At 67.1% G+C, this 82754-nt stretch carries 82 protein-coding genes (1 of these 82 only partly in view); 42 read left to right on the forward strand and 40 right to left on the reverse strand.

Features of this window, described 5'->3' with window-relative positions:
* Both ACIBG5_RS36990 and ACIBG5_RS36995 read left to right on the forward strand, forming a co-directional pair.
* On the forward strand, positions 1 to 96 hold the end of the coding sequence (locus tag ACIBG5_RS36990) for a phosphotransferase (RefSeq protein ID WP_396396364.1). Its footprint begins 1077 nt before the window's first position; the window shows 96 of its 1173 coding nt (coding positions 1078-1173); its start codon lies beyond the left edge, outside the window; it ends in the stop codon at positions 94 to 96.
* Between the two features lie 62 nt (positions 97 to 158).
* On the forward strand, positions 159 to 683 hold the full coding sequence (locus tag ACIBG5_RS36995) for a hypothetical protein (RefSeq protein WP_396396366.1): 525 nt from the start codon (positions 159 to 161) through the stop codon (positions 681 to 683).
* A gap of 57 nt (positions 684 to 740) precedes the next feature.
* Here the strand turns inward: ACIBG5_RS36995 and ACIBG5_RS37000 are convergent, their stop codons facing one another.
* From ACIBG5_RS37000 to ACIBG5_RS37010, 3 genes are all read right to left on the reverse strand, one after another.
* The gene (locus ACIBG5_RS37000) at positions 741 to 1583 is read right to left on the reverse strand and encodes a M28 family peptidase (protein ID WP_396396368.1); all 843 of its coding nucleotides are present in this window, start codon (positions 1581 to 1583) and stop codon (positions 741 to 743) included.
* 97 nt (positions 1584 to 1680) lie between these two features.
* Positions 1681 to 3762 (reverse strand): M4 family metallopeptidase, encoded by a 2082-nt coding sequence (locus ACIBG5_RS37005; RefSeq protein ID WP_396396369.1) that lies wholly within the window; start codon positions 3760 to 3762, stop codon positions 1681 to 1683.
* 225 nt (positions 3763 to 3987) lie between these two features.
* Complete coding sequence (locus ACIBG5_RS37010; protein WP_396396370.1) at positions 3988 to 5970, reverse strand: thioredoxin domain-containing protein; 1983 nt, start codon at positions 5968 to 5970, stop codon at positions 3988 to 3990.
* A 247-nt stretch (positions 5971 to 6217) separates the two neighbouring features.
* On the opposite strand from ACIBG5_RS37010, the gene ACIBG5_RS37015 reads away from it, so the two are divergent.
* Positions 6218 to 10009, forward strand: a complete 3792-nt coding sequence (locus ACIBG5_RS37015; RefSeq protein ID WP_396396372.1) for a S8 family serine peptidase — start codon at positions 6218 to 6220, stop codon at positions 10007 to 10009.
* A 77-nt stretch (positions 10010 to 10086) separates the two neighbouring features.
* Positions 10087 to 10623 carry a nitroreductase family protein gene (locus ACIBG5_RS37020; protein WP_396396373.1) on the forward strand — a complete coding sequence of 179 codons (537 nt, stop codon included), beginning with the start codon at positions 10087 to 10089 and terminating at the stop codon, positions 10621 to 10623.
* On the opposite strand, the gene ACIBG5_RS37025 is transcribed toward ACIBG5_RS37020, so the two are convergent.
* The 3 genes from ACIBG5_RS37025 to mca form a co-directional block, all read right to left on the reverse strand.
* Positions 10609 to 11634 carry a CopD family protein gene (locus ACIBG5_RS37025; protein ID WP_396396374.1) on the reverse strand — a complete coding sequence of 342 codons (1026 nt, stop codon included), beginning with the start codon at positions 11632 to 11634 and terminating at the stop codon, positions 10609 to 10611. The two genes, ACIBG5_RS37020 and ACIBG5_RS37025, sit on opposite strands and share 15 nt — an antisense overlap.
* Before the next feature lie 114 nt (positions 11635 to 11748).
* Positions 11749 to 12117 carry a hypothetical protein gene (locus tag ACIBG5_RS37030; RefSeq protein WP_396396376.1) on the reverse strand — a complete coding sequence of 123 codons (369 nt, stop codon included), beginning with the start codon at positions 12115 to 12117 and terminating at the stop codon, positions 11749 to 11751.
* A gap of 32 nt (positions 12118 to 12149) precedes the next feature.
* Positions 12150 to 13013, reverse strand: a complete 864-nt coding sequence (mca, locus tag ACIBG5_RS37035; protein WP_360441749.1) for a mycothiol conjugate amidase Mca — start codon at positions 13011 to 13013, stop codon at positions 12150 to 12152.
* A gap of 129 nt (positions 13014 to 13142) precedes the next feature.
* Here mca and ACIBG5_RS37040 point away from each other — a divergent pair, with 129 nt between their 5' ends.
* The gene (locus ACIBG5_RS37040; RefSeq protein ID WP_396396378.1) at positions 13143 to 13655 is read left to right on the forward strand and encodes a DUF4307 domain-containing protein; all 513 of its coding nucleotides are present in this window, start codon (positions 13143 to 13145) and stop codon (positions 13653 to 13655) included.
* A gap of 206 nt (positions 13656 to 13861) precedes the next feature.
* Entirely contained in the window at positions 13862 to 14374 is a 513-nt protein-coding gene (gene greA / locus ACIBG5_RS37045; protein ID WP_360441755.1) for a transcription elongation factor GreA, read from the forward strand.
* 57 nt (positions 14375 to 14431) lie between these two features.
* On the opposite strand, the gene ACIBG5_RS37050 is transcribed toward greA, so the two are convergent.
* Genes ACIBG5_RS37050 through ACIBG5_RS37065 form a run of 4 tightly spaced genes read right to left on the reverse strand, consistent with a single transcriptional unit; the run spans position 14432 to position 17358 of the window.
* Positions 14432 to 14866, reverse strand: a complete 435-nt coding sequence (locus ACIBG5_RS37050) for a VOC family protein (RefSeq protein WP_396396379.1) — start codon at positions 14864 to 14866, stop codon at positions 14432 to 14434.
* Positions 14867 to 14881: 15 nt separating this feature from the next.
* Positions 14882 to 15475, reverse strand: coding sequence for a TetR/AcrR family transcriptional regulator (locus ACIBG5_RS37055; RefSeq protein ID WP_396396381.1), 594 nt, complete (start codon positions 15473 to 15475; stop codon positions 14882 to 14884).
* A gap of 57 nt (positions 15476 to 15532) precedes the next feature.
* Positions 15533 to 16378, reverse strand: coding sequence for an ABC transporter permease (locus ACIBG5_RS37060; protein WP_396396383.1), 846 nt, complete (start codon positions 16376 to 16378; stop codon positions 15533 to 15535).
* A complete protein-coding gene (locus ACIBG5_RS37065) occupies positions 16375 to 17358 on the reverse strand; it encodes an ATP-binding cassette domain-containing protein (protein ID WP_396396385.1) in 984 nt (327 codons plus the stop codon). The genes ACIBG5_RS37060 and ACIBG5_RS37065 overlap by 4 nt, the downstream gene beginning before the upstream one ends.
* A 170-nt stretch (positions 17359 to 17528) precedes the next feature.
* Here ACIBG5_RS37065 and ACIBG5_RS37070 point away from each other — a divergent pair, with 170 nt between their 5' ends.
* A complete protein-coding gene (locus ACIBG5_RS37070; RefSeq protein WP_396396387.1) occupies positions 17529 to 18785 on the forward strand; it encodes an MFS transporter in 1257 nt (418 codons plus the stop codon).
* Here ACIBG5_RS37070 and ACIBG5_RS37075 read toward each other — a convergent pair.
* Both ACIBG5_RS37075 and ACIBG5_RS37080 read right to left on the reverse strand, forming a co-directional pair.
* Positions 18767 to 19870 (reverse strand): hypothetical protein, encoded by a 1104-nt coding sequence (locus ACIBG5_RS37075; RefSeq protein WP_396396389.1) that lies wholly within the window; start codon positions 19868 to 19870, stop codon positions 18767 to 18769. The genes ACIBG5_RS37070 and ACIBG5_RS37075 overlap by 19 nt on opposite strands.
* A gap of 150 nt (positions 19871 to 20020) precedes the next feature.
* A complete protein-coding gene (locus ACIBG5_RS37080) occupies positions 20021 to 21520 on the reverse strand; it encodes an MFS transporter (RefSeq protein ID WP_396396390.1) in 1500 nt (499 codons plus the stop codon).
* An 88-nt stretch (positions 21521 to 21608) separates the two neighbouring features.
* Between ACIBG5_RS37080 and ACIBG5_RS37085 the strand changes: the two genes are divergently transcribed.
* Both ACIBG5_RS37085 and ACIBG5_RS37090 read left to right on the forward strand, forming a co-directional pair.
* Positions 21609 to 22061 carry a MarR family winged helix-turn-helix transcriptional regulator gene (locus ACIBG5_RS37085; protein ID WP_396396392.1) on the forward strand — a complete coding sequence of 151 codons (453 nt, stop codon included), beginning with the start codon at positions 21609 to 21611 and terminating at the stop codon, positions 22059 to 22061.
* Positions 22058 to 23089, forward strand: a complete 1032-nt coding sequence (locus ACIBG5_RS37090) for an alpha/beta fold hydrolase (protein WP_396396393.1) — start codon at positions 22058 to 22060, stop codon at positions 23087 to 23089. Before ACIBG5_RS37085 ends, ACIBG5_RS37090 begins: the two co-directional genes overlap by 4 nt.
* Here the strand turns inward: ACIBG5_RS37090 and ilvA are convergent.
* Complete coding sequence (gene ilvA / locus ACIBG5_RS37095) at positions 23082 to 24284, reverse strand: threonine ammonia-lyase (RefSeq protein WP_396396395.1); 1203 nt, start codon at positions 24282 to 24284, stop codon at positions 23082 to 23084. The two genes, ACIBG5_RS37090 and ilvA, sit on opposite strands and share 8 nt — an antisense overlap.
* A gap of 53 nt (positions 24285 to 24337) precedes the next feature.
* On the opposite strand from ilvA, the gene ACIBG5_RS37100 reads away from it, so the two are divergent.
* Positions 24338 to 25594 (forward strand): aminoglycoside phosphotransferase family protein, encoded by a 1257-nt coding sequence (locus tag ACIBG5_RS37100; RefSeq protein WP_396396396.1) that lies wholly within the window; start codon positions 24338 to 24340, stop codon positions 25592 to 25594.
* Here ACIBG5_RS37100 and ACIBG5_RS37105 read toward each other — a convergent pair whose 3' ends face one another.
* The 6 genes from ACIBG5_RS37105 to ACIBG5_RS37130 all read right to left on the reverse strand — a co-directional run bounded on the left by ACIBG5_RS37105 (position 25595) and on the right by ACIBG5_RS37130 (position 30819).
* Positions 25595 to 26248: a hypothetical protein gene (locus ACIBG5_RS37105; protein WP_396396397.1), complete on the reverse strand. Its 654-nt coding sequence runs from the start codon at positions 26246 to 26248 to the stop codon at positions 25595 to 25597.
* Between the two features lie 182 nt (positions 26249 to 26430).
* The gene (locus tag ACIBG5_RS37110; RefSeq protein WP_396396399.1) at positions 26431 to 27243 is read right to left on the reverse strand and encodes an ABC transporter permease; all 813 of its coding nucleotides are present in this window, start codon (positions 27241 to 27243) and stop codon (positions 26431 to 26433) included.
* The gene (locus ACIBG5_RS37115) at positions 27243 to 28025 is read right to left on the reverse strand and encodes an ABC transporter permease (RefSeq protein WP_396396400.1); all 783 of its coding nucleotides are present in this window, start codon (positions 28023 to 28025) and stop codon (positions 27243 to 27245) included. Before ACIBG5_RS37115 ends, ACIBG5_RS37110 begins: the two co-directional genes overlap by 1 nt.
* Before the next feature lie 164 nt (positions 28026 to 28189).
* On the reverse strand, positions 28190 to 29137 hold the full coding sequence (locus ACIBG5_RS37120; protein ID WP_396396402.1) for an ABC transporter ATP-binding protein: 948 nt from the start codon (positions 29135 to 29137) through the stop codon (positions 28190 to 28192).
* A gap of 90 nt (positions 29138 to 29227) precedes the next feature.
* Positions 29228 to 29959, reverse strand: a complete 732-nt coding sequence (locus ACIBG5_RS37125) for an SDR family oxidoreductase (RefSeq protein ID WP_396396404.1) — start codon at positions 29957 to 29959, stop codon at positions 29228 to 29230.
* Positions 29947 to 30819 (reverse strand): type II CAAX prenyl endopeptidase Rce1 family protein, encoded by an 873-nt coding sequence (locus tag ACIBG5_RS37130; RefSeq protein ID WP_396396406.1) that lies wholly within the window; start codon positions 30817 to 30819, stop codon positions 29947 to 29949. The genes ACIBG5_RS37125 and ACIBG5_RS37130 overlap by 13 nt, the downstream gene beginning before the upstream one ends.
* Before the next feature lie 271 nt (positions 30820 to 31090).
* Here ACIBG5_RS37130 and ACIBG5_RS37135 point away from each other — a divergent pair, with 271 nt between their 5' ends.
* From ACIBG5_RS37135 to ACIBG5_RS37145, 3 genes are all read left to right on the forward strand, one after another.
* Positions 31091 to 31693 (forward strand): MarR family winged helix-turn-helix transcriptional regulator, encoded by a 603-nt coding sequence (locus ACIBG5_RS37135; protein ID WP_396396408.1) that lies wholly within the window; start codon positions 31091 to 31093, stop codon positions 31691 to 31693.
* Complete coding sequence (locus tag ACIBG5_RS37140) at positions 31690 to 33303, forward strand: MDR family MFS transporter (protein WP_396396409.1); 1614 nt, start codon at positions 31690 to 31692, stop codon at positions 33301 to 33303. The genes ACIBG5_RS37135 and ACIBG5_RS37140 overlap by 4 nt, the downstream gene beginning before the upstream one ends.
* Positions 33304 to 33376: 73 nt before the next feature.
* Positions 33377 to 33808, forward strand: coding sequence for a hemerythrin domain-containing protein (locus ACIBG5_RS37145; RefSeq protein WP_396396410.1), 432 nt, complete (start codon positions 33377 to 33379; stop codon positions 33806 to 33808).
* Here the strand turns inward: ACIBG5_RS37145 and ACIBG5_RS37150 are convergent.
* From ACIBG5_RS37150 to ACIBG5_RS37160, 3 genes are read right to left on the reverse strand one after another with little or no spacing between them, the layout of a single operon-like run.
* Positions 33788 to 35056, reverse strand: coding sequence for an AI-2E family transporter (locus ACIBG5_RS37150; protein ID WP_396396412.1), 1269 nt, complete (start codon positions 35054 to 35056; stop codon positions 33788 to 33790). The two genes, ACIBG5_RS37145 and ACIBG5_RS37150, sit on opposite strands and share 21 nt — an antisense overlap.
* Positions 35057 to 35090: 34 nt before the next feature.
* Positions 35091 to 36464, reverse strand: coding sequence for a glutamate mutase L (locus tag ACIBG5_RS37155; RefSeq protein ID WP_396396414.1), 1374 nt, complete (start codon positions 36462 to 36464; stop codon positions 35091 to 35093).
* A complete protein-coding gene (locus ACIBG5_RS37160; RefSeq protein ID WP_396396415.1) occupies positions 36465 to 37619 on the reverse strand; it encodes a cystathionine gamma-synthase in 1155 nt (384 codons plus the stop codon).
* Between the two features lie 129 nt (positions 37620 to 37748).
* Between ACIBG5_RS37160 and ACIBG5_RS37165 the strand changes: the two genes are divergently transcribed.
* Both ACIBG5_RS37165 and ACIBG5_RS37170 read left to right on the forward strand, forming a co-directional pair.
* Positions 37749 to 38180 (forward strand): SRPBCC domain-containing protein, encoded by a 432-nt coding sequence (locus ACIBG5_RS37165; RefSeq protein ID WP_396396416.1) that lies wholly within the window; start codon positions 37749 to 37751, stop codon positions 38178 to 38180.
* 6 nt (positions 38181 to 38186) lie between these two features.
* Entirely contained in the window at positions 38187 to 38522 is a 336-nt protein-coding gene (locus ACIBG5_RS37170) for an ArsR/SmtB family transcription factor (protein WP_396396417.1), read from the forward strand.
* Positions 38523 to 38871: 349 nt separating this feature from the next.
* Here the strand turns inward: ACIBG5_RS37170 and ACIBG5_RS37175 are convergent, their stop codons facing one another.
* Positions 38872 to 39537, reverse strand: a complete 666-nt coding sequence (locus tag ACIBG5_RS37175) for a YitT family protein (RefSeq protein WP_396396419.1) — start codon at positions 39535 to 39537, stop codon at positions 38872 to 38874.
* Positions 39538 to 39599: 62 nt separating this feature from the next.
* Here ACIBG5_RS37175 and ACIBG5_RS37180 point away from each other — a divergent pair, with 62 nt between their 5' ends.
* From ACIBG5_RS37180 to ACIBG5_RS37195, 4 genes are all read left to right on the forward strand, one after another.
* Positions 39600 to 41042 (forward strand): PLP-dependent aminotransferase family protein, encoded by a 1443-nt coding sequence (locus ACIBG5_RS37180; protein WP_396396420.1) that lies wholly within the window; start codon positions 39600 to 39602, stop codon positions 41040 to 41042.
* Positions 41043 to 41130: 88 nt separating this feature from the next.
* Positions 41131 to 41793 carry a peptide-methionine (S)-S-oxide reductase MsrA gene (msrA, locus tag ACIBG5_RS37185; RefSeq protein ID WP_396396421.1) on the forward strand — a complete coding sequence of 221 codons (663 nt, stop codon included), beginning with the start codon at positions 41131 to 41133 and terminating at the stop codon, positions 41791 to 41793.
* A gap of 48 nt (positions 41794 to 41841) precedes the next feature.
* Entirely contained in the window at positions 41842 to 43980 is a 2139-nt protein-coding gene (locus tag ACIBG5_RS37190) for a P-loop NTPase fold protein (protein WP_396396422.1), read from the forward strand.
* A gap of 150 nt (positions 43981 to 44130) precedes the next feature.
* A complete protein-coding gene (locus ACIBG5_RS37195) occupies positions 44131 to 44937 on the forward strand; it encodes a restriction endonuclease (RefSeq protein ID WP_396396423.1) in 807 nt (268 codons plus the stop codon).
* A gap of 468 nt (positions 44938 to 45405) precedes the next feature.
* Here ACIBG5_RS37195 and ACIBG5_RS37200 read toward each other — a convergent pair whose 3' ends face one another.
* On the reverse strand, positions 45406 to 45732 hold the full coding sequence (locus ACIBG5_RS37200; RefSeq protein WP_396396424.1) for a hypothetical protein: 327 nt from the start codon (positions 45730 to 45732) through the stop codon (positions 45406 to 45408).
* 243 nt (positions 45733 to 45975) lie between these two features.
* Between ACIBG5_RS37200 and ACIBG5_RS37205 the strand changes: the two genes are divergently transcribed.
* Both ACIBG5_RS37205 and ACIBG5_RS37210 read left to right on the forward strand, forming a co-directional pair.
* The gene (locus ACIBG5_RS37205; RefSeq protein WP_396396426.1) at positions 45976 to 46449 is read left to right on the forward strand and encodes a hypothetical protein; all 474 of its coding nucleotides are present in this window, start codon (positions 45976 to 45978) and stop codon (positions 46447 to 46449) included.
* The gene (locus ACIBG5_RS37210) at positions 46446 to 46856 is read left to right on the forward strand and encodes a hypothetical protein (RefSeq protein WP_396396428.1); all 411 of its coding nucleotides are present in this window, start codon (positions 46446 to 46448) and stop codon (positions 46854 to 46856) included. Before ACIBG5_RS37205 ends, ACIBG5_RS37210 begins: the two co-directional genes overlap by 4 nt.
* Positions 46857 to 47655: 799 nt before the next feature.
* Here the strand turns inward: ACIBG5_RS37210 and ACIBG5_RS37215 are convergent.
* The 3 genes from ACIBG5_RS37215 to ACIBG5_RS37225 form a co-directional block, all read right to left on the reverse strand.
* Positions 47656 to 48474: a hypothetical protein gene (locus ACIBG5_RS37215; protein ID WP_396396429.1), complete on the reverse strand. Its 819-nt coding sequence runs from the start codon at positions 48472 to 48474 to the stop codon at positions 47656 to 47658.
* An 82-nt stretch (positions 48475 to 48556) separates the two neighbouring features.
* Positions 48557 to 48775: a hypothetical protein gene (locus ACIBG5_RS37220; protein WP_396396431.1), complete on the reverse strand. Its 219-nt coding sequence runs from the start codon at positions 48773 to 48775 to the stop codon at positions 48557 to 48559.
* A gap of 762 nt (positions 48776 to 49537) precedes the next feature.
* Positions 49538 to 50653, reverse strand: a complete 1116-nt coding sequence (locus tag ACIBG5_RS37225; protein ID WP_396396433.1) for a DUF262 domain-containing protein — start codon at positions 50651 to 50653, stop codon at positions 49538 to 49540.
* 519 nt (positions 50654 to 51172) lie between these two features.
* Here ACIBG5_RS37225 and ACIBG5_RS37230 point away from each other — a divergent pair.
* Positions 51173 to 51583 (forward strand): hypothetical protein, encoded by a 411-nt coding sequence (locus tag ACIBG5_RS37230; RefSeq protein ID WP_396396434.1) that lies wholly within the window; start codon positions 51173 to 51175, stop codon positions 51581 to 51583.
* A 408-nt stretch (positions 51584 to 51991) separates the two neighbouring features.
* On the forward strand, positions 51992 to 52579 hold the full coding sequence (locus ACIBG5_RS37235) for a hypothetical protein (RefSeq protein WP_396396436.1): 588 nt from the start codon (positions 51992 to 51994) through the stop codon (positions 52577 to 52579).
* 178 nt (positions 52580 to 52757) lie between these two features.
* Here ACIBG5_RS37235 and ACIBG5_RS37240 read toward each other — a convergent pair whose 3' ends face one another.
* A complete protein-coding gene (locus ACIBG5_RS37240) occupies positions 52758 to 53075 on the reverse strand; it encodes a nucleoside triphosphate pyrophosphohydrolase (RefSeq protein ID WP_396396438.1) in 318 nt (105 codons plus the stop codon).
* 450 nt (positions 53076 to 53525) lie between these two features.
* Between ACIBG5_RS37240 and ACIBG5_RS37245 the strand changes: the two genes are divergently transcribed.
* On the forward strand, positions 53526 to 55523 hold the full coding sequence (locus tag ACIBG5_RS37245; RefSeq protein WP_396396439.1) for a hypothetical protein: 1998 nt from the start codon (positions 53526 to 53528) through the stop codon (positions 55521 to 55523).
* A gap of 135 nt (positions 55524 to 55658) precedes the next feature.
* Here ACIBG5_RS37245 and ACIBG5_RS37250 read toward each other — a convergent pair whose 3' ends face one another.
* Positions 55659 to 56357 carry a winged helix-turn-helix transcriptional regulator gene (locus ACIBG5_RS37250; protein WP_396396441.1) on the reverse strand — a complete coding sequence of 233 codons (699 nt, stop codon included), beginning with the start codon at positions 56355 to 56357 and terminating at the stop codon, positions 55659 to 55661.
* Between the two features lie 140 nt (positions 56358 to 56497).
* On the opposite strand from ACIBG5_RS37250, the gene ACIBG5_RS37255 reads away from it, so the two are divergent.
* Positions 56498 to 57865 (forward strand): FAD-binding oxidoreductase, encoded by a 1368-nt coding sequence (locus ACIBG5_RS37255; protein ID WP_396396443.1) that lies wholly within the window; start codon positions 56498 to 56500, stop codon positions 57863 to 57865.
* Between the two features lie 24 nt (positions 57866 to 57889).
* On the opposite strand, the gene ACIBG5_RS37260 is transcribed toward ACIBG5_RS37255, so the two are convergent.
* From ACIBG5_RS37260 to ACIBG5_RS37280, 5 genes are all read right to left on the reverse strand, one after another.
* A complete protein-coding gene (locus tag ACIBG5_RS37260) occupies positions 57890 to 58498 on the reverse strand; it encodes a hypothetical protein (RefSeq protein ID WP_396396444.1) in 609 nt (202 codons plus the stop codon).
* Positions 58499 to 58635: 137 nt separating this feature from the next.
* Positions 58636 to 59253 (reverse strand): histidine phosphatase family protein, encoded by a 618-nt coding sequence (locus tag ACIBG5_RS37265; RefSeq protein ID WP_396396445.1) that lies wholly within the window; start codon positions 59251 to 59253, stop codon positions 58636 to 58638.
* A gap of 4 nt (positions 59254 to 59257) precedes the next feature.
* Positions 59258 to 59746, reverse strand: a complete 489-nt coding sequence (gene bfr, locus ACIBG5_RS37270; RefSeq protein WP_396396447.1) for a bacterioferritin — start codon at positions 59744 to 59746, stop codon at positions 59258 to 59260.
* Complete coding sequence (locus ACIBG5_RS37275) at positions 59733 to 59942, reverse strand: bacterioferritin-associated ferredoxin (RefSeq protein WP_131363115.1); 210 nt, start codon at positions 59940 to 59942, stop codon at positions 59733 to 59735. The genes bfr and ACIBG5_RS37275 overlap by 14 nt, the downstream gene beginning before the upstream one ends.
* Before the next feature lie 62 nt (positions 59943 to 60004).
* Entirely contained in the window at positions 60005 to 60826 is an 822-nt protein-coding gene (locus tag ACIBG5_RS37280; RefSeq protein ID WP_396396449.1) for a class I SAM-dependent methyltransferase, read from the reverse strand.
* 179 nt (positions 60827 to 61005) lie between these two features.
* On the opposite strand from ACIBG5_RS37280, the gene ACIBG5_RS37285 reads away from it, so the two are divergent.
* From ACIBG5_RS37285 to ACIBG5_RS37315, 7 genes are all read left to right on the forward strand, one after another.
* Positions 61006 to 61935, forward strand: a complete 930-nt coding sequence (locus ACIBG5_RS37285; RefSeq protein ID WP_396396451.1) for a hypothetical protein — start codon at positions 61006 to 61008, stop codon at positions 61933 to 61935.
* An 18-nt stretch (positions 61936 to 61953) separates the two neighbouring features.
* Complete coding sequence (locus ACIBG5_RS37290; protein WP_360441864.1) at positions 61954 to 62133, forward strand: hypothetical protein; 180 nt, start codon at positions 61954 to 61956, stop codon at positions 62131 to 62133.
* Positions 62130 to 62330 (forward strand): hypothetical protein, encoded by a 201-nt coding sequence (locus ACIBG5_RS37295; protein ID WP_396396453.1) that lies wholly within the window; start codon positions 62130 to 62132, stop codon positions 62328 to 62330. Before ACIBG5_RS37290 ends, ACIBG5_RS37295 begins: the two co-directional genes overlap by 4 nt.
* A complete protein-coding gene (locus ACIBG5_RS37300; RefSeq protein ID WP_396396455.1) occupies positions 62311 to 62595 on the forward strand; it encodes a hypothetical protein in 285 nt (94 codons plus the stop codon). The genes ACIBG5_RS37295 and ACIBG5_RS37300 overlap by 20 nt, the downstream gene beginning before the upstream one ends.
* A 324-nt stretch (positions 62596 to 62919) precedes the next feature.
* Positions 62920 to 63744 carry an alpha/beta fold hydrolase gene (locus ACIBG5_RS37305; protein WP_396396456.1) on the forward strand — a complete coding sequence of 275 codons (825 nt, stop codon included), beginning with the start codon at positions 62920 to 62922 and terminating at the stop codon, positions 63742 to 63744.
* 91 nt (positions 63745 to 63835) lie between these two features.
* Positions 63836 to 64657, forward strand: a complete 822-nt coding sequence (locus tag ACIBG5_RS37310) for an alpha/beta fold hydrolase (RefSeq protein WP_396396458.1) — start codon at positions 63836 to 63838, stop codon at positions 64655 to 64657.
* A 100-nt stretch (positions 64658 to 64757) separates the two neighbouring features.
* A complete protein-coding gene (locus tag ACIBG5_RS37315) occupies positions 64758 to 65258 on the forward strand; it encodes a GNAT family N-acetyltransferase (RefSeq protein ID WP_396396459.1) in 501 nt (166 codons plus the stop codon).
* Positions 65259 to 65317: 59 nt separating this feature from the next.
* On the opposite strand, the gene ACIBG5_RS37320 is transcribed toward ACIBG5_RS37315, so the two are convergent.
* On the reverse strand, positions 65318 to 66793 hold the full coding sequence (locus ACIBG5_RS37320; RefSeq protein WP_396396461.1) for a M28 family peptidase: 1476 nt from the start codon (positions 66791 to 66793) through the stop codon (positions 65318 to 65320).
* Positions 66794 to 66944: 151 nt separating this feature from the next.
* Between ACIBG5_RS37320 and ACIBG5_RS37325 the strand changes: the two genes are divergently transcribed.
* The 3 genes from ACIBG5_RS37325 (at position 66945) to ACIBG5_RS37335 (ending at position 69527) form a co-directional block, all read left to right on the forward strand.
* Positions 66945 to 67733 (forward strand): DinB family protein, encoded by a 789-nt coding sequence (locus ACIBG5_RS37325; RefSeq protein ID WP_396396462.1) that lies wholly within the window; start codon positions 66945 to 66947, stop codon positions 67731 to 67733.
* A gap of 63 nt (positions 67734 to 67796) precedes the next feature.
* Positions 67797 to 68681 (forward strand): SDR family oxidoreductase, encoded by an 885-nt coding sequence (locus ACIBG5_RS37330; protein WP_396396464.1) that lies wholly within the window; start codon positions 67797 to 67799, stop codon positions 68679 to 68681.
* A gap of 105 nt (positions 68682 to 68786) precedes the next feature.
* Positions 68787 to 69527 (forward strand): hypothetical protein, encoded by a 741-nt coding sequence (locus ACIBG5_RS37335; protein WP_396396466.1) that lies wholly within the window; start codon positions 68787 to 68789, stop codon positions 69525 to 69527.
* Here ACIBG5_RS37335 and ACIBG5_RS37340 read toward each other — a convergent pair.
* Positions 69524 to 70912, reverse strand: coding sequence for an FAD-binding oxidoreductase (locus ACIBG5_RS37340; protein WP_396396468.1), 1389 nt, complete (start codon positions 70910 to 70912; stop codon positions 69524 to 69526). The two genes, ACIBG5_RS37335 and ACIBG5_RS37340, sit on opposite strands and share 4 nt — an antisense overlap.
* A gap of 115 nt (positions 70913 to 71027) precedes the next feature.
* Between ACIBG5_RS37340 and ACIBG5_RS37345 the strand changes: the two genes are divergently transcribed.
* Positions 71028 to 72278, forward strand: coding sequence for a lactate racemase domain-containing protein (locus tag ACIBG5_RS37345; RefSeq protein WP_396396470.1), 1251 nt, complete (start codon positions 71028 to 71030; stop codon positions 72276 to 72278).
* 92 nt (positions 72279 to 72370) lie between these two features.
* Complete coding sequence (locus ACIBG5_RS37350) at positions 72371 to 73822, forward strand: flavin-containing monooxygenase (protein ID WP_396396471.1); 1452 nt, start codon at positions 72371 to 72373, stop codon at positions 73820 to 73822.
* A gap of 260 nt (positions 73823 to 74082) precedes the next feature.
* Here the strand turns inward: ACIBG5_RS37350 and ACIBG5_RS37355 are convergent, their stop codons facing one another.
* A complete protein-coding gene (locus ACIBG5_RS37355; protein ID WP_396396473.1) occupies positions 74083 to 75456 on the reverse strand; it encodes a cystathionine beta-synthase in 1374 nt (457 codons plus the stop codon).
* A 94-nt stretch (positions 75457 to 75550) separates the two neighbouring features.
* On the opposite strand from ACIBG5_RS37355, the gene ACIBG5_RS37360 reads away from it, so the two are divergent.
* Both ACIBG5_RS37360 and ACIBG5_RS37365 read left to right on the forward strand, forming a co-directional pair.
* Positions 75551 to 76579: an SGNH/GDSL hydrolase family protein gene (locus ACIBG5_RS37360; RefSeq protein WP_360441911.1), complete on the forward strand. Its 1029-nt coding sequence runs from the start codon at positions 75551 to 75553 to the stop codon at positions 76577 to 76579.
* A 130-nt stretch (positions 76580 to 76709) separates the two neighbouring features.
* A complete protein-coding gene (locus ACIBG5_RS37365; RefSeq protein WP_131363087.1) occupies positions 76710 to 76940 on the forward strand; it encodes a DUF4287 domain-containing protein in 231 nt (76 codons plus the stop codon).
* A 75-nt stretch (positions 76941 to 77015) separates the two neighbouring features.
* Here ACIBG5_RS37365 and ACIBG5_RS37370 read toward each other — a convergent pair whose 3' ends face one another.
* From ACIBG5_RS37370 to ACIBG5_RS37380, 3 genes are all read right to left on the reverse strand, one after another.
* On the reverse strand, positions 77016 to 78245 hold the full coding sequence (locus tag ACIBG5_RS37370; protein WP_396396475.1) for a VOC family protein: 1230 nt from the start codon (positions 78243 to 78245) through the stop codon (positions 77016 to 77018).
* A 117-nt stretch (positions 78246 to 78362) separates the two neighbouring features.
* Positions 78363 to 79202, reverse strand: a complete 840-nt coding sequence (locus ACIBG5_RS37375) for a Bax inhibitor-1/YccA family protein (RefSeq protein ID WP_396396476.1) — start codon at positions 79200 to 79202, stop codon at positions 78363 to 78365.
* A gap of 445 nt (positions 79203 to 79647) precedes the next feature.
* Positions 79648 to 80397 carry a DUF4118 domain-containing protein gene (locus tag ACIBG5_RS37380; RefSeq protein WP_396396478.1) on the reverse strand — a complete coding sequence of 250 codons (750 nt, stop codon included), beginning with the start codon at positions 80395 to 80397 and terminating at the stop codon, positions 79648 to 79650.
* Between the two features lie 112 nt (positions 80398 to 80509).
* Between ACIBG5_RS37380 and ACIBG5_RS37385 the strand changes: the two genes are divergently transcribed.
* The 3 genes from ACIBG5_RS37385 to ACIBG5_RS37395 all read left to right on the forward strand — a co-directional run bounded on the left by ACIBG5_RS37385 (position 80510) and on the right by ACIBG5_RS37395 (position 82663).
* Entirely contained in the window at positions 80510 to 81709 is a 1200-nt protein-coding gene (locus ACIBG5_RS37385; RefSeq protein ID WP_396396479.1) for a GNAT family N-acetyltransferase, read from the forward strand.
* A gap of 4 nt (positions 81710 to 81713) precedes the next feature.
* Positions 81714 to 82088 carry a VOC family protein gene (locus ACIBG5_RS37390; protein ID WP_396396480.1) on the forward strand — a complete coding sequence of 125 codons (375 nt, stop codon included), beginning with the start codon at positions 81714 to 81716 and terminating at the stop codon, positions 82086 to 82088.
* A gap of 161 nt (positions 82089 to 82249) precedes the next feature.
* On the forward strand, positions 82250 to 82663 hold the full coding sequence (locus ACIBG5_RS37395; protein ID WP_396396481.1) for a hypothetical protein: 414 nt from the start codon (positions 82250 to 82252) through the stop codon (positions 82661 to 82663).
* Positions 82664 to 82754 lie beyond the last annotated feature (91 nt).

Here is an 82754-nt window from a genome sequence, read left to right on the forward strand (position 1 = left end):
ATCACCAAGACCACCAACGACGCGACGCTCGCGATGTTCGAGGACCGCGTCCGGCTCACCCGCGTGCTGGTCGACCTGGTGTCGCGGGTGGTCTAACAAGAACATTTCGGTCGTGTCACAGCTGCAACGAACCGGCCGGCTAGAGGTATCCATGGTGCGTGAGGAACCTCAGCAGATACGCAGTGGTCGCCACGATCAGCACCGTCGCCGGACTGGTCCTGGTCGGCTGTGGTGCCGAGTCCGGCGATGGTGCGGGCGGTACGCCGTCCGCGCCCCCCACGCTGCCCAGCAGCACACCCACGGTGACCCAGTCGACTCCGGTCGGCACGGCTCTGCCGATCACGGTCAGCCGGACCGGTGGCTTCGCGGGCTTCGACGACAAGGTGGTGATCGGCGCCGACGGCGTCGCGACGGTGACCTCGCGCGGCAAGGCCACGGTCCGGTGCAAGCTGGACGCCACCCTGCTGACAACCATCCAGACCGCCGCACAACAGGTCGACTGGGCCAGTCTCACTCCTACCAAGCCGAGCACCCGGCACCCCGACGACATGATCCTCGCGGTCACCGCGAACGGGAAGACGGCCCGCATCGAGGACCCGCAGCTCAAGCCGATGTCGGAGTCTGTGAACCAACTGCTCGCCCAAGCCACCATCCCACCGGGCAAACTCTGCAAGCCGGTCTAACGGGGAGTCCGGGGCGCGTGAGCCTGGGCGGAGGCCAGGCGCCCCGGACGGGGGTTGTCAGTTCGCGGTGTAGTCCTTCTGGGTGTAGATCCAGATCATGTGGCCGATGGCGTCGATCTGGTGGTCCAGCGAGGTCAGGTCCAGGTTGCTGATGGTGTCGCAGGATCGCTGGTAGCAGCGGTCGAACGCCTGCCCCGCCGTACCACCCCACTTCGCTGCCTGGGCTGACGTCTTGGTCTCCTCGGCACCGGCGAACGTACCGGCGGTCGGGATGCCGAGCGACCGGAACGCCGCGTGGTCGGATCGGCCCTGGACGTCGATGAACTCGGTCTGGACATTCTGTTGGGTGAAGTACGCGACGAGATCGTCGCGGGCGCCGTTGCCCGCGGGATTGTCGTCGTACACGAAGTAGCCCGGGTTCGGCGACGCGATCATGTCGAAGTTCAGGTACAGCTCGATCCTGTCGCGTTCCGCGGCGGGCAGGTTGTTCACGTAGTACCTCGAGCCGACCAGCCCGAGTTCCTCAGCACCCCAGAACCCGAACCTCAAACGGTTCCTGGGGGTCTGGCCGCCGGCAGCGTAGGCGAGGGCGGTTTCGAGTACGCCGGCGCTGCCTGAGCCGTTGTCGTTGATACCGGGGCCGGCGCTGACGCTGTCCAGGTGTGAGCCGGCCGCGTCGAGCTTGGCCTTCACCCAGTCGGCCGACGCCTTGTAGCCGGGGCGGCCGGCGGCGCGGTTGCCGCCGTTGCCGGTCGCAATCGACTGGAACTGGTCGAGATGGGCCTTGGTGTTGGTGACGGAGATGTCCGGCGACGCGGCCGCGGTGGCGATGTTGCCTGGAGCAAACACTGCGCCGGCCACGAGGACGGTGCCGAGTCCGGAGTACAGGAAGGTACGCATGGTGGATCTCCTTCAGCCGGGGCGAGCGAAAGGAAATCCGGGGCGCGCGAGCCTGGGCGGAAGGCCGCGCGCCCCGGACGGGATCACCGCGAGACGGTCAGCTCGCGGTCAGCGAGGTGTCGTCGATGACGAAGCTGGTCTGCAGGGAGGAGTCCTCCTGGCCGACGAACTTCACCGTGACGGTCTTTCCCTTGTACTGCGTCACATTGAACGTCTTCTGCACGTACGACGTGTTCTTGTTCAGGTTCGAGTACGTCGCCAGCGTGGTGGTCGTACCACCGTCGACGATCTGTACCTTCGCCGTGTCGTACACCGTCGAGGACGTCGTCTCCGCGGTGTCGATCCGGATCCAGAACGAGAGCGACGCCGCCGTCGCCGAAGCCGGGATCGCGACCGACTGGCCGACGTTCTCGGTGGTGGCGCGGCCGTTGCCCTGCAGCCAGAGCTTCCAGGTGCCGGTGCGAGCCGGACGCCCGGTGTTGTTGGTGATCGGGCCGGCGGTGCCGGTCCAGTTCACCGCACCGGACTCGAAGCCCGGGTTCAGCAGCAGGTTGTCGCCGGTGGGCGGCGGCTCGGTGCCACCACCACAGGCGGCCGCGCCGGCCGGGACGGAGATGCCGCTGAAGGCCGCCTCGATGCCCTTGCACTGCGCCGAGTCGGCGCCGTACAGCTCCTTGGCCGAGGTGATCGCACCCTCACGAGCATCCTTGTAGGTGCTGCCCGAGCTGAGCTTGGTGCTCAGCGTGCGGTACCAGACCTTGGAGGCCACGTCGCGGCCGACACCGGCGATGGTCGCGCCGTTGCAGGCGGTGCTGCTGTGCGTCACGCCACCGATGACCTTGCTGCCGGTGCCCTCGGAGGCCAGGTAGAACCAGTGGTTCAGCGGGCCGGACGAGTAGTGCGGGTCGGCGTTGCCGACCGAGCTGCTCCAGCAGTCGTAGCTGCCCCCGTCCTTCGACGGCTTGTCCATGTAGCGCAGCGGCGTGCCGTTGCCGTTGATGTTGATCTTCTCGCCGATCAGGTAGTCACCCGGGTCGGAGGAGTTGTTGGCGGAGAACTCGACCATGGTGCCGAAGATGTCCGAGGTGGACTCGTTCAGGCCCCCCGCGTCACCGAAGTAGTTCAGGTTGGCGGTCGCCTCGGTGACACCGTGGCTCATCTCGTGGCCGGCCACGTCGATCGCGGTCAGCGGACGGGCGTTGCTCTGACCGTCGCCGTACGTCATCTGGGTGCCGTCCCAGAACGCGTTCACGTAGGCGTTGCCGTAGTGCACCCGGGACCGGGCGCCTTGGCCGTTGTTGAAGATGCCGTTGCGGCCGTGGACGTTCTTGTAGTAATCCCACGTCAGCTGCGCACCGTAGTGCGCGTCGACACCGGCGGTCTGGCGGCTGGACGTCGAGCCGTTGCCCCAGGTGTCGTCGGCGTCGGTGAACGTCGTGCCGTTGCCGGAGGTCGCACCGTTGAGGTCGGTGGTGAAGTTGCCACCGCGGCTCGGGTCGCTCATCGTGAAGCTGCCCGACGTACCGATGCTGACGGTGCCGGAGTACATCGAGTTGCCGGTACCGGTCTTGATCTCGTCGTCCTGGGCCAGCAGGGCGCCGGACTTGGCGTCGATGAACGAGTGCAGCACCGACGGGGTCTGGTCCGGCTTCACACCGGTGGTGACGACCTCGTAGGCGAGCACGGGCTTGGCCGGCGTGACGAACACGACCAGCGCGCCCTTGTTGCCGGTGGCCTTGAACTTGGCCGCCTGGGCGCCCTTGGTGAGCGCCGCCGACTGGGACAGAGTCGGCTTGGTCGCGACACCGACGGACTTCGCGCCGAGGTTGTAGGTGACGGTGATGACATCGCCGATCGCCTCGCCCTTGCGCTTGACGATCAGGTCACCGCCGACGACCTTCAGTCCGTTGAAGGTGCGGTCGTAGCGGACGTACTCGGTACCGTCGGCGTCCTTGACCACGTCGCGGACCTTGAGCACCTCGCCACCGGCGAGTCCGAGGGCTGCGGCCGTCTGCGCGGTCTGCGCCTGTTCGGCCTGGACGGCGGCCGGCTGGTTGAAGCCGGACGCCGGGAGCGGAGCCGCGCGATTCGCGGCGCCCGCTGTCGAGCCGGTGAACGCCGTCGCAAGACCCGCTGTCGCGACGATGGCCACCGCCCCTGCTGATGTCAGTCGTTTCAAGACAACATCTCCTCACGGTGTGGTCGCTGTTTGGGCGCAGCGACCGAATTCAGTTGGGGACGCCGGATGCGTTGGCGCAGCAGTGCCACTGCCTCAGTTGTGACACTGTGTGTCAAGACGTGCGAGTTCTGTTACATCCGACTGAGGGAGGACTCTCGTCCCCAGCGGGCCCGGAGTCAAGGGATTCTTCCGAAACGACAGGGAAAACCCGCACTGCCGTCGTTGTCAGTTCACCGGGCGGAACTCGCGGCGAAGGTCTTCCGGCAACACGACCGGGAGCCGGCAGGTGAATTTCTGACAGACGTACGCCGCGGGCTGGTCCTGGATCAACGTGCGACCGTCCATCAGCGGTACGGCGAGCCCCGGGTCGCCGTGGACGATCGCCGTACCCCACGGCGCGGCCGCGAACGCGGTCCGGAGCAACTCGGGCGAGCGGCCCGCGATGGCGATCTCGAGCGGACCGGCGGCAGCCGTCTCGGCCACCGCAAGGGCACGGCCGGCGAACCGCGGTGCGCGGGCGGCGATGGTGGCCGAGGCCTTCAGAGCCTCGGCGGCCGCAGTCTCGTACCGGACCGATCCGGTCATGCTGGCCATCGTCGTGAACGCCTCGGCTGCCAGACTCACGCCGGCCGGGCTGGCGTTGTCGGTCGGGTCCTGCGGGCGCCAGACGAGCTGCTCGGCATCCGCCGCCGTGTCGAAATAGGAGCCGTCCGCAACGAATTGCTCGATCGTCCTGTCCAGCAAGCGTTGCGCGGTGTCGTACCACTCGATGTTGCCGCTGGCACCGAACAGCACCAGACAAGCCTGCGCGTACGCCGTGTAGTCCTCGAGGACACCGTGGGCCGTCCCGACAACGCCGTCCCGGGAGGCGCGGTGGAGGCGTCCGGTCGCATCGTCGACGTGCACGTCCCGGACCAATCTGGCCGCCTGGCTCGCGGCTTCGACGTACTCGGGGCGGTCCAGGATCACACCGGCTCTGGTCAGGGCCGTGATAGCGAGACCGTTCCACGCGGCAACTACTTTGTCGTCGCGGCCGGGGTAGGTGCGCCGCGCGCGGACCTCGCGCAGGAGCGCCCGGATCCGCTGCCACCGGTCGGAGTCGTCGGGGTCCTGGCGAAGCTGGAGGACCGAAGCCCCGTGCTCGAAGGTCCCGCTGACATCGCAGAGTTCGATGACCCAGTGGGCGTCGTCCTCGGTCAGTGCCTCGTGCAACTGCTCCGGCGTCCAGACGTAGTACTTGCCTTCCACACCTTCGGTGTCGGCATCGAGCGCGGAGGCGAAGCCACCCTCCTCGGTCCGGAGCTCGGTGAGGAGGAAGTCGGCGGTCTCCTCGGCGATCCGCCGGGCGAGCGGGTCGGAGCTCACCGCCCACCAATGGGTGTAGACGTCGAGCAGCAGCGCGTTGTCGTAGAGCATCTTCTCGAAGTGCGGAACGATCCACTGGCGGTCGACCGAGTAGCGCGCGAACCCGCCGGCCAGCTGGTCGTACATGCCGCCCCGGGCCATCCGGTCGCACGTCTTCGCGACCATCTCGAGCGCGTCGGCCGAGCCGGTGCGGCGATGGTGGCGGAGCAGGAAGTCGAGGACCATCGATGGCGGGAACTTCGGCGCGCCGCCGAAGCCGGCATCGGCCGGGTCGAAGTCGGTCTTCAGCAGTTCGGCGGCATGGTCCAGCGTCGCGGTGTCGATCGCACCCTCGGCCGCGTGCTGCTGGGCGCCCAGTTGCCCGACCACTCGGCGGCCGATGTCGTCGATCTGATCGCGCTTGGTCCGCCACGCGTCGACCAGCGACTCGAGCACCTGACGGAACGACGCCATCCCACCGCGAGGGTTCTGCGGGAAGTACGTGCCGCAGAAGAACGGCTCGGCGTCCGGGGTCAGGAACACCGACATCGGCCAGCCGCCCTGCCCGACCATCGCCACCGTCGCCGACATGTAGATCGCGTCCACGTCGGGGCGTTCCTCGCGATCCACCTTGATGCTGACGAAGTGCTCGTTCAGGTACGCCGCCGTCGCCTCGTCCTCGAACGACTCGTGCGCCATCACATGACACCAGTGGCAAGCGGAGTACCCGACCGACAGGAAAACAGGTTTGTCCGAGCGCCGTGCTTCTGCGAACGCTTCGGGGCTCCATTCCCACCAGTCCACCGGATTCTCCGCGTGCTGGAGCAGATAGGGGCTGGTGGTATGCGCCAACCGGTTCGTCATCTCGACGCCTCCTGTCCCGAACTGACCTGACGATGCACGGGGTTGGCAGAACCCTGGAACGCCACGCTACCTCCGTGCCGGGCCGAAGCCGCAGCGCGGGTGGTGACCAGGCGTTCCCGCAGTTGCCCGCCCGGCAGGGTTGTCTTCTGGGCAGAATCGGACCGGCAGTTGGGCAATGGACGAAATCGATTGCACGGGCTCCACCGGAATGATCAGATGCGCCTACCTGAGGACCTCCGGAGGAAACGTGCGACGCCCTTCTGCCAAACCGCACCTGCTGTCGGTCGCAGCATTTCTACTTCTCGTCACCGGCGTGACGGCGCCTTCGCCGGCCGGCGCCGAGCCCCCACCACCCGCCGCGGGCGCCTCGGCGGCATCCCGCGGCGCGTCGGTCGAGGTGACCTTGATCACGGGCGACAAGGTGATCGCCGGACGGGGGCCGGACGGAGCGGTCTCGGTGCAGGCCGTCGAGCGTGCGCCGCGGTCGACCGGAGCGGTTCGGGTCACCGTCGAGACGGGCGACACCTTCGTCCTGCCCGACGAGGCCATGCCGTACGTGGCGACCGGCCGGCTCGACAAGCAACTCTTCAACATCACCGATTTGGTGGCACAGGGCTACGACGACGCCCGGACCGACGCCCTGCCGCTGATCGTCACCGGCCGGTCCGACGGTTCCGCCCGGGGCCTGCAGTCCGCCGCCGGAGCACTGCCTGGGGCGAGCGTCACGCAGAATCTCCCGTCCGTCGGAGGCTCTGCCGTTCACGCTCGGCGGTCGGAGGCCACCGCTTTCTGGTCGGCCGTCACCAGCGGAACGAACGCCCGCCGGTCCCAGCCCGGGGTCGGCGCCACCGCGGGCGAACCGTCGTTCGCAGTCGGTATCGACAAGATCTGGCTGGACGCGAAGGCGAAGGCACAGCTCGCCGACACCACGGCGCAGATCGGCGCCCCGAAGGCCTGGCAGGCAGGGGCGTCCGGCGCCGGTGTCCGCGTCGCGGTGCTGGACACCGGTATTGACACCGGCCATCCAGACCTGGCTCCGCGCATCGTGGCGACCCGCAGTTTCATCCCCGGCGTGGACGTGGTCGACCGCGACGGCCATGGAACGCACACCGCGTCCACCGTCGCCGGCACCGGCGCCGCTTCGGACGGGAAAGAGCGCGGGGTCGCTCCCAGCGCCGACCTGGTGGTCGGCAAGGTGCTCGACGACCACGGGTCCGGCCCGATCTCGGGCGTCATCGCCGGGATGGAGTGGGCGGCGCGGACCGAGCACGCCAAGGTGATCAGCATGAGCCTGGGTACGTCGACCTGGCACACGCAGGACGATCCAGTCAGTCAGGCGGTCAACCGGCTCAGCGCCGAGACGGGCGCGCTGTTCGTCGTTGCGGCAGGCAACGAGGGGAACAGCCCGTACACCGTCACCGCGCCCGGTACGGCGGACGCCGCGCTGACCGTCGGCGCGGTGGACACGTCCGACCAGCTCGCCTCGTTCTCCAGCACCGGCCCCAGGATGATCGACGACGGCCTCAAGCCTGATCTGACCGCACCCGGAGTGGACGTCCTGGCCGCGCGTTCCCAGTACATGGACGACGGGGCCGAGGGCTACTACCGATTGGAAAGCGGTACGTCGATGGCGACGCCGCATGTGGCCGGTGCGGCCGTCCTGCTGGCGCAGAAGCACCCCGAATGGACTGGACAGCAACTCAAGGACGCGCTGATGGGGACCAGCGCGATGACGCCCGCGTACACCCCCTACCAAGCCGGCACCGGGCGGTTGGACGTCGGCGCCGCCTACCTCCAGGATCAGGTCGTCGCCACCGGATCGGTGGATGCCGGGCGGATTGCCTGGACGCCGCGGCCCGACCGCACCCCGGTCAACCGTCAGGTGACTTACCGCAACACCACCGGCAGCCCGATCACGCTGAGATTGTCGATCGACCACGGCACCTCACCCGCCGGCGTGTTCTCTGTGGCGACCGACGAGGTCGTGGTCCCGGCGCACGGCACGGCCACGATCGGAGTCACGGCGGACCCGCAGGGTCTGCCGCCCGGCCATTACGGAGCTCAGGTGACGGCGAGTTCAGCGACCGGCACGGTGCACACGGCCCTGGGCCTGTCCGTAGAGCCGGAGAAGTACGACCTGACTGTCCACCTGAAAGACCAGTCCGGCAAACCGGTCAGCGGCGAGGTCGAGATCACCGGCGCCGACGGCAAGACCACAGTGTTGTGGGTGCCTGACGGCAAGCTCACGAGCCGCTGGGCGCCTGGTTCCTACACGATCGTCTCCACGCTGGACGTCGTCGGCCGGCACGGCCCGCACTCGATCGGTCTGGCGGTCCTGACCGCCCCGGAAGTCATCCTGACGGAGGCTCGCGACGTCGTGCTGGACGCGTCCCGTAGCCGGGAGATCAAGGTGGCGACTCCCCTGCCGACGGCGGTCAGCACCAGCAGAATCGACATCTTCCGCTCGTTCACGTCGGCACAGCCGACACCCGACGACAGGCAGGCTCTGCACCAGATCCTGATGCCGCCGCCTGAGTACGACAGCCTGTGGGCGCTCCCGACCGGGAACAAGGTCCAGCAGGGCAGCTTCGTCTTCACCACCCGGTTCCGGGCCGAGCAGACTCCGCTGACGATCGCGTACGGGCGCGGCAGTCTCGACGACACGCCGCTGGTGCAACCCGGGTCTGCCTCGTTCCAGGACGGCAAGACCCGCGTCCCGGCCGTGTTCGCCGGTACGGGGACGCCGGCCGACTACAAGGGCCTGACCGTCCTGGGCAAGGCCGCGGTCGTCCGGAGCAGCTCCGAGGTCGCCGCCACCGACCAGGCCGCCGCCGCGCACGCGGCCGGTGCCGCGATGCTCCTGGTGGTCAACGACGGCGACGGCCGCAAGAGTGACTGGTACGGCGCCCCGGACGGCCGAACGACCGGACCGATCCCGACCGCCGCGCTCACCCTGGACGACGGCGAAGCACTGATCAGGAGGATCGCGGCCGCGGGCCGGACCGAGCTCACCGTCGAAGCCCATCCGAAGCCGGCGTACCTGTACGACCTGGCCGACTACCACGACGGACTCGTACCGAACGATCCGTCCGCGGCCACCGATCCGGGCAGCCTCGCCCGGATCGAGAACGACTTCGTGGCTCCGGGCGGACGCCCGGTCATGGAGAGCCGTGAGGACAGTCCCGCGTACGAATACTGGCCGGCCGACTATCCGTACGCCGGTTTCGGGATGATCCGTGTTCCGAGGTTCCCCCGTAAACCGGTCACGGGGCAGCGGACGGACTGGGTGTCCGCCGGCGTCAAGTGGCAGCAGTACGGGTCCGTCGACGGCTGGCAGACCTTCACCGACGTGGTGAGCTACCAGCCGCGCAGCGTGCGGAACGAGCGGTGGTTCGGCCCGATCGTCCGGCCCCGGATACTCGACTTCGAGGTCCCGCACCGGGTCGGCAGCGGGATGGGCGGCATGATCGCCGGGTTCGGCGACGGAGGATCCGCGCACAGCGGAGACGCCAGGATGACCCGCAGCTTCGCGCTCTACCAGGGAGACCAGCTGCTGGCGCAGAACGGGCCGAAACCGGAGTTCGGCGCGGGCGGCCTGGCGCCGGAAGAACTCCCGTACCGGCTCGTGGCCGACACGGCGGGGAACCCCGAGCTGACGCCGTACTCGACCACCACCCACACCGAGTGGACGTTCACGTCCGGCGAGGTCGAGAACCAGGCGCTTCCGCTCGCGCAGCTCGACTACGTCGCGGAGGTGGACGCCGCAGGCCGGGCGAAGCGCACCTCGGCCTTCTCCGTCAAGCCCGTCGTCGTCGGCAGCAGCGCGCGTGCGGACGCGGTCACCGCCGTACAACTGGAGGTCTCCTACGACGACGGTGCGTCCTGGCTACGCCAGGATCTGAAGGAGCGTGATGGGGCCTGGCAGGCGCGGTTGTCGGCGCCGGCCCAGGCGAGCCAGGTATCGATTCGGGTGACCGCTCGGCAACGCAACGGCGGCGGTATCAGTCAGACCGTCATCCGGGCGTTCGGCCTGAAGTGAAAGGTGCGCGGGCGGCCGGTGTGGACCGGCCGCCCGGCGGACGGAATGGACCGGGCCGGGTGGGACTTGAACCTGGTATGGCCGTTCATCCGCTGCTCGCGTCCCGGTTCAGCCCACTCCGGTTCGACTCCGAGGCGCCAGTGACGGATGACGATGTGGATCTGCTGCTGGAGGCGGCCCGCTGGGCACCTTCGGCCGGCAACTCACAGCCCTGGGCCTACTTCACCGCGCGGCGCGACGAGCCGGAGCACAAGCGGATCGTGCGCTATCTCGCGGCCAGTTCGGGCCGATGGGCGCCGAGTGCGGGTCTTCTCGTCGTGACGATGGCGCACCGGTTCGTCGAGGACACGGACTGGGCGTACTCCGACTTCGCGGACTACGACCTGGGCCAGTCAGTGGCCCATCTGACCCTTCAGGCGCACGCGATGGGTCTCGCCTGCCGCCAGTTCCGCGCCTTCGACCTCGACGCGCTGACCGCGGACCTGTCCCCCGGCGCCGGCTGGCACATCGTCTCGATGATCGCCATCGGCCGTGCCGCCGAAGACCGGCCTCAGGACCGCGAACGCCGTACCACCGCGGACCTGCGCACCGCGCCGTGGTCAGGCGGTCTGTGACAGGGCGACGGACAGGCCCAGGGTGACGGCCATGACGAAGAGTTCGGTGCCAACGATCCGCCAGAACGGGTTGCCCCCGTCAACCAAGTCACCGATCGCCCGGCGACGGTGCAGCCAGGCCGCGACGATCAGGATCACGAACGCGGCGATCTTCGCCAGCAGGAGTACGCCGTACGCGTCCGAAGTGAGCGCGTCGGGGATCGAACCCCAGCCGCCACCCTTCGCGGCCAGCCGGCCGGCGGCGCTCAGCAGGCCGCTCAGCAGGACGGCGATCGACGAGATCGACGCGACCTCGTTGAACCGCTCGAGCACAATCGGGAGGCCAGTGCGACTGGCCCGTCCGTAGCGAACCAGGCCGGCCAGTCCGCCGACCCAGGTGGTTGCGGCAATGACGTGGACGACAAGGGCCGCGCCGGCGACGACGACGTACGACTCGTTCCGCGGGTACGCCGTCAGGGCGGTCGGGACCAGGGCCGCGATCGCAACGAGTACGCCGAGACTGGCGGCCGACGAAGTCTGCACGCGGCGAATGCCGATCGCCAGCGCGACGACCAGGATGCCGGTGATCAGCAGCGCCTTGACCTCCGGTACGCCGAGGGCGTCGTCCAGCCGGAGGCGGAGCAGATTCACCGGGGTGTCGAGCAGAATGGACGCGGTGACGATCGCGCCGGCGAACGCACAGACCGCCCAGATGATCGCCGCATTGCTGGCGTCGCGCACGGCCCGGCGGCCCTGCACTCCGAGCGGACCGCCCTCGATCCGCAGCAGCACCACCGCGGCAAGCAGTGCGCCCGCGCAGCCGACGGTCGCGAAGATCGAGATCAGCCGGATCAGCGGCAGCAGCCAGCCGACGAACACCGACGGTCCGCCGATGCCACCCGTGTCCTGCGGTTCACTGCCGGCCGCGAACAGACCGATGGCGAGCGCCACCGAGGCGACGATCACGGCCGTCAGACCACCCGCGACCAGACGTCCGGGCATTCGGTGCCGGGCGGCGCGGGTCGCGGTCACAGAGCGAACTCGGCAGCGGCACGATTGAACACGCGCTCACTATAGGGGCGACATCAGTGGGCGGCCCGCGCACGACACCATCTCGTGATAACGGTGTCACGAGATAGCGCGGGATCAGTGCGTTGTGTGTTCCTTGGCGTCACTCTGGGTCGGCGTCGTACCCGTCGTACCCGTCGTACCCGTCGTACCCGTCGTACCCGTCGTACCCGTCGTACCCGTCGTACCCGTCGTACCCGTCGTACCCGTCGGCTCGGCATCGCCAGCCGGGGCCGCTGAGCTGTCCGGACTCGCTGGGCCGTCGGACGGTGCTGGGGCGTCCGCACCATCGCCGTCGAAGTCGATCTTCTTCAATTGCTTGCCCATGTTGCGCCACAGCAGCACCGTGGCGGCACCGAGAGCGAGCACGATCAGCAGCGCGACCCAGCCGGGGCGCACCGAGTTCGGGTCGACCTCGGCCGCCGGAAGGAAGGTCATCACTGTCACGCCACCAGTCTCTCACTGTCCGCGCCCCGCCGTCAGCGCAGCCCCGCGAACAGATCGTCCTCGGGGAGTTCGGACTCGACCACGCTCCGCGCCAGCTCGAAGTCCTCGGTCGGCCAGGCCGCCTGGTGCACCTCCAGCGGCACGGTGAACCAGCCGCCGTCCGGGTCGATCTGGGTGGCGTGCGCGAGCAGCGCCTTGTCCCGGACCTCGAAGTACTCGGCGCACTCCACCCGGGTGGTGATCCGGCGCTCGTTCTCCGGGTCCGGCTTCCAGTCCTTCAGCCGCTCGGCGTACGGCGACTCCAGGCCGCGGGCCACCATCGCGTCGTGCAGGGCCTTCATCCGCTCGCGGTGGAACGTGTGGTGGTAGTACAGCTTCAGCGGCTGCCACGGCTCGCCGAGCTCCGGGTACGCGTCCTTGTCCCCCGCTGCCTCGAACGCGGCCACCGTGATCTGGTGGCACATCACGTGGTCCGGGTGCGGGTAGCCGCCGTTCTCGTCGTACGTCGTGACGACCTGCGGACGGAACTCGCGGATCAGCTTCACCAGCGGGGCCGCGGCGTCCTCGACCTTGAGCGCGGCGAAGCAGCCCTCCGGCAGTGGCGGCGGCGGGTCGCCCTCCGGGAATCCGGAGTCCACCCAGCCGAGCCAGGTCTGCTCGATGCCGAGGATCTCGCGGGCCGTGTCCATTTCCTTGCGGCGGATCTCGGTGATGTTGGCCAGCACCTCCGGCCGGTCCATCTTCGGGTTCAGGATCGACCCGCGTTCCCCACCGGTGCACGTGGCCACCATGACCTCGACGCCCTCGGCCACGTACCGGGCGGTCGAAGCGGCCCCCTTGCTGGACTCGTCATCTGGGTGCGCGTGCACATGCAACAACCGAAGATCTTCACTCACAAGACACAATGGTCCTCCAACCCCGGACCAAACCCACGACCGACCCCCTCTGGACATCTCTTGACGGACCCCACGCCGACCACCCCCTCCACGCCACCGGAAGCCACCGAGGCGCTGGATGACAGGGCTATGGGCAACAGCACCTCGGCCGCAGCGGCGAGCAACCAGGCAGTGACCGGGCCGACCGCATTCGCGCCGAGCTCAGGCGGGAGCGGGGATGGAGGAGGACATGGGAGTTCGGCAGCCGACCTTGATGCGCGGTACGGGCGGGGGCGGCGGTCTCGGCGGCCGTTGATCATCGGCGTGGTGGCCGTGGTGGCCGCGGCCGGGCTGGCGTGGTTGGCGTGGGCGGCGATCGTCGGGTCGAATCCGCCGGTGACGTCGCGGTTGCTGCGGTTCGAGGTGACGTCGGCGACCAGCGCGACGGCGACCATCCAGGTGGACCGGACCAAGTCGGTGGAGGCGAACTGCCGGCTGCAGGCCAAGTCGGCCGACTTCTCCATCGTCGGCGAACTCACGCTGACGATCCCGGCCGACTCCCCCAGGCACCAGACCCTGCCCGCGACGCTGACGACGCAACGCTCCGCAACCTCGGTGGTACTGATCGGCTGCACGACCGCGGACTCGCACCGGCCGCACTGACCTCCGGACGGCCGTCCGGCAACCGATTACCGGTCAGTTCGCCGGGATGTGGGAAGAACCACCAAGCAAACGGTTTCCCCGCGTTTGAGGCCTCGCAGAACTGTGGGGTTCTCCGCCGGATCTTGCTACGCTCAGTGGATTGGTCGCCGTCGACGACGGCGGCCAGCAGCTTTTCCTGCCCATCCCACCGACACAAGGAGCAGCCCGTGACGCAGAGGATCGATGAGGACAGCGTTGTCTGGCTGACGCAGGAGGGTTACGACCAGCTGAAGGCCGAGCTCGAGCACCTCAAGGGCCCCGCCCGTGCCGAGATCACGCAGCGCATCAGCGACGCCCGCGACGAGGGCGACCTGAAGGAGAACGGCGGGTACCACGCCGCCAAGGACGAGCAGGGCAAGATCGAGGCCCGGATCCGGCAGCTCGAGGACATGCTCCGCCGTGCCCGGGTCGGCGAGACCCCGAAGGCCGGCGGCAAGGTCGAGCCCGGGATGAAGGTGTCGATCAAGTTCGCCGGTGACGACGACGTCGAGACGTTCCTGCTCGGCTCCCGCGAACTGCTCGCCCTGGACGCGTCGGTCGACATCGACGTGTACTCGCCACAGTCCCCGCTGGGCTCGGCGATCCTGGGCAAGAAGAAGGGCGACAAGGCCAGCTACGAGGCCCCGAACGGCAAGGACGTCACCGTCGAGATCGTCGCCGCCGAACCCTTCACCGGCTGACCCACCCGCCTCGAGCGCCCCGGTGGACTCCACCGGGGCGCTCGCCATTTCCGGCGCTCAGTGCACGGCTGGGGCGAAGAGCTCCAGCTGGATGTTGTCCTGGTCGCGGAAGACGAGGACCGAGGCATAGGGCTCGTCCACGATCGGGGACTGGGTGAGTGGCTTGTCGGCGGTGTCCGCACGGACCACGCCATGGGCCTCGAGATGGTCCTGCCACTGGGTGAGGTCGTCGCGGGAGCCGACCGCGAAGCCGGCGTGGTCGAGACCGGTCGTCGTCTCCTTGCACAGGCCGCCGTCGTTGGTGTCGTGGCGGTGCAGGGCGATCATCAGCTGATGATCCGCATCGGCGAGGATGCGGCCGACGCCGCCTTGATGCGGTACGTCGAGCACCGGGTGGACGCCGAACACTTCGCCGTACCACTGGACGCTCGACTCCAGGTCGGTCACGGTCAGGGCCAGATGATGCAGTCTGGGCTGGGTGACTGTGGACATGATTCCCCCTCGGGATTACACGGACTCTCCGCTCGAGTACTGAGCCAGGAACATCCGGGTGACGTCGTCGACGAGGCCGCTCCATCGGTCGCCGCCAGGGTCGTTGGAGACCTGCTGGTCGACCAGGCCGGTGGTGATGGCGGTCCAGATGTCGAGCTGACGTTGATCGTGCACGCCGTTGCGTGCGAGGAGCTCACGGGTCCGCTCAAGGGCGGCGACGGCGAGCTCGTACGACTCGGGCGACGGCGTGAAGCCGGGCACCGAGTGCTGGAACAGCAGTTGATACCGGGGGATGTCGGACACGCAGAACGTGATGAACGCGCGTGCCTCGGTGAGCAGGTCCTCGGCCGGCCGGTCCGTCAGCGGCAGGGTCGCCTTCAGGTCGATGAAAGCCTGCGCGGCCTGCGCGAACATCGCGTCCAGGATCGCGTTCTTGGACTCGAAGTACGCGTAGACGGTGGGTGTGGTGATCCCAGCCCGGCGGGCCAGCTCGCGCAGCGACAACGCGGCCAGCCCTTCCTCGCGAACCAGCTCCCACGCGGCCGCGAGCACCGAGGCGCGGGCGTTCTCCCGCCGCGCCTCCCGCCAGTTCCCCCGTTCCTTTAACACAGTTCGAATTATTTGCACGCCGTATAAGTCTTGTCAATGACTCAACGGCTCAACGACTCAACGGCTGGTGGCGCTTCGGTATTTGCGGACGGCTAGGGGGGCGAAGACGGCGATGATCGCGGCGCACCAGATGAGGGACAGCCAGACCGGGTGCTGGGCGGGGAAGCCGTCGGGGCTGGCGAAGGGTGACGGGTTGCCGAACAGGTGGCGGCAAGCGGCGACGATGGAGGAGATCGGGTTCCACTCGGCGACCGGTTGCAGACCGCTGGGCAGGTTCGGCGTCGGAACGAAGGCGTTGGACAGGAAGGTCAGCGGGAACAGCCAGATCAGTCCTGCCGACGCCGCCACCTCGGGACTGCCGACGGACAGACCGATGAGCGCACCGACCCAGAGCATCGCGAACGCGAACAACAGCAGGATCCCGAACGCCGCCAGCGCCTGACCGAAACCGTGGTGCCAGCGCCAGCCGACGATGAAGCCGCAGATCACCATCACCAGCATCACGAACGCGTTGAACACGACGTCGCCGACCACCCGCCCCGCGATCACACCGGACCGCGCCATCGGCAGCGACCGGAACCGGTCGATCAGGCCTTTCGACATGTCGTCGGCCAGCCCGACACTCGCCGAGGCGACTGCGAACGCCATCGTCTGCGCGAAGATCCCGGCCATCAGGAACTCCCGGTACGCTCGCGGACCCGGGAAGCCGGGGATCGGGATCGCGTTGCCGAACACGTACGCGAACAACAGCACGAACATGATCGGCTGGATCGTCGCGTAGATCAGCATGTCCGGCGTCCGCGGGATCCGCTTGAGCGTCCGCCACGCCAGGATGCCGGCATCGGAGAACGCCCGGCCGAGCGGATTCACCTTGCCCGGCTCGTCGATGTCCGCCGCACTCATGAGTCCTTCTCCTTCTTCTGCTCGGCCTCATGCCCGGTCAGGGTGAGAAACACGTCGTCCAGGGTCGGCCGCCGCAGCCCGATGTCGGCGATCCGGATGCCACCCGCATCGAGGGTCCGGATCACCTCGACCAGCGCGCTCGATCCGCCGGGCGCCGGCATGGTGATCCGGCGCGCGTGCTCATCCTTCGTGGTGGAGTCCGGCTCGGTGATGTCGAGCGAGGCGATGAGCAACTCGAGCGCCCGGGTGGTCTCCGCCGGGTCGTGAACGACGACCTCGATGCGCTCACCGCCCACCTTCGCCTTGAGCTCGTCCGCCGTACCGCGGGCGATCACCGAACCGTGGTCGACGACCACGATGCTGTCCGCGAGTTCGTCGGCCTCTTCGAGGTACTGCGTCGTAAGCAGGATCGTGACGCCTTCACGGACCCGGTCGCGGATGATCTGCCACAGGTCGAGCCGGCTGCGCGGGTCGAGCCCGGTCGTCGGCTCGTCGAGGAACAGCACCCGCGGGTGGGCGATCAGCGAACCGGCCAGGTCGAGCCGGCGGCGCATGCCACCCGAGTAAGTCTTCAGCGTCCGGTCCGCGGCGTCGATGAGGTCGAAGATGTCGAGCAGCTCCTCGGCCCGTTGCTTCGCCTGCTGACTGCTCAGCTGGTACAGCCGGCCGAACATCCACAGGTTCTCCCGGCCGGTCAGCAGTTCGTCGACGGCGGCGTACTGTCCGGAGAGTCCGACCAGTGAGCGGACGCGGTCTGCTTCCTTCACCACGTCGTGGCCGAGCACGCGGGCGGTGCCCTGGTCGGGCTTCAGCAACGTGGTCAGCACGCGGACCGCCGTGGTCTTGCCCGCCCCGTTCGGCCCGAGCAGGCCGAGCACTGTCCCTTCGGGAACCTCGAGGTCGATCCCGTCGAGCGCCTTGACGGTGTCCTTCCTGGTCCTGAATGTCTTCACGAGGCCGGTCGCCTCGACAGCAGCCATTCCGTCGATCCCCCTTCTGGATGTGACGCAAGCCACCATCCTGACCGACCCCACCGACACTTTCGACACTTTTCTTGCCGATCTATTTTCAGGCTCAGATTGAGTCGACCAGACTCAACTTTGTTGATAGTTGAGTCGACACGACTCAAGTCTCGGCCTAGCGTCGCGGCATGACCTCCCAGAGCATCCTCAGATACCCCGATTTCCGGCGGTTGTGGATCGCTGATCTGCTCAGTCAGCTCGGCAGCCGCCTGAGCATGATCGCCATCCCGCTGCTCGCCGTTCTCACCCTCGACGCGTCCACCCTCCAGGTCTCGCTCCTCAGGACATGCGAGACGGCCGCCTGGCTGCTACTCGGACTGTTCGCCGGTGCCTGGGTCGACCGGATCCGGTGTCTCCCGGTGCTCGTGTACGCCGATCTGGGCCGGGCACTGCTCTTCGCGACGATTCCCGTCGCCGCCTGGTTCGGCGTACTGAGTCTCGCCCAGCTGTACGTCGTACTGGCGCTGACCGGCGTCCTCACGGTGCTCTTCGACGTGGCACACAGCACCTACCCGCCTCGGCTGCTGGATCCTGACCAGTTGCTGCCCGGCAACGCCAAGCTAGCGGCCAACCACTCCGTCGGCGCAGTGATCGGCGCGGGCGCGGGCGGCGTACTCGTGCAGTGGCTCGGTGCGGCTGTCACGATCGGCGTGGACGCACTGAGCTTCCTGTGGTCCGCACTATGGCTTCGCTCGATCCGTACGCCGGAAGCACAGCCGGCCAAGGCGGACCGGCCGAACCTCAAGCGGGAGATCGCGGAGGGGATGCGGTACGTCTTCAGTCACCCGCTGCTGCGGCCGATGGCGCTCAACACGGCGACGACCATGCTGTTCCAGGCAGCCGCCGGCGCGATCATGATCGTCTACCTGGTCCGCGAGGTTCACCTGCTGCCGGGCACCATCGGCGTACTGAGCATGATCGGCCTCGGCGGAGCGATCGTGGCGTCAGGCGTGACCGAGAAGATCAGCAACAGGTACGGCGACGCCCGCACGTTGCTCCTGTCGTCGACAGGCATCGGCGTCGCGTTCACCCTCCAGGCGCTGACCGCACCGGGCTGGCAGGTGAGCTGGTACGTCGTCTCGATGCTGCTCGCCGGCTTCTGCATCATCGTCTGCTACATCCTGCAGGTGAGCACCCGGCAGCGCGTGTGCCCACCCGAACTGCAGGGCCGGGTCAGCGCCACCATGAGCTTCGTCAGCTGGGGCGCTGCTCCGCTCGGCAGTCTGCTGGGCGGTGCGCTCGGTACGGCGTTCGGATTGCACGCGACCTTGTGGATCGCCGGTCTGGCGGCCCTGGCCGGCAACGCGTTCCTCTATTTCTCACCGTTCCGCACCTTGCGCACCGTCCCGGCCACGCAACAGGTCGATCAGTCGGAGGCGATCTGAGCGGTGCCGACGAGGACCTCGACGTCGAGGGCGGCGCGGCCGCGGCCGATCTCCACGTCCTTGGACTGGCCGGAGACCGCGCCGGTCCAGGTGACCCGACCGAGCTGGGCCTCGGTGTGGACGCGGACGTCGGAACCGCGGCGCAGCACAACGTTCGCAGTACCGGACTCGACCCGGACGCGGGACCGGCCCTTGGTGAGCTGGGCGTCCAGATTGGCCGAGCCGGCCTGGACGAGCAGGTCGATCGGGCCGTCCACGTCGGAGACCTTCGCCGTACCGGCGGTGACGCGGACCCGGCTCAGCCCGGGCAGGCGCTCGGCGTGCACGCTGCCGCCCGTCACCTCGACCTCGACCTGCAGGCCGGGGTTGACCCGGATGGACAGTTCCTTGGCGAGGCCGTTCACGTGCGACTTCAGGTCGGTCGGGTTGCGCAGCATGCTGAACCCGTCGATCGAGACGCCCATGTCGCCTTCGCTGCTGATCGCGAGGGTGTCGCCGTCCCGCTTGATCACGTGCGGTCCGTCCACCGCGACGCCGTTGACGGCCGGCTCGCCGATCAACCGCACCCGGCGACCGATCGCCCGCACCGTCACCCGCTGCACCCCCGCCGGCATCGGCACGTTGCTGTGCTCCTCCTCGACCTCCTCGACCTCTTCAACCTCCTCGATTTCGTCGGTACCGGAGTTCTCAGAAGTCGCGGGGCTCTCGGCGGGAGCTTCGTCGACCACGCTGTCCTGCACGCCGTTCCCGGCGGCAGCGTGCCGCCCGCCCGGCGTCACGCCGGCCTCGCCACCGTTGGCGGCGCCCTCGGGTGCCGCCGTGTCGGCGGCGTCCGGGGCGTCCACCACATCGGCCCAGACCGAGGTGGACGGGAGGTCCTCCGCGGCCGGCCAATCCGTGGACGGCGCGTCCTTGGTCGAGTCCTCGGCAACCGGAGGCGTCGGCGCCGGCTCGTCAGCCTCGGTGGTCGTCGGGGCCTGAATGGCGGCGATCAGGGTGGTGGCTTCCTCAGGTGAGAGGTGGCCCTTGGCGACCCGGTCGAGGACGTCCTTGACCCGCCGGTCGTAATCGCTCTGGTTGCTCATGCGCCCAGTCCAGCATCCCCGCGGGTCGAAACCAATCCGGGATCGCCCGGAATCCCGCCGGACGCAGCGGTGCGGATCCCGGGGAGTAGCCCGCGACCCGCACCAGCTGGGTTTCTCATATGAGCACAGCCCGGACAGGGCTGGTTGTTGTCACGCGGCCGGGGTCATCTCCTCCGCGGCCAGTTCGTCCTGTACGGCGGCCAGCTCGGCGGCCTCGGCCTCCTCAGCGGCACGCCGACTGCGCAGACCACGCAGACCGGTCAGGGCCACCACCAGTCCGAGCGCCGCGATCCCGGTCACCACAGCCAGACCCGGCTTGTACGCCGACAGCATCCCGGCCGAGGTGGTCACGCCGTCCGACCTGCTGCTGATCACCGCGGTCACGATCGCGAGGACCACCGCGCCACCGACCTGGTTGGAGGTGTTGAACAGCCCGGACGCCAGCCCCTGCTCATGGTCCGGGACCCCGGACACGGCCTGGATGTTCAGTGCCGGGAACCCGATCGCGAACCCGAGACCGAGCAGGATGATCGTCGGGAACACAGTCGAGAAGTACGCCGACTCCGGACCGATCCGCAGCGACAGGGCGTACCCGACGACGAACAGCGCCATCGACGCGATGATCATCGTCTCGGTGCCGAGCCGGTCGGCCAGCTTGCCCGCGTTCGGCGACAGGGTGGCGACCAGCAGACCGGCGGGCAGGAAGGCCAGCGCGGTCTGGAACGACGACCAGCCGAGCAGGTTCTGCAGGTACATGGTGCCGATCAACTGGAAGGCGACGTACGCACCGAAGACGGTCAGGATGGCCAGGTTCGCCCGGCGGAGCGAGGCGTTGCGGAGGATGCCGAGCCGGACCAGCGGGTGCTTCGACCGGAGTTCGATCGCGACGAAGCCGGCCAGCAGGACGATCGCGAGCGCGAACATCCCGAAGGTCTGCACCGACACCCAACCTGCTTGCTCGGCACCGACCACGGCGTACACCAAAGACAGCATGCCGCCGGTGACAGTGATCGCTCCGGGGACGTCGTACCCGCCGGAAGCGTTGTCGCGCGGGCTGTTCGGGATCAGCTTGATCGCGAACAGCAGCACGATCAGGGCGACCGGGCCGGGCATCAGGAAGGTCCAGCGCCAGCCGACCTCGGTCAGCGCGCCGCCGAGGATCAGGCCCATCGAGAAGCCGCTGGCGGCACAGGTGGTGAAGATGCTGAGGGCACGGTTACGGTCCGGGCCCTCGTGGAAGGTCGTGGTGATGATGGAGAGCGCGGCCGGCGCGGTGAACGCGGCGGCGACGCCCTTGACGAACCGCGCGGCGATGAGCAGTTCGGGGTTCGTGGCCAGCGAGCTCAGCATCGAGACCGCGGCGAACACGGCCAGCGCGATCAGGAAGACGCGGCGCCTGCCGAGCAGGTCGGCGGTCCGGCCGCCGAGCAGCAGCAGGCCGCCGTACCCGAGCACGTAGCCGGTCACGACCCATTGCAGAGAAGAAAGGGAGACGTTCAGGTCGGCGCCGATGGACGGCAGGGACATACCGACCATGGACACGTCCAGGCCGTCGAGGAAGATCACGCCGCAGACCACCAGGAGGGCGCCCCACAGGCGCGCGTCCCAAGTCATCCGGGCCGGTGATGTGGTGTGCGTTGTCTGTGTCACGAGGGGAGACTATTCCATGCGTGTGCATCTAATGTCTAGGCATTAAATGCGTTTGCATTGAATGCGCGTGCATGCTATGGTCGCCTCCATGGCCGCCATGAAGGTCAGCGCCGGTCCTGGTGAGACCGCCGCCGATGTCAGTGCAGATGTGAGGGAATGGCGCGAGCTGCTGGCTCGCCACGCCGACCTGACCTGCGCCCTCGATCGGGCTCTGCAGGCCGGCCATTCGCTGGGCATGAGTGAGTACGAGGTGCTCGAGCGTCTCGCCGAGCTGCACGAACACTCCGCGAAGGTGCAGACGATCGCGAAGTCGGTCCACCTCAGCCAGAGCGCGCTGTCCCGGGTGATCGGCCGGCTGGAGACCGCCGGCCTGGTCGAGCGGCACATGTGCCCCGAGGATCGGCGCGCGGTCAACGTCCGGCTCACCGACGACGGTCTGCAGCTTCAGGCAGAGGCCGAGCCGACCCAGCGCCGGGTGCTCGCCGAGCGGCTGCACGCACCCCTGGTGAAGAGCTGTCAGCCCCCTACCATCGGTGAATGACTGACGAACCGCTCCTGACCGCCGAGGAAGCTCGGGAAGTCATCGAGGACCTGAACCGCATCGTCGCGCCCGACGGCATCCAGGAGACGTACCAACTCCGGGCTGGAGGAGTCGACCACTGGGTCTACGCCCGTGGCCAGGACCGGTCGAACCCGGTCATCCTGTTCGTGCACGGTGGTCCCGCGTCGCCGCTGTCGCCGGTGATGTGGCAGTTCCAGCGGCCGATCGAGGAGTACTTCACGGTCGTCACCTACGACCAGCGCGGCGCCGGCCGGACCTTTCGTACGGTCGATCCGGACGCCATCGCGGACACCCTGAAGATCGAGCAGTACGTCGCCGACGCGATCGAGCTCACCGAGCAGATCCGGGAGCGGTACGGCGTCGGCAAAGTGATCCTGATGGGTCACAGCTGGGGCACCGTGATCGCAACGCACGCCGCCCTCGCCCGGCCCGACCTGTTCCACGCGTACGTCGGGATCGGCCAGTTCATCAACTCTCGGACCAACGAACGACTCTCGTTCGAATACGCCGTCGAGCAGGCCCGCGAGCACAACCACACCGAGGCCCTCGAGCAGCTCGCGTCGATCGCGCCGTACCCCGGCGACGAGCCGGTGACTCGGGACCGGATCATCATCGCGCGTGAATGGGCGCAGTACCGCGGCGGCCTGACGGCGTACCGGACCGACTCGACCTACTTCTTCCAGGCGCCACTGCTGTCGCCGGAGTACACCCTCGACGAGGGTGAAACCATTGGCGAGGGCAACATGTTCACCCTCGGCCGGGTGCTGGACGAGTTGCTGGAGGTCGACTTCACCGGGGTGACCGAGTTCCCGATCCCGGTGGTCATGTTCCTCGGGCGGCACGACTACACGACGCCGAGTGCCCCGACCGCCGAGTGGATCGAGGCGGTCAAGGCGCCGTACAAGCAGGCCGTCTGGTTCGAGCGCTCGTCACACATGTTGCCCTGGGAGGAGCCCGGCAAGATGCTGGTCAGCCTGCTCGCCCACGTCCGGCCGCAGGTCAGTTGAGCGTGTACGTGTAGCCGTTGCCGGTCAGACCGGCCAGGACGCGGTCGCGGTGGTCCTCACCCCGCAGTTCGAGTTGCAGCGCCACCTCGACCTCGTCCAGGTTCAGCGTCTCCGAGATGCGCTCGTGCAGTACCTCGATGAGGTTGGCGTCCATCCCGGCCAGCTGGGTCAGCAGTGTGGCGAGCCCGCCGGGCGTGTCCGGGATCCGCACTCGCAGCGACAGGTACCGCGCGGCCGCGGCCATGCCGTGCCGGATGACGCGCATCAGCAGCAGCGGGTCGATGTTGCCGCCGGACAGCACCACCACGACCGGCGGCTTGAACCGCTCCGGCTCGTCCAGTACGGCGGCCACCGCGGCGGCACCGGCCGGTTCGACCACGAGCTTCGCCCGCTCCAGCAGCAACAAGAGGGCCTTGGACAACGAATCCTCGCCGACCGTGCGCATGTCCCCGACGTACTGCTGGACCGCCTCGAACGGGACCTTGCCCGGCAGTCCGACCGCGATCCCGTCCGCCATCGTCGCCATCTCGGCCAGCTGGACCGGCTCGCCGGCCGCCAGTGAGGCCGGGTACGCCGCCGCACCCGCCGCCTGCACGCCGACGACCTCGATCGGCGCCCCGTCGCGTTGCATCGCCGCCGCGATCCCGGCGATCAGGCCGCCACCACCGGTCGGTACGACGACAGTCCGGACCTGCGGACACTGCTCGACGATCTCCAGCCCGGCGGTGGCCTGACCGGCGACGATGTCAGGGTGGTCGAACGGGTGGATCAGCACCGCGCCGGTCTCCGCCTCGAACGCGTGTGCCGCCCGCAGGCAGTCGTCGATCGACGTGCCGACGAAGCGAATCTCCGCGCCGTACGCGCGCGTCGCCTTCTCCTTCGGGATCGGTGCGCCGTGCGGCATGAACACGGTCGCCTTGATGCCGAGCAGTTGGGCCGCGAGTGCGACGCCCTGGGCGTGGTTTCCCGCGCTCGCCGCGACCACGCCGCGCGACCGCTCGGCCTTGGACAGCCGCGCCATCCGCACGTACGCGCCGCGCAGCTTGAACGACCCGGTGCGCTGCAGGTTCTCGCACTTCAGGAACACGTCGCCGCCGACCAGTTCACTCAGCCAGCGCGAGTACTCCAGCGGCGTCGGCGCCACCACGTCATGCAACAGGTCCGCCGCTCGCACGATGTCCTTGGCATCGATCACGTCCTTACCCTACGCATCAAAACCAGTTGCACCCGCCACATACGCTGCGGCTCATGAAGGTCACGGCTGTCGTGGTTCGCCACTCCGACGAGGCGGTCCTCGTGCTGCCTTCCGGCCTCCCGCAGGTGGACGTCGCCGAGAAGCTCTGGTTCCCGAACGTGGAGGCCGCGGTCGGCCGGCTCCGCGAGCAGCTGTCGATCGATGCTGTCGTCCTCACCTGCCTTGACGAAGAGCCGACCACCTATCTCATGCTCTCGACCGGCGCGGTTCCAGCGGATGCCCGGTGGGTGCATGACCTCGACGATCCGGCGGTCGTGGCCGCGCGCGAGCACCTCGCCCTGCCGGCGGACTCCCCCGTGACGCCGGCGTGGACCAGGCCGGGCTGGTACGACGAAGCGCTGTCGTGGATCGACGAACAGGTCGCGAGGACGGGTCCGTGGTCCCAGGTGCGCTCATGGGGGCTGTCGAACGTACTGCGTGTCCCGACGGCCCAGGGAGACGTGTACTTCAAGGCACTGGCGCACTCCAGCACCATCCCGGCGCGGGCGGATGCGTTGCCGCTGTTGTTCGCGCACGAGCCGATGTTGTTGAAGCAGCTCTCCGACGAGCGTCCTGGCGAGGTGCCTGCGCCGCTGGCCGTGGACGAGAAGCGGGCTTGGATGTTGCTGCCCGACCTCGGCCCCCCGTTGGCCGACTTTCCGGACGTTTCGCTGTGGATCGACGCACTACGCGGGCACGCCAGGTTGCAGCGCAGCTTTGCCGATCAGCCGGATCGGCTGCTGGAGTTCAGCTGCGTCGACCGTAGGCTCGGCGTACTGGAGGCCGAGATCGACCGGCTGCTCGGGCCGACCCCCGCCACCGATCTGCTCGAACCCGCGGAGCGCGCGCTGCTGCCGAGGCGGGCCGAACAGTTGCGTGAGGCAATCACCGAGCTCGCGGCGATCGGCGTACCGGAGACTCTGCTGCACGGTGATCTGCATCCGCGGAACCTTGCTGTCCGGGATGGTCGGGTGTTGGCGTTCGACTGGACGGACGCCGCTGTGTCCCATCCGTTCCTGGACCTCGTGACGTTCTTCGAGCAACGGTCGCCGACGTCGACGGATCCGCGGCTGAAGGATGCCTATCTGGCCGAGTGGGAGTCGTACGCCTCGCCCGCGGACCTGCGTCGTGCGCTCGAACTGGCCGAGGAGCTGGGAGCACTCCACCAGGTCATGACCTACGCGCACCTGCCGGATCACCTGTCCGGTCCGAGCAAGGAGTCGATGCTCCGCGGCGGCGTGTGGTGGCTGCGGCGGATCCTTGCGCAGTAGTCATCGGTGCAGCACGGCCAACTGGTTGCGCATACCGCGGCGGACCGGCGGATCGAGGTGCCGGTCCCACGTCGGACGACGCTCTCCGCGCAGCAAGGCGTAGTACGCGAGCGCCTCGGACAAGGCCGCTTCACGGAGGTACCCGCGCGCCAACGGTTGCTTGCCCCGCCCGTTCGGTCGAGGCCGTCGCTCGTACGCCGCGTTGGCGGTGAAGATCCCGAGTCCGTAGAACACGGTGAGCAGATCGGTCAGTGGTTCATGGTCGGGACGGCGCGCCACCGAGATCCGGCTGCTGCCGAGCAGCAGCTCATGCCCGGCTTCATGGGCGAAGATCGCGATCAGCGCGACCGGGTCGGCGGCCAGCGTCGGCGAGAGCTGGATCTGGTTGCGCTCGGCGCCGCGGATCCACCGGCCGGACGGTTCCTTCACCACCGAAGCCGACCTGCGGTACGCCGGCCGCCGGATGCCTTCACCGACGAGTTCGAAGCTGAGGGCGCACTGATCCGGCCGAAGATCCATCCGCTCGCTGACCAGCCGGCACAACTCCTCGGCGGCCGGCCGGCTGCCGTCGTACCCGGCTGGGATGAGGTCGCTGGGCAGCGCGATCGGCCGCAGCACCACGTCGCGGCCGAACTCGGTGATCATCCACTCCATCGACGACCGGATCCATCGGCGGCTGCCACCCGGCAAGCGCTCCCGTGGCGCCTTCAACTGAGACCGCACCTGCTGGCTCCGCCGCAACACCCCGATCGGATTCCTCACCCGCCGGATCATGCCAATCGGACGCCGATGTAAACCCGGTTGGTTCCACAGAGTTCCCGATCGCGTACGCCGAGCTACTTCAGCAGTAGCTTGCCGAGGCGTTGGGAGGCGATGTACATGCCGATCGTGCCCATGGCGGCGAGGTAGAAGGCGTGGACGAGGAGGAACCAGCCGACTGTGCCGGTGGTGAGAGCACGCTCGATCACGACACCCTGGTAGAGCGGAGTGATCTCGACCAGCCAGCGGATGGCCTCCGGGTACGTCTCGACCGGGTAGAACGTGGCCGAGAACAGGAACATCGGCATCGCCGCGAGCTGGACGAACTCGAAGTCCTGCCAGCTGCGCATGAACGTCGTCAGCGCCATCCCCGCGCCGGCGAACGCGAACGCGATCAGGACCGAGGCGGGCAGCGCGAGCAGCGCCCACCACGACGTGATCAGGCCCATCCCGAGCATCACCGCGATGAACATCGCCGAATAGCAAGCTCCACGCAGCAGCGCCCAGGTCACCTCGCCGGTCGCGATGTCCCACGGTCGCAGCGGCGTCGCCAGCATCGAGTCGTAGAGCTTGGCGTACTTCATCCGGAAGAAGATGTTGTACGTCGAATCGAAGATCGCACCGTTCATCGCCGAACTGGCCAGCATCGCCGGCGCGACGAAGGCGGCGTACCCGATCGTGGTGCCGTCGGACAACGTGAAGTCGCCGACCAGTTGCGCGACGCCGATGCCGATCGAGAGCAGGTAGAACAGCGGCTCGAAGAAGCCGGACAGGAAGACGATCCAGGACCGGCGGTAGAGCAGGAAGTTGCGCTCCACGATGTGCCGGCCGCCGCCGCGGCCGAGGACACGGGCCGGGATCGGGACGACCCGGGCGGTGAGGGTCGTCATCAGCCCACCAGCCTCTTGGTGAAGCCGCGGACGGCGAACCACGTGCCGACCACGAACCAGGCGAGCAGGTAGACGACGTTGAGTAGCGCGAGCGGCGGGTTGATCGTGCCCATCGCCAGATCACGGGACAGGGCCACGCCGTGCCACAGCGGGCTGAGGTACGCGAGCCACTCGATCCAGTTCGGCAACTGCGAGACCGGGAAGAACGCACCGGAGAACAGGAACGCCGGTATCACCCCGAAGCGGAAGATCATCGCGAAGCCGGAGTCGTTCTCCAGCGTCGACGCCACCGCCGCGACCGGCGCCGCGGCAGCCATCCCCACCAGCAACACCACCGGCAGCGCAAGCACACCGAGCGGTGACTCCAGTCCACCGAACACCGCAATCACCGCCAGGAAGACCGCACACGTGCTGCCCACCCGGAAGGCGATGAAGCCGAGCTGACCGCCGACCACGTCCACCGGCCGCAGCGGCGTCGCGATCATCGAGTGGAAGAACTTCTGCCACTTCAATCCACTCATCACCGGGTACGTCGCTTCGCCGACGGCCACCTGCAACGCGGTGGCGGCGAGCAACCCGGGCGCGATGAACTGCAGGTAGCTCACGCCACCGAGCGCTCCCGTCCCGTTCCGGTCGACGAAGGAGCCGAGACCGATCCCCATCGCGGCCAGATAGAGCAATGGCAGCAGGAAGCTGCTGATCAGCGTGCCCTTCCAGGTCCGCTTGTAGACGGTCAGCCAGTAGTCGAACTGGCGACGGCCGTTCTCCAGTGCGAGCGCCATCAGGGCGTGTCTCCTAACTCCGCACCGTAGCGAGCAGGTGCTCGGTGCGGTGCATCGGCGTGCGGGAGCGAAGGTCTCGATGCGGAGCATCGTGGCCTTTGCTCACGTGCGGTGAGGTGTCGTGCCGAGTGCCGCGCAGTAGGCGGGGAGTTAGGAGACACGCCCTAATCCACCAACGTCCGGCCGGTGAGCCGGAGGAACACGTCCTCGAGGGTCGAGCGCCGGACCAGGACCGAGGCCGGCTGCAGACCGCGCTCGTGGACCGCCGAAACCGCGTACTCACCGTCGTCGGTGTAGAGCAGCAGGCGGTCCGGCAGCACCTCGATGCGGTCGGCCAGGTCCTCGACCTTCTCAGCCAGTGCGTCGTGGTCGGACGACATGACCTCAGGCCCGAACCGCAGCTCGGTCACCTCACGCGTCGAGTAGTCCCGGATCAGGTCGGCCGGCGACCCCTCGGCCGCGATCAGGCCGCCGTCCATCACGACCAGCCGGTCGCAGAGCTGCTCGGCCTCGTCCATGTAGTGCGTGGTGATGATCAGCGTCACGCCGGCCTGCTTCAGCCGGAACAACTTGTCCCACAACAGATGCCGGGCCTGTGGGTCCAGCCCGGTCGTCGGCTCGTCGAGCAGCAGGAGGTCGGGGTTGCTCACCAGCGAGCGCGCGATCGTCAGCCGCCGCTTCATCCCGCCGGAGAGCTCGTCGACCTTGACCTCCGCCTTCTCGGTGAGCGAGACGAACTCGAGCAACTCGTCCGCGCGACTACGGCACTCCGCCCGGCTCAGGCCGAAGTACCGGCCGTAGATGGTCAGGTTCTCCCGGACGGACAGCTCGGTGTCGAGGGTGTCGTCCTGCGGGCACACGCCGAGCCGGGCCCGGATCGACGGGCCGTCGGTGGCCGGGTCCATGCCGAGGATCCGCAGCGTGCCGCCGCTGGTCGGGGAGACCGCGCCGATCATCCGCATCGTCGACGACTTGCCCGCGCCGTTCGGCCCGAGGAACCCGAACGCCTCCCCGCGCCACACATCCAGGTCGATGCCCTTGACCGCTTCGAAGTCGCCGTACGACTTCCGCAGTCCGCGGACATGGACCAGGGACTCCCGCTGCTCACTCACGGTCCCGACCCTAGACGGACCGGCCGACAGTTTCCTTGTCGTTTTGGGCGGTTCCATCCATCGACGCTAGAACCTCAACACGACTGGAAGTCAACCGCGGCCGACGTACGGCATGCCGGCGGCCATCACGGTCAGGTGCGGTACGGCGACCGACGTCGGGAGCTGGGCGATCCGGACCACGAAGTCCGCCACGATCTTCGGATCGAACGTCGGCTCGACCGCGATCGACCCGTCCGGCTGCAGCACGCCCTGCCCCATCCGCTCGGTCATCGGGGTCGCGGCGTTCCCGATGTCGATCTGGCAGGCCGTGATCCCGTGCGCCCGGCCTTCCAGCTCGAGGCCCTTCGTCAACCCGGTGACAGCGTGCTTGCTGGCCGTGTACGCGATCCCCTGCGGCCGCGGAACATGCGCCGAGATCGAGCCGTTGTTGATGATCCGTCCACCCTTCGGATCCTGCCGCAGCATCAACGCGAACGCCGCCTGCGCACACAGGAAGGACCCGGTCAGGTTGGTGTCCACCACCCGCCGCCAGTCTTCCTCGGCCAGATCCTGCACCCCGGCCGCCGGCGCGCCGGTCCCCGCGTTGTTCACCAGTACGTCGATCCGCTCGAGCCCACCGAAGAGCGCACGCACCGCCCCGCCATCGGCAACATCCAGCACCGCGGTCCGCACTCGCCCCTCGGCCGACAGGGCAGCGGTCTCGCGCAGCTTCTCCTCGGTCCGCCCAGTGACGGTCACCTCGAACCCAGCCGCCGCGAGCGCCAGCGCCATCTCGCGCCCGAGCCCCGAACCACCACCGGTCACCACTGCTACCTGCGCCATCCTGGCACCCTCCTGTCGCTCGCCGAGTCGGCGTCCAGGATCGCAGGATCCTCAGTACGACGGTGCCGCGGGAGCGCGCGTCGCCAATACCAGCCGACCGCGGCCGCCGTGGCGGTCATCATGAGGAGCTCCACCCACACACCGTTGCCGAGCGGAGGAATCAGCTCCTCGCTGAGGTTCCACGCCGCGTGCACGAGGATCGCCGCCGGTACGCCGCCGCGGAGGCGTTCGGTGACGAACAGCATCACGTAGGTCAGCGGGAACAGCCCCAGGAAGAAGGTCAGCCCCTGCTGGGTGAACAGCCCGTCGTCATGCTGACCGGTGCCGTTCAGGAAGTACAGCGGGACGTGCCAGAGCCCCCACGCCGCGCCCAGGACCGCGGTGGTGGCCAACTGCCCGTAGTACCTACGGAGACGGGGCTGCACATAGCCCCGCCAGCCGAACTCTTCCGCGACCGGTCCGGCCAGGAACGTGTAGGCCAGCGCCCCGAGTGGTCCACCGGCGCCGGCGATCACGTCGGCGGCATGGTCGGGAAACGCTGCGAGGTGTCCGGTCAGCACTGACGCCGCCAGTGGCGGAAGTGCACCGAGCAGTACGGCGGCGAGCGGCCACCTCCACGACCACTTCACCAGCCGCTGCTTCTCGCGTCGCCACAGCCACATCACCAAGGCGGCCAGCGACGGCCCGGACGCCGCCAGGGCGAAGACGAGCATCCCGCCGCCCTTGTCGAGGTTCGCGCCCAGCACGCCCAGGACCGCCCAAGGCAACCAGGTCAGGACGACACAGACCGCTCCGAACTCCAGCAGCCGGCGCCTCGTCGTCGCCATGCTGTCCACCGACCGGCCGTCGATCGCCGTCACGGGTCCCCCAGTAGCTAGCAGGAATGTGTCCCGAGCCAGCCTCGTTGTGGCGAGAGGGGCGGGCCAGGGTGCCAGACCGACCAACCACCGGGGTCCTAGGTCCACCCCTGCGTCACAGAACGCAGCCCTCCGCCGTCACTAGATCGTGTACTGGTTCTCATCTTCCACGAACAGTGATCACCTGAAGACTGTGAGTAAGTGAGTGGCGGCTCACTCAGAAATCTTGGAAACTCATTTGCGTGTATCACGCAAGCATGTATATGCTTGCAGCATGCAAGTAAACGACGCGTACTCTCCGCAGACCCCGATCGAGGGCGTGCTGCACGCGTTTACCAGGATCGGCCGGCGGCTGAAGGCCAAGCAGCCCGGGGACACGATCGACCACAGCGTCCACCTGGTGCTGTTCGTACTGCGGTGCAGCGGAGCGCTGCGCCTGTCCGACCTGGCCAACCGGATGGAGCTGGACGCCTCGACCGCGAGCCGCCACGTGCGGTCGCTGGAGCAGCTGGGCCTGGTCCGCCGCTCCCCCGACCCCGACGACGGCCGCGCCTTCCGGGTCGAGCTGACCGAGAAGGGCATCGAGGAGTGGGACGCCGGCGCCCGACGCCGGATGGAGCTGCTGAGCGCAGCGATGGACGGCTGGTCCGAAGACGACGTCCTGACCTTCGAGCACCTGATGACACGGTTCGCCGACGGCGTCGCGAGCCTTACCGACCCGGCCATCGAGAAGAGCTGGGCAGACAAGGGCTGGGCCGCTGTCGCCCCGCGCCTACGCCCGACACCCGCGGCAGAGCGCCGTACCCAAGACTTCGCGGCCGGCGGCGACCCCGCCGATCGCGAGAACACCGACAAGAAGCTGGGGAGCACCACATGAGCACCACCGAGCCCGCCACCACCGGCGGCGCTGCGCCTGAAACTCCGGGATACCTGTCCCACAAACAGATCCTCGTCGTCCTCGGCGGCCTGATGGCCGGCATGTTCCTGGCGGCGCTCGACCAGAGCATCGTCGGAACCGCGCTGCCGCAGATCGTCAGCGAGTTCAACAGCCTGGACAAGCTGTCCTGGGTGGTCACGGCGTACCTGCTGACCTCGACCGCCTCCACGCCGCTGTGGGGCAAGATCTCCGACCTGTACGGCCGTCGCCCGCTGTTCATCGCGGCGATCGTCACCTTCCTGGCCGGCTCCGTGCTGGCCGCGCTGTCGCAGAACATCGAGATGCTGATCGGCTTCCGGGCCGTCCAGGGTCTTGGCGCCGGTGGCCTGATGTCACTGGCCTTCGCCACCATCGGCGACGTGATCCCGCCGCGCGAGCGCGGTAAGTACATGGGGTACTTCGGTGCCGTCTTCGGCCTGTCGTCCGTGGCCGGCCCGCTGCTCGGCGGTCTGCTCACCGACGGTCCCGGCTGGCGCTGGATCTTCTGGATCAACCTGCCGATCGGACTCGTTGCCCTGGGCATCGTCGGCGCCGTCCTCCGGCTGCCGCACGTGAGGCGTTCGCACAAGATCGACTACCTGGGTGCCGCAGTGGTCACCGGAGCCGTCACCTCGCTGCTGCTGGCCGTCTCCTGGAGCGGCCCGACCAACGGCTGGGGCACCGGCACCACGATCGCCCTGCTGGCCGCGGCCGTCGTACTGGCCGTCACCTTCGTGATCGTCGAACTGCGGGTGGCCGAGCCGATCATCCCGATGGACCTGTTCAAGGGCCGGATCTTCTCCGGATACGCCGGGTACGCGTTCCTGCTCGGGTTCGCGATGTTCGGTGCGCTGATCTTCCTGCCGCTGTACCTGCAGGCGGTCAAGGACATGTCGCCGACCCGCTCCGGCCTGGCGCTGCTGCCGATGATCGTCGGTATCTTCTCCGCGTCGATCCCGAGCGGTCAGCTGATGAGCAAGACCGGGCGCTACAAGGTCTACCCGATCATCTCCTCGGTCCTGGTCGGTGGCGCGATGCTGCTGCTGTCCACGCTGAGCCTGGGCACGCCGTACTGGCACCTGGCGATCTACATGTTCATCATGGGCGCCGGTCTGGGTCTGTCGATGCAGATCACCGTCACCGCCGCGCAGAACAGCGTGGACCGCAAGCACATGGGCAGCGCGACCTCGACGATGACCTTCTTCCGCTCGATGGGTGGCGCGATCGGTACGGCGGTGTACGGCGCGGTGCTGACCAGCCGGCTCAAGGAGCACCTGGGCGACATCGTTCCGAACGCAACCCAGACCGTGGTCGACGGGCTCGCCAAGGCGGCCAACAGCGTTCAGGCGCTGCACGGCCTGAAGGAGCCGATGAAGGGCTGGGCCCTGCACGGTCTGGTCGACTCGATGGGCGACGTGTTCCTGGTCTCGCTGCCGTTCCTGGCGATCGCACTGATCCTCGCGATCATCACCCCGGAGCAGCGGCTGGCCGGCCGCTCCGACGGACCCAAGCCGGAGGGCGAAGGCGAGGAAGACTCGATGGAGGCTTCCGCGGCCGCCGCGATGCACTGACCCTCCGCACCAACCGAACGACCGGCCGTCCTCTCCCGAGGACGGCCGGTCGTCGCACGTTAGGCTTGCGGTGATGTCACGCCTGCAAGGATTCGGAAACCAGCTCGTCGCCTTCCACGATCAACTCCGCGAGCAGATCGACGTACTGCGGGAACAGACCGCACCGGATGGCAGGGATCTACTGGCCCATTGTCTGGCGTTCTGCGGGGCGCTCACCCGTCACCACACCGGTGAGGACAACGGCGCGTTCGTGGTGCTCGCGGAGGAGTACCCGGACCTTCGCCCGGTGCTCGAGGAGCTGGCCCGTGATCACCTGATCATCGCGGAAGCCCTGCAGCGGTTGGAGAAACTCGCCGAGCTCGATCCGGCCGAGCGGAAGCGGGAGCTCGACACCGTGGCCGCCCTGATGGAGACGCACTTCACCTACGAGGAACGCAAACTCGTCACCGCCCTGAACGCCCTCGATGACGACGGGACGGGGCGCTTAGCCCTCCCCTTCCGCTGACTCCGCCGCGGGTTTCTCCCGGAAGAGGTATCTACGGGGCAACGGTCGCGGTGGTTCCGGATCGACGTCGTTGCCGGCCAGGTGGTTGACGATCGCATTCAGTACGGCGGCCGTCGGTACGGCGATCAGCGCGCCGACGATCCCGGCGATGATCACACCCGTGGCGATCGACAAGATGATGGCGAGCGGGTGGACGCTGACCGCGCGGCCGAGCAGGAACGGCTGCAACACATGCGCCTCGAGCTGCTGCACGCCGATCACCACGGCCAGCATGATGATCGCGATGATCGGTCCCTTGGCGACCAGGGCAACCAGTACGGCGACCCCGCCGCTGATCAGCGCGCCGACGACCGGGATGAACGCGCCGACGAACACCAGAATGCCGATCGCGCTCACCAGCGGCAGACCGAGGATCGCCGCGCCCAGTGAGATCCCGATCGCGTCGACCGCCGCGACGATGATGGTGGCCCGGACGAACGCCGTGAGGGAGACCCACGCCTTCCGCCCGGACGAGTCGGCCTTCTCGCGCGCCTGCCGCGGGAACAGCCGGATCAGCCACGCCCAGATCCGATCGCCCTGATAGAGGAAGAAGAACAGGCAGAACAGCGCGATGAACAGGCCGGCCACGACATGCGTCGCCGTCGTACCGACCTCGGCCGCGCGCTGACCGAGAGCACCACCGGACGTGATCTCGTCCTGCAGTCGCTTGAAGGCGGCGGTGATGTCCTTGTCACTCAGCCCGAAGTTGATCCGGCCCAGGTCGCGCAGTTTCTGCACGCCTTCGCCGACCTGGGTGGACAGACTCTCGAACTGGCCCGCGATCTGCGTCCCGACCAGGGTCAGCAGACCGGCGACGAGGATGATGGTCGCCAGGACGGTGATGCCCGCCGCGGGACCGCGGGGAATGCGGAGCCGCTGCAGGCCGTCCGTCACCGGAACCAGCAGAGCCGTCAGCAGTACGCCGACCGTGACCGGGACGACCACCTCGGACAGATAACGCATCCCGTAGGCGATCACCAGCACGGCCGCGACGATCACCAGGAACCGCCAGGCCCAGGCACTGGCGATCTGCATCCCGGGTGTCACCCCGGTGTCCACGCGACCCCGGCTGGACGACGCGGTCAGGCGATCGTCGTCCACCACCGTCGCGCCGGCCTCGTCGAGCACCTCGTTGTCAGCCACCGGACTCTCGCGGTCCCGTCCGACGTCCGGCGCCTCGGTCTCGTCGCCCCGCCCCGACTCGCTCATCCCACCTCCGCAGCTCACGCGCTTGGTACTGAGGTTAGTGCCCGGTGCGGACCGTTCCATGAATGTGCGCCGCGAGCCCTTCGGCTGCGGCTGGGGCGAGGCCGGCGAGCAGGCCGACGCCGGCCAGGACGTAGTCCTTGTCGACGCAGACTTCCGCGCGCTCCGGGACGAGCCAGCCTTCCTCCTGTGCGTTCACCCCGACGGAGCCCAGGATCCGCGCGGCGACGTCCGGCCCGTTGTGCCGCAGCACTCCTCCGGACCCGACCAGCAGGTCCACCTCGCGCAGGTCCTTGCCCGACCGCTCGATCACCCGACCGCCCGGCCCGAACACGATCCGCTGGCGACCCGCGTGCCGCCGCAACGCCACCGTCGCCGCGACCCTCGCGAGCAACTCGTCGTACGACGCCTCTTGCTCGCTGTCAGGAAGGTACGACGGATCGGCGTGCCGGCGAGCGGCCGCCGTACTGAGCAGGTCGCCGTCCGGGATGAGACCGGACTCGATGCCGGCGGCGACTACCGGGACCGCGCTCCAGCGCATGCCGAGGTCGCCCTCGACCGTGCGCGTCACAGGATGCGGCGCGACCACCTCGCGGCCGAGGTTCGCGTCCTCCGGGTCGAGCTCGATCACCGAGTGCACGTCCGTGGTCGCACCACCGATGTCCACGACCGCGACATCACCATGCAGCCCGGCCAGCACCTCGACTCCGCGCAGTACGACGTCCGGCGTGGCGGCGCGGACCATCCGCGCGAACGCCGGGTCCCGGGACAGGTTCTTCCCGCCGATCACATGGGCGAGGAACATCTCCCGGATCGCGGCCCGCGCACTGTCCGGCGCGAACACCCCGATCTCGGGTACGACGTTGTCCGCCAGGACATGCGGTACGCCGGCCGCCGCAAGGGTCTCGCCGATCCCGGCCTGCGCATCAAGGTTGCCTGCGACAACGACCGGTCGACGCCACTTGTACCTGGCCAGCACCTCGGCAGCGTTGCGCAGTACTGCCGAATTGCCACCGTCCGTGCCGCCGAGCAGCAGGACCACGTCCGGGCGGTCCTTGCGCAGCTCCTTCAGGGAAGTTGCCGTGAGCCCGCCGTTGACCACGGCAACCACTCGGCCACCGCTGGACAACGCGACCCGCCGGCCGGCTTCCGCGGTGACGAGCTCTTCGTTGCCGACGACACCGATCCGGAGACCGCCGCCCGCACTCGAACAGGCCAGCACCTCGGCGCGCTCGACGCCGCGATCGGCTTCCAGCAAGGCGTTGCGGCAGGCGTGCCAGCCGTCCATCACGTCCGTGTCGATCGTGGTCCGGTGTTCGGCTCGGGCGACCAGGTCGCCCGAGCCGGAGTCCACCGCGATCGCCTTCGTGAACGTCGACCCGAAGTCGACGGCCACCAACAGGCCCGCCAACTACGCCATCGCGCGGTCGAGGTCCACCAGCAGGTCGTCGATCGTCTCGATCCCGACGCTGAGCCGGATCAGGTCGGCCGGCACCTCGAGCGGCGTACCGGCGACCGAGGCGTGGGTCATCTTGCCGGGGTGCTCGATCAGCGACTCGACACCGCCGAGCGACTCGCCCAGGGTGAAGACCTCGGCCTTGTTGCAGATGTCCAGCGCGTGCTGCTCTCCTCCGGTGACCCGGAAGGACACGATGCCGCCGTACCGCTTCATCTGCTTGGCGGCGGTCTCGTGGCCGGGGTGACCGTCGAGGCCCGGGTACAGCACCTGGCTGACGGCCTTGTGCCGCTGCAGGAACTCGACGACCTTCTCGGCGTTGTCGCTGTGCCGGTCCATCCGGACGCCGAGGGTCTTGATGCCACGCAGCACCAGCCAGGAGTCGAACGGGCCGGCGACCGCGCCGATCGCGTTCTGGTGGAAGGCGATCTTGTCGGCCAGCCCGGCGTCGCGGACGATCAGCCCACCGCCGACAACGTCGGAGTGACCGCCCATGTACTTCGTGGTCGAGTGCACGACGACGTCCGCGCCGAGCTCCAGCGGCTGCTGCAGGTACGGCGTGGCAAAGGTGTTGTCGACCACCAGCAGGGCACCGGCGTCGTGCGCGATCTGGGCGACGATGGCGATGTCGGCGACGTTCAGCAGCGGGTTCGTCGGCGTCTCGAGCCAGACGATCTTGGTCTTGCCCGGGCGGATCGCGGCCCGGATCGCCTCCGGGTGGGCGACCGCGACCGGCGTCATCTCGACACCCCAGTTGCCCAGCACCTTGGAGAACAGCCGGAACGTGCCGCCGTACGCGTCGTCGGGGAACACCATGTGGTCGCCCGGGACGCAGAGCGAGCGGATCAGCGTGTCCTCCGCGGCCAGGCCGCTGGCGAACGCGAAGCCGCGGTTGCCCGCCTCGATCGCGGCCAGACACTCCTCCAGCGCGGTCCGGGTCGGGTTCGCCGACCGGGAGTACTCGTAGCCGTTGCGCAGCCCGCCGACGCCGTCCTGCTTGTAGGTGCTGGTCGCGTAGATCGGCGGCACCACCGAACCGGTGGTGGGGTCGGGCTCGTTCCCGGCGTGGATGGCGAGCGTCTCGAAGCCGTAGTGGTGGTCCGTGTTCACCGGACCAGCGTACGGCCTGGTCTGCTCCGTCCCGCACCGGCCGTCCGGCACTGAGACTCTTGACGCAACCGACGGGTTGCCATATGTTGGATTGCAACCAGATAGTTGCTATTCACCAGGAGGATTGTGATGGGATTTCCTGACCAGATCGCGCGGACCGTCGAGCTCGCCCACCCGCCGGCGAAGGTGTGGGCGGCGCTGACCACGGCCGAGGGTCTCGGCACCTGGTTCGGTCACCAGGCGAAGATCGACCTGCGGCCGGGCGGATCCGCGGAGATGACGTGGACCAGCGGCGACCGGGCCGAGATGCGGATCGAGCGGGTCGACGAGCCGACCACGTTCGGCTTCACCTGGCACATCTACGGCCTGCCGGCCGAGGACGAACGCCGGACGTACGTCGAGTTCACCCTGGAGCCGGTCGACGCCGGCACCCGGCTGACCGTCATCGAGTCGGGCTTCGCGCAACTGCCGGACGGCGAGTACACCAAGGCGTTCGGCGCCAACACCGAAGGCTGGGCGTCCGAACTCGGCGAACTCGTCGACTACCTCGACGCCGCCTGACCTGCCATGCCCGCCACAGACCAGGTCGAGGCGGTGGCGGAGCAGGTGTTCGTGGCCTTGGCGGATCCGCGGCGGCGTGGCGTACTCGCCGTACTCGCGGCGAACGGGCCTTCGACCGCGACGGACCTGGCGGATCGCCTGCCGATCACCCGGCAGGCGATCGCCAAGCACCTCGCACTCCTGGCCGAGGCGGGCCTCGTCACCGCCGAGCACGGCGAACGCCGCCGTGTCCGCTACGGCCTCCGGCCCGCCCCGATGCAGCTCGCCCAGCAGTTCCTCGCCGCCCTCACGCGCGACTGGGACCACCGCCTCAACGCCCTCAAAACCCACCTGGAACGCTAAGCCCCAGCCTGCGCTCCCACTCCGCTCTGCCCCGCTCCGCCCCGCTCTGCCCCGCTCCGCATCCGCCCAGCGCCAGCCGCAGCCGCCGAGCTGCCCCGCCCGCACCCCGGCCGCACTGCCCTCTGCTGAGTCCGCCCATGAGAAGGCGGGTTGGCCAACCGCACGCAGTGGGCCAACCCACCGTTTGGTGGGCTAACCCAGCGGACGGCAGCCTGCGCTGCGGGAGCGGCGAGCGCGAAGCCGCGGGCCAGGAGCCGCGAACGCGGACGCGGAGCCGCGAACGCGGACGCGGAGCCGCGAACGCGAAGGGGTGGGCGCGAAGGGGTGGGCGCGAAGCGGCGGAGGGGTGCTAGGGCAGGTCGGGCTTGAGACGCACTGTGAAGATCGGTAGGAGGACGTGGACGAGTGGGCCGATCGACAGGGCGTAGACGACGGTGCCGACGCCGATCACGCCGCCGAGCAGGAAGCCGATGACGAGCACGGTCAGCTCGATCGCGGTCCGGACGAGGCGGACGCTGAGGCCGGTACGACGGACCAGGCCGGTCATCAGGCCGTCGCGGGGACCGGGGCCGAACTGCGCGCCGATGTAGAGCGCGCCGGCCAGCGCGTTCACCACGACGCCCGCGAGCATGAACACGATCCGGAGCCAGAGCGCGTCCGGCCGGTCGACCGTCGCCAGGGTCAGGTCCGTCACCAGGCCGATCACGATCGCGTTGCTGATCGTGCCGAGCCCGGGCCACTGCCGCAGCGGGATCCAGGCCAGCAGTACGACGAAGCTCATCGCGATCACCACGGTGCCGAAGCTCAGCGGCAGGTGCTTGGTGATGCCGGAGTGGAACACGTCCCACGGGTCCAGGCCGAGATTGCCCTTGATCATCAGGCCCATCGAGGCGCCGTACAGGGTGAGGCCGACGTACAACTGGACCAGGCGCCGGGGCAGGTGGCCTGCCTTCAGCTGCTGGATCGGGTTCAGGGGCGCCAGTTGGCGCGGCGGTGCGGGGGAAGTGACGGTCACTTCTCCAGTTTGCAGAGCAACTGGCCTGGTGATCGATAGCCAATTGCGCAATAGTGGACTGCATGCAGCGGCAATATCTCCCCGCCAGTACGCTCGCCGGCCTGCTCGGGTCCTGGGCCGACGACTCCGGCCCGGCGTACCGGGTGCTGGCCGACCGGCTCCGATTGCTGATCGCGGACGGCCGGATCATCCCTGGCTCGCGGCTCCCGAGCGAGCGCGAGTTGACCGAAGCCCTCGGGGTCAGCCGGACGACGGTCGCCTCGGCGTACCGCGAGTTGCGCGACAGCGGCTATCTGATGAGCCGCCGCGGGTCGGGCAGTGTCACCGCCCTCCCGTCCAAGGTCGCCCCTGAACTCGGGCGGCACCACGCGCCTGGGATCGACACGGACGGGCTCTACGACTTCACCTGCGCGGCGCCGTCCGCCGTACCGGGGATCAGTACGGCGGTGGCGGAGGCTGCCGGGGACCTGCCGGTGCACCTGGCGACGCCCGGGTACCACCCGCAGGGCCTGCCGGTGCTGCGCTCGGAGATCGCGGCGGCCTATGCGGAGCGCGGGCTGCCGACGACGCCGGACCAGATCATCGTGACCGCCGGTGCGCTGGCGGCGACGTCGATCGCGATCCGCGCGATCACGCAGTTCGGCGACCGGGTGCTGACCGAGAGTCCGACGCACCCGAACTCCGTCGACGCGATCCGGCGCAGCGGCTGCAGGGTGGTGGCGGTGCCGATGAGCCCCGGCGGCTGGGACCTTCCCTTGCTGGAGGCAACGATCAGGCAGACGGCGCCGCGAGCCGCCTGGATGGTCGTGGACTTCCAGAACCCGACCGGCTGGTTGATGCCGGCCGCCGACCGGCAGCGGCTGGCGATCGCGTTCGCCCGCAGCCGGACGACGGCGATCGTGGACGAGACGCTGTTCGAGCTGTCGCTGGACGGCCAGGAGCTGCCGCCGCCGTTCGCGTCGTACGACCCCGACGGCGTGATCACCGTGGGGTCGGTGAGCAAGTCGTTCTGGGGTGGGCTGCGGATCGGGTGGATGCGGGTGCCGGAGGCGCTGGTCGCGCGGATCCTGGACGCGCGGGCGTCGATGGATCTGGGGGCGCCGGTGCTCGAGCAGTTGGTCGTCGCCGGGTTGCTGCGGCAGCGGTCGACGATTCTGCCGGAGCGGCGGTCGGAGCTCGCGCGACGGCGGGATGCGTTGGCGTCGGCGGTGGCTTCCGAGTTGCCGTCGTGGCGGTTCCGGGTGCCGGGTGGTGGGTTGTCGCTGTGGTGTGAGTTGCCCGAGCCCGTTGGGTCGAGTCTGGTCGGGGTTGCGCAGCGGAACGGCGTACTGCTGGTGTCCGGTTCGCGGTTCTCGCCGGATGGTGGGTTCGAGTCGTTCATCCGGTTGCCGTTCACGCTCGACCCGGATGCGCTGCGTGACGGGGTCGGTCAGTTGGCCGCGTCGTACGCGTCGCTGACCACGGGCGGGGCGCCGGCCCGGCGTTCGGCGGCCATGATCGCTTGACGTCATCTCGCCGTAAGGGGTGTGGGGAAGGTTCGCCTTACCCCTGGCGTTGAAGGATCATGACAGTACTTCTGCGAGAGGCGTGAGAATGTCGTTCTTCAAGCGCAACACAGCCCTGGTCGAGCCCGAGGCCGCACTGCCCGGCCGGCCGGAGCCCGGATTCGCCGTACCGGCGGACAACATCGTGCTCGGTACGCCGCAGACCGCTGCTGCCCCTGAGGGGTTCGAGGAGGTCTGGTTCGGCACCGGGTGTTTCTGGGGCACCGAGGAGATCTTCTGGCAGCAGCCCGGGGTCTACACCACGGCCGTCGGCTACGCGGGTGGTTACACCCCGAACCCGACGTACGAGGAGGTCTGCACGGGCCGCACCGGCCACACCGAGGCCGTCCGAGTCGTCTACGACCCCACCAAGACCACCTTCACCGACCTGCTGAAGGTCTTCTGGGAGACCCACGACCCGACACAGGGCATGCGCCAGGGCAACGACCTCGGCTCCCAGTACCGTTCCGCGGTCTACTACACCACCGACGCCCAGCGTGCCGAGGCCGAGCGCACCCGCGACCTCTACGCCCCAGTCATCAAGCCCCTCGGCTACGGCGACATCACCACCGAGATCGCCCCCGCCACCACCTTCTACTACGCCGAGGGCTACCACCAGCAGTACCTTTCTAGCTATAAAAACCCCAACGGGTACCGCTGCCACAGCAACACCGGAATGGCCTTCCCGCCCGACCCGGGTGGCAACGGCTAGGGAGCGGCGGCCACACCCGACAACATCTATACGAGGAGCAGGCGTCGGGTGAGTCAGGAGAATTTGTTCAGCGACGACCCGGTCGAGCATGTCGAGGAAGACCAGCTCGACCGGGTCAGCTACGTCGAGCACGTCGCAGCCGTGATGTCCAGGGTCCGACAGCAGGGCACGGCCTCGACTGTCGTCGCCATCATCGGCTCCTGGGGTTCGGGCAAGTCCTCAATTCTGTCCTTGGTGCAGGCCAAGCTACCCGACAGCTGGTTGATGGCTCGGTTCGACCCTTGGGGATATACCGACGTTACAGCGATGATGTTCGGCTTCTTCGGCGAGCTATCCTCGGTTCTCCCGGACGACAGCAAGGGTAAAGAGGTCCGAGAAAAGGTCGGCAAGGTCGTTCAGTTGGCCAGCCCACTTGGAAAGCTAACGGGCCTGGCCGGCTTCGATTCATCATCGATGATTGACAAGCTTGGGCAGTTAATCGCCGGCGGTAGCAGCATCTCGGCTGCACTCAAATCCGCAGAAGAATCCCTGAAAAAGCTAGATAGCCCGGTGCTGATGGTGATCGATGATCTCGATTGCTTGGAGCCCGAGGAGCTTCTGATGGTTTTCAGGCTAATCCGCTCCCTAGGGCGGATGCCGAACCTGTATTACTTGTTGAGCTACGATGAACGCACACTTCTCGACGTCCTCATGCGAACCGAACTAGCTTTCAACGACCAGCGGCGCGCGCAGGAATATCTGGAAAAGATGGTGCAGGTTCGACTCGACCTACCGCCACTGCGAGAAAAGCAAGCAAGTGTCCTTTTCGAGCAGATGCTTGACAAAGTGATAGAGCAAACGACGACGCGAATTGAAGACGGCGATCGTCTAAGAATCCTGAAGGTGTACGAGACTACGCTTCGCCACAGGCTCCAGACGCCGCGAGCAATCCGACGATTCCTCGCACAGGTGGATGCATTTTGGTCGACAGTAAACGGGGAAATTGATTTTTGTGACTTCCTGATTCTAACCTGGCTGAGGACGTTCGAGCCTAGCACCTACAGAGCGGTCCAAGAACACAGGGCCGCACTAACGGGTGGCGATGTTTATGAACGCCTGTTCCAGAGGGACCACAAGGGAACGAAACAATACTGGATCGAATTACTCGATTCAGCTGGCATACCCGCGAAGGATCGCGAGAAGGTCCTGGAGCTGCTTGCTGATCTGTTTATTCCGATTAGGTCTGCGATGCGCAACTCAGACTACAATCCCGCCTTTTATGACGAGATTGCCGCTCGCCAAGGTGTCGGCCATGAAGACTATTTCGACCGATATTTCGCATTCACGGTCACGAGTGATGACATCCCCGATGCGATGGTCCAGATCGCACTTTCTGCCGACCCGGTAGACGCCGACGAGACTGCCACCATCGCGCTCTCCAGGCTGCGTCAGCGAATGCTCGATGACTCATTCCGAGCAGGTAGAAAGGTAACCGCAGCGGTTGAGGACAACCCGGCGCTGGCGAGACCCGCGGTCCGGCTGATTTGCTGGGCAGCTCGCGAACTTCAGCTCAGCGAGGCCGGCGTCGCGGACCCGTGGCCAATTAGTGCTCTGGCCAGCGCCACGCTCGCCAGAGTCCCTAACCGCCAACTCGGCCCGTTGCTGGAAGAATTAACTGAGGACATCAATGGGCTTGACTTCTTGGGCAGCCTCGCCGCTCGCCTCACAGGAATGCGAAAGCGAGCCGGACGCGATGACGCCGCCGAGCTGGAGTGGTCCGCAGCATTGGATCCCATATTGAGACCGCGTCTGGAAAGCAGAGTTCGCGACGAGGTTGAACCCAGTGGGAGGATTGGCGACCAGGTCGCGAATCTCATCTGGAGCTGGAGATTCATCGACGTGAGCTCATGTCAATCGTTCTGCCGAGAGCTAGTCGATCGCACTGACTTGGTGACCGTACTGTCGCAACTGATGCCTCGTAACCACGGTCAGGATGGCGAAACTCTCTGGGTCAGCCCGTTGCGCCGTGCGTCACTCGTGGCGCTATTTGGTCTGGACTACCTCGGCGACCTGGAGAGTTACGGCGACGCCCCGGATATTCCAGACTGGGACGACGCGCGCCTACCGGATAGTCCTGAAAACCGCACGAATCGCGCCCGAGCCTCGCTGAAGGCAGCCCATCAAGAGAGTCCGGACGACGAGGCCTAACAACCGTCTCATTAAGCGCGCCGCTGCGCTTTCTCGTGGAGACCTGCGCTCACTGCCTCCACAGGAGCTCCGGCATGACAGCTAGTCACGAGTGACTCGAGTAGGCGAATTCGTCATCCGCGCATGCACTAGGCGAGCGCCCTGAGGAAGTTGGAGAACTCCTCTCTAATGACACCGAAGTGGAAAGTCTATCAGCACGACGTTTCAAAGCTTCTTGCTAGTCTGGGGTTCACGACGGCGGTCGAGGAGACGCTGGAGGGAGCGCGGGGAAAGCACGAAATAGACGTTACGGCGCGGACGATGGTCGCGGGTATCAACCAGCTCTGGGTCATCGAATGCAAACGGAGGAAGGAGCCTGTCAAGAAGGAGCATGTTCTCACATTTCTCGGGATTGTGTCCGACGTGGGAGCAGACCGCGGTCTGATGTTCTCCGAGAGTGGGTTTCAGGCCGGCGCTATTCGATCGACAAGCAGCACGAACATGACGCTGACGAGCATTGAGGATTTTCGACGAAACACCGCAGTCGAGATGGATAATCTGCGAATCCGCGAATTCGAGCATCGATTAGAGGAGCTGGCTGAGAAGTACGCCGCCCTCTGGGACCTGGGCGAGACGGAACGCGAAGTCGTTTTCGCCCGATATTCTGGTCCTCCCGATATGCGCGGCCGGAATGCACCAATCACAGTGCAAGCTAGGCTCTCCCAGATGAACGAGGCGCTCGTCAATGCCCGTTATAACCGCTGGCCAGCTTGGTACCACCCCCTGGATGAAGACGATGCGGTGATACGCCTGCTGGCCCTGGACGGCCTACTCCTCATCATTGATCACACTATTACCACTTGCGAGCGAATTTACGAGCAGATGATCAACACGGAGCTGCCGGTGACCGACTGGCGCGATCTCCAACCGCCGGAACTTGTCGAACTACTCAACGCCATCCGGCAACGCGGCACCTAGCGGCGGCTGCGCTCAGCACAGCAACTCTGGAAGAGCCTTCACTGCTAGATCGCCCGCAAGGAGTCACCACCGATAAGGAACACCCTGAATGCGAGCTTCGCAACGTGTCAGGCCTTGTTCACTCCCGACGACTTCTCGCCTACGGCGTGATAGAGGAAGCCCAGGCGCTCGGCCGCGGCCAGGGCATCCTCGGGCCCGCTGGTGTCGAGCATGTCCAGGGCGCGCAGTATGTCACGCAGCCTGGCGAGAACCGCCGCTCGGATCGGCGCCGCTAGCTTCTGGTCGCTTCGACTCGCGTCAAGAGCTTCGATGACGCGCGCGCAGATCCACCCGCACCTCGTCCGGGACCTTGGCCCTCACGCTTCCGCTGCCTCGGAGCACCGTGGACAGGGACCTTCAACGTGGTCAGATGCGCGGCCGGCACTTCAAGGTTTTCGCCCTGCCTCATCTGAGTGTTGGCGTCTCTGGTCACTGCCTCCACACGAGTTCCAGCAGGTCCGGGTTGAACGCGGCTCGGCCTCGCCCGCCCGGCCCAACCGGGTGGATGATCACGGCGTGCAGGGCTTCCTTGACCAGGGCGCGCTTCTGTGACAGGTCCAGCTCGTTGGTGTACCAGCGGCGTCGGACGTCTGACAGGTCAGCTTGCGAGCGCATGACCGCGGCAGCATGTTTGGCTTCGTCGTTGCGAAGCTCGCGGCGCTGTTGTTCGAGTTTCTGAAGCGTCGGATAGAAGAAGTCGTCCGAGACGGCGCCGGCCAACCACTGGTCGCGGAGCGACCGGACCTTTGAATTCACCGCCGTGAGTTCGTCGGCCCGCGGCCACGGTTTGCGCTCATCGACTGCAGTGCCCAGCCCGCTCTATCGCTGGGACGGGTATCGCCACCACCAGCAGTGCCCGTCGCCCGCGAAGGACCCCGAGCGGCTACAGGTTCCACAGCAACACTGGTGTCCCTAGATAGCCGCGCGAACGGCCAGCGAGATGCCCGGACGAGCCCCAGCGTGCTGGCGCACGGCGGATTGGTCGTGCAGTATTCGCGAGTGACGTTGACCCTCTGCTTGAGGCATGTGCCCATTCCGGTAGACCCAACCAACGACTGGGTTGACTTCCTAGGCGCCTTCTCTGGAGTGATCGGCGCGCTGCTCGCGGCTGCGGCAATCTGGTACGCGTTCCGTCAGTCGGCGGCAGCAAAGCGCGACCTGATCAGAGAACGTCGACTCGAGTTCGAGCTCGGATTGTTGGCCCAACTCCGCCATCAGATGAGCATCACGCGATTCGGGCACATCTCTGGTTACGTCGGCGCGCTCGTCCGTGACTCGGCCAACGAGACTGACCTACCGCTCATTCGCGCAGTGGTCGGGATCAAGGCTGGCCCAAAAGGAGCAGCCATCAAGGCGGACATCGTCGGAGACGAACCGGCGATCGCTAGCGAGGTGCAGGAGCGGTTGCTGGCCCGGGGCTACAAAGAGGTTGACGAAGCCATACAGCGCAGACTGGACGGAGACAAAGCGTGACTACCGATCTAGATCCGACTTACATCGCAGACAATCGGCGGTTTGCAGAGCGCATGCTGATTCTGCTTCAGAGCAGGAGGCTCTTGCGAGACCGCTTCTCAGACGAGGACCAGGAGTACTGCCGGAGGTCGGCCGATGACTTACGCAAGGCACTTCAAGCGGAGATGCTCGCCATCGAGGACGGCGGCTACCTCCTAACCGTACTCACGGATCTGCAAAGATGCTGTACGACATTCGTCAGCGCTGCGGGCAGCAAGGCCAAGAACTTCCGCCACGATCACGAGTTGTTCGCGTTCCACCTAGGCATGCTGCGCGAGGTTTTCGCGCAGTGGGTACGACACGTCGTCGATGGCTTCGCACTTTCAGTTACGCCAGAGATTCAAGAGATCATGGACTTCAAACAGTAGCCGTCTTGGCCGGTGGTCCAGCCGCGAGATGTCACGTGCCGCTGAGGGCTTTCGCCAATCGCTCAGCCCCGGTAGGTGCGTCGCCTGCGCGACCTACGTGTTTCGCTGACATCGCGACTCGCAGCGTCTAGTGTCGCGATGTGACGATTGCGGCAGGCGACTTCTACCTTTTGGAGAACGACGTTTTCCATGGACCACGGGACGTTCTAGACGTGGAGCGACTCAGACGCCTCATCGAGGCTCCAGATCCTCAGTACAGCGACCTCGATGTAGCCCTCGCCCTGATGGATCTGGTCCGCGACGACCTTCAGTTGTCAGGAACAGGCGGCGGCGAGCGGATCTCTGACGTCGACATGCGGCGAGCTGTGCGAGCGTTAGAACGGACATCAGCTAGGACCGCCCACGAGTTTCGACTGCCATTTCGTGACCACGCCGGCTGGCGTTCGTACTGGATCAGAAAGGGCGCGTCTGGAGGTGGCGGCTGGCAAGCACGAAGAGACCTTCTGAGTGATCTCTTTGACGAGCCGTACGCACAGCTGATGGCAGCCCAGGATCAAGCGCTCGAATCCACGCTTGCGTCCGCAGTTTCGCCACATGACCGTTTGGGCTGGCCCGAGATTGACACTGAGATAGGCGAGCTGCGGCGACACTTCCGGACCCGCATCACGGCAGCCGCAGATCCGCTATTGCCGCCACACGAGTTCCGGCAGATCCGGGTTGGAGGCGAACCTGCCGCGACCGCTCGGCCCAACTGGCTGGATGATCACGACGTGCAGGGCATCTTTGACCGTTGCGCTGACTATTCGCCTTCCGCGAACGGCACCGGCGAAAGCACCCGCCATCCGTGCTCCTCGCATACCCAAAGCAACCCGTCCGACTTATCCACATCGGGAATCAGCCAGAGATGCGTGACCGGCTCCGTGGGTGTCACCGTGGGGACGCGGTACGCCGCAGCACCCCTCTCTCGACGTGCGGTCAACGCCAGGGATATGCCCATCCCGGCCTCCGAGAAGCTGTCGAGCACCACGACAAGATGTTTTTGGTGAGCGCTGGTCGCGTTCGCTAGCTTCTTGATCTTGTTAGCGCCCTGCGGGCTGGCCAGGAACGAGGCGAGCCAGTTGTCAACGTCCTCCTGAGTCCAACCACGACCGCCGTAGGTGCCTGCTCGGACGTAGACCAGCCCTTCGCTACCCGGACTCGCGGCCACTCCGTGTATTGACTCGATGCCCAGCACCGCAAGCCGTTTCACCCACGGATCGCGGTAGTCACCGAAATGAGCGGCTGAGGTTCTCTCCTCTGCTTCAAGGTCACCTATCAATGGCTCAAGCGCCTGCGTGCTCAAGGTTCGGACTTCCGCAGACGGCAAGAGGGTGACGAGCCAAAGGCGCTGGGAGCAGCCCACTCGAAACCTGCCCAGGTTCTTCTTCTCGATCGACGCTGACAGGTTCCGTCGATCACCGTCCACGACTGATGTCACCTCGATGGCGGCGACGCTGCCATCCGACAACGTGGCGTTGAAATCGTGCTGCCCCGGTGGTCCTCCCGCGCGGTCAGCAAATGTCATCTCGCCAAGCGCCGGCTCAAGTTGCCGCTTCGCCCAGCGCTCATACTCATCCAACGACCGCTCGTCCTCCCCGACTACCTCACCGCGATGATCCGCGCCCTGTATGTTCCAGCCCTAACGAGCCAACTCACGATGGCTAGAACATCCGGGATTGCACGCAGGCGCTGCCCCCTACCCGACCCCCGGCCGTCACGCCGATCAACATGGTGATCTCCACCATCAGCGAACAGGTCACAGACACCACCCCTCCCAGCTCCATAGCTCCCAGCACCAGGCTCACGATTGCCACCGCGGACAGCACTAGATACCGAATCTGATTGAGGCGTGCACGGCCGGAGAGCACCAGCTTCCGCATCGGGAATCGAGTAGGAGGCAGCGTCTACCGCTCCCACAGGCTACCGCCTTGAGCTTCTATCGCCTCGGTGGTATTGCTACCACCAGGGCATGCATCGGGCGAAATGCGCCGGGATCTACTGACAGACCCGCGTTGTCGCGTCGCGCAGACCAGCCACGATTACAACGATCCAGCGTCTGAGATTGAGCGCATCAGACGTATCCTGCGCGCGAAGTAGGCGACCTGGGCTGCCTCTGTGAGTCGTCCCTGTCAAGCTCAGCGCGGCTGCCTGGAAGCTGTCGTGCGCATCTTTCGAAGCATGGGCAACCCGGTGTCGAACCTTTCCGACAGTATCAAGCCATGGTCCTTGGGCAGTCAGCTCAGCCTCAAGGGGGCTGGCAACTAGGTGCCTCGCAACACGCCTGGCTGACCTCACTGGATCATGCCACAGTAGGTACCTTTGACCTCCGTATAACGCTTGTCGCGCCGAATTCTGGCTCCGGTGCAGAGCTTGACCGGCTGGCGCAGACGGCGTGTAGACAGAGGTCTTGGCGCCCGCCATCATCCTCACGCAAGCGTCCTCCTGGAAAACCTCCCAGGCAGTGAAAATCCGAAGAAAGGCGGCCTCGTAGAGCGCTTCCATCTGGGCAACCTTAAGATTCATACGGACAACTGTCGCTGGTGGAGCATTGAGCCAGAGCGCCTCGGTGGCACCCAGCCACGTTAGAGTGTTCGTGCAATCGGCGCTGAAGTTCTTGAGCGCAAGCGCGAGATCATTCGGCATCAGTCGCTCAAATTTGCGCGATTCCAAATGGTCTTTAGTCGCGTGAGCCGTGGGCCGATGTTGTCCGTTTGCCTAGATGAAGCTATCAAAAAATCCCTCTGCCACGGCGGCAGCTCCTCCGGTGAAGGCTTGTCACTCAACAACTCAGAGAGGTAAACGACTGCGTCCCTGAGATCGACGATCGATCCTTGGCCTAGCGGCTTCAGCGGTGTTTCAAGATCGACGCCTGGCAATCCATAGTTGCGGTGGGCGACGGCACAGAACAAGCTATGAAACAAAGGTACCCGCCGGAATTCGGACACTGGCAATAGGTCACCGACCGCCGCGACGATCTGATCCGTAACAGTGTCCAGGCGCTCCAGCGTCTTCTTTGCACTCAGGTAGCGGGCTGGCCGGTTGATAGGGCCACGCCTCCAGTTGACGCGCTCCGTTCCCCACGTCTCATCTAGATTTCTGTAGAACTCATCAATGGTGTTCTTCTTGTCCTGCATTCCGTCCAATAGCGCAATCGACAACTCGCTCACTAGTTCTACTTCTTGCATCCTGGCAATGCCTGTCTCGGTGAAGATCCGAGCCTGACGCCAGAATTCGAGGTGTCGCCGAGCCGCGTCGTACATGGCAGTCTTGAAGACGCCAAAATACTTGCCGTTACGCAACTCCTGGGCACTCAAGGCAACCGAATAGGTGTTGATTCTCGCGAAAATCTCGAGCACTGTTCCATCATCGAGATTCTCGTACTGGAATCCGTGGAACTTATACATCATCAGCTGTCGCTGCTCATCCTGGGTCAGATCCTTGAAACTCTTTCCTGCCCACGATGCATCCAATGATCGACTAAGACGAAATCTACCTGTCACGTAGTCGAAAACGGCTCGCAGTCGTTGCTGACCATCGATGATCTCCCGCTCCGGAGCCCCTTTGGCACCCATACCCAAACGCACATGGATGGGGGGCACCGGGAATCCGCGCAGCATCGTATCGATGAAGAAGCTCTTCGCAGCCGCTTTCCACACTGGTCGTCGTTGGAACTTTGGACTGAGTTCCAGCAGGCCGGATTCATACCAGGCCAGCAGATCTAGTGTGACATGAGTGCTGACAGTCGGATTGATGCTCACGAGCTGACGATACTTCACAACTGCTGTCTCCAGCTCTGGTGAAGCAGCGACTCGAGTCGGCGACAGATGTGGTCAGTAGGCCGCTGTGGTGCGCCAGCCGACCACCGCACCAGCGCATCACGGCTGGTCGAACGTGACAGCCCTCGCAACGTAGCCTCGATCTTCCCCATCGCCTGGCCATCGAGGCACTGGCGTAGACGCGCATCAGGACGTCGAGGGAGGTGCCGCTCGCCAGCCGAGTCGAGACCGCCACCTGTCGGAGGTCATCCGACGTTGTACCAGCTGCGAAATGTGCCACATCCGTACCGAAGGACAACCCGTTTCGCAGGTCACGGGCAGTTTCCTTGCACGGTGAGCGGAGGGTGTGCGAGTCGAACCCACGATGACAGTCACCCGCCATACCGGTTTCAAGACCATCGATCGACTTGCGAGACGCCCTCACGACCTGGATCGGCTCTCCGCTGTGTAACAACATGCGCTGCTCAGCCGATGCAGCGGGAAAGCGCGCCTGGGAGGGCCATGGCAAGCAACGATGAGAAGCCCGCAGTCAACTGGACAAATCTCTTCACTTGGCTAGCAGTCGTGATCTCCTTCTACGCCCTTCTTCAGTCCTGCGAAGGAGGGGATCGCGACAAGCTCAGGCTGGGGCTCGACTATGGACAGCAGTGCATTGACTGGCAGCAGTGGGTGCTCGACCGTGTACAAGACGGATTCACCGACGAGGCAATCACGGACATGACTATGCAGGTCATTGTTGCCTCGACGGCCGACCACAAGGCGCCAACGGAAGCCAGCAAACCTGGTGAGGACTACTTCTTTGACGCCTGCGGATACGTCATCCGCCAGCCGTTACTGGAGTATGTTCACAAGCTGCGTGCCACAGTTCCTAGAGCGTCTCCATCAGCGCCGCCGACGTCTGGCCAACGCTGACGTGCTTCCCAGCGGGCTGACTAGGCTCGGAGTTCAAGCCGTCCGACATGGGAACGGCAGAGGCCTACCTGTTCACCACTGGGCAGCAGGAGACATCAAGGCGCCTGGTCGCTGTAGCGAACAGTCCTGTGCTCGAGACTTCTGGCCAGTGTGCGCCAGCTGCCCGTACGTTGCTCAGGGAAGCACGGGGATCATCGGACTTCTATCGCTTTGTTGGTATCGCTACCACCAGCAGTACCTATCGCCCTCGAAGAACCCGAACGGCTACAGGTGCCACTCGAACACGGGTGTTCCGTTCCCGGCGGGCGCATAACAGCAGACTGAAGTCTGAGGGCACCACCTGCGCGGTGGTGCCCTCGGCCTTGGAGGCTGAGCTCCGTAGCTTGCCGGCGGCCATAAGGTTGGCCGGTGAGCATCTTTCGCCGCCCGACCGATCCCACCGAAGTCGTACTCCGACGCCTGTCCAAGAGCCTGCGGTGGTTCCGGCCGTCCCTGGCCGACGCTCCGACGCCGTACTCGCAGCTCGGGCACCTCGCCCAGCATCGGCTGTGTCCAGCGATTGAGCAGGGTGACGCGGCTCCAGTGATGACCGCCCTCGCCATCACCGAAGCGGCCCTGGCGGGTGCCGATCTCGACCACGTGCCCGATGCCAACCTCGACGAGGCGCTCACGCTGGGCCTGGTCGAAGTGGTGAGTAACTGGTGCTCTTGGCCGGAGACACCACCGGAGGTGGTTGCGACGATCGAGGCAGGCATGGGCCCGATGACCTACGGGCGGTGGAACTCCGTCCGGGACCAAGGCAACACCGTGGCCGACTGGATCCGTAACGGAGGTGCAGGCGACCGCACCGGCGAAGCGCCGGCGGCGTACCGGGAGATCGAGAACGCCGACCTCCGATTCCTCACCCGGTCAACCCGGCACTACATCGATGAGACGATGGCCGTGGGCACTGCCGACCGCCTGGGGTTCGAGATGGCCACCGGTCAGGGCGTGTAGCCGTGCCCCAGTTGCCTGATGTCCATCTACAAGGCGCAGTACCCCGACGCGTTCTATCGCCTCGCCAGCATCGCTACCACCAGCAGTATTTGCGCAAGGTCCCGAACGGCTACCGGTGCCACTCCAACACGGGTGTTCCGTTCCCAGCCGACGACTGAGAACGGAACCGGCGCGCCGGTCAGCGAACGCCGGTCCAGATGACTCGGTCGGTGAAAGTCCCTCGCTCTGTGGCCTTGGCGGCGCGGGTTGTTTCGAGGTGGTCCTTGGTAGTCCCCAGGTCGGCCGCCAAGGCATAGACGACCTCGAGGATGTCCGCGAGTTCCTCGACGGCGGTCGCGCCGTCGGCAGTGAGGAATTCGTCGACCTCCTCCAGGAGCTTGTCGCGCAGCCGGCGACCGTACTCGGCAGACTCGGCCCGATAGGTGATCGGCTCAGCACCACTCGCGCGGATGATCTCCGGGATGCGGTCTCTCACAAGCTTGCCGCCAGCACTCATCTGTTCCTCCATCAACCCGTGAGACCGACCGCCCAATCCTAGTTCAGCCGAGCGACGGCACAGCTTCTATCGCCCAGGCGGCACCGCTACCACCAGCAGTACCTGTCCGACTTCAAGGACCCCAACGACTACCGCTGCCACAGCAACACGGGAGTTCCGTTCCCGGAAGACGTGTAAGCCCTCGACCGACGCGGTCTTCTCATCGGTGCCGAGACCAGGCTTGGCCGGTGAGGGGGCCGCTGTTTCGAGCGTGTGCGTGCGACCGACCCCGCGTGTGCACGCTCAGTTGCCAACCCTTGCGCTTCACCACATCTGAGGTCTCAAATGGCTGGTGAAGCTTGGCGAACGGGCAACTCGGGGTGCGGTAGGCCGACCACTGCATCGCGTGTGCCGACATGCTGACGTTCGGTCGCCACTCCAGTGGCACGCGACCAGCATGGAGGGCAACCCATGAAGTTCACCTCTCACATGACCCGCCGTCGAGCGTTTGGTCTGGCAACTGCGTCCCTGGTCATCTCCGCCGGCCTGATCACCCCGGCAACCTCGATGGGTGCGGCCGCCGGAGGTACCCGCGCGATTCCCAGCGGCGGCACGACGAGTATCCAGACACGTCCGCTCGGAGTCGACGGTCTCCAGCAGCCGGAGCTGCGGCCCGGAGGCCGGGACGAGGAGGAAGGCGACGGCGAGGCCGGTCAGTTCACCCGTCCGCGCCCGGGGTTCAAGAACGGCAAGTTCCCGAAGAAGCCGCTCGACGCACCCGTCGTCGCGTCCAGCGTCGTGGCCGGCTCCAACTCGGATGTCCAAGCCAGCGTGAACGGCCTGACCCACCGCGACCAACGGCTCGCCAACGGCGGCAACCAGTTCTCGCTCGAGCCGCCCGACCAGGCGCTGTGTGTCGGAAACGGGTTCGTCGTCGAGGCGGTCAACAGCGTGCTGCGGGTCCGCAGCTCGGCGACCGCCGCCACGCTGAGCGGGGTCCAGGACCTCAACACGTTCTTCGGCTACCCGCCCGCGATCGACCGCGCGACCGGCGTGATAGGGCCGCAGGTCATCGACCCAGTGTGCCTGTACGACCCGGACCACCAGCGCTTCATGGTGGTTCTCACCACCTTGGGCAGCCTGCCGAGCGGCGACTTCACCGGCAAGAACACGATCGACCTCGCCGTGTCGAACACCGGCAACCCGCTCGGCGCCTGGACCATCTACCACGTCCCGGCGCAGAACGACGGGACCGACGGAACACCCGACCACGGCTGCACCGTGGACGGGGTCGTCCACGGCCCGTGTTTCCAGGACTACCCGCACATCGGCCAGGACGCGAACGGCGTGTACGTGTCGACCAACGAGTACGACCTGTTCGGGCCGGGCTTCAACGCCGCGCAGATCTTCGCGTTCTCGAAGGCGCAGCTCGCCGGCCACCCGGCCAGCGTCAACATGACCCTGGTCGAGAACCTCGCCGTCGACGGCTCGCCGGGCTTCACCGTCTGGCCGGCCAACTCGCCGGCCGGGGAGTACTCCAGCGAACGGAACGGCACGGAGTACGCGTTGAGCACGATCGCCGGTGACGGCAGCGAGACCGGCAACCCGACCGGTACCGCGCGCCGGCTGGGCATCTGGGCGATCACCAACACGGCGTCGCTGAACTCCGCGGCACCGGCGTTGGGGATCACGAGCCGGCTGACGAACAGCCAGACGTATGTCGTCCCGCCGGAGTCGGACCAGAAGCCGGGCAACATCCCGCTGGGTGAGTGCATCAACGACACGACGATGCCGACACCGTTCGGTCCGGGGTGCTGGCAGGTGTTCTTCGAGCCCGAGGCCGAGCCCGCGCACGACGAGGTGGAGTCCACGCCGGACTCGCTGGATTCCCGGATGCAGCAGACCTGGTACGTCAACGGCACTCTGTGGGGTTCCTCCGGTACCGCGGTCAGGGTGAACGGCGAGCTCAAGGCGGGCATCGCCTGGTTCGCGGTGAGCCCGAAGATCAACGGCGCCGGCAAGATCGAGGGGCGGGTCACCAAGCAGGGTTACATCGCCCTCGCGAACAACAACCTCACCATGCCGGCCATCGCCTTCACCCCGGCCGGCAAGGGCGCGATCGCGTTCTCGGTCCTCGGCGAGACCAACTTCCCGAGCGCGGGTTACGTCCGCATCGACGAACGCGGGTCGGTGGGACCGATCCACCTCGCGGCCGCGGGCCTCGGGCCGGCTGACGGATTCACGTCGTACAAGGCGTTCGTCGGGGATCCTCCGCGGACCCGTTGGGGTGACTACGGTGCCGCCGTGACCGACGGCGGCAACATCTGGCTGGCGTCGGAGTACATCGGCCAGACGTGCACCTTGGCGGAATACTTCCCCTCGCCGGATCTGGCCGATTTCGGAAGCTGCGGAGGCACGCGCACCAGTCTCGGAAACTGGTACACCAGACTCACCAAGCTGAGTCAGTGAACCCAGCCGTGAGCTGAACGACTGCGGACCGGGCGCCCCGTACGGTCCGCAGTCGTTCCTTGGTGAACATCAGGGTGGCAGGGTCGCCGTTGCGGCACATTGAAGTCCTGGATCTCCGGAATCCTGTCGAACGGCTCAGGCTGCTGGGGTTGCTGTAGCGCGGGGGATCGGCCTGATGTGGGCGAAGGCGCTGCGGGCGTTCCAGGTGGGGAAGGCTCGTACGAGCGACGAGGGGCCGTGGAGTTGGATGCGGCCGTTGCGGGTGGCCTCGGCCCAGCTGAGCTGGCCGGCGTGCCATTTGACGAAGGCTTCGGCCTCCGCCGTGATGTAGAGGTCCTCGTCGAGGCCGGGGTACGTCTTGCACAGCTCGGTGTCGCCGTGCTCGATCAGCAGCCAGTACCGCTCGGGGCGCTGGCGGCCGGTGAAGTCGAAGCGGACGACGACGCGCCGGCGCGGGAGCCGGTCTCGGCGGAGCAGGTTGCACATCGACCACAGGGCCACGAAGGGATCGAGGTGCTCGGGGGCGATCTCGAGCCAGGCGGCACCCCACTCGCCGAGCGACACGCAGACCTTGAACAGGTCGTGACCCGCGGGTGCGAGCTCGTAGTGGCGCCCGCGCCCGTCAGGCTTGAGTGCCGAGCTGACGATGCCGAACCGTTCGAGCTGCTTGAGCCGCTGCGACAGCAGAGTGCGAGACAGCCCAGGCGCGCCCTCCAGGATCTCGCTGAAGCTGCCGCACCCCAGATACAGGTTGCGGATGATCAGCGGCGTCCAGCGCTCGGCGAAGATCTCGGCGCCGCGAGAGATGGGGCAGTACTGACCGTAAGTCCTCACGACGCCAGTGTCTTGCTGCGGCCTTCGCGTGTGAAGTCCAGATTCTTGACTTCACGGCCGGAGTCGACCGCGATGCGATGGTGCCGTCGACAGCGGACGGGCCGAGGAGGCCGGCCCACCCGAGCGAGGAGGTAACCGCTATGGAGATCGACGGGTTCCTGGGCCGGCTGATCACTGCCGACCACACCGACTACGACGCCGCCAGAGCGGTGTGGAACGGCGTCATCGACCGGCGCCCCCGGCTGATCGCTCGCTGCAGTGGGAGCGCCGACGTGGTCGCGGCCCTGCGCTTCGCCCACGACCACGAGCTGGAGATCGCCGTCCGGGGCGGAGGGCACAACGTGGCCGGTACGGCGGTCTGCGACGACGGGATCGTCATCGACCTCTCGGCGATGCGGGCCGTTCGGGTCGACTCCGCCGGCCGCACCGCCTGGGTGCAGGGAGGTGCCCTCTGGAGCGACGTCGACCACGAGACGCAGGCCCACGGTCTGGCCACTACCGGCGGCATCGTCAGCCACACCGGCGTCGCCGGGCTCACCCTCGGTGGCGGCCTCGGCTGGCTCATGCGCAAATACGGGCTCGCCGTCGACAATTTACGGGCGGCCGAGGTGGTCACCGCCGAGGGCAGCATCGTTCGGGCGTCCACCGACGAACACCCCGACCTGTTCTGGGCACTACGAGGCGGCGGCGGCAACTTCGGCGTCGTCACCTCGTTCCAGTTCGCGCTGCACTCCCTCGGCCCGGACGTCGTCGCCGGTCCGGTCTTCTGGGCGGCCGAGGACACAGCGGAGGTACTGCGCTTCTACCGGGACTTCGTTGCCGAAGCCCCCGACGAGCTCGGCAGCGTAGTCAGGCTCGGCACGGTCCCTCCTTGGCCGGACATCCCCGATCACCTGCACTGGCGGCCGGCGATCGCTGTCGCCTTCTGCTACGCCGGCGCCGTGGACGACGGCGAGCGTGCGGTGCGGAGCCTCCGCCGGTTCGGTACGCCGCTCGCGGACGTGGTCGCACCCACGCCGTACGTCGCGCACCAGAGCGCCATCGACGACACCGTTCCCCATGGCCGGCACTATTACTGGAAGTCCACGAACCTCGCCAGGCTCTCCGACGACGCCATCGATGTCATCGCCGAGCACGCCTACACCGCTGGTTCGCCCCTGTCGTACGCGGCGATGTTTCATCTGGGTGGCGCCGTCGCCCGGGTCCCCCACGACGCCACCGCATACACCGGTCGCGATGTGCCCCACAACATCGTCATCGAAGGAGTGTGGCTGCCAGACCAAGCCGCCGGGCTGGCCGCCGCCGAGACTGCGTGGGCGCGGCAGTTCCTGCAAGCCCTCGAGCCACACCGGGCCGCCGGCGTCTACATCAACTTCCTCGACGCCGACGACGACAGCCGTATCCGAGAGTCCTACGGCGATCACACCTACCGACGTCTCGCCGAGGTCAAATCGAAGTACGACCCCGACAACACCTTCCACCACAACAAGAACATCCACCCCACCTGAGCAGCCCGCTCGGTTGCGTGGTCCTCAGACGTCCGGCGTCTGGGCGTAGTCGACCGTCATCGCGGGGTTCCCCACCGATGAAACAAGTGAACCGAGCGCCAGGACAGCCATGCCCAGATAGCAAGCGAGCGCAACAATTCGCCAGGTCAGAGAGCAATCCGCACCGAGTGTGACCCACGCGGTGAAGCCGCAGATCCCGATCCCCATCGTCGTGTAGCAGGCCCACAGAAGAGTGAGAAACAGCCAGCCGGCTTGTCTGGGCGCATGCACCTTTCGGGCCTTCGTAGGTGCGTCTATCCGGGCTTGCAAGGTAATGCCGACCGAGTCTTTCGCCGACAGCCGCAGACGTTCCACGAGGAGAGCCTCGAACGCTTTGCATGCCGACGACTTCAGGACCGCGATGTTGGCAGTCACCACAGCGAAGATGACGAGCGACCACAGTGGGAGCGGGAGGAACAGCACCAAGAACGACGGAATGTCGTCGGAGCTGGATTGGGTCAGGGCGAAGACGACCAGGCCGACATACGCGCTCGCAGCTGCGAAAAGTGCGCCGTTGACGGTGCTGAGCGCCTGCAGGTCCTGTCGATCAGCCTGATAGAGCGGCATCATCAAAGCCAACTCGTCGTCGTTCATCTGCCCCCACCCCTCGGCTGCGGCGACATCCCACCGAAATCGCCCCCGCCACCACCTTCTCCTACGCCGGGCCAGGTCAGCACCAGGTGAGTGCCTCAGTGGCCAGGGTTTCTGAGTCTCCGGCGCACCGATGGCCTTCAGATGTGCAGGTCTGTGGGGAAGCCGGTCCAGCGCAGGTCGGCGGGCAGATGGCGCATGTCGTTGTAGATCAGGACCGAGGAGGGACGACCTGGCGCGAAGCGGAGGACAGTCAGTGCCGCGTTGCAGTGGTTGAGAGCGAGCCACCGCCACTTCGGCGCGTCCAGGGTGTGTCGAACCAGCCAGCCGACCAGGAAGTTGTGGGTGATCAGCAGCTGGTGCTGTTCGTCATTGCCGTCCACCGGCCCGGTGAATCGCTCCAGGGCCACGCGCGCCAGCTCAGCTCCGCTTTCGAGCTCCTCGGCCGTGAACTGCTGGAGGAAGCGCAGCAGGAAGTCAGCCGAGTCCGCCGGCAGCTCGTCCTGCGTCGGCAGGTAGGGGACATAGTCTCCGGCTGCTTCCGAATCCTCCAGCAGGACTTCGCTCTGGAGTTCCTGCTGGACCAGGCGCGCGGTTTGGGCTGCCCGGGGAAGCGGACTGTGATGAAGAGACGAGAAAGGGACGTCCTGCAGTCGCTGACCGAGCGATACGGCCTGACGACGGCCCTTGTCTGACAACCCACTCTGATCCGGCAGTGCCTCGGCGTGCCTCACGACGTACAGATAACGGGTGGCCACTCCGTCAGCCTGGTGACTTGCCGGGCTCGATCTGTTGGGCGAGGTATTGCTGGACGCCGACGCGTTCGATGGCGTCGAGTTGGGACTCGAACCAGTCGACGTGCGTCTCCTCGTCGCGGACCATCTCCTCGAACACGGCCGCGGTGCCGTGGTCGCCGAGGTCGTGGCACTCCTTCGCCGACGTGTTGAACTGCGCCACCGCGGCGAGCTCGCCCTCGAGGCCCAGCCGGAGCATCTCCTGGGCGTCCTCACCGACCGCCACAGCGCCGAGCTTCTGCAGATTCGGGTGGCCGTCGAACAACAGGATGCGGCTGATCAGCGCATCGGCGTCCTTCATCTCGTCGATCGACAGGTCGTAGAAGGCCTTGCCGAGCCGCCCGAATCCCCAGTTGTCGAGCATCCTGGCCTCGAGGAAGTACCCGTTGATGACCGTCAGCTCGAGGGTGAGCGCCTCGTTGAGCAGTACGACGACGCGTGGGTTAACCGGCTGCACCTGCCACCTCCGTGATTGAGGCTGCCGAGACCGACCTCCCATGCTGGCACAACAACCGCTTCAACGAGAAGACGCAGCCGCCACAGTTCCGTCCCGCCCCGGTCGCCCCGCACACCTGCGCGAGCGTCCGAGCGCCGCGGTCGATGCTCTCGACGACGTCGCGGTCGCTGACGACCTCACAGTGGCAGACAATCACACAGGTGAGGCTACCCTAACCGCCCAGCGCTCGTCACGGCCGTGTCCAAGAACCTGGCTTGTTCAGAAGCGGTAGTGCAGGACGATGGTTCCCTTCCGGGACCACGCCGTACTGCGGGCTTGGGCTCGGTAGTAGAGGCGGAGGACGGACGGGAACTGGGCGATCTCGGGTTCGCGGCTGATCAGGATCTCCTTGATCAGTTGCAGCTTCGGGTTCCAGCGTTCGAAGTCGCGCGGGTCGTCGACGCCGGGGAATTTGATCAGGTCCGCGACCGTCTTGGTGCCGCGCGAGTGCCGGGCCGCCCAGACGGCGAACTTGGTGTAGCTGTTGAAGACCAGGTTGCCGCTCGGGAAGTGCTCGACCAGCCGGTCCAGCAATGCTGTCACCTGGTCCTGGCTGAGGAACCCGAACAGACCGTCGGCCACGATGATCGCCGGCTTGTCGGAGGGTACGGCGTCCAGCCAGCCCTTGCCGGTCACGTCGGCGGCGATGTTGTGGGAGTGCGGACGCTCCGGAATCAACTCCCGGCGTGCGGTGACGACCTCGGGGAAATCGACGTCGTACCACTCGACGGTGTCCGGCGGGGCGAGCCGTTCCCGGCGGGTGTCGAGGCCGGCGCCCAGGTCGAGTCCGACGGCATCCGGGTGACGGTCGAGGAACCTCGACGCCACCTCGTCCAGCTTCTTCGCCCGGATGGTCGCGTTCAGGAGCAGGTTGGTGTCGATCTTGAGCCGCTCGTAGTCGTAGCCGGACGTACGGACGATCTGGTCGGCCATGGCATCGCCGAGGATCGGGATCGGTCTGCGGTTGTCGAGGGCGCGGCAGCACAGCGTCAACCACAGACTGTCCTCGAGCGGCGTGAAGGCCGGAAGTGTGGTCCCCATGGCGGATCCCTCCGGGTTGACTGTGGACTTCGCACCACCCTCGCCGCCGCCACGCCTGGCGACATCATCCGTATCGAGTGAATTCGGGCGTCGCTGCATGAGTTTGTAGTGCAGGTCGCCGGGTACCTGCGGTGTGGCTGGGGGCCTGATATGTGATTCAGGATCAGGGAGGCAGCGACATGGCCGGAACACGCACCGCAGGCAAGTTGGTGAAGGCCTGGGGCACCGGGGTCAAGGACTTACCGCAGAACGCGACCTGGCTGCTCTCGAAGGCGTTGACGCCGTTGGAAGCGACGAAGGATGCGGCCGGCAGCGCGACTCAGTCGGCTGGAAGCGGCCTGGCGGACATCGCTCGCCACGCAGGTGCATCTGTCATGGATGTACTTCCCGTGGGCGACTCGATCGAGCTGCGGCTCCAGCGAGCCAGGGCCGCGGCCGACGAGGCCAAGCAGGCCGAGGACGACGCGGTACGCGAGGCCGAGGAAGCGAAGGCGCGCAGCGACGAGGCGCGTCAGGTCGCCGAACGGTGCCGAGCGTACGTGCGTGACGTCGAGCGGGAGCAGACACAGGAGGTCAGCGACAAGGTCGCCGAGGCCCGCCGCGAGGCCGACGCGCGAGTGGAGCGGGCCAGGGCTTCGGCGCAGGCAGACGCCGACCGCGTGGTACAGCGGGCGAAGGCGGAGGCGGACGACCGGGTCGCGAAGGCCCGCGAAGAGGCGGAGGCGGCGCAGTCGAAGGCCAAGCAGGCGATGGCCGACGCGACCGCCAGCCTGACAGAGGCCAGGCGGCTGGCCGACGAGGCCACCGAGGCGACGAAGGCTGCGGCCGAGGAGGCACACCGACAGGCCGCGCAGCTTGCCGCGGACGCAGATCGCGAGGCCAAGAACGCCGACGAACGGGTCCGCGAGGCCGAACAGGTCCGATCTCGCGCCACCACACAGCGGAAGCGCAACGGTGGACAGAGTCGTGGCGCTGCCGACCTCAACGAGATGACCAGGACGGACCTGCTGAACCTGGCCACGGCCGAGGAGGTCAAGGGCAGGTCGGCGATGAGCAAGACCGAACTGGTGACCGCCCTCAAACGCTCGACCAGTTCGAAGCGGCGATAGCCAAGAGTGGAGACGATCATGGGACTGTTGCACAGGAAAAGCCGGACCGAGCGGATTGTCGGGCAGATCGCGACCGGCACGACGAACGCGATGCGCCGCGGTGCTGTGCGCAACAGCGTCGCCGCCGCGGCTGCCGCGATCGGGGTGAGCGCGGCCAGCGCTGTGGTCTCCTCGCGGCGGCAGAAGGACAAGAAATGAAGCTGCGCAGCGTGGCGGTGTTCGGCGTGGGGTACGTGCTCGGGGCCAAGGCGGGACGTGAACGCTATGTTCAGATGGTCGAAGCGCTCCAGCGGGCGTCGCAGCGGCTCGACGAGGCTCGCCGTCAACGCGGCAAGCCTTCCCGAACCAGTAGCGACGGGCTCGACAGCTATCTGGATGAGACCAGCCGGAACTAGCACCCTGGCCGGCGGGGCCGTCGTACGCACCTCGCTCGTCGCCCGGCTGCTCGGAGTGCGGCTCTTGACCGTCGAGGGAACCGTTCTGCTCTCACCGGTCTCGTTCGGCGACCCGCCCGCGGACAGTGCCCCCACTGCCCGCGTCGAGACCACGACATCCCCCGTGGACGCCAGGACCGGACCCAAAGGGATAGGCGCAAGGCTCGGTCCGTCGGCGCGCCTGATCGACGAAAGCATCAAAGACCTGCGCACGCTGGACCACTGAACGAGCGGATCAGCCCATGGCTTTCTGGCCGTCGATCGTCTCGCGGATGATGTCGGCGTGGCCGGGAGCTCGTAGGCGACGTCGAGGTCGAGAGTTCGCTTCCGGGATGTACTCGGTCTCCTCGGGCTCGTCCGTGAGCCTGTCCGCTACTTGGGGGCTCCTCAGATCGGCCGTCGGGGGCTAGGGTGGCGTGGGGGTGGTGAGGTCACCAAACCCGTTGCTGACAAAGGGTTTCGGGCTGACGACGATTCGGTGCCGGGCTCCTGGTCCCGTGTGCCGTTCGAGGCCGGGGCTACTTCGTCACGCACTTGAGGGGGCACGACAGTGGGAATGATCACGACCAGCGACGGTACCGAGATCTTCTACAAGGACTGGGGCAGCGGTCAGCCGATCGTCTTCAGTCACGGTTGGCCGCTGTCGGCCGACGACTGGGACAACCAGATGCTGTTCTTCCTGCAGCAGGGGTACCGGGTCGTCGCCCATGACCGCCGCGGTCACGGCCGGTCGACGCAGACCAGCGACGGCCACGACATGGACCACTACGCCGACGACCTCGCCGCGGTCGTCGAGCATCTCGACCTGCACGACTGCCTCCACGTCGGCCACTCGACCGGCGGCGGCGAAGTCACGCACTACCTCGCCCGGCACGGTGAGGCCCGGGCTGCCAAGGCCGCACTGCTCTGCGCCGTACCGCCGCTGATGGTGAAGACCGGCGCCAACCCGGACGGCCTGCCCAAGGAGGTCTTCGACGACCTGCAGGCCCAGCTGGCGGCGAACCGCTCGGAGTTCTACCGCGCGCTGCCGTCCGGACCTTTCTACGGGTACAACCGGCCCGGCGCGCAGGCATCCGAGGCCGTCATCCAGAACTGGTGGCGCCAGGGCATGATGGGCGGGGCCAAGGCGCACTACGACGGCATCGTCGCGTTCTCCCAGACCGACTTCACCGCGGACCTGAAGCAGATCGGCATCCCGGTGCTGGTGGTCCACAGCGAGGACGACCAGATCGTTCCGTACGTCGCATCGGGCCCGCGGTCGGCGGAGCTGCTGAAGAACGGGATCCTGAAGACGTACAAGGACCTCCCCCACGGCATGCCGACCACCCACGCCGACGTGGTCAACGCCGACCTGCTGGAGTTCTTCCAGTCGTAGTGCTCTGCGCCCGCACCACGACACTCATCAACTGACTTCGTCATGCTCGCGCGCCCTCCCGGCGACAGTCGACTGACGAAAGGACCTGTCGATGAACAGGAATCGATCACCTCTCTTCCGTGTGCTGACCGTGCTCACGGCCGTCCTGGGTCTGGTGCTGACCGCGATAACCCCTGCGGCGGCGTCCCATCCCGGTGGCCCGAAACCCACCATCGTGCTGGTCCATGGCGCCTGGGCCGACGGATCCAGCTGGTCCAAGGTCACCAGCCGTCTCCTGAACGACGGCTACAACGTCCGTGTGCCACCGAACCCGTTGCGCAACCTCACCACCGACGCCGAAACCATCAGAAGCTTCCTGTCCACGTTGTCCGGACCCGTCGTACTGGTCGGTCACTCGTACGGCGGCGCCGTCATCACGAACGCGGCGACCGGCAACCCGAACGTCAAGGCGCTCGTGTACGTCGACGCGTTCGCACCCGCGGCGGGAGAAGCGATCTTCTCGCTGGCCGGCGAGGACTCCGCACTGAACGTCGACCCCGCTACCGTCTTCGACTTCGTCCCCTACCCGGGCGCGGACGCCGGTGACGTCGACCTCTACCTCAAGCGCGACACCTTCCTGACGTCGTTCGCGTCCGGCGTCCCACGCCACGAGGCCGAGAACCTCTACCCGTCCCAGCGCCCGTTGACTCTCAGCGCCGGAAGCACAATTTCAGGTACGCCGGCGTACCTGACCATCCCGTCCTGGTACGTCCTCGGCACCGGCGACCGCATCATCACCCCCGACGCCCAACTCGCCATGGCCACCCGAGCCAACTCCAAGATCACCAAGATCAAGGCCGGCCATCTAGGCCTGGTCTCCAAACCCAGCCCCATCACCAAAGTCATCGAACAAGCAGCCCGCGCAACCCGCTGACGGGTCTCCGCCACCCGGTAGCTGGTTGTGCACGAAAACCCAGCGACCGGGTGGTGCTCCGGCGGCTACGCTCCCAGGCGTGCCGGCGGAAGAGGATGTCATGAGTGGCGGGTATGGGATCCGGGTTCTGCGGGACGGGGATCCGGTGGTTATTTCGGGGGCGTTCACGGCTATCGGGTGGGACAAGCCGGTTGAGCAGTACGAGAAGTATTTGGCCGAGCAGGCGGCTGGGGTGCGGGATGTGTTGGTGGCGACGGTTGACGAGGATTTCGTCGGTTACTTGACGGTGCGGTGGGAGTCGGCGTACTTCGACGGGTTGCCGGAGATCCAGGACTTCAACGTGCTGCCGCCGTACCGGCGCCGTGGGATCGGCAGCGGGCTGATGGACGCAGCGGAGGCGTTGGTGGCCCAACGATCCGAGATGGTCGGGATCGGCGTCGGTCTGTACGCCGACTACGGCCAAGCCCAGCGCATGTACGTCCGCCGCGGCTACCTCCCCGATGGCCGAGGCCTCATGTACGACAACCAACCAGTTGCCCCCGGCAACACAGTACGACTGGACGACGAAGCCACCCTGATGTTCACCAAGTCACTGGCCTGACCCCTTGAGGGGTGCGTCTCCACCCCGCATCGGGGGCGGGGTGGAGACGCGGCCGGGGGTTAGTCGGGGATGGTGGTCAGGTTGAAGGCGTAGCGGGCGGTGGAGTCGGCGATGGCGTCGGAGTTGACGTCCAGGGCGGTGGCGTTCACGTTGGCGAGGGTGTCGCAGGCCTGGTGGTAGCAGATGTCGTACGCGACTCCCGGCGTACCGCCGAACAGGGTTGCTTCCTCAGGTGTCTTCTCGCCTTCGGCGCCGGTGAAGATGCCGCCGGCGGGGATGCCTGCCGCGATGAACGGGCCGTAGTCGGAGCGACCGTCGAAGTCGGTGCCGACGTGACCGAGGCCGCGGCTGTTGAAGAACGTCTCCAGCCGGTTCTCGATCTGGGCCGAGCCGGCCGGCCCGGCCGGCGCGCCGACCGCGTCGGAGTCGTCGCCGTCGTACAGCTTGTAGGCGAAGTTCGGCGAGGCGATCATGTCGAAGTTGAGGTACAGCCGGATCCGGTCCCGATCCGCCGCGGACAGCTTCGCGACGTACTGATCGGACCCGAGCAGCCCGAGCTCCTCGGCGGCCCAGAACGCGAACCGGACCTTGTTCTTCACGGGGACCTTCGCGAGTTGCAGCGCGGTCTCCAGGATCGCAGCCGCACCCGAGCCGTTGTCGTTGATCCCTGGGCCTTCCGGCACGCTGTCGAGGTGAGCGCCGACCATGACCACGTTGTTCGGATCGCCCTTCTCGGTTTCGGCGATCACGTTGTAGTCGGTGCCGAGTTGCAGGTTCGCATCGACCTTCAGATGAACGACCGCGCCCGGGCTCGCGGCCAGCTCGGTGCCGACGGAGAAGTCGGCGTACACCATCGGGATGCCGAGTCGCCACTCACCGAGGTCGAGCGGTCCCGCATCCGTGCGGCCCGGCTGGCCCTCGTTGAAGACGATGATCGCCGTGGCCCCGGCATCGCGAGCGTTCTGCACCTTGGTGATGAACGGGCACGTGCCGCGCTGGACCAGCGCGATCCGGCCGGCCACGAAGCCGGCGAAGTCCGACGTCTCGCATCCACTCGTCGATGTCGGGGTGGGTGTCGGCGGCAGGACCAGGTCCACGGCCTGGATCTGCGCCGTCACGTCACCGGACGGCGACGGCTGGAAGGTGAAGAACTGCTCGTTCGGTACGTACGTCTGACCGCCCGTCACCGCGAGCGTCGGCGGGCTGTTCTCCGTCCAGCTCTCGACGAAGTTGGCCGGATCGAGTGTGACCTTGTACCCCGCGGCCCGGAGCTGGAGTGCGACGTACGCAACCGAGCGGTCGTACCCCTCGGTCCCGGCCGCACGGGTTCCGCCGGACGCGTTGGCGATCGCCTGCAACGCGTCGAGGTGCTTCTTGACGTTCTTGCCGTCGACTTTCTTGACCAACTGTGTGGCGTAGTGCTCGTCGTTCGGTGCGGCGCTCGCCGGTGCCTGCTGCCCGGCGACCAGAGCGAGCACAACGGCAACGCCGATGGCGCCACGACGACGGTAGGAATGATGACGGAAAACACTCATAGCTCCCCCACGAAGCGGATAGACCAGTCCCCCAGGTCCCACGCTGCTCGCAATCTAACCCGGCCGATCAGACGCGACCAGAGGTCGCGAGTGGCTTGTTTTTCTTGGGGTTCCGGAAGAAGGGTGTCCGGAATGTGTTTTAGCTTGAAATATGGAAAACGTGGATGCGATCGAGCGGGCTGATTTGCGCGGTGTGGTGGTTCGGGATGTTGATTTGCGCGGCGCCCGGTTCGAGCGGGTGAAGCTGCGTGGTGCGGTGATGCGTGGGATGGATCTCGGGCAGGTGCGGATCGACGGTGACATCGAGGGTCTGGTGATCAACGGTGTCGAGGTTGAGGCCCCTGTGTCCGCCGAGTTGGACCGGCGGTACCCCGATCGCGTGAAGATGCGGCCGACCGACGTACCCGGGTTCCGGGAGGCGTGGGATGTGGTCGAGCGGCTGTGGGACGGGACGGACGAGCGGGCGCGGAAGCTGCCGCCCGAGTTGCTGCACGAGAGTGTGGACGGGGAGTGGTCGTTCATCCAGACGCTGCGGCACCTCGCGTTTGCCACGGATGCGTGGATCTGCCGCGTGATCCTGGGCGACCCCGCGCCGTGGCATCCGCTGGATCTGCCGTTCGACGAGATGAGCGAAACACCCGGTGTTCCGTGGGATCGCGACGTACGCCCGTCCCTCGAGGACGTCCTGCAGTTGCGCCGGGACCGGATGGCTGTCGTACGCCGGTACGTCGACGACCTCACCGAGGACGCCCTGAACGCCGACACCACCCCCGTCCCCGGCCCCGGCTGGCCGCCGCCGGACAACTACTCGATCCGCGAGATCCTCCTGTTGCTCCTCAACGAGGAATGGCAACACCGCCTGTACGCCGAACGCGACCTCGCCACCCTCGAGTCCACCCAGTACCTAGTTGCCGACCACAACCTCCGTGATCCCTCCTGAGCCGGGTTGAGGGGTTGCGTCGGTGGGGGTTGGGGGTCACCTTCGAGGTAGGGGGTGGGTTTGATGATGCTGGTGGTGGGTGGGACGGGTGAGTTGGGTGGGCGGGTTGTCCGGCTGTTGCTGGGGGCTGGGCAGGAGGTGGTGTGCCTGGTGCGGCCGCAGTCGGACGGGAGTCGGCTGGAAGAGGCTGGGGCGAAGGTGGTTCGGGGGGATCTGACGGACAGCGCGAGTCTGCAGAAGGCGTGTGAGGGGGTCAGCACGGTTGTCGCCACCGCGACTGCGATTGCTCGGCTGTTGGCGCGCGTACCTGGGCCGTCGTTGCACGAAGTCGACGAGGTGGGGATGGTTGCCCTGGTCGACGCGGCCGAAGCAGCCGGTGTAGATCGATTTGTCTACGTTTCGTATGCCGGTGTCGAGGCGGGCCTCGGTCTACCGCTCGAGCGCGCCAAGCTGGCTGTCGAACAGCGACTGAAGGCCTCGAGCATGCGGGCCGTCATCGTGCGGCCGGATGCCTTCCACGAGATTCATCTGGCACCACCGGGCCGCTTCGACATCGCCAACGGCAAGGTGTCGACCATCGGGAAGGGCGACGCCAAGCAGCGATGGGTGAGCACAGACGACGTCGCGGCTCTCGTCGTGGCCGTGGCGGTCGAGTCCGATCCGCCCGAGCTGATCGAATTCGGCGGACCGGAGGCGCTCAGCCGGAACGAAGCAGTCGCAATCGCCGAGCAGTTCACCGGCCGGCGCCTGAAGGTGCAGCACATGCCGCGGTCCGTCGTCCGCGTGATGGTTCGCATCCTCAGCCGCACCAACGACGGGATGGCGTCGGCGTTGGGTGTCGGCCTGCTCCAGGACCTGCACGACGCTCCCTGGGACGACGAACCGTTGCGCAGCCGGGGTATCACGCCACGCTCGACCACCGACTACCTCCGCGACTGCACGAGTTGAGCTAGGTCTCCAGCGCGTCCGCGTGCCGATGGAAGACCTTCCAGCCACCGGCCCACGCGCTCCGGCGAGCGTCAACCATTGCGGGCCGGATGAGAGGGTGGGCGCGTGCAGTGGCTGAGGCGGCAGGCGGGGTTGTTGTTGGGGTTGGGGCTCGTGTGCGGGCTCGGGTGGGCGATCGCGGTGTCGACGGCGATGCCGAGCTGGTTCGATCCGAGCGAGGCGTGTGAGAAGAAGCTCCACGGCGGCAGCACGACCGAGGTGCACACGTCATGGTTCCCGCCGTCGGCCAGCTGTGACTTCGGTGGCGGCGACGTACGCCAGTACATGTCGACGACTCGATCGACGGTGCTGTCGGTTGTCGGCGTACTGATCCTTGTCGTCCTGGTGACCGGTCTCGTGCTGACGATCAAGCGGTTGTCCGGCGAGCCAGGGCCGACCCGGCGTGCGGAGGGGGTCGACCTGCGCCGACGGAGGCGCAACCAGTTGACCTTCGGAGCGTTGGACGTCGCCGTCGCCGTCGCTGTGCTGGTGTTCTTCAACGCGGTCGCGATCGTGCTCGGCGAGATCGTCGGCGGGGTCCTTTTCGTCGTCACCACGATCGCCGGACTGAGCGCACTCTGCACCGCCCTCGATCGGCACATGGGTCCATTGCCCAGTACGGCGCTCGAGAGCCGGCGGCGCGGCACGATCACCGGCGCGACCCTGTTCGGCGTGATCTTCACCGCGACCGCGGTCACCGGCCAGCTACCGTTCTTCCGGCTGTGGGCAGCCCCGCTGGCCGCCATCACGTACGCCGCCGTCGTACACCTCCAGTGGTCCCGGCAGCGCGATCCGGTGGAGGTCTAGTCCGGCCAGCCCGGCTCGATGTTCTGGTTCAGGTGGAAGACGTTCTCGGGGTCGTACTCGCACTTCACCCGGGACAGCCGCTGGTAGTTCGCCTCACCGAATCCGGCGATCACCCGGTTCTGGCCCTCGTTACCGATGAAGTTCAGGTACACGTACCCGGTCGACCACTCCTTCAGGTCGTTGCACAGATCCCGGGCCCAATGGATCCCACGCTCGTCGTCGGCCGGATCCGCCCACAGGCCGAACGGATGGACCACCCAGGCGGCCTGCCGATGCGGCAGCGGCCACTTGTCCGCGGCCCGCAGTACCTCACCACCCCACGGCACGCAGATCTGCTGCGACGGCGACGGGCACGGCATGTCCACGACCCGATCGCACAACGCCTGGATCGCCGGGTCGGGCAGCGACGACAGGTGCTCGGCCGACCAGTAGTTGCGGAACCCGGGCGGATCGTCGAGCGACGACTGCAGCACGTCGTACGGCATCTCCGCGACCATCTGCACTTCCGGTGCCAGCGCGAACATCGGCGCGAGCGCGTCCCGCAGCTCCGGCTCGCCGCCGGCGTAGACCCCGGCCACCGCCACGGTGAGCTTGCCCTGCAGGTGCTGCGGCACGAAGTCCTCGGGCGGCCCGGTCAGATAGATCGCTCCGCCACCAAGCTCCTCCGGTGCCCCCTGCTCGATCAGGTCCCGGTACGCGCGGAACACCGTCGGACCGGCGTCCGCGGGCCACATCAGCAGCCCGAGCGTGACCGCCGGCAACGGCTGGAGCTTGAACGTCATCGACGTCGCGACGCCGAAGTTCCCACCGCCGCCGTGCAACGCCCAGAACAACTCGGTGTTCTTCGTCTCGTCCGCGATGATCAACCGCCCGTCGGCGGTGACCAGCTCGACCGACACCAGCGCGTCGCAGGCCAGACCGAACTTGCGTTCCAGCCATCCCGATCCGCCACCGAGGGTGAGCCCGGCGACACCGGTCGTCGAGACCCGGCCGCCCGTCGTCGCCAGCCAGTACGGCCGGCAGGCCCGGTCGAAGTCACCCCACGTCGCACCGCCGCCCACTCGCGCGAGCCGCGCCTCCGGGTCGATCTGTACGTCGTTCAGCCGGCGCAGGTCGACGACCAGACCGCCCTCGGTGACCCCGGTCCCGGCCACGCCGTGACCACCGCCGCGGACGGCGAGCTCGAGGTCCTGGGCGACGCCGTACCGGACCGCCGCCTGGACGTCGGCCGCGGACTCGCACTGCGCGATCATCGCCGGCCGCTTGTCGATCATCGTGTTGAACACCGTCCGGGCGTCGTCGTACGCCGCGTCCCCGGACCGCAGGACCACTCCCCCGAATCCCTCGGGTCGCGCCCCCGACGGCCGTTCGATCGTGTCGGACATGCTGAATCCCCCTTGCACTTAGCTCCCGCTCCCCCAGGTGCCACCCCGATCGTGCAACGCCACCACCCAGCGGTCAACGGCTGGACCGGGCGTCAGGGCTCGGTAAGGTCGGGGTGTGAGCACAGCGGCGGTGTTCGGTGGAGTGGGCCAGGTCCTGACCGACGACGAGGTGATGAGCTTCGTCGGCGACTCGTTGGCCGGTGCCGGACTTGACGGGCGCAGTGTCTGCGTGATCGTCCCGGACGCCACCCGGAGCTGCCCGCTCCCGTTGCTGATGAAGGCGGTCCACCAGGCGCTCGACGGCCGGGTCAGCAAGCTCACCACCTTGGTTGCCCTGGGCACGCATGCGGAGATGACGCCGGACCAGCTCCGCGACCACCTCGGCGGCGAGTACGACGGCGTACTGAATCACGAGTGGTGGAAACCGGACACATTCGTCGATCTCGGCACGATCAGCGCGGACCGGGTCGGCGAGATCTCCGACGAGATGCTGCGCGACGAGGTCCCGGTCAGACTCAACCGGGCCGTGGTCGAGCACGACGTCGCGCTGGTTGTCGGCCCGGTGTTCCCGCACGAGGTGGTCGGCTTCTCCGGCGGCAACAAGTACTTCTTCCCCGGTGTGGCCGGCCAGGAAGTGATCGACCTGTCGCACTGGCTCGGCGCCCTGATCACCAGCGCGAACATCATCGGTACGCCGGGCATCACGCCGGTGCGGGCGCTGATCGACGAGGCCGCGTCGCTGATCCCGGCCGAGAAGCTCGCACTGTCCGTGGTCGCGCAGTCCGGCACGGACTCCCTGCACGCGATCGCGTTCGGCGACACCGCCTCCTCGTGGCGCGCGGCCGCCGACATCTCCGCCCAGACCCACATCCGCTACCTGGACCAGCCGGTCCGGCGGGTGGTCTCGATGATGCCGGCGAAGTACGCCGACATCTGGACCGCGGCGAAGGGCTTCTACAAGGTCGAGCCGATCGTCGCCGACGGCGGCGAGGTCATCCTGTACGCGCCGCACGTGACCCGGCTGGCCGCGATGCACCCGGAGATCGAGGAGATCGGGTACCACTGCCGCGACTACTTCATCGGCCAGTGGGAGAAGTTCCGCGACCTGCACTGGGGTGTGCTCGCCCACTCGACCCACCTCCGCGGCGCCGGCACCTGGGACCCGGCGACCGGCGAGCACCTCCGCGTCCAGGTCACGCTGGCCACCGGCATCCCGGAGGACGTCGTCCGCGGCGCCAACCTCGGCTACCTGGATCCGGCGAGCGTCGACCTGGCCGCCCTCGAGAACGACCCCGGCACCCTGGTCATCCCGAACGCCGGCGAGATCCTGCACCGGTTGGCGGACGCCAAACACTCATCAACGTGACCGATCGGCCCGGCTCCACGCTCGAGCGCGCCCGCTGACGGCCTTTGATGAGTGCTGGAGGTCCGCATGACTCGCCGGTAACCTTCGTCGGTATGACTGAGGTCGTGATCATCGGGGCCGGGTTCGCCGGGCTGTGTATGGGGATCAAACTGCGGCAGGCCGGATGCGAGGACTTCGTCATCCTCGAGAAGGCCGCCGAACTCGGTGGCACCTGGCGGGACAACACCTATCCCGGCTGCGCCTGCGACATCCCGTCGTACCTCTACTCGTTCTCGTTCGAGCAGAATCCGCACTGGACCCGCATGTTCGCGCCCTGGGACGAGATCCTCGGCTACCTCCGGCACTGCGCGGACAAGTACGGCATCACCCCGAAGATCCGGTACGGCGCCGAGGTGACCGAGGCCGCGTTCGACGAAGCCACCGGTCAGTGGACCGTGACCGTGAACGGCGACGAGACCATCCAGACCCAGGCCCTGGTGACCGGCGTCGGCAGCCTGCACGAACCCGAGCGGCCGGACCTCCCCGGCCTCGATTCCTTCGCCGGTACGACGTTCCACTCGGCGCAGTGGGATCACGGGCACGACCTGCGCGGCCGGAACGTCGCTGCGATCGGGACCGGCGCGTCCGCGATCCAGTTCGTCCCGCGGATCGCCGAGGAGGCCGCTCAGCTGGACGTGTACCAGCGGACCGCACCGTGGGTCATGTCCAAGCCGGACCGCGCGATCGGCCCGCGGGAACGCCGGCTGCACGAACGGTTCCCGGCTGGTCAGCGCGCGATCCGGAACGCCATCTACTGGGGTCTCGAGGGTCGCGGCGCCGGGTTCGCGGGCAACCCGAAGTTGATGAAAGGCCTTGAAATCCAGGCCAAGCGGCATCTCCGCAAGCAGGTGCCCGATCCGGACCTGCGGGCCAGGCTGACCCCGGCGTACCAGATCGGCTGCAAGCGGATCCTCTACTCCAACGACTACTACCCGGCCCTCGGCCGGTCGAACGTGGACCTCGTCACCACCCCGATCACCCGGGTCACCCCGACCGGCGTGGTCACCGCCGACGGGATCGAGCGGCCGTGCGACACGATCGTGCTCGGCACGGGGTTCGACGTGTCGGCGAACCTGATCCGGATGCCGATCCTGGGCAAGGACGGCGTCGACCTGGCCGACCACTGGAAGCGCGACGGGATCGGCGCGCACCTCGGCATCACCGTCGCCGGCTACCCGAACCTGTTCCTGCTGGCCGGCCCGAACACGCTGCTCGGCCACTCCTCGATGGTGTTCATGATCGAGGCCCAGGTCCGCTACGTCATGCAGGCCCTGCACCTGCTCCGCCGCCGCGGAGCGTCGTACGTCGAGGTCCGCGAGGAGGCGCAGGAGCGGTTCGTCAGCGGGATCCAGGGTGAGCTCGGTGAGACGGTCTGGCAGTCCGGCTGCAGCAGTTGGTACCTGGACGCCGCCGGGCGCAACTCGACGATCTGGCCGGAGTTCACGGTGTCGTACTGGCGCCGTACCCGGCGGCTCGATCCGGCCGACTTCGTCCTGGTCCACTAGGGGTTTACCCGCACTCCCGAAGTAGGAGTAGGCAGGCTCTGGCGTACGACCTTGGGATGAAGGCAAGACCGGTCCGAGGGCCGATGTCCGAACGGCCCCGCTGAAGGATCCTTGAGGTATGGAAATTCTTCAGATTGCCGGAGCGGCGGCGATCGTGATCGGCATCGTGGTCACGGTCCTGCTCGCCATCGTGCCCTCGGTCGTGGACCGATAAGTCTCCCCGCTGGGGAGTCAGCCCGCGCGGTCACACCGCGCGGATGTCAGTCGGCGGACAGGTGGACCAGGAGGTCCTGACGGGTCAGGACGCCCACCGGTTTGCCGTCGTCCAGCACCATCAGAGCGTCGCGGTCCTCGAGCAGCTGGACCGCCCGGGTGACCGGTTCGCCGGCGCCCAGGGACGGGAGCGCGGGGTCCATGTGCAGCTCGACCATGTCGGCCAGCCGGGCCTTGCCGGAGTACAGGGCGTCCATCAGCGTCCGCTCCGACACCGACCCGGCGACCTCGGCCGCCATCACCGGTGGCTCCGCCCGGACCACCGGCATCTGCGAGACGCCGTACTCGCGCAGGATCTCGACCGCCTCGGCGATCGTCTCGTGCGGGTGCGTGTGCACCATCGGCGGCAGGCCGCCGTCCTTGCGGGCCAGGATCTCACCGAGCGTGACACCCTGCCGGGTGTGCGCGAGGAACCCGTACTGCGCCAGCCAGTCGTCGTTGAACACCTTCGTCAGGTAGCCGCGGCCGCCGTCCGGCAGCAGGACCACGACGACGGCTTCGGGATCGTCGAGTTCGTGCGCGAGCCGGATCGCGGCCGCCGCGGCCATGCCCGCGGAACCGCCGACCAGCATGGCTTCCTCGCGGGCCAGCCGACGGGTCAGCGCGAACGAGTCCGCGTCCGAGACCTCGATCACCCGGTCGCAGATGTCCCGGTCGTACGTCTCCGGCCAGAAGTCCTCGCCGACACCCTCGACCAGGTACGGCCGGCCGGTGCCACCGGAGTACACCGAGCCCTCCGGGTCCGCGCCGATGATCTGCACCCGGCCGCCGGAGACCTCCTTCAGGTACTTGCCGGTGCCGCTGATCGTGCCGCCGGTGCCGACGCCCGCGACGAAGTGGGTGATCTTTCCCTCGGTCTGCTCCCACAACTCCGGACCGGTGGTCTCGTAATGGGAGCGGGGATTGTTCTGGTTGGCGTACTGGTTCGGCTTCCAGGCTCCGTCGATCTCGCGGACCAGGCGGTCGGAGACGTTGTAGTACGAGTCCGGGTGCTCCGGCGCCACCGCGGTCGGGCAGACCACGACCTCGGCGCCGTACGCCTTCAGTACGTTGCGCTTGTCCTCACTCACCTTGTCCGGGCAGACGAAGACGCACTTGTAGCCCTTCTGCTGGGCGACCATGGCCAGCCCGACCCCGGTGTTGCCGGAGGTCGGCTCCACGATCGTGCCGCCCGGCTTCAGCTCGCCGGAGGCTTCCGCGGCCTCGATCATCCGGACCGCGATCCGGTCCTTCACCGAGCCGCCGGGGTTGAAGTATTCGACCTTCGCCAGCACCAGCGGCTTGGCGCCGTCGGTCGTCCTCCCCAGCTTCACGAGTGGGGTGTTGCCGACCAGGTCCAGGAGTGAGTTCGCGTAGCGCACGTCCTAACTGTAGTGCTCATCCGGCCGGACGAAGTTGGGCGCGTCTTTGCCGTATATCACTTGCTTGTCTGTCACAGCGTGTAATCCTGGAGGTATGACAAGAGCCCGGGCCGCGAAGCGACTGGCCCAGGCCGCAGCCTTCGGTGGCGGGGGACTCGGACTCATCGGTGCCACGTTGTACGGCGTACTGACCGCTGAGGCCGAGTACGCGAAGCGCGTGATCGGGCCGACGCGTTACTACCCCACTCCGGGCGACGGCCTGTATGGCTGGTTTCCAGGACGTCCGATCACCTTCGCCATACTCGGCGACTCCAGTGCTGCCGGGTACGGCACCGAGTCGCCGGACGAGACGCCCGGGGTGATGCTCGCCTCCGGACTCTCCGAACTGGCCAAACGGCCGGTGCGGCTGGTCGACGCGTCGAAGACCGGAGCGAAGTCGACCGACCTCGCCGGGCAGGTGGACACCGCCCTGCAGGCCGGGCCGCATGTCGCGGTCATCCTGATCGGCGTGAACGACGTGAAGGCGAAGATGCCGCCCTCGACGTCGGTCCGGCTGCTCTCGGCCGCGGTCCGCAGGTTGCGGGCCGCGAACTGTGAGGTGGTGGTGGGTACCTGCCCCGACCTGGGTGTGGTCCGGACGATCATGCCGCCGCTGCGGCAGGTCGCCCGGTCCTGGAGTCACCGGCTGGCCGCCGCTCAGACCATCGCAGTGGTCGAGGCAGGCGGCCGAACTGTGTCTTTGGGCTCTCTGCTCGGCGAGGTGTTCCGGACCAACCCGTCGATGTGGGGCCGGGACAACTTCCACCCCTCGGCCACCGGGTACGCCGCCGCGTCCGCCGCGCTGCTGCCGTCAGTCGCAGCCGCGATGGGGGTCGGGCCGGAGTCGTTCGTGCATCCGGAGCCGTTCCGGGGCGAGGCGATCCTGCCGATCGCGGAGGCCGCCGTCCAGGCCGCCCGGACGGCCGGCACCGAAGTCGCCGCGACCGAGGTCGCCGGGCGGGAGCGCGGCCCGCGGGGTCCCTGGGCCTCCTTGCGCCACCGCCGCCGCCACCCGAAGGCCGAGGTCGACCGGGTCGACGAGGACACCACCGAGACGACTGACGCCGTACCGGTCGGAAGCTAACCCTGGCAGGGGCCTGGGACGATTTCGTGCGTCCGCTGAGCGGGGACATTCATGGCGGAAGTCTTGCCTGCGGGTGGCCTCGTGGTGCACAGTCGATAACTACGCGGTACCCCGATGACGGGAGGCGAAGATGGGCTTGAGCCACTCCGAGGAGACGCATCAGCGTCTGGTGGAGAGGGTGCCCAGGTGCACCGGACGTGAGATGACCGAGTGGTTCCAGCTGATGAACGACGGACCGTCGTTCCTGCGCTTCGATGACCGAGTGAGATGGCTCTCCAGCGAGTACGCTCTCGCCCACGGGCACGCAACCGCCATCGTTCACGAGTACGACCTGGTCCGGGCGCACCGGCGAATGAGCTGACCCGAAGGAGAACCTCACAAGACCTGCCCTTTCAGGTGGAAGGGCGGGTCTTCGCCGTTCCCGGGGTGTTCTGGGTCAGACGATGGCCACCTCGTTGCCGTCGGGGTCTGCTAGTCGGTAGTGGTTCGGGGTTCGGGAGATGAGGCGGCCTCCGGTCGAGAGGGCCACGTCAACGCGGGATCGGGCTTGGTCCTGGGGGACGGCCAGCTCGAGGTGGAGGCGGTTGCGCTGGTGGTGGCGGGGCTTGTCGGCTGGGTCCAGTTGCTGGAAGAAGAGGACCGGGTTGAGCCGGCGCGGGTCGAGGATGTCGGTCAGGAACGGCCGGGGATCGTGCTCGTAGCCGAGCAGGGCTGTCCAGAACGCGCGGACTGCTGGTACGTCGACCGCGTCGAAGCCGAGCTGGACGAAACGCAAGCGCGTGGGATCGGCGGAGAGTCCTAACTCGCCGGCCGCCTTCTGGATCCCAGCGGCCAGATCCACGAACGCGGGCCGAGGTGCACCCTCGTCGTCCTCCCACTGATCCTTCCCGCTGTCGATCGTGACGCCGTCCGGGCGTACGTCGACCAGGACCGGCACACCACCGTCGTCCGCCAACCGAGCGACCGCCGTCGCCAGACTTACCGCCTGCTCGGCCGACGTGGTCGGGTAGAACGTCATCCCGCCGAAGTTCGCCAGCCAATCAGTGGTCTCGTTCGAGAGCTCACCACCGGGGACCAGGTCGGCCTCGTTGCCCTCATCGTCGGCGAGCGTGAGCTCGTAGGCGCCGAACGCCTCCTGACCAAGAGCGGCCTTGACCGCATCCACCGCCGCGGGGTCCCGGCCGACGTCGACGTGGATCCGGTTGCGCAGCGGCCGCGGCTCATCCAGGCCGCGGAACGACACGGCCGGATCACGCCGCAGCGGATCCCGGAGACCGTCGGCACCGACCGGCTCATAAGCCAGCGTGGTCTGCCAGAAGGCCTTCACCGACGGTGTGTCTGCGGCATCGATCACCAGGCGCATGATCTGCAACGCCGCCGGATCCGCCGCCAGCCCCAGCTCGCGAGCCGCCGCCGAAACCTCACTGGCCAACTCCACGTCGGCCCCGGTCAGATCCGCCGACGGCCTGCCGATCCGCACCCGCACACCACTGGCGCGCAGATCCACCTCCGGGAGACCGCCACCGCCCGTCAGGGCCGCGATCCGGGCGAGCAGCGCCGCACCCACGCTCAGCGATGGCGCGTCGTACCAAGCACTCGCCCCACCATCAACCACCCGCCAGTCGGCCTGCTCGAACTCGGCGGCGGTCACTTGCTCCTCGGTCATGGCCCAAGGCTAGAACCACATCCGGACGTTTCCTGTCCGGATTCCCGAACTGCTCGAGAAAGGCCGAAGGGCCGGTCCACCTGGGCCGGCCCTTCGGATGTCGTGGTGAGCGTCGGGTCAGTCGCCGCCGCGCAGGATCGCGAGGATGCGGAGCAGGTTCCAGTACAGCCAGACCAGGGTGACGGTCAGGCCGAACGCGGCCCGCCAGGCCTCGCTCTGCGGGGCGCCATGACGGACACCCTGCTCGATCATGTCGAAGTCGAGGATCAGGTTGAAGACCGCCAGCCCGGCACCGAGCGCGGCGAACACCAGGCCCATCACGCCGAAGCCGCCGATCCCGGAGTTGAAGCCGAACAGGCTCGCGATCAGGTTGATGACCAGTACGCCGGCGAAGCCCATCGTCGCCAGGATCACCATCTTGGTGAACCGTGGCGTGACCTTGATCTGGAAGTACTTGTACGTCGCCAGCGTCAGCGCGGCCGTCACGAGCGTGGCCAGCACCGCCTGCACGATGATGCCGGAGTCGCCGACCCAGTTCGCGATGAACTTGCTGCCGATCCCGAGGAACACACCCTCGGCCGCGGCGTACAGCATCACCAGCACCGGGTTGACCCGGCGCGAGAAGGACAGCACCATCGCCAGCGCGAACGCGACCAGGGCACCGGCCAGGAACGCCGGGGTGACCACGCTGACCGGGATGACGTTCCAGGAAATCGCGGCGACGACCGAGACGACACCCAAGGTGGCGGCGGTCCGGACGATCACGTCGTCCATCGTCATGGGGCGGCTGTCGGCCGGCGCGCCTTGGTACTGCTGGGGCGGCATACCGGGACCGCCGTACTGGCCCGGCTGCTGGTTGGGACCCGGCTGACCGTACGGAGCTGCCCCGGGATAGGCCTGGCCTTGGCCAGGCGCGAACGCACTCGACCGGTTCAGGACCGGGTTACTGCTCTGCATGTCTGTCAATCCTCCTGGTGACCCACATCCGGGGCCGTAGCGAGATACTACGGTCCCACCCTTAACAACATCTGAGAATCACTCGTCTGTTCCCCAACCGAAATCCCCGCTGGGCAAACGGTTGCACAACTCAATCGCTCCGCGATGCAACCCGCGGAAACGCCGCCTGCAACCTCAGGTCTGAGGCTCAGCACCGGACCGCCGACCCCTCGCTGGGTGAGGGCGACGTACGTCCCCCCGCTTGCTCGTCCAGTTGATCGATGGCATCGGGTGTCCGACTGCTGTCTCCAGCTCCCCCACCCGGAGGGTGATCTCCTGATCATTCACGTCCGGATCATGGCGGAAGTCGGGCGAATCGGCCAGACGCGGCTCGGCGTCGTACCTGTATGGGCAGGTACGACGCTTTGCCGGTGGCCACCCGGGACGTCGTGCTCCCGCAGGCCGATCAGAGGTGCGGGTGGAGGGGTTCCTGGGTGGAGAGGGCGGCGCCGACCTGGTCGGCCAGGGCCACCGCGACGAGGCGCTGCTCGAGATCGGGGCGGGCGATCCGGGCGGCGGCGGTGAGCAGGAAGCGGCCGCGGGTCGCGCCGGCGTGGTGGACGGAGAGCTCGATCTCGGAGTTGGTCGGCAGGCCGTCACGTTCGACCTTGAGCACATGTCCGCCGCGTGTCACCGTCCCGTCGGCGTTCAGCTGTGGCGCCGCGGTCTGCTTGTCCCCGGCAACGAACTTGGCTCCGTCGATCCCCAGTATGGCGGTCAGTTCCGCCCGCACGTGGTCGATCAAGTCGTCGGCGGACCCGCCACTCGCAACGGCCTGGGACGTCGTGATCACACCGTCGAGGTAGCCGCGGTGCCGCGACGCCCGGGCTTGTTGCCGACGGCCCCAGATCGCGATCTCGCTGACCAGGACACCGATCAGGACCAGCAGGATCGTGGTCTCGACGTCGTCGCGACTGTCGATGGTGAACGTGTTGTAAGGCACGGTCAGGAAGAAGTCGAACCACACCGCGCTCGACACCGCGGCCAGTACGCCGGCGAGCCGGATTCCGAAGGCGGCGACTGCCACGATCACCACAGCCAGCAACAGTGCGGCGTTGGCGTTGTCGAAGCTGTCGCGGAACGGCGTCAGCAGTGCGCAGACAGCAGGTGGCGCGAGCAGCGAGGCCGCCAGCACGGGATTGCGGTAACTCTCCACACCTCTATTGATGCTCGCCGTACCCGCCCGATCAACACTTCTCACAGACGTCTATCAGAATCGGATGAAATCCGGTGGCCGATCGGAAGCGCCGGACCTAGGTTGGTTTGCCATGGCGTATCGGATTCGGCCGGCCACACCGGCAGATTTTGAGTTCCTGACCGACGTGGTGCTCGAGGCGACTCGGGCGCAAGGGCGGTTGCCTGCGGATTTCGACGAGGCTGTGTGGCGGGCAGGATTCGCCGGGTGGTCCGTCGAGCAGGCCGAGGGGCCGTCGGCTTTGTGCGTGGTCGAGGTCGACGGGCGTTCCGCGGGCCGGCTGCGGGTGAGCCGGACGCCGGAAGCCGTTGAGTTGAACGGGATCCAGCTCCATCCGTCGGTGCAGAACCGCGGCATCGGCACGTCGATCATCGCGGAACTGCAGTCCGAGGCGGGGGCTCGCGGCGTACCGCTGGAGCTGCATGTCGAGCGGAACAACCCGGACGCTCGGCGCCTGTACGACCGGCTCGGCTTCACGAAGGTCGCGGAGGACGGCGGGGAGGACGTGATGCGGTGGTCGAAGGAATCGCATCAGAACCAGTTGTGGAACGCGGATGTAGCGCAGCGGTACGACACCCCGGGGACGGGGATGTTCGCCGATTCGGTGCTGGGGCCGACGGTGGATCGGCTGGCCGAGCTCGCGGGTGATGGGCGGGCGCTGGAGTTGGCGATCGGCACCGGCCGGGTCGCCATTCCGCTGGCGGAGCGCGGCGTACCGGTGAGTGGGATCGAGTTGTCCACCGCGATGATCGAGCAGCTCCGGACCAAGGCCGATGAGGACACCATCCCGGTCGTCGCCGGCGACATGTCCGCCGTACGGGTGCCCGGTGAGTTCACGCTCGTCTACCTCGTCTTCAACACGATCGCGAATCTGCTGACGCAGGAGGAGCAGGTCGCCTGCTTCCGCAACGCCGCCCGCCACCTCACCCCTGGTGGTCACTTCGTGATCGAACTGTGGGTCCCCGAACTTCGCCGTCTCCCACCCGGAACGCCCGCCACCGTCGGCGTGGCCGAGTCCCGCTACATCCTCCTCGACACGTACGACGTACTGAAACAGCACGTCGTATCCCACCACTTCCACTTCGCCGAAGGCAGCACCCAGGCCGAACTGTTCCGGACCCCACACCGCTACATCTGGCCGGCCGAACTCGACCTGATGGCTCAACTGGCCGGATTCACCCTCGAATCCCGCCACGCCGACTGGGCCGGCTCCGCGTTCACCGCCGACTCGCCCAGCCACGTATCCGTCTATCGCCTGCTCAGTGGAGACTGAGCCCATGTCCGCCGACCCGCTGTTCACCCGACTGGCGCCCGTACTGAACGTGTCCGACCTCGCCGCCGAACGGGAGTTCTACGAGAAACTCGGCCTGCCGGTCATCTACGAGGGCGAGGAGTACCCGGACTTCATCGCCTTCGGCACCGACACGATCCACTTCGGCATCCAGCAGGCGAGCAGCGACAACGACCCACCCAGCGTCCTCACCTGGCAGATCGCCGTCTCCGACATCGACGCCGCCGCCGACCGCTGCACAGCAGCCGGCCTCCAGTACGAACTCGAAGTCAACGAACCCACCCCCACCTGGAAATACCGCCGTCTCCTCCTCCAAACCCCCAGCGGCTACCGCCTGGCCCTCGAAGGCGAGTCCGAGTAGCAGTCATCAACCGGTTCGTTGGCCGCCGCCTGCACGTAGGAGCCAAGATCAACGACAACGACTACGCAATCTTCCTGAACGGTGGATTTGGAGCCGGCAAATCATCAACCCTTGACCATGTCGGGGATCTGCTCGCGAAAGCAGGTACGCCCTTCAGCCTGATGGACGTTGACTGGTTCCACCGCTCCTGGCCGCCTGCCGATCCGGACAATGCTCTGGTCGAGGCTCACAACATCGCCGCAGTCTGGAAGTGCTATCAGTCTGTGGGCCCGCGCCAGTTGGTCATGTGTGGGGTGATCTCGACCGCCGCTGATCGAGAGCGCTACGCAGCCGCAGTCGAACGCCGAATTCGCATGGTTCGTCTCACCGCCGATGCCGGCATCATCAGGAAACGACTGCGAGGCCGCTACAGCGCAAGCCAGCAAACGGCGCTGGAGTGGCATCTGGAGCGCTGCGATGAGGTCGCCGCCCGCCTCGATGCCGCGGATCTGGACGAGTTGGTCATAGACACGAGCACGCTTGGGCCGGACGAGGTCGCTGAGCGCATCCTGCGCCACTTCGGTCTGCTCCCCTAGTGCCGCGCGTCTGAGGTCTTCTGACGGTTGGCTTTCTTGAGGATCTGGTCGGCGGTCTTGGTCCAGGCGAACGGGTGTGATCGGTCGTTCC

The organism is Kribbella sp. NPDC050241, from assembly GCF_044459685.1.
Taxonomy (GTDB): Bacteria; Actinomycetota; Actinomycetes; order Propionibacteriales; family Kribbellaceae; genus Kribbella.

Excerpts from the sequence above, each read along its gene's own strand:
- ACIBG5_RS37375 (WP_396396476.1), bottom strand. The coding sequence starts at position 79,202 with ATGCAGAGCAGTAACCCGGTCCTGAACCGGTCGAGTGCGTTCGCGCCT.
- ACIBG5_RS37020 (WP_396396373.1), top strand. The coding sequence starts at position 10,087 with ATGGCCGTTCATCCGCTGCTCGCGTCCCGGTTCAGCCCACTCCGGTTC.
- ACIBG5_RS37230 (WP_396396434.1), top strand. The coding sequence starts at position 51,173 with ATGGCAAGCAACGATGAGAAGCCCGCAGTCAACTGGACAAATCTCTTC.
- ACIBG5_RS37180 (WP_396396420.1), top strand. The coding sequence starts at position 39,600 with ATGCAGCGGCAATATCTCCCCGCCAGTACGCTCGCCGGCCTGCTCGGG.
- ACIBG5_RS37370 (WP_396396475.1), bottom strand. The coding sequence starts at position 78,245 with ATGACCGAGGAGCAAGTGACCGCCGCCGAGTTCGAGCAGGCCGACTGG.
- ACIBG5_RS37390 (WP_396396480.1), top strand. The coding sequence starts at position 81,714 with ATGTCCGCCGACCCGCTGTTCACCCGACTGGCGCCCGTACTGAACGTG.
- ACIBG5_RS37135 (WP_396396408.1), top strand. The coding sequence starts at position 31,091 with ATGCAAGTAAACGACGCGTACTCTCCGCAGACCCCGATCGAGGGCGTG.
- ACIBG5_RS37150 (WP_396396412.1), bottom strand. The coding sequence starts at position 35,056 with ATGAGCGAGTCGGGGCGGGGCGACGAGACCGAGGCGCCGGACGTCGGA.
- ACIBG5_RS37365 (WP_131363087.1), top strand. The coding sequence starts at position 76,710 with ATGGGCTTGAGCCACTCCGAGGAGACGCATCAGCGTCTGGTGGAGAGG.
- ACIBG5_RS37010 (WP_396396370.1), bottom strand. The coding sequence starts at position 5,970 with ATGACGAACCGGTTGGCGCATACCACCAGCCCCTATCTGCTCCAGCAC.
- ACIBG5_RS37075 (WP_396396389.1), bottom strand. The coding sequence starts at position 19,870 with ATGAGCAACCAGAGCGATTACGACCGGCGGGTCAAGGACGTCCTCGAC.
- ACIBG5_RS37395 (WP_396396481.1), top strand. The coding sequence starts at position 82,250 with ATGGACGTTGACTGGTTCCACCGCTCCTGGCCGCCTGCCGATCCGGAC.
- msrA (WP_396396421.1), top strand. The coding sequence starts at position 41,131 with ATGTCGTTCTTCAAGCGCAACACAGCCCTGGTCGAGCCCGAGGCCGCA.
- ACIBG5_RS37170 (WP_396396417.1), top strand. The coding sequence starts at position 38,187 with ATGCCCGCCACAGACCAGGTCGAGGCGGTGGCGGAGCAGGTGTTCGTG.
- ACIBG5_RS37330 (WP_396396464.1), top strand. The coding sequence starts at position 67,797 with ATGATGCTGGTGGTGGGTGGGACGGGTGAGTTGGGTGGGCGGGTTGTC.
- ACIBG5_RS37245 (WP_396396439.1), top strand. The coding sequence starts at position 53,526 with ATGAAGTTCACCTCTCACATGACCCGCCGTCGAGCGTTTGGTCTGGCA.
- ACIBG5_RS37340 (WP_396396468.1), bottom strand. The coding sequence starts at position 70,912 with ATGTCCGACACGATCGAACGGCCGTCGGGGGCGCGACCCGAGGGATTC.
- ACIBG5_RS37285 (WP_396396451.1), top strand. The coding sequence starts at position 61,006 with ATGGCCGGAACACGCACCGCAGGCAAGTTGGTGAAGGCCTGGGGCACC.
- ACIBG5_RS37280 (WP_396396449.1), bottom strand. The coding sequence starts at position 60,826 with ATGGGGACCACACTTCCGGCCTTCACGCCGCTCGAGGACAGTCTGTGG.
- ACIBG5_RS37325 (WP_396396462.1), top strand. The coding sequence starts at position 66,945 with ATGGAAAACGTGGATGCGATCGAGCGGGCTGATTTGCGCGGTGTGGTG.
- ACIBG5_RS37100 (WP_396396396.1), top strand. The coding sequence starts at position 24,338 with ATGAAGGTCACGGCTGTCGTGGTTCGCCACTCCGACGAGGCGGTCCTC.
- ACIBG5_RS37240 (WP_396396438.1), bottom strand. The coding sequence starts at position 53,075 with ATGAGTGCTGGCGGCAAGCTTGTGAGAGACCGCATCCCGGAGATCATC.
- ACIBG5_RS37360 (WP_360441911.1), top strand. The coding sequence starts at position 75,551 with ATGACAAGAGCCCGGGCCGCGAAGCGACTGGCCCAGGCCGCAGCCTTC.
- ACIBG5_RS37105 (WP_396396397.1), bottom strand. The coding sequence starts at position 26,248 with ATGGAGTGGATGATCACCGAGTTCGGCCGCGACGTGGTGCTGCGGCCG.
- ACIBG5_RS37290 (WP_360441864.1), top strand. The coding sequence starts at position 61,954 with ATGGGACTGTTGCACAGGAAAAGCCGGACCGAGCGGATTGTCGGGCAG.
- ACIBG5_RS37385 (WP_396396479.1), top strand. The coding sequence starts at position 80,510 with ATGGCGTATCGGATTCGGCCGGCCACACCGGCAGATTTTGAGTTCCTG.
- ACIBG5_RS37115 (WP_396396400.1), bottom strand. The coding sequence starts at position 28,025 with ATGGCGCTCGCACTGGAGAACGGCCGTCGCCAGTTCGACTACTGGCTG.
- ACIBG5_RS37060 (WP_396396383.1), bottom strand. The coding sequence starts at position 16,378 with ATGAGTGCGGCGGACATCGACGAGCCGGGCAAGGTGAATCCGCTCGGC.
- ACIBG5_RS37065 (WP_396396385.1), bottom strand. The coding sequence starts at position 17,358 with ATGGCTGCTGTCGAGGCGACCGGCCTCGTGAAGACATTCAGGACCAGG.
- ACIBG5_RS37110 (WP_396396399.1), bottom strand. The coding sequence starts at position 27,243 with ATGACGACCCTCACCGCCCGGGTCGTCCCGATCCCGGCCCGTGTCCTC.
- ACIBG5_RS37220 (WP_396396431.1), bottom strand. The coding sequence starts at position 48,775 with ATGCGGAAGCTGGTGCTCTCCGGCCGTGCACGCCTCAATCAGATTCGG.
- ACIBG5_RS37050 (WP_396396379.1), bottom strand. The coding sequence starts at position 14,866 with ATGTCCACAGTCACCCAGCCCAGACTGCATCATCTGGCCCTGACCGTG.
- ACIBG5_RS37350 (WP_396396471.1), top strand. The coding sequence starts at position 72,371 with ATGACTGAGGTCGTGATCATCGGGGCCGGGTTCGCCGGGCTGTGTATG.
- ACIBG5_RS37295 (WP_396396453.1), top strand. The coding sequence starts at position 62,130 with ATGAAGCTGCGCAGCGTGGCGGTGTTCGGCGTGGGGTACGTGCTCGGG.
- ACIBG5_RS37255 (WP_396396443.1), top strand. The coding sequence starts at position 56,498 with ATGGAGATCGACGGGTTCCTGGGCCGGCTGATCACTGCCGACCACACC.
- ACIBG5_RS37125 (WP_396396404.1), bottom strand. The coding sequence starts at position 29,959 with ATGGCGCAGGTAGCAGTGGTGACCGGTGGTGGTTCGGGGCTCGGGCGC.
- ACIBG5_RS37300 (WP_396396455.1), top strand. The coding sequence starts at position 62,311 with ATGAGACCAGCCGGAACTAGCACCCTGGCCGGCGGGGCCGTCGTACGC.
- ACIBG5_RS37070 (WP_396396387.1), top strand. The coding sequence starts at position 17,529 with ATGACCTCCCAGAGCATCCTCAGATACCCCGATTTCCGGCGGTTGTGG.
- ACIBG5_RS37315 (WP_396396459.1), top strand. The coding sequence starts at position 64,758 with ATGAGTGGCGGGTATGGGATCCGGGTTCTGCGGGACGGGGATCCGGTG.
- ACIBG5_RS37310 (WP_396396458.1), top strand. The coding sequence starts at position 63,836 with ATGAACAGGAATCGATCACCTCTCTTCCGTGTGCTGACCGTGCTCACG.
- ACIBG5_RS37000 (WP_396396368.1), bottom strand. The coding sequence starts at position 1,583 with ATGCGTACCTTCCTGTACTCCGGACTCGGCACCGTCCTCGTGGCCGGC.
- ACIBG5_RS37085 (WP_396396392.1), top strand. The coding sequence starts at position 21,609 with ATGGCCGCCATGAAGGTCAGCGCCGGTCCTGGTGAGACCGCCGCCGAT.
- ACIBG5_RS37145 (WP_396396410.1), top strand. The coding sequence starts at position 33,377 with ATGTCACGCCTGCAAGGATTCGGAAACCAGCTCGTCGCCTTCCACGAT.
- ACIBG5_RS37040 (WP_396396378.1), top strand. The coding sequence starts at position 13,143 with ATGGGCAACAGCACCTCGGCCGCAGCGGCGAGCAACCAGGCAGTGACC.
- ACIBG5_RS37260 (WP_396396444.1), bottom strand. The coding sequence starts at position 58,498 with ATGAACGACGACGAGTTGGCTTTGATGATGCCGCTCTATCAGGCTGAT.
- ACIBG5_RS37140 (WP_396396409.1), top strand. The coding sequence starts at position 31,690 with ATGAGCACCACCGAGCCCGCCACCACCGGCGGCGCTGCGCCTGAAACT.
- ACIBG5_RS37165 (WP_396396416.1), top strand. The coding sequence starts at position 37,749 with ATGGGATTTCCTGACCAGATCGCGCGGACCGTCGAGCTCGCCCACCCG.
- ACIBG5_RS37090 (WP_396396393.1), top strand. The coding sequence starts at position 22,058 with ATGACTGACGAACCGCTCCTGACCGCCGAGGAAGCTCGGGAAGTCATC.
- ACIBG5_RS37320 (WP_396396461.1), bottom strand. The coding sequence starts at position 66,793 with ATGAGTGTTTTCCGTCATCATTCCTACCGTCGTCGTGGCGCCATCGGC.